The sequence below is a fragment of the Variovorax rhizosphaerae genome, assembly GCF_037889975.1.
GTDB lineage: Bacteria > Pseudomonadota > Gammaproteobacteria > Burkholderiales > Burkholderiaceae_C > Variovorax > Variovorax rhizosphaerae.
In genome coordinates, this window is sequence record NZ_JBBKZT010000021.1 from 1 (window position 1) to 97,523 (window position 97,523).

General features: G+C 65.1%; 93 protein-coding genes and 1 pseudogene. 47 read left to right on the forward strand and 47 right to left on the reverse strand.

Annotated features, from left to right (window positions below):
* Positions 1 to 1,016 precede the first annotated feature (1,016 nt).
* The 5 genes from WKW82_RS31775 (at position 1,017) to WKW82_RS31795 (ending at position 4,269) form a co-directional block, all read left to right on the forward strand.
* Positions 1,017 to 1,463, forward strand: a complete 447-nt coding sequence (locus WKW82_RS31775) for a hypothetical protein (protein ID WP_340346815.1) — start codon at positions 1,017 to 1,019, stop codon at positions 1,461 to 1,463.
* 615 nt (positions 1,464 to 2,078) lie between these two features.
* Positions 2,079 to 2,333, forward strand: coding sequence for a hypothetical protein (locus WKW82_RS31780; protein WP_340346816.1), 255 nt, complete (start codon positions 2,079 to 2,081; stop codon positions 2,331 to 2,333).
* The gene (locus tag WKW82_RS31785) at positions 2,314 to 3,102 is read left to right on the forward strand and encodes a hypothetical protein (protein WP_340346817.1); all 789 of its coding nucleotides are present in this window, start codon (positions 2,314 to 2,316) and stop codon (positions 3,100 to 3,102) included. Before WKW82_RS31780 ends, WKW82_RS31785 begins: the two co-directional genes overlap by 20 nt.
* Positions 3,103 to 3,276: 174 nt before the next feature.
* Positions 3,277 to 3,630: a hypothetical protein gene (locus tag WKW82_RS31790; RefSeq protein ID WP_340346818.1), complete on the forward strand. Its 354-nt coding sequence runs from the start codon at positions 3,277 to 3,279 to the stop codon at positions 3,628 to 3,630.
* A 42-nt stretch (positions 3,631 to 3,672) separates the two neighbouring features.
* A complete protein-coding gene (locus WKW82_RS31795; RefSeq protein ID WP_340346820.1) occupies positions 3,673 to 4,269 on the forward strand; it encodes a GNAT family N-acetyltransferase in 597 nt (198 codons plus the stop codon).
* Between the two features lie 300 nt (positions 4,270 to 4,569).
* Here WKW82_RS31795 and WKW82_RS31800 read toward each other — a convergent pair whose 3' ends face one another.
* Complete coding sequence (locus WKW82_RS31800; RefSeq protein ID WP_340346821.1) at positions 4,570 to 4,992, reverse strand: hypothetical protein; 423 nt, start codon at positions 4,990 to 4,992, stop codon at positions 4,570 to 4,572.
* Between the two features lie 639 nt (positions 4,993 to 5,631).
* Here WKW82_RS31800 and WKW82_RS31805 point away from each other — a divergent pair.
* Positions 5,632 to 6,138: a VOC family protein gene (locus WKW82_RS31805; protein ID WP_340346822.1), complete on the forward strand. Its 507-nt coding sequence runs from the start codon at positions 5,632 to 5,634 to the stop codon at positions 6,136 to 6,138.
* A gap of 271 nt (positions 6,139 to 6,409) precedes the next feature.
* Here the strand turns inward: WKW82_RS31805 and vapC are convergent, their stop codons facing one another.
* Together vapC and WKW82_RS31815 are read right to left on the reverse strand one after the other, a co-directional pair.
* The gene (gene vapC / locus WKW82_RS31810; RefSeq protein WP_340346823.1) at positions 6,410 to 6,811 is read right to left on the reverse strand and encodes a type II toxin-antitoxin system VapC family toxin; all 402 of its coding nucleotides are present in this window, start codon (positions 6,809 to 6,811) and stop codon (positions 6,410 to 6,412) included.
* Positions 6,808 to 7,155 carry a type II toxin-antitoxin system VapB family antitoxin gene (locus WKW82_RS31815; protein ID WP_340346825.1) on the reverse strand — a complete coding sequence of 116 codons (348 nt, stop codon included), beginning with the start codon at positions 7,153 to 7,155 and terminating at the stop codon, positions 6,808 to 6,810. The genes vapC and WKW82_RS31815 overlap by 4 nt, the downstream gene beginning before the upstream one ends.
* On the opposite strand from WKW82_RS31815, the gene yidD reads away from it, so the two are divergent.
* Positions 7,154 to 7,507, forward strand: a complete 354-nt coding sequence (gene yidD, locus WKW82_RS31820; protein WP_340346827.1) for a membrane protein insertion efficiency factor YidD — start codon at positions 7,154 to 7,156, stop codon at positions 7,505 to 7,507. The two genes, WKW82_RS31815 and yidD, sit on opposite strands and share 2 nt — an antisense overlap.
* A 50-nt stretch (positions 7,508 to 7,557) precedes the next feature.
* On the opposite strand, the gene WKW82_RS31825 is transcribed toward yidD, so the two are convergent.
* Together WKW82_RS31825 and WKW82_RS31830 are read right to left on the reverse strand one after the other, a co-directional pair.
* Positions 7,558 to 9,075: a M81 family metallopeptidase gene (locus WKW82_RS31825; RefSeq protein ID WP_340346829.1), complete on the reverse strand. Its 1,518-nt coding sequence runs from the start codon at positions 9,073 to 9,075 to the stop codon at positions 7,558 to 7,560.
* 4 nt (positions 9,076 to 9,079) lie between these two features.
* Positions 9,080 to 10,060, reverse strand: coding sequence for a Bug family tripartite tricarboxylate transporter substrate binding protein (locus tag WKW82_RS31830; protein ID WP_340346830.1), 981 nt, complete (start codon positions 10,058 to 10,060; stop codon positions 9,080 to 9,082).
* A 181-nt stretch (positions 10,061 to 10,241) separates the two neighbouring features.
* Here WKW82_RS31830 and WKW82_RS31835 point away from each other — a divergent pair, with 181 nt between their 5' ends.
* The 4 genes from WKW82_RS31835 to WKW82_RS31850 all read left to right on the forward strand — a co-directional run bounded on the left by WKW82_RS31835 (position 10,242) and on the right by WKW82_RS31850 (position 12,760).
* Complete coding sequence (locus tag WKW82_RS31835) at positions 10,242 to 11,174, forward strand: LysR family transcriptional regulator (protein ID WP_340346831.1); 933 nt, start codon at positions 10,242 to 10,244, stop codon at positions 11,172 to 11,174.
* A gap of 60 nt (positions 11,175 to 11,234) precedes the next feature.
* Complete coding sequence (locus WKW82_RS31840; protein WP_340346832.1) at positions 11,235 to 11,903, forward strand: dihydrofolate reductase family protein; 669 nt, start codon at positions 11,235 to 11,237, stop codon at positions 11,901 to 11,903.
* A gap of 155 nt (positions 11,904 to 12,058) precedes the next feature.
* On the forward strand, positions 12,059 to 12,253 hold the full coding sequence (locus WKW82_RS31845; RefSeq protein WP_479694184.1) for a hypothetical protein: 195 nt from the start codon (positions 12,059 to 12,061) through the stop codon (positions 12,251 to 12,253).
* A gap of 3 nt (positions 12,254 to 12,256) precedes the next feature.
* Positions 12,257 to 12,760 carry a hypothetical protein gene (locus WKW82_RS31850; RefSeq protein WP_340346835.1) on the forward strand — a complete coding sequence of 168 codons (504 nt, stop codon included), beginning with the start codon at positions 12,257 to 12,259 and terminating at the stop codon, positions 12,758 to 12,760.
* Positions 12,761 to 12,919: 159 nt separating this feature from the next.
* On the opposite strand, the gene WKW82_RS31855 is transcribed toward WKW82_RS31850, so the two are convergent.
* On the reverse strand, positions 12,920 to 13,486 hold the full coding sequence (locus WKW82_RS31855) for a 2,4'-dihydroxyacetophenone dioxygenase family protein (protein WP_340346836.1): 567 nt from the start codon (positions 13,484 to 13,486) through the stop codon (positions 12,920 to 12,922).
* A 230-nt stretch (positions 13,487 to 13,716) separates the two neighbouring features.
* Between WKW82_RS31855 and WKW82_RS31860 the strand changes: the two genes are divergently transcribed.
* The 6 genes from WKW82_RS31860 to WKW82_RS31885 all read left to right on the forward strand — a co-directional run bounded on the left by WKW82_RS31860 (position 13,717) and on the right by WKW82_RS31885 (position 17,061).
* Entirely contained in the window at positions 13,717 to 14,196 is a 480-nt protein-coding gene (locus WKW82_RS31860; protein ID WP_340346837.1) for a cupin domain-containing protein, read from the forward strand.
* Positions 14,197 to 14,206: 10 nt separating this feature from the next.
* Positions 14,207 to 14,593 (forward strand): DUF4345 family protein, encoded by a 387-nt coding sequence (locus WKW82_RS31865; protein WP_340346839.1) that lies wholly within the window; start codon positions 14,207 to 14,209, stop codon positions 14,591 to 14,593.
* Positions 14,594 to 14,606: 13 nt separating this feature from the next.
* Positions 14,607 to 15,236, forward strand: coding sequence for a LysE family translocator (locus tag WKW82_RS31870; RefSeq protein WP_340346841.1), 630 nt, complete (start codon positions 14,607 to 14,609; stop codon positions 15,234 to 15,236).
* A gap of 135 nt (positions 15,237 to 15,371) precedes the next feature.
* On the forward strand, positions 15,372 to 15,776 hold the full coding sequence (locus tag WKW82_RS31875) for a hypothetical protein (protein WP_340346843.1): 405 nt from the start codon (positions 15,372 to 15,374) through the stop codon (positions 15,774 to 15,776).
* Positions 15,777 to 16,008: 232 nt separating this feature from the next.
* Positions 16,009 to 16,389 carry a glutaredoxin domain-containing protein gene (locus tag WKW82_RS31880; RefSeq protein ID WP_340346844.1) on the forward strand — a complete coding sequence of 127 codons (381 nt, stop codon included), beginning with the start codon at positions 16,009 to 16,011 and terminating at the stop codon, positions 16,387 to 16,389.
* A 246-nt stretch (positions 16,390 to 16,635) separates the two neighbouring features.
* Positions 16,636 to 17,061 carry a BLUF domain-containing protein gene (locus WKW82_RS31885; RefSeq protein ID WP_340346845.1) on the forward strand — a complete coding sequence of 142 codons (426 nt, stop codon included), beginning with the start codon at positions 16,636 to 16,638 and terminating at the stop codon, positions 17,059 to 17,061.
* Between the two features lie 18 nt (positions 17,062 to 17,079).
* Here WKW82_RS31885 and WKW82_RS31890 read toward each other — a convergent pair whose 3' ends face one another.
* From WKW82_RS31890 to WKW82_RS31910, 5 genes are read right to left on the reverse strand one after another with little or no spacing between them, the layout of a single operon-like run.
* Positions 17,080 to 17,799, reverse strand: coding sequence for an ABC transporter ATP-binding protein (locus WKW82_RS31890; protein ID WP_340346847.1), 720 nt, complete (start codon positions 17,797 to 17,799; stop codon positions 17,080 to 17,082).
* Positions 17,792 to 19,594 carry a branched-chain amino acid ABC transporter ATP-binding protein/permease gene (locus tag WKW82_RS31895; RefSeq protein WP_340346848.1) on the reverse strand — a complete coding sequence of 601 codons (1,803 nt, stop codon included), beginning with the start codon at positions 19,592 to 19,594 and terminating at the stop codon, positions 17,792 to 17,794. The genes WKW82_RS31890 and WKW82_RS31895 overlap by 8 nt, the downstream gene beginning before the upstream one ends.
* The gene (locus tag WKW82_RS31900; protein WP_340346849.1) at positions 19,591 to 20,451 is read right to left on the reverse strand and encodes a branched-chain amino acid ABC transporter permease; all 861 of its coding nucleotides are present in this window, start codon (positions 20,449 to 20,451) and stop codon (positions 19,591 to 19,593) included. The genes WKW82_RS31895 and WKW82_RS31900 overlap by 4 nt, the downstream gene beginning before the upstream one ends.
* The gene (locus WKW82_RS31905) at positions 20,452 to 21,675 is read right to left on the reverse strand and encodes an amino acid ABC transporter substrate-binding protein (RefSeq protein WP_340346850.1); all 1,224 of its coding nucleotides are present in this window, start codon (positions 21,673 to 21,675) and stop codon (positions 20,452 to 20,454) included. It lies immediately after the preceding gene.
* A 52-nt stretch (positions 21,676 to 21,727) separates the two neighbouring features.
* Positions 21,728 to 22,696, reverse strand: coding sequence for a VOC family protein (locus WKW82_RS31910; protein WP_340346851.1), 969 nt, complete (start codon positions 22,694 to 22,696; stop codon positions 21,728 to 21,730).
* A 291-nt stretch (positions 22,697 to 22,987) separates the two neighbouring features.
* On the opposite strand from WKW82_RS31910, the gene WKW82_RS31915 reads away from it, so the two are divergent.
* The 4 genes from WKW82_RS31915 to WKW82_RS31930 all read left to right on the forward strand — a co-directional run bounded on the left by WKW82_RS31915 (position 22,988) and on the right by WKW82_RS31930 (position 25,946).
* Complete coding sequence (locus WKW82_RS31915) at positions 22,988 to 23,551, forward strand: lipid-binding SYLF domain-containing protein (protein ID WP_340346852.1); 564 nt, start codon at positions 22,988 to 22,990, stop codon at positions 23,549 to 23,551.
* A gap of 114 nt (positions 23,552 to 23,665) precedes the next feature.
* Positions 23,666 to 24,703, forward strand: a complete 1,038-nt coding sequence (locus WKW82_RS31920) for an alpha/beta hydrolase (protein WP_340346853.1) — start codon at positions 23,666 to 23,668, stop codon at positions 24,701 to 24,703.
* Positions 24,704 to 24,754: 51 nt separating this feature from the next.
* A complete protein-coding gene (locus WKW82_RS31925) occupies positions 24,755 to 25,177 on the forward strand; it encodes an Lrp/AsnC family transcriptional regulator (protein ID WP_340346945.1) in 423 nt (140 codons plus the stop codon).
* Between the two features lie 82 nt (positions 25,178 to 25,259).
* Complete coding sequence (locus tag WKW82_RS31930; RefSeq protein ID WP_340346855.1) at positions 25,260 to 25,946, forward strand: cysteine hydrolase family protein; 687 nt, start codon at positions 25,260 to 25,262, stop codon at positions 25,944 to 25,946.
* Positions 25,947 to 26,178: 232 nt separating this feature from the next.
* Here the strand turns inward: WKW82_RS31930 and WKW82_RS31935 are convergent, their stop codons facing one another.
* The 7 genes from WKW82_RS31935 to WKW82_RS31965 all read right to left on the reverse strand — a co-directional run bounded on the left by WKW82_RS31935 (position 26,179) and on the right by WKW82_RS31965 (position 34,849).
* On the reverse strand, positions 26,179 to 27,816 hold the full coding sequence (locus WKW82_RS31935; RefSeq protein WP_340346856.1) for an ABC transporter ATP-binding protein: 1,638 nt from the start codon (positions 27,814 to 27,816) through the stop codon (positions 26,179 to 26,181).
* Positions 27,813 to 28,655 (reverse strand): ABC transporter permease, encoded by an 843-nt coding sequence (locus tag WKW82_RS31940; protein WP_340346858.1) that lies wholly within the window; start codon positions 28,653 to 28,655, stop codon positions 27,813 to 27,815. Before WKW82_RS31940 ends, WKW82_RS31935 begins: the two co-directional genes overlap by 4 nt.
* Positions 28,656 to 28,814: 159 nt before the next feature.
* Complete coding sequence (locus tag WKW82_RS31945) at positions 28,815 to 29,786, reverse strand: ABC transporter permease (protein ID WP_340346860.1); 972 nt, start codon at positions 29,784 to 29,786, stop codon at positions 28,815 to 28,817.
* Positions 29,787 to 29,826: 40 nt separating this feature from the next.
* Positions 29,827 to 31,392 carry an ABC transporter substrate-binding protein gene (locus WKW82_RS31950; protein WP_340346861.1) on the reverse strand — a complete coding sequence of 522 codons (1,566 nt, stop codon included), beginning with the start codon at positions 31,390 to 31,392 and terminating at the stop codon, positions 29,827 to 29,829.
* Positions 31,393 to 31,449: 57 nt separating this feature from the next.
* Positions 31,450 to 32,661 (reverse strand): M20 aminoacylase family protein, encoded by a 1,212-nt coding sequence (locus tag WKW82_RS31955; RefSeq protein ID WP_340346863.1) that lies wholly within the window; start codon positions 32,659 to 32,661, stop codon positions 31,450 to 31,452.
* Between the two features lie 34 nt (positions 32,662 to 32,695).
* Positions 32,696 to 33,775, reverse strand: a complete 1,080-nt coding sequence (locus WKW82_RS31960; protein WP_340346864.1) for an ornithine cyclodeaminase — start codon at positions 33,773 to 33,775, stop codon at positions 32,696 to 32,698.
* A 42-nt stretch (positions 33,776 to 33,817) separates the two neighbouring features.
* Positions 33,818 to 34,849 (reverse strand): histone deacetylase family protein, encoded by a 1,032-nt coding sequence (locus WKW82_RS31965; RefSeq protein ID WP_340346866.1) that lies wholly within the window; start codon positions 34,847 to 34,849, stop codon positions 33,818 to 33,820.
* 111 nt (positions 34,850 to 34,960) lie between these two features.
* Between WKW82_RS31965 and WKW82_RS31970 the strand changes: the two genes are divergently transcribed.
* Positions 34,961 to 35,449 carry an Lrp/AsnC family transcriptional regulator gene (locus WKW82_RS31970; RefSeq protein WP_340346867.1) on the forward strand — a complete coding sequence of 163 codons (489 nt, stop codon included), beginning with the start codon at positions 34,961 to 34,963 and terminating at the stop codon, positions 35,447 to 35,449.
* A gap of 127 nt (positions 35,450 to 35,576) precedes the next feature.
* Here the strand turns inward: WKW82_RS31970 and WKW82_RS31975 are convergent, their stop codons facing one another.
* Together WKW82_RS31975 and WKW82_RS31980 are read right to left on the reverse strand one after the other, a co-directional pair.
* A complete protein-coding gene (locus WKW82_RS31975) occupies positions 35,577 to 36,689 on the reverse strand; it encodes a GntR family transcriptional regulator (protein ID WP_340346869.1) in 1,113 nt (370 codons plus the stop codon).
* A 26-nt stretch (positions 36,690 to 36,715) separates the two neighbouring features.
* A complete protein-coding gene (locus WKW82_RS31980) occupies positions 36,716 to 38,068 on the reverse strand; it encodes a class-II fumarase/aspartase family protein (protein WP_340346871.1) in 1,353 nt (450 codons plus the stop codon).
* 267 nt (positions 38,069 to 38,335) lie between these two features.
* Here WKW82_RS31980 and WKW82_RS31985 point away from each other — a divergent pair, with 267 nt between their 5' ends.
* A complete protein-coding gene (locus WKW82_RS31985; protein WP_340346872.1) occupies positions 38,336 to 39,286 on the forward strand; it encodes a Bug family tripartite tricarboxylate transporter substrate binding protein in 951 nt (316 codons plus the stop codon).
* A gap of 133 nt (positions 39,287 to 39,419) precedes the next feature.
* The gene (locus WKW82_RS31990) at positions 39,420 to 40,688 is read left to right on the forward strand and encodes a porin (protein WP_340346873.1); all 1,269 of its coding nucleotides are present in this window, start codon (positions 39,420 to 39,422) and stop codon (positions 40,686 to 40,688) included.
* Positions 40,689 to 40,943: 255 nt separating this feature from the next.
* Here WKW82_RS31990 and ctlX read toward each other — a convergent pair whose 3' ends face one another.
* From ctlX to WKW82_RS32005, 3 genes and pseudogenes are all read right to left on the reverse strand, one after another.
* Entirely contained in the window at positions 40,944 to 41,879 is a 936-nt protein-coding gene (gene ctlX / locus WKW82_RS31995) for a citrulline utilization hydrolase CtlX (RefSeq protein WP_340346875.1), read from the reverse strand.
* Positions 41,880 to 41,939: 60 nt separating this feature from the next.
* A pseudogene (locus WKW82_RS32000) lies at positions 41,940 to 42,161 on the reverse strand (ornithine cyclodeaminase); the annotation flags it as partial.
* A 450-nt stretch (positions 42,162 to 42,611) separates the two neighbouring features.
* Positions 42,612 to 44,966 (reverse strand): YgiQ family radical SAM protein, encoded by a 2,355-nt coding sequence (locus WKW82_RS32005; protein WP_340346876.1) that lies wholly within the window; start codon positions 44,964 to 44,966, stop codon positions 42,612 to 42,614.
* A gap of 153 nt (positions 44,967 to 45,119) precedes the next feature.
* Between WKW82_RS32005 and WKW82_RS32010 the strand changes: the two genes are divergently transcribed.
* Complete coding sequence (locus WKW82_RS32010) at positions 45,120 to 46,073, forward strand: bifunctional helix-turn-helix transcriptional regulator/GNAT family N-acetyltransferase (protein WP_340346877.1); 954 nt, start codon at positions 45,120 to 45,122, stop codon at positions 46,071 to 46,073.
* Between the two features lie 18 nt (positions 46,074 to 46,091).
* Here the strand turns inward: WKW82_RS32010 and WKW82_RS32015 are convergent, their stop codons facing one another.
* The 13 genes from WKW82_RS32015 to nirB form a co-directional block, all read right to left on the reverse strand.
* Entirely contained in the window at positions 46,092 to 46,583 is a 492-nt protein-coding gene (locus WKW82_RS32015; RefSeq protein ID WP_340346878.1) for a cupin domain-containing protein, read from the reverse strand.
* 114 nt (positions 46,584 to 46,697) lie between these two features.
* Entirely contained in the window at positions 46,698 to 47,681 is a 984-nt protein-coding gene (locus WKW82_RS32020) for a Bug family tripartite tricarboxylate transporter substrate binding protein (RefSeq protein WP_340346880.1), read from the reverse strand.
* A 41-nt stretch (positions 47,682 to 47,722) separates the two neighbouring features.
* Entirely contained in the window at positions 47,723 to 48,493 is a 771-nt protein-coding gene (locus WKW82_RS32025; RefSeq protein ID WP_340346947.1) for an ABC transporter substrate-binding protein, read from the reverse strand.
* A 320-nt stretch (positions 48,494 to 48,813) separates the two neighbouring features.
* Positions 48,814 to 49,773, reverse strand: coding sequence for a Bug family tripartite tricarboxylate transporter substrate binding protein (locus tag WKW82_RS32030; RefSeq protein WP_340346882.1), 960 nt, complete (start codon positions 49,771 to 49,773; stop codon positions 48,814 to 48,816).
* 46 nt (positions 49,774 to 49,819) lie between these two features.
* Positions 49,820 to 50,905, reverse strand: a complete 1,086-nt coding sequence (locus WKW82_RS32035; protein ID WP_340346883.1) for a Bug family tripartite tricarboxylate transporter substrate binding protein — start codon at positions 50,903 to 50,905, stop codon at positions 49,820 to 49,822.
* A 92-nt stretch (positions 50,906 to 50,997) separates the two neighbouring features.
* Positions 50,998 to 53,649: an aconitate hydratase AcnA gene (gene acnA / locus WKW82_RS32040; RefSeq protein ID WP_340346885.1), complete on the reverse strand. Its 2,652-nt coding sequence runs from the start codon at positions 53,647 to 53,649 to the stop codon at positions 50,998 to 51,000.
* Between the two features lie 10 nt (positions 53,650 to 53,659).
* Positions 53,660 to 54,973 (reverse strand): MFS transporter, encoded by a 1,314-nt coding sequence (locus tag WKW82_RS32045; protein ID WP_340346886.1) that lies wholly within the window; start codon positions 54,971 to 54,973, stop codon positions 53,660 to 53,662.
* Between the two features lie 93 nt (positions 54,974 to 55,066).
* Positions 55,067 to 56,119: a lactonase family protein gene (locus WKW82_RS32050; RefSeq protein ID WP_340346948.1), complete on the reverse strand. Its 1,053-nt coding sequence runs from the start codon at positions 56,117 to 56,119 to the stop codon at positions 55,067 to 55,069.
* Between the two features lie 318 nt (positions 56,120 to 56,437).
* Positions 56,438 to 57,334, reverse strand: coding sequence for a LysR family transcriptional regulator (locus WKW82_RS32055; protein WP_340346887.1), 897 nt, complete (start codon positions 57,332 to 57,334; stop codon positions 56,438 to 56,440).
* A gap of 142 nt (positions 57,335 to 57,476) precedes the next feature.
* Positions 57,477 to 59,195: a bifunctional protein-serine/threonine kinase/phosphatase gene (locus WKW82_RS32060; RefSeq protein WP_340346888.1), complete on the reverse strand. Its 1,719-nt coding sequence runs from the start codon at positions 59,193 to 59,195 to the stop codon at positions 57,477 to 57,479.
* Positions 59,196 to 59,360: 165 nt separating this feature from the next.
* Positions 59,361 to 60,173 carry a formate/nitrite transporter family protein gene (locus tag WKW82_RS32065; RefSeq protein ID WP_340346889.1) on the reverse strand — a complete coding sequence of 271 codons (813 nt, stop codon included), beginning with the start codon at positions 60,171 to 60,173 and terminating at the stop codon, positions 59,361 to 59,363.
* A 33-nt stretch (positions 60,174 to 60,206) separates the two neighbouring features.
* Positions 60,207 to 60,548 (reverse strand): nitrite reductase small subunit NirD, encoded by a 342-nt coding sequence (gene nirD / locus WKW82_RS32070; RefSeq protein ID WP_340346891.1) that lies wholly within the window; start codon positions 60,546 to 60,548, stop codon positions 60,207 to 60,209.
* A gap of 10 nt (positions 60,549 to 60,558) precedes the next feature.
* The gene (gene nirB / locus WKW82_RS32075; protein WP_340346892.1) at positions 60,559 to 63,090 is read right to left on the reverse strand and encodes a nitrite reductase large subunit NirB; all 2,532 of its coding nucleotides are present in this window, start codon (positions 63,088 to 63,090) and stop codon (positions 60,559 to 60,561) included.
* A gap of 584 nt (positions 63,091 to 63,674) precedes the next feature.
* Between nirB and WKW82_RS32080 the strand changes: the two genes are divergently transcribed.
* On the forward strand, positions 63,675 to 64,574 hold the full coding sequence (locus WKW82_RS32080; RefSeq protein ID WP_340346894.1) for a LysR family transcriptional regulator: 900 nt from the start codon (positions 63,675 to 63,677) through the stop codon (positions 64,572 to 64,574).
* Positions 64,575 to 64,676: 102 nt separating this feature from the next.
* Here WKW82_RS32080 and WKW82_RS32085 read toward each other — a convergent pair whose 3' ends face one another.
* The gene (locus WKW82_RS32085) at positions 64,677 to 65,759 is read right to left on the reverse strand and encodes a toll/interleukin-1 receptor domain-containing protein (RefSeq protein ID WP_340346895.1); all 1,083 of its coding nucleotides are present in this window, start codon (positions 65,757 to 65,759) and stop codon (positions 64,677 to 64,679) included.
* Positions 65,760 to 65,969: 210 nt separating this feature from the next.
* On the opposite strand from WKW82_RS32085, the gene WKW82_RS32090 reads away from it, so the two are divergent.
* From WKW82_RS32090 to WKW82_RS32140, 11 genes are all read left to right on the forward strand, one after another.
* Positions 65,970 to 66,977, forward strand: coding sequence for a Bug family tripartite tricarboxylate transporter substrate binding protein (locus WKW82_RS32090; protein WP_340346896.1), 1,008 nt, complete (start codon positions 65,970 to 65,972; stop codon positions 66,975 to 66,977).
* A 92-nt stretch (positions 66,978 to 67,069) separates the two neighbouring features.
* Complete coding sequence (locus WKW82_RS32095) at positions 67,070 to 67,762, forward strand: RraA family protein (RefSeq protein WP_340346897.1); 693 nt, start codon at positions 67,070 to 67,072, stop codon at positions 67,760 to 67,762.
* Positions 67,759 to 68,688, forward strand: coding sequence for an NAD(P)-dependent oxidoreductase (locus WKW82_RS32100; RefSeq protein ID WP_340346898.1), 930 nt, complete (start codon positions 67,759 to 67,761; stop codon positions 68,686 to 68,688). The genes WKW82_RS32095 and WKW82_RS32100 overlap by 4 nt, the downstream gene beginning before the upstream one ends.
* A 28-nt stretch (positions 68,689 to 68,716) precedes the next feature.
* On the forward strand, positions 68,717 to 69,703 hold the full coding sequence (locus WKW82_RS32105; protein WP_340346900.1) for a Bug family tripartite tricarboxylate transporter substrate binding protein: 987 nt from the start codon (positions 68,717 to 68,719) through the stop codon (positions 69,701 to 69,703).
* Positions 69,704 to 69,753: 50 nt separating this feature from the next.
* On the forward strand, positions 69,754 to 70,710 hold the full coding sequence (locus WKW82_RS32110) for a Bug family tripartite tricarboxylate transporter substrate binding protein (RefSeq protein ID WP_340346901.1): 957 nt from the start codon (positions 69,754 to 69,756) through the stop codon (positions 70,708 to 70,710).
* A gap of 6 nt (positions 70,711 to 70,716) precedes the next feature.
* Positions 70,717 to 71,604 carry an amidohydrolase family protein gene (locus WKW82_RS32115; RefSeq protein WP_340346902.1) on the forward strand — a complete coding sequence of 296 codons (888 nt, stop codon included), beginning with the start codon at positions 70,717 to 70,719 and terminating at the stop codon, positions 71,602 to 71,604.
* A 49-nt stretch (positions 71,605 to 71,653) separates the two neighbouring features.
* On the forward strand, positions 71,654 to 72,580 hold the full coding sequence (locus tag WKW82_RS32120; RefSeq protein WP_340346903.1) for an SMP-30/gluconolactonase/LRE family protein: 927 nt from the start codon (positions 71,654 to 71,656) through the stop codon (positions 72,578 to 72,580).
* A 62-nt stretch (positions 72,581 to 72,642) separates the two neighbouring features.
* Positions 72,643 to 73,548: a crotonase/enoyl-CoA hydratase family protein gene (locus tag WKW82_RS32125; protein ID WP_340346905.1), complete on the forward strand. Its 906-nt coding sequence runs from the start codon at positions 72,643 to 72,645 to the stop codon at positions 73,546 to 73,548.
* A gap of 130 nt (positions 73,549 to 73,678) precedes the next feature.
* Positions 73,679 to 74,320, forward strand: coding sequence for a TetR/AcrR family transcriptional regulator (locus WKW82_RS32130; RefSeq protein ID WP_340346907.1), 642 nt, complete (start codon positions 73,679 to 73,681; stop codon positions 74,318 to 74,320).
* A gap of 164 nt (positions 74,321 to 74,484) precedes the next feature.
* Positions 74,485 to 76,275, forward strand: coding sequence for an acyl-CoA dehydrogenase C-terminal domain-containing protein (locus WKW82_RS32135; RefSeq protein WP_340346909.1), 1,791 nt, complete (start codon positions 74,485 to 74,487; stop codon positions 76,273 to 76,275).
* 125 nt (positions 76,276 to 76,400) lie between these two features.
* The gene (locus WKW82_RS32140) at positions 76,401 to 77,165 is read left to right on the forward strand and encodes an SDR family NAD(P)-dependent oxidoreductase (protein ID WP_340346910.1); all 765 of its coding nucleotides are present in this window, start codon (positions 76,401 to 76,403) and stop codon (positions 77,163 to 77,165) included.
* Between the two features lie 92 nt (positions 77,166 to 77,257).
* On the opposite strand, the gene WKW82_RS32145 is transcribed toward WKW82_RS32140, so the two are convergent.
* The 6 genes from WKW82_RS32145 to WKW82_RS32170 form a co-directional block, all read right to left on the reverse strand.
* Positions 77,258 to 78,754, reverse strand: a complete 1,497-nt coding sequence (locus tag WKW82_RS32145; RefSeq protein WP_340346911.1) for a tripartite tricarboxylate transporter permease — start codon at positions 78,752 to 78,754, stop codon at positions 77,258 to 77,260.
* A gap of 4 nt (positions 78,755 to 78,758) precedes the next feature.
* Positions 78,759 to 79,232, reverse strand: coding sequence for a tripartite tricarboxylate transporter TctB family protein (locus WKW82_RS32150; RefSeq protein ID WP_340346913.1), 474 nt, complete (start codon positions 79,230 to 79,232; stop codon positions 78,759 to 78,761).
* A 7-nt stretch (positions 79,233 to 79,239) separates the two neighbouring features.
* On the reverse strand, positions 79,240 to 80,232 hold the full coding sequence (locus WKW82_RS32155) for a tripartite tricarboxylate transporter substrate binding protein (protein WP_340346915.1): 993 nt from the start codon (positions 80,230 to 80,232) through the stop codon (positions 79,240 to 79,242).
* A 145-nt stretch (positions 80,233 to 80,377) separates the two neighbouring features.
* Complete coding sequence (locus tag WKW82_RS32160; RefSeq protein ID WP_340346917.1) at positions 80,378 to 81,160, reverse strand: 3-hydroxybutyrate dehydrogenase; 783 nt, start codon at positions 81,158 to 81,160, stop codon at positions 80,378 to 80,380.
* Positions 81,161 to 81,262: 102 nt separating this feature from the next.
* On the reverse strand, positions 81,263 to 82,009 hold the full coding sequence (locus WKW82_RS32165) for an acetoacetate decarboxylase (protein WP_340346918.1): 747 nt from the start codon (positions 82,007 to 82,009) through the stop codon (positions 81,263 to 81,265).
* Between the two features lie 203 nt (positions 82,010 to 82,212).
* Positions 82,213 to 83,157: a 3-hydroxyacyl-CoA dehydrogenase gene (locus WKW82_RS32170; RefSeq protein ID WP_340346920.1), complete on the reverse strand. Its 945-nt coding sequence runs from the start codon at positions 83,155 to 83,157 to the stop codon at positions 82,213 to 82,215.
* 314 nt (positions 83,158 to 83,471) lie between these two features.
* On the opposite strand from WKW82_RS32170, the gene WKW82_RS32175 reads away from it, so the two are divergent.
* From WKW82_RS32175 to WKW82_RS32185, 3 genes are all read left to right on the forward strand, one after another.
* Positions 83,472 to 84,404, forward strand: a complete 933-nt coding sequence (locus tag WKW82_RS32175; protein WP_340346921.1) for a 3-hydroxyacyl-CoA dehydrogenase NAD-binding domain-containing protein — start codon at positions 83,472 to 83,474, stop codon at positions 84,402 to 84,404.
* A gap of 116 nt (positions 84,405 to 84,520) precedes the next feature.
* Entirely contained in the window at positions 84,521 to 84,994 is a 474-nt protein-coding gene (locus WKW82_RS32180; RefSeq protein ID WP_340346923.1) for a VOC family protein, read from the forward strand.
* Between the two features lie 70 nt (positions 84,995 to 85,064).
* A complete protein-coding gene (locus tag WKW82_RS32185) occupies positions 85,065 to 85,625 on the forward strand; it encodes a GNAT family N-acetyltransferase (RefSeq protein WP_340346925.1) in 561 nt (186 codons plus the stop codon).
* A gap of 107 nt (positions 85,626 to 85,732) precedes the next feature.
* On the opposite strand, the gene WKW82_RS32190 is transcribed toward WKW82_RS32185, so the two are convergent.
* Positions 85,733 to 86,860 carry a patatin-like phospholipase family protein gene (locus WKW82_RS32190; RefSeq protein ID WP_340346949.1) on the reverse strand — a complete coding sequence of 376 codons (1,128 nt, stop codon included), beginning with the start codon at positions 86,858 to 86,860 and terminating at the stop codon, positions 85,733 to 85,735.
* Positions 86,861 to 87,041: 181 nt separating this feature from the next.
* A complete protein-coding gene (locus tag WKW82_RS32195) occupies positions 87,042 to 87,488 on the reverse strand; it encodes a CHRD domain-containing protein (protein WP_340346927.1) in 447 nt (148 codons plus the stop codon).
* A gap of 124 nt (positions 87,489 to 87,612) precedes the next feature.
* On the opposite strand from WKW82_RS32195, the gene WKW82_RS32200 reads away from it, so the two are divergent.
* The 4 genes from WKW82_RS32200 (at position 87,613) to WKW82_RS32215 (ending at position 90,163) form a co-directional block, all read left to right on the forward strand.
* The gene (locus WKW82_RS32200) at positions 87,613 to 88,203 is read left to right on the forward strand and encodes a chromate transporter (RefSeq protein WP_340346929.1); all 591 of its coding nucleotides are present in this window, start codon (positions 87,613 to 87,615) and stop codon (positions 88,201 to 88,203) included.
* Between the two features lie 82 nt (positions 88,204 to 88,285).
* Positions 88,286 to 88,885 carry a chromate transporter gene (locus tag WKW82_RS32205; RefSeq protein WP_340346931.1) on the forward strand — a complete coding sequence of 200 codons (600 nt, stop codon included), beginning with the start codon at positions 88,286 to 88,288 and terminating at the stop codon, positions 88,883 to 88,885.
* Positions 88,886 to 88,906: 21 nt separating this feature from the next.
* The gene (locus WKW82_RS32210) at positions 88,907 to 89,878 is read left to right on the forward strand and encodes an aldo/keto reductase (protein WP_340346933.1); all 972 of its coding nucleotides are present in this window, start codon (positions 88,907 to 88,909) and stop codon (positions 89,876 to 89,878) included.
* Between the two features lie 114 nt (positions 89,879 to 89,992).
* Positions 89,993 to 90,163 carry a hypothetical protein gene (locus WKW82_RS32215; RefSeq protein WP_340346935.1) on the forward strand — a complete coding sequence of 57 codons (171 nt, stop codon included), beginning with the start codon at positions 89,993 to 89,995 and terminating at the stop codon, positions 90,161 to 90,163.
* Positions 90,164 to 90,218: 55 nt separating this feature from the next.
* Here WKW82_RS32215 and WKW82_RS32220 read toward each other — a convergent pair whose 3' ends face one another.
* Positions 90,219 to 90,992, reverse strand: a complete 774-nt coding sequence (locus WKW82_RS32220; protein WP_340346937.1) for a helix-turn-helix transcriptional regulator — start codon at positions 90,990 to 90,992, stop codon at positions 90,219 to 90,221.
* Positions 90,993 to 91,056: 64 nt separating this feature from the next.
* Between WKW82_RS32220 and WKW82_RS32225 the strand changes: the two genes are divergently transcribed.
* From WKW82_RS32225 to WKW82_RS32235, 3 genes are all read left to right on the forward strand, one after another.
* A complete protein-coding gene (locus tag WKW82_RS32225; RefSeq protein ID WP_340346939.1) occupies positions 91,057 to 91,533 on the forward strand; it encodes a DUF3237 domain-containing protein in 477 nt (158 codons plus the stop codon).
* An 88-nt stretch (positions 91,534 to 91,621) separates the two neighbouring features.
* Positions 91,622 to 92,605 carry a Bug family tripartite tricarboxylate transporter substrate binding protein gene (locus WKW82_RS32230; protein WP_340346941.1) on the forward strand — a complete coding sequence of 328 codons (984 nt, stop codon included), beginning with the start codon at positions 91,622 to 91,624 and terminating at the stop codon, positions 92,603 to 92,605.
* A gap of 2 nt (positions 92,606 to 92,607) precedes the next feature.
* Positions 92,608 to 94,401 (forward strand): tannase/feruloyl esterase family alpha/beta hydrolase, encoded by a 1,794-nt coding sequence (locus tag WKW82_RS32235; protein WP_340346943.1) that lies wholly within the window; start codon positions 92,608 to 92,610, stop codon positions 94,399 to 94,401.
* A gap of 114 nt (positions 94,402 to 94,515) precedes the next feature.
* Here WKW82_RS32235 and WKW82_RS32240 read toward each other — a convergent pair whose 3' ends face one another.
* Positions 94,516 to 97,428: an SdrD B-like domain-containing protein gene (locus WKW82_RS32240; protein WP_340346950.1), complete on the reverse strand. Its 2,913-nt coding sequence runs from the start codon at positions 97,426 to 97,428 to the stop codon at positions 94,516 to 94,518.
* Positions 97,429 to 97,523 lie beyond the last annotated feature (95 nt).

Below are 97,523 nucleotides of genomic sequence, written 5' to 3' on the forward strand. Positions count from 1 at the left end.
CGTGCACCGCCATCCTTGTCCAGTTCCATCGTCAACATCCTCAATGTGAAGACGTCGACCTTCCTTCATCAAGGATCCATTCGCAAGAACGGGGACGCTCGGACATTTACAAATAACCGCACCCGCTGCAACGCGAGTACCGTGTAGCTCATCGGCCTTGGGCCTAACTCAGCGGTCGAGCCGACCGCCTACGGCGTCGTCTCACCTCGTCCGTTAAGCATCTCCAGCCAGGCCATGTCCGCATTCACGCCCTGTCGTTCTGCCTCACTCGCGCCACGTTCGCAGGTCATGCGCGCTTCGCGGTTTGTCGCTCGTCCTGTGCTGCGTGGTTCGCGTCCCTCTTTTCGGCCGGCGAGCAATCGAAACATCGCGCCCGCTGCAACGCGTGTACCGCATAGCTCATCGGCTGTGGGCCTAACTCGGCGCTCAAGCCGACCGCCTACGGCGTCGGCTTATCTTGTCCGTTAAGCATTTCCAGCCAAGCCATGCCCGCACCCACGTCTTGTCGTTCTGCACCACGCGTTCGGCGTGCGCAGGTCACGCGCGCTTCGCGGTTTGTCGCTCGTTTTGTGCCGCGTGGTTCGCATCCCTCTTCGCCGGCGGCGAGCGTCCGAAGCATCGCGCCCGCCGCAACGCGCGTACCGTGCGGTTCATCGGCTGTGGGCCTAACTCGGCGCTCAAGCCGACCGCCTACGGCGTCGGCTTATCTTGTCCGTTAAGCATTTCCAGCCAGGCCATGTCCGCATTCAAACCTTGTCGTTCTGCATCACGCATCCAGCGTGCGCAGGTCGCGCGCGCTTCGCGGTTTGTCGTTCGCGCTGTGCCGCGCGGTTCGTGCCCTTCTTTGCAGTCGGCGCGCTTTCAAAACATCGCGCCCACCGCAACGCGAGTACCGTGTGGCTCATCGGCCTTGGGCCTAACTCAGCGGTCGAGCCGACCGCCTACGGCGTCGTCTCACCTCCACCGTTAAGCAGCAGCCACCTGACCTCAACCGCTAGCTACTACTCCACCCATCCATGGCCGACTGGCTCCCTCGTTTTGCGGACGTGAAGTCCGTTGAAGACCTCAGCAAGCTTCTTGCATATCCGATGGTGATCTCCGCCCACGTACTCCAGACGGGCCTCACCATTTCCCAGCCAGAGCTTTATCTTGATTTCTCAATTCCAAGTGGCGCGACAGGTACGGCACTGCTTCTATGGACACTTTGTATCTTTGTAATCAAAGCGTTCTACGCTTCGTTTTGTGCCATCGCCGCCCACTTTTGCATTGCTGGAATCGAACACTTCATCCGCTTCCCCATGCATAGCTTCGTGGCGGCCCTTCTCATGGCTCTAGCACTTTCAGGAGTCCTCGGGAAAGACAGCAGCGCAGTGTCTGCGCTCGGGCTAGTTCCGGCGTGGTATTACGCGGCTTTTGTGTTTGGGTTTTATCTTCTCGCCTGGCATAAGGAAAATCCTCCGTGAAATGCGCCACTCTGGGCCTAACTCAGCGGTCGAGCCGACCGCCTACGGCGTCGTCTCACCTCGTCCGTTAAGCCCGTGGAATATCTTCTCTCAGCCATCGTCGCCTTCTCCTATTGGCGGATCTGCTTTCGACCGCTGCCGCCATCACTCTCGCATTTGTGTTTGGCCTCATGGTCCCCTCTTTCAAAGGTGAGGTTGGCGTGATCGTGGCAATTGTCGGGTTCGTTTTCGGCGGGTACTGACAAGGGCGCCATGAACTCGGCGCCACGATTACTCAGACATTGCCGGAGCCACAAGTTTCATTGCCAGTGGCACTCTCTGGGTTCATCGTGTTCGGGTTAGTGTGGGGTGCAATGCTCACCGCGCTATTTGACTCCCTCTTGGGCGGAGCCGTTTCGTTGGTTCTGTCGGTCGTGGCAATAGCTTTTTGGTACGCAGTTGTCGTCAAGCGTCCGATCTCAAACAGTCGGCTCATGTTTGCGACCGCATCCATGCTCGCAGGGTTTTGCGGCTTAGTCGTACTCGTCACATCCCATGCCTAGCAATCGCCTAACCAGCCGGTCGAGCCGACCGCCTACGGCGTCGTCTCACCTCGTCCGTTAGGGAGCGAAAGCAATGAACACTTTCACCATCATTTGCATCTTTGCGTTGCTGGCGCTTGTCCTCGTCTTGCTTGTTCCATTGTCGATAAAAAATCGCAAGACGCGCCCGCAAGAATCGCTCGGTCCTTCTGGCATTGATACGACGAGTCCCTTGCTCTTTTCCCAAGGCATGTCCTCGCCTCCGCATGGTCACTGTTCTCACCATGCTGGTAACGGCGTTTCGGGCATAGATTGCGGCAGCGCTGGTAGTGGTGGAGGAAATTTTTAGTGAGCGGTCAGACATCAGCCTCGTGCCTAACTCGGCGCTCAAGCCGACCGCCTACGGCGTCGGCTTATCTTGTCAGTTAAGCATTAGCCAAGCCATGCGCGCGTTCACACCCATTTTTGCGATCTTGCTCTCGATCTGGGTGGTCCCTTGCTTGGCAACCACACCTCTGATGGATTCGGTGGACTATGACGGAGAGACAACCACCGTCATTCCACAAGGGCAGCCTTGGCTTGACATACCGGAAAACGACAGGACACGTGAGATCCGTTTAAAGGAGCGTTGTTCCGCAATTGGCGCGCCAAGAGCTGAATGGCGCATTACTGAACAGCGACTTTGGCTGGTTGGTCTCTTTAAGTGTGGGGGCGCCATAAAACTCGAGAGCGTATATGGTGGAAGTGGAGCGCCCATATTTGCAGACTGGATTACTTCTGACCTAGTTACGCAAAGAGGAAGGCGACTTTGTTCCGGCAACGGCATCACTGTTCGCGAGACCGCAATTGTCTTCCGTGTCGATCGTGGTGTTGTTCTCAGTATCACCAGGATCGACAACAAGAGACATTCCGCGATTCCCACCGTTCAAGATATGCGGAAGATTCTGGAGCCCTATGGAGAACAAAGTAAAGCTGAGGAATTCATTGCGAACTCTGATTGGCCGTGCCTGTCACCTACGACTCAACGCGAACTTCGCGGTGCCCAAGAGCCCATTCCTTCGACCGGCGGAACAGTTGGCCAGTATTTGCGGGACCATGTCGATAAGCTGCTGAAGTGACTCACATTCAACACGCCGCGCCCTCTGCAACGCGAGTACCGTTCGTTTCACAAGTCTGGTCCCTCACCCGGCGGTCGAGCTGACCGCCTACGGCGTCGTCTCACCTCATTCGCTAGGCCTCAAAGTATGAGCATAAAAGGAATACTCTCAGCCCTTATCTTTCTAATTATATTTATGACCGTACCAGTCATACTTAAAGAAAGCCTATCCTTATCCACAGTCGAGATTAAGGCATTACTTTTTCTTGTCTTCTCGGTCATTGGCATCATTTTTTTATTCCGCTTCTTTCGTAATCATGAGCCAAAGCTTGAAGCTCCATCATCTATAAGCGGCGTTGCAAAACCATTTCGCTACACAGGAATTTCTTTAGTCGCGACCGGCTTCATTGTTTTTCTTGGCAGCAAATCTGGCTTTATTCAAATATTCCCATTTGCCGGCCAGATATTTATAGTCATTGGCTTTGGCTTTTATGGCGGGTCACTTGCTGCAAAAATTCGGCCTACCAAGTCATCCCAGCCGCCCCGCTGAAGCGGGCGGCTGAATTCCAACGTTAAGCCTTCAGAACACCTGATGTCGCACATCCACCAAATTGAAACCGAACGGCTGCTTCTGCGTCAATGGCGGCGCTCAGATTTCCCCGTCTTTGCACAAATGAGTGGGGACGACGAGGTTATGCGGTTCTTCCCTGCGAAGTTGAGTGAGGAAGAGAGCAACGCAATGGCACAGCGCTGTAGCGACCTTATCGAGCAGCGCGGCTGGGGCTTCTGGGCGACTCAAGAAAAATCGTCCGGCTCATTCATTGGGTTCATTGGCTTGCACATTCCAATTGCCGAACTACCGTTTTCACCGTGTGTAGAGATTGGCTGGCGGCTTTCTCGGCCTTCTTGGGGTAAAGGGCTTGCAACAGAAGGAGCCGGTGCCGCGCTTGCATTTGCATTCGATAGGCTCTTCTTGGCGGAAGTTGTCTCATTCACTACGCTGAACAATGCGCCTTCGGAACGTGTCATGAAACGACTCGGCATGCAGAGGGATGAACTCACTTTTCAACACCCGTCTCTTCCGAACGGTCATCCGCTGCGGGAGCATTGCTTGTACCGCATATTTTCCGACAGCCTAACCCGGCGGTCGAACCGACCGCCTACGGCATCGTCTCACCTCGTCCGTTAAGCAAATAGCATGCAAGTTCCTTTCCTAGTCTCGTTGCTACTGTTGTGTGTAGTCATCGGCATCGCCTTTTTGGGCGGCCATTTGCTCCGCTGGATGCTCCGCAAGGACCACGCTATGCATACGCACTTCACCAGCGAAGCGAATGCAAACCGGCTGGCGTACGTAGTCAGAAACTGCGACGTCATAGTCGGCATGCTGTTATTGCTGTGCTTTGCAGTAGCCACTGTTCTCTACGCATGAACATTCACGTGCCGCGCCCAACCCGCCGGTCGAGCCGATCGCATACGGCGTCGTCTGACCTCATCCGTTAAGCATTTTTCGTTGCTTTCCGCCGTTTCGTTTTTTAGAGAATTCTGTGGTCACGTCCGCGAGCAATTTTTGTTGCGTCGGCGCGTCAGGCCGCGTCCGAAAGGCCATCACGAAAAAGGCCAAGCCCTTGTAGTCGCAGCGAATCGAGGCAGTGAGGCCTTCCTTCAGCCCAAAGACAGACTTCTCAGTAATATCAACGAAGTACTCCAACTTTGTTAGTGTCTCTTTCGCGCGCTGCAAACATGCGGCTTTACCCAAAGCGTGTGTTGCCCAATATGTGTTTACTCGAACCGTGGAGCGATCGCTGTCGTCGTTTGGCGGGCGGACCGGCTCATTGGCAAATACCGGCAACGTTAGCAGCCCGGATAAGAGGATGAGCAGGGCAATGTACTTTTGCGATCTGCGTGCTGTCATGATGCCACCCCTTCAAAGTGCTTAGGTGAGACACAGTGACACCTTGTGATCACTTTGAAATCATCATTCGGTATGAAAATGCCTAATCTGTCGCTCGATCCGACGGCGCTCGGGCAAGCCTGGGTCCGCGGCTCAGCTTCAAAGTTAAGCATTTCCAGCCAGGCCATGTCCAAGCTCAAGCCTTGCCGTTCTGCCTCACGCGTTCAGCGTGCGCAGGTCACGCGCGCTCCGCGGTCTGTCGCTGGCGTTGTGCTGCGCGTATTGCGTCCCCGTTGCGGTCAGTGAACGTTGGAATGATCGCGCCCGCGGCAACGCGAGTACCGTGTAGTTGATCGGCCTTGGGCCTAACTCGGCGCTCAAGCCGACCGCCTACGGCGTCGTCTCACCTCGTCCGTTAGACCGCAAGCCATTTTTTCGTAGCGTCCTTCCTGATCAAATCGTTCTCGCCCTTGCAGACCCGGGCCTGATCGGGACGAAGACATCAAGCCAGCACCACGGGGCCAGCCATGGATCAACTCAAACAGTGCCTCCTTGCCGAAGTCCGAAAGATCGAAAGATCAGCGGCGTTCAGGACAGGCCAGCGGTCAAGCAGGCCGCCGGCAACATTGGCTCCCCTCCGCACACGCCAAGGAGACCTCAATGACAGTCAAGCGCATGGACAACGTCGGCATCGTGGTGGAAGACATCGATGCGGCCATTGCGTTCTTCGTGGAACTGGGGCTCGAACTCGAGGGGCGCGCACCGGTTGAGGGCGACTGGGCAGATGGCGTCACCGGGTTGCGCGGCATGCGCGTCGAGATTGCCATGATGCGGACGCCGGACGGTCACAATCGGCTCGAGTTGTCCCGCTTCATCGCGCCGCCCGTGGTCGCCGATCACCGCAGCGCCCCGGTGAATGCGCTCGGCTACCTGCGCGTCATGTTCACCGTGGAGGACATCGACGATACGCTCGCCCGGCTCGGCCGTTGCGGCGCGAAGCTCGTGGGCGAAGTGGTCCAGTATCAGGACATGTACCGGCTCTGCTATATCCGGGGGCCGGAAGACATGCTCATCGGGCTCGCCCAACAGCTCGGGCAGCAGACTTCCCGGGAGAATCCGATCGATACCAGTCATGCAGGCAGCGCCAGTCACCCTCGTTCCGGTTGAGACGCCCGCGCCGTTCGGCTCGAAAGCCTTTGTGCGCTTACTGGGGCACATGGCCTGAACCGATCGGTCGGCTTCAAGGAGGTTGACGCGTACGCGGACAACAGCTTGAACGCCTGCCAGGACCCGGAAATGCTCGCCACGTGTCGGGAGCGTGCGGTCTTCTTGGAGCGCTCGCTCGAAGCCCGCCCCCTGACTGATCCATCAAGTCACTTTGGACGTTGTTGCGATCACCAGGCCATCGTCGCGGACGAGGCGTTGCATGTTGGCGGCGTCAGACTGCTTGCACCGCCGTGCGAAGGCCAAGGTGCTTCACAAACGGCTCGAAGTCCCTGTCGCTGTGCAGGAGCATGTATCCGTTTTCGATGGACCGCGTGGCGATGATGGTGTCGATCGTCTTGCGCACCGTGATACCCAGTGCTCGCAGTGCGCGGAAGTTCTTGGCTGCCTTGATCGCAATGTCCCTGCCGCCGAGTTCAACGACTTCGAGCGCATCCATGAATTTCAGTGCTTGCCGGAGGTTCTTATCGGCGGTAAAGCCCTGCAAGACTTCGGCGAGGATCAGGTCGCCAATGAGCAGCGGTTCGCGCCCCAGCAGGCTGTCGAGCTTGTCCGTTTGCACGGTGGCGGATCCCCGGAAGTAGTCGATCCAGACGCTGGAATCGACCAGGATCACTTGTCCGCCCTCATGGCATCCAGGTCGCCTTCCCAGGTCATCTTGCCGCGGAGTTGGCGGATGCGCTCTTGCTGGCGCAGGAGGAGCACGGTGCGCAAGCCAAGTTCCACAGCCTCGCGCTTCGTCTTCAGGCCCGTCGCAAGCAAGGTTTCCTTCATCAGCTTGTCGTCGATTTCGATGTTGGTCCGCATGATGTGTACTATTTTTGATTCTGGTACACATTTTAGCTCTGGCGCGGCGAGCGGCGGCAGAGCGTGCAGAATCGAACCGGTCGTTCCACTGGACGTGCCCCGGCAGGCCTCGTTCTGCCGGTGAACTTCAACGCCACCCTGCAAAAGTGACATGCTCGACGCCTCCGCCTCCGCAATGATCGGCGTTTACCAGCGCTACGTTTCACCCTACAAGGGCTTCTGCTGTGCCTACCGCGTGCACACGAAGCGGCGCTCGTGCTCCGCCTATGCAAAGTCGATCATCGATCGCCTGGGGGCCATGGCGCTGTTCGCTGCAATGCCTCGACAGTTCGCGCGCTGCAAGGCGGCCTGCCTGGCGCTTGTGGCGTCCCGTTCAGCGGCTGAGTTGCCCTCGGAGGAGCAACGAGAGAAGCGGCCTTGGTGGGAGCGTTGCGACTGCAATCCGCTCGATTGCCTGGACCTGAGTCAGCTTTCCTGCGATGTGCCGTGCGACTGCTCGTTCTGAAGAGCTGGCGCTGAAGCCGACGCGCCGCGGCTCATTGCGGCGCGTTCTTTTCAGTCGCGCAGCCCCGAGTACGTTAGGCTGAACGCAGCATCGTCCAGCGGCCACACCGGGCGCCGTACGCGCTGGTAGGGCAGCCGGCGAAGGCGCGGCGAGACGGCGCCACCGGAGTCGACCAGGATGGTGCGGCTCGCGATCGGGTCGAACGCGCCGCGGAAGTGCTGCTGTGACTTGACGACGAGCGCTGCGCATTGCGTCGGGTCGATGCCCTGGCTGAGGAAGGCTTGCCGGTCGGTGGTCTGCATGTTGTTGCTGGTGACGATGACCCACAGGCCTGCAATCTCGATCACGGCTGTCAGGCCGGTCTTGATCGTGATGCCGGCCCACATCGGACCGTCGCAAACGAATTGGGCATCGCCGACCCGCAGCACGGTGCCGGTGACAGCCAGGGGCTCTCCGTACACCGCCGGATTCTGCTTGTTGCCCAGGCGCAAGTGGACCTGCGCGCCCACTCCCGCCGCAGCGCACGCGGCCGCCGATTCGGCGTCGTAGATGCCCGCCAAGGCGACCTTGCGCTGGCCCGCCGCCAGCAGCGCGGCAAGGATGCGTACACCATCGCCCGGCGCACCATGGCCTGGGTTGTCCGTGAAGTCGGAGATCACCATGGGCGCCTTTTCCCCCTCGTCGCGCTTCGCGAGCGCCTGGACCATTTCGTGCAGCGTCAGGAGGCGCACGCTGGTCTCATGACGCGACGACCAAATCGCTTCCGTCAGCGTCGCGCCCACCCGACGCAGGACTGCGGCGCTGGCCGTTCCGGAGACGGTCACGCTGGGGCCGGCCTGCTCGATGTCGGCCCACGGAAAGCCGGCGCAGACCGCCACTTCGGTCACGCCTTCATGGCTGCGCCGCAGGTCGGCCGCCATGCCGAGCAGCGAGGTCATGACGCCGGCCAGATGCGTGCGGCCATGGTCGCAGCCGTCGAGCGAGGGCGCGTGCACGACCACGCAACGCGATTGCAGTCCTTCGTGCATGAGCCGCTGCAGGCAGTCGGCGGCCTCACGCGCCACCGCGTACTGGTCGATGTGCGGATAGGTGCGGTAGGCGTAGATCGCATTGGCGCATTCAGCCATGCGGTCGGTCACGTTGGCATGCAGGTCCAGCGTCACGACGATCGGAACCTTGGGGCCGACGATCTCGCGCACGGCCATCAGCAAGGCGCCTTCCGCATCGTTCTCGCCTTCCGCGGCCATGGCGCCGTGCAGCGCGAGGATGACGCCGTCCAGGTCCGGTGAACAGCCCGACATGACTTGCTGCAACAAATGGCGCCAGGTGTCGCGCGTGGCCCGGCCGGACGGCGTGGCATGGGCCGCCAGCGGCTGCACCAGTTGCCAGCCGTGGTCGCGCGCGGCATCGATGTGCGCGGCCAGTTCGCAGGCGGTGCCGCTCAGGGTCGCGGCGATCTGCGCGTTCTTCAGGAACACGCGCTCGGCGAAGGACTGCAGGGTGGTCGGCGTCTGGCTGAAGGTGTTGGTCTCGTGGCTCAACTGGGCGGAGAGGACCTTCGCGCTCACGGGCTCAGTCAACTTGCGCCCCCGAAACCTTGGCCGCCTCGCCCCAGCGCGTGTGTTCGGATTCCAGGAACTTAGCAAAGGCCGCGCCGCCGAGGGCCGCGGGCTCCGCGCCCAATTGCAGCATCTGGGTGCGCACCTCTTGAGAACGGACGATCTTGTCGATCTCCGTGGCCAGCTTTTGCGTCACTTCCGGCGGCATGCCTGCGGGCCCCATGACGCCATACCAGGCGCGAAGGCCGCTCATCTCGGGGTAGCCGAGTTCCGCGAAGGTCGGGATGTCGGGGGCGAGTTCGGAACGCTTGTCTCCGCTGAGTGCCAGGGCCTTGACCTTGCCGGACTTGATGAAGGGCAAGGCCGCCTGCAGCGTGTCCATCATCATCGGGACCTGGCCGCCGATCACGTCGGTCTGCCCCGGCGCGCTGCCTTTGTATGGCACGTGGGTCACCTCGATCTTGGCCTTCTGCTTGAACATTTCCATGATGAGGTGGGTGCTCGAACCATTGCCGACCGAGGCATACGCGTACTTGCCGGGGTCCTTCTTCGCGAGGGTCACCAGGTCGGCCAAGCCGCCTTGCACCAGGCCGGGATGCGTCACCAGCACCAGCGGCACCTGCGCGAGCAATGCGACCGGCGTGAAGTCCTTCTGCGTGTCGTAGGCCAGGGACTTGTAGACGAAGGGCGCGATCGTGTTGGAGCTGCTGGTCCCGAGCAGCAAGGTGTAGCCGTCCGGCTTGGACTGGGCCACTTGTGCCGTGGCCAGCGTGCCACCGCCGCCGGGCTTGTTCTCGATGACGACGGGCTGGCCCAGGACCGGGCCCAGCCTCGTGGCGATGACGCGCGCCACGCCGTCGGTGGCGCCGCCCGCCGTGTAGCCGACGAGCAGCTTGATCGGCTTGGACGGATAGGCCTGGGACCAGGCGCCGGTGCACAGCAACAGGCCGCCCAGCGCGGCGCCGATTTTCAGGAGGGGGATGGACTGCAGCATTTTTTGTGTCTCCGATGGATGAATTGCCCGATGCGCCTGGCAACCCTCCCTGGGCAACGCAAGCCGCAATTCATTGTGTGGGGCGGCTCATGCATGGGGCAAATGACATTCATGGAAGCGCGCATACCCAACTTGGCATAGGCTCGGCAGCGAGCCCACTCTCTCTCCCCCTGCTTCGCGAATGAACAGCCAGCGCATCGACCTGAACCTGCTGCGCACCTTCGACGTGCTGATGAGGACGCAAAGCGCGACCCTGACCGCGCGGATGCTGCACAAGACGCAGCCCGGCGTCAGCCGCGACCTGGCGAAGTTGCGGCACCTGCTGGCCGATCCGTTGCTCATCATCGTGCGCGGCCGGCTGGAACCCACGCCGCGCGCGCTCGACCTGCACCCGGCGATCCAGGAGTCGCTGCAGCGCTTCGATGCCTGCATCCGCTCCTCCCTGCCCTTCGATCCGGCCAGCGCCCTGCAGACGCTCAACATCGCTGCCTATGGCTACCTGGAACTGCAGCTCACGCCGCACCTGCAATCCATCGTCCTCGAGCAGGCGCCGGGCATGGTCGTGTGCTGGCATGCGGCGCAGGGCGAACTGGTGCCGGATGACCTCGATGCCGGGCGCGTCGACCTTCAGCTCGGCGTGTATCCGGAGTGCCCGCAGCGCTTCGACATGGAGCGCCTGACGACCGACCGACGCGTGCTGGTGGTGCGCGGGGAGCATCCCGTGGTGCGCGACACCGTCGACCTGCCGACCTTCCTGTCGCTGGACTTCCTCACCTACAGCAAGCTCCTGCGCAAGGAGACCGAACTGGACCACGCACTGGCCCAGCTCGGTCATCGGCGCCGCTTCTCGTTGCTGCTTTCCGGCTTTGCCAATGCGCCCTTCGTGCTGGCCGGGACGGACTATGCAACGACGATGCCCTTGGGCGCGGCCCGCATGTTTGCGAAGAACTTTCCGCTGCGCATCGTCGAACTGCCGATCACGTTGCCCGGGATGACCTTCTCGATGCTCTGGCACCGTCGCCATCAGACTGCACCGGCGCACATGTGGTTGCGCGAGCAGGTGCGCAGGGCCATGCGGCGCAGTTCGGGCGAAGTGTCCGGCGGGGCTGGTTGATCCATCGGGGAAGAACATGAAGCCGCCGGATTGAAGCCGGCCCTGGACAGGAGTGAACTCATGAGAAGACTCATCGCATCCACTTTCACATCGCTCGACGGAATCATGCAGGCACCCGGCGGGCCGGAAGAAGATCCCACGGGCGGCTTTGCCTTTGGCGGCTGGATGTTCCCCTACGCGGACGACAGCATGGACCTCTCCGCGGCAGGCTTCGACGGCAAGGATCGCGAACTGCTGCTCGGGCGCAGGACCTATCAGATCTTCGAAGCGTACTGGCCGTACCAGCCGCATGACGACCCGATCGCGAAGACGCTCAATGCCGCGAAGAAGCATGTGGCGTCCCGCACGCTGACGACGCTGCACTGGAACAACGCGACCCTTCTCCACGGCGACGTCGTGTCGGCCGTCATCGCACTCAAGGCCATGCCAGGCCCGGACCTGCAGATGATCGGCAGCGGCGACCTGATCCAGACGCTCCAGGCCGCGGCGTTGATCGACGAGTACAACGTCTGGACTTTTCCGGTGGTGCTGGGGCGGGGCAAGCGCCTCTTCGGCGACAGGATCAAGCCATCGGCGCTTCGGCTTGTCCGCTCCCAGGTTTCGACCAGCGGCGCCGTGATGAGCACCTATGTGCCCCATGGAGACATCCAGCCCGGATCCTTCGCGACGCTTGCGCCGAGCGAGAGGGAACGGACCCGACGCAAGACCATGGCGGATGGGATGTGGTGATGACGACGGCGCGTCGTGGCGCGGCTTAAGGCTGGCCTCAGGCCCACGGCATTGCCCGAAACAGAATCGCATCACAACGACTTCGTGCGAGGGAAATCATGCCGTTCGCAGGCCTTGGACTCCACTTTCTCCTGGCGCTCTTCTGCGCTTTTCACGTGGTCCGGACGCGCCGGCAGCTCTACTGGTTGTTCATCCTTTTCGCGTTTCCGCTCTTGGGGAGCCTGGTCTACTTCTTCATGGTCTACCTGCCGAACTCGAGGCTCGAGCGCGGCGCCATGAAGGCAGTCGCCGCAACGGCAAGGACGATCGACCCGATGAAGGAAGTGCGCCGCGCCAGGACGGACTTTTAGCAGATGCCGACTGCACAGAACCAGATGCGCCTCGCCTCCGCGCTGCTGGAGGCCGGGAACGCGGCGGAGGCAGCAACGCTCTATGCAGGTGCGTTGCAAGGACCATTCACCTGCGACCCGGATCTCCGCTTCGGCGCCGCCAGGGCATTCACCGAAAGCCACGCTTGCGCTGAAGCGCTGATTCATCTGGAACAGTTACGCGCCAGACGACCGGAATACCGCCCCGACGCTGTTTCGTTGCTGCTGGCCAGGTGCTACGCGGGAACATCGCGTTTAGCGGATGCAAGGCAGGAATTCGAGCACGCCATCGCACGCTTCGGTACTTTTGAAGCGCATGCGGAATATTCGATCTGGGCCGTGCAGACCGGCGATGCGGCGACCGCCGCGCACCTTCAATCGGAAATCGACAAGATCACAAGCCGATGGAACGCAATGGCCCGCAAGCTCAACGACCCGGTCATACAGCGGCTCCAAACCGCCTTGTCGAGTTCATTGCGGGTTCATTGAAACGGCACTGACCCGATTCAATTGAAACGCTGCGACCGAGAATTGGCGTGGCTCCTCGAACAGCGGCACCTCTTGCCGCATGTTCGATCGGAACTTCAAATTCTTGTGCCTGTCACCTTGCCGCCGCAATGGACTCAGGCGGCAAGGTCCACGTCACGATCAGTGGTCGCCGCCCTTGATCGAATGCACCGCGCCACCACCCGCGATGAACGGGATCGGGCCGAGGCCCTGTGCCACCGACAGCGTATCGGTCAGATGGCGGATCAAGGACGCGTCGAGCATCGAGTGGTAGGTACCGTCGTCGTTGAAGTTGACGTTGGAGCCCTTGACGATGAACAGCACGACCGTGTCTTCGGTATTTTCCTTGGGGACCTTCAGGGTGTGCACGGAGGCGCCGGGCTCGTACAGGTAGCAACCCGCGGTCTGCGGTTGATCCGCGTACTCAGCGTAGTGCCAGCAGCCCGAAAGCGTGTACGCATCGACCGAACCGGTGTGGTAGTGCAAAGGAATGAAGGCACCCGGACTGAAGGTTGCGAGGAGCACCCAGATGCCCAGTTCCATGTCCAGGCGTAGCGGCTGGAAATGCACGCCCGGGCCGAGTGCGTCCTTGATCACCGGAATTTCATTGGCATTGACCGTCAACAAGTGGCTCTGCGCCAAAGCGACAAACGGCAGCGCGGCACCGGTCGAAGTGAAAGCGGGCGTGGGGACAAGTTTCATTGACATAGCGAGATATCTCCTCAGTTGTTGTCCCTGAATCATTGCCGCCTTTGGCGTTCTTGACTACCGGTATTTCGGCGTACTTTCGTCTTCTCGTTGCACAACATCAACAGCACCAGTGGACAGTCACGCCAGTCGATCCAACGCAGGCTCGAATTGCAGACCCCTATTGCGTGCGGCGGGAATAAACGCATACTTTTCAGGCTAATTTCATCAATCACAAGAGGATGTTCAACATGCGCCTCAACCGTATGAGTCTTGGCCTTTTCATTGCCGTTGCATTCGTGGCCGGCATCATCGTGTCGCCCAGGGTGCACCACTTGATTGGCGAGGCGCATGCGCAGGCGCCAGCGGCGGCGACGTTGCAGCCGATGATGATCGACCTGGTGGCTCTCAAGCATGGCGACCTGCCCGGCACGCCCAATCCCGAGATGAATTCCAAGGGCCTGGTGACCAGCGACAACGCCACGATCGCGATCCAGTCCGGCAACGTGGCCAAGCACAACCATCCGAAGACGGACGAGATCCAGTACATCATCGAGGGCACTGGCGCGATGTGGCTCGGCAACGAACGCAAGGAGTTCAAGCCCGGCACGCTGATCATCATTCCCAAGGGCACGGCCCATGGCGGATCGATCGTGACGAGCGGGCCGGTCAAGGCGATTGCGATCAAGATTCCGCCGCAGCCCGCGGGTGACACCGTCTTCATGAACTGAGGCCCTCGACATGACCGACAGCGATCCGCTGCTCGCCAGCCAATGGGTGGTGCGCATCTGCCTGTTCCTGGTGGCGGCGATCGCCATGGCAGGTGGCACCTTGCAGATGGTCCTGGGCCAGCCGCAGACCGAACCCCGGCTGGACAACGTGCACCGCTTCATGGCGGGGGTGTACTTCTCGACGGGCCTCATCAATCTCTGGGCTGCGATCACCATCCGCCAACAAGGGACCTTGATCTACCTGCTGGCGCTGGGTGTGCTGCTGGCTGGCTGCGGGCGGCTGCTGTCGATCAGCAAGGTCGGGTTGCCCAAGCCGGCCGCGGTATGGTTGGGCTATCTCGTTCCTGAGCTGGTGCTGCCGTTCGTCATGGCCGGCGCGCACTACGCCAGTCACTGACAAAGGCTCCGCCATGTTCCCCGCCGAAGTCCTCGCCGCCTACCTCGTCGCCGTGCTGCTGGTCGTCATTGCGCCAGGGCCGGACAACATCCTCGCGATCAGCCGCGGGCTCAGCCAGGGACGGGCTGCGGCGGTGCTGTCGTCGATCGGCGCGGGGCTGGGGATCATGGTCCACACCACAGCGGCGGCACTGGGGCTGACGCTGGTGATCCAGGCCTCGCCGGCGGCGTTCTGGGCGGTGAAGCTGATCGGCGCGGCCTACCTGCTGTGGCTGGGCTTCAAGGCGCTGGCCTCGCGCAACCTGATCTCCTTCACGCCGGCGGCGCGACAGGGCCTTCCGCGCGTGTTCGCGACGGGGCTGCTGTCGAATGTGCTCAACCCGAAGCCGGGGCTGTTCGTACTGGCCTTCATTCCGCAGTTCGTCAGCGCGTCGCGCGGTTCGGTGACAGTGCAGATGCTGGTCTATGGCGCGATCTTCGCGGTGCTGACGGCCATCATCTTCTCGGTGCTGGGTTGCTATGCGGCCAGGCTTTCCGGATGGCTGGAGCGCCGGCCGAAGGCGACGAGCTGGCTCAACTTCGGCGCGGGGGCGACGTTCATTGCCTCGGGGGTTTCGATCCTGGTGCTGGGGAACCGTCGCTGAGGCTTGTTCGCCGTCCCGGGATGTGAACCAGTTCACATCGGCGCTGTGCGCTTCGCACTCGGATAAATCGTCGACGACGCCTAAATTCCTGCCCACGGAAAGCGTCTCGCGATCCGCTCTACCCGGAGCACCGCCATGAACATCTCTTCACGCACCCTGTACTGGATGACGAGTGTCCTGTCGCTGGTCGCGGCGGTGGGCGCGATGATGCATCCGATCCCCGCTGTCGCGGAGGAACGTGCCTTCCTGAGCAAGCCGGAGATCCAGGAACGACTGGTCGGCAAGGCCATCCAGTCGAAGAACCTGCAGAGCGGCGCGGTGTCGCATTGGGCCTATCACGCGGACGGCACCGTCGATGCATCGCGCACCGGCCTGGGCAAGGCCACCGGCACCTGGGCCATCCGCGAGGACGGGCAGATGTGCGTGACGATGGTCAAGCGGACGGGCTGCCGCTACTGGTTCCGCAAGGGCGAGATACTGGCCAACGCGGACACCAATTCGCCTGAGGCGCCGGTCGTGGCGGAAGTGCTCTTCGAGTAGGCCGCGTTCATGCACCGGCCTTGCGCCGGCTGGCAAGAGCCTCCCGAGCTGTGACTGGGTAGTTTTTTCATGGGCAGTGACAGTGCGGCAGCGGTGCCAGCGCAGGCTTGGCCGCGGTCTGCGCGATGCGTCCGCAGTCGCGTGGCCACCGAGGCGACAATGCCCTCCTGCCGCTTGCACCCAGGCTCTCGCGCCTGCGCCTGGCACAGTCACTCAACCCTGAAAGTCCCGCATGCCCCGTCCCGTCCTCGACGAAGCCCACATCCATCCCGCGATCCGCGAGAAGCTGGCCGGCAGTCGCCAGACGTTCGTGCGCGAGGTCATGGCCGCCATCGCTGTCAACGACGTGGTCGTGGTCGGCATGGCGATGAACCCACATCCCAAGAGGGCACGGAAGGCGCTCGACCAGGCCGGCGTGGCCTACAAGTACCTGGAGTACGGCAGCTACCTGGGCCAGTGGCGCAACCGCAATGCGCTGAAGATGTGGACCGGCTGGCCGACCTTTCCGATGGTGTTCGTCAAGGGCGTGCTGGTGGGCGGCGCCACCGAAGTACAGAAGCTGATTGATAGCGGAGAACTGAAGCCCATGCTGCAGCGCGGCGCGGCTGCCTGAGCGCCAACGCGGGGCTGCGACCGGCGCGCCCCGCGGGGGATCAAGTCAAGATGGCAAAGCCACATTGACTCAAGGGCCCCCAAGGCCGGGCTGCGCCCAGCCCGCCCCCCGCGGGGGATTGAGTCGAGATGGCAAAGCCACATCGACTCAAGAACTGAGCAGCCTCTGCACCACCGGGCACTTGTCGCCGGGTTGGCTGCCGTGCAGACTGCCGCATGTCCGAACTGATCCGATGAAGGAGCGCCATTGCAGGCATTGCGCGCGATCGTCTACGTCAGCACCGCCACGCAAGCGATGCGCTTGCCGCAACTGGAGGCGCTTCTGGTCGAGGCGCGCCGGCTGAATCTGCAAAACGACGTGACGGGCATGCTGCTCTACAGCGACGGCTGCTTCATGCAGTGCTTCGAGGGCCTGGAGGATGCTGTTCACGACACCTACGCACGCATTCGCGCCAGCCGGCAGCACACCCGCATCGTGGAGTTGCTGAACGAGCAGGTGGATGCGCGCAGCTTTGCCGATTGGCAGATGGGTTTTGCGCAGCCTGAGCCGGCAGACTGGATGACGCTGTCGCACGCACGCTGGCGCAGCATGGCGAGCGAGGCGCTTTGCTCGGTCGCCAATTCGCCGGGACTGGACCTGTTGCGCGGCGTGGCCGCGCGTTCGGGGCGGTAAGACGTATCGCTGCTTCGATCAGGTGCCCGCAGCCTCCAGACCCAGATAGGCCCGCCGCAACTCCGGCCGCGCCATCAATTCGTCGGGCCGGCCGAGCGCCACGATGCGCCCCTCTTCCAGCACGGCGGCGCGCTGCGCAATCCGCAACGCCATGCTGACGTTCTGCTCCACCAGCAGGACGGAGATGCCGTCCTCGTGGATGCGACGTATCGCCTCGAACATGTCGAGCACGATGCTCGGCGCCAAGCCGAGCGAGGGTTCGTCGAGCAGCAGCAAGCGCGGCTGCGCCATCAGCGCGCGGCCAATGGCGACCATCTGCTGCTGGCCACCGGACAAGGCGCCTGCCGGTTGGGACAGTTTCTCGTTCAGCACAGGGAACAACTCGCACACGCGCGCCAGCGAGCGTGCGCGGTCGCGCCGCGCTGCCGGCAGGTAGCTGCCGATCTCCAGGTTCTCGCGCACCGTCATTTCGGTGAACAGCCGACGCCCTTCCGGCACCAGCGCAATGCCCCGCGCGCAGAAGCGATGCGGCGCCAGCCGCGAGATGTCCTGGCCCTCGAACATCATTCGACCCGCGCCGATGCGATGCAGCCCGGCGATGGCGTGGATCAGCGTGCTCTTGCCGGCGCTGTTGGGACCAACCACGCAGAGCAACTCGCCGTCACCGATGCGCAACGACACATCCCATAGCGCGACGGCCTGCCCGTAGGCGATGCGGATCGATTGCAGTTCAAGCATGGGCCGGCTCCGGATCGAGGCCTGCGACGTTCGATGACGCGCCCGCTTCCATTGCCTGGCCAAGGTAGGCCGCGACCACGGCGGGCTGTTGCATCACATCGTGCGGCGGCCCCTCGGCCAGCACCTCGCCGCGATCGAAGATCACGACGCGGTCGCACAAGGCCATCACCGCCCGCATCACATGTTCGACGAAGACGATGGTCGCGCCCTGGTCGCGGATGCGACGGATCAGCGCGACGGCCTCGTCGATCTCCGACGGCGTGAGGCCCGAGAGCACCTCGTCCAGCATCAGGATGCGGGGCCGCGCCGCCAATGCGCGTGCGAACTCGAGGAACTTGCGCTGATGCAGGTTGAGTTCAGCCGGCAGCGCATGCGCTCGCGCGCCGAGGCCGGTGAACGCGAGCCATTCCCAGGCTTCTTCTTCGGCCGCGCGGCGGTCGAGCGATGCCGCGCCGAACATCGCCGGCAGCGCCACGTTCTGCAGCACCGTGAGGTGCGCGAAGGGCCGCGGGATCTGGTAGGTGCGGGCCATGCCGCCATGCGCGATGCGGTGCGCCGGGACGCCCGAGATGCGCCGCCCCGCGAACTCGATGACGCCCGCGGTCACCGCATAGTGCCCGCTGGCGACATTGATGAAAGTCGACTTGCCCGAACCGTTGGGCCCGAGCAGGCCGAGGATCTCGCCCTGCCGCACTTCCAGGTCCACGCCACGCAGCGCCTGCACGCCCTTGAAGGACTTGTGCACGCCCTGCGCGCGCAGCAGGATCTCGCCGGAGCGGGGCGCAGGCGATGCGGCGGGTGGCGCGGCATCGGCCACCGACTTCGCAGGGACCTCGCGAACCACCGCCGAAGCCCCCCGCCGCGCGCCCCACCACTTCAACGCCTGCCCCAGCAAGCCCTCCGGCATGAACAGGATCACGACGATCAACACCAGCCCCGTCAGCCCCTTGCCGATGATCGCGCTCTCGCTGCCGGTGAAGGCATAGAGCAGCAGCGTGATCGCGGTGGCGCCGACGATCGGCCCGGCCCAGTGCCGCGTGCCGCCCAGCACCGCCATGAGGATGACGGTGAGCGGCAGCGCGATCGTGAAGACATCGCCGGTCGTCACATACGAGATGAACAGCGCATGCACGCCGCCCACCAGCCCGGCCAGCGCGCAGGAGAGCGCGAACGCGCCCAGCTTGTAGCGGAAGGTCGGCACGCCCATCACCTCGGCCACGTTTTCGTCGTCGTGGATGGCGAACAAGCCGGTGCCGAAGCGCGAGCCATGCACGAGCAGTGCAGCGACCACCGCAAGCAGCGCGACTGCCAGCGAGAGCAGGTAGAAAGTCCCCGATGCAGTCGGCGCTATCGCCGGCACCAGGACGCCGGCCATCGACACGCCCGGGCCGCCATCGATCGGCGTGTTGAGGATGATCGTCGCCACCACGAAAGTCGCGGCCAGCGTCAGCAGGGAGAACAACTCCGCACGGACCGCCTGCACCCGGAAAGCGACCACGCCAAGCAGCGTGCCGAACAGCGCCGCGACCAAGGCCGCCGCCGGCAAGGTCCAAAGGAAGGGCACATCGAAACGCGTCGCCAGCGTGGCCGTGGTGTACATGCCGATGCCGAAGAAGGCGCCATGCCCGAAGGAGAAGTACCCCGAGTAACCCGATAGCAGGTTCCACGAGGTCGCCAGCGCGATCCAATGCAGCACCAGGTACAGGATCGATTCGTAGAAGGCCGGCAGGCGCAGCCACGGCACCACCGCAAGCACAGCGCCGGCCGTCAGCAGCAACACCAGCGCACGCTTCAAGCCATCCTCCCCGGCCGCACCAGCAGCACCGCCATGAGCAGCGAGAAGGACACCAGCGGCGCCCACGAAGGCGCCGTGACCGCCATGGTGACCGCCTCCGTCACCCCGATGATGCAACCTGCGATGAGCGGCCCGAGCGGCCTGCCCAGCCCACCGAGCATCACCGCGGCGAACACCACGCCGATCCACGCATAGATCTGCGAAGGCGACATCGTGTAGGCCAGCGCGATGCACACGCCCGCCACCCCGGCCAGGGCGGCGTTCAGGCCTGAGAGCATCAGCGCCAGCGCGTTCTGGTTCACACCAAAGGCCGCTGCGATCGGTGCATCCTGCGCCGCGGCGCGCATCGCCTTGCCGAGGTCGGTCCGGCTCAGCACCAGCCACACCGCGAACGAGATGCCCACACCCAGTCCCACCGTGATCAGTTCCGGCACCGGCAGGAACAGCGGGCCGAGCCGCACTTTGTGCTCCGCATAGCTCGATTCGAGCTTGCGAAAGTCGGCTGTCCACACCCACTGGATCAGCGCCTCGATGATCACCGTGACGCCGAAGGTCACGAGCAGCGAGTTGAACGGGCTCACGCGAAAGCGCGTCAGCAGCGCATGCAAGCCCACGCCCAGCACGAAGAACAGCGGCACGATGATCGCGAGCGTCAGCAACGGGTCCATGCCGAAGCGGCTCGACAGTTCATAGGTCAGGTAGGCACCCAGGAATGCCAGCGCGAAATGCGCCAGGTTGATCTGCCGCAGCAAGCCCCAGGACAGGCTCAGGCCCAGCCCGAGCAAGCCGTAGAGCGCGCCAGTAAACAGGCCTGCAAGGATCGACTGGGCCAGCAGCGTGGCGCTGGGAATGTTCATTCAGGCGGCGCGCGTCACCAGCTTTGCCCCGGGCGCGGCCCATTCCGGCGGCCACACCGTCACCCACTTGCCGTTCTGCACCTGCTTCACCTTGCTCAGGTCGGCGCCGAAGTTGCCGCGCTCGTTGAAGCGCAGCTTGCCCTGGATGGTGTCGACCTGGTTCGCCTTGAGCCAGGCTGCCATGGCCTTGTCGTCGATGCCCTTGGTCGCGACCACCGCCGCCTCGATCAGTTGCCATGCGGTGAAAGAGGCCGCGGCCTGCGTCTCGACGGTGGTGTCGGGCATGTTGGCCTGCGTGGCGCGCTCGCGGTAGACCTTCACGAACTCGGCGGCGGCGGCGTTGTTGGTGAAGGGCGCATGGTCCTCGAAGATCGTCATCGACAGCGCGCCGTTGGCTTCCGGCGCCTTCAGCATCGGCGCGGGCGATGGGAAGTGATAGAAGTGCAGGCGCGGCGCATAGTCGATCTTCTTCATCGCATCGAGCAGTTGCGTGCCCTCCAGGCCGATCGCGCCGGTCCAGATGAAATCCGGGTTCGCTTCCTTGATGCGCCCGGCGATCGGGCCGTAGTCGCGGTTGCCGAAGTCCCATTCGAGGAACAGCACCTCGTTGAGGCCGCGCTGCTTCGCCACCTCACGCGCGCCGAGCGCGACGAAGTGCACCGAAGGGAACTTGCTCGTCACCACCGCGATGGTCTTGGGCGGCTGTGCCGTCTTGTTGAGCGCGTCCAGCACCAGCGCCGGCAAGGTCTTTTCCGGGTCCGGGCCGATCGACCAGGCAGGAAACTGTTGCTCGTACTTCGCGAGGTTCGGGATGCCGAAGGTATGGTGCACCAGCGTCTTGTTGTAGCGCTGCGCCACGCCCATGGCCGCCAGGATGTTGCCCGTTGCATAGGGGCCGATCAGCAGGTCGACCTTGTCGGAGGTGACGAGTTGCTCGTAGAGCGTGCGAGCCAGGTCGGTCTTCGACTGGTCGTCCTTGAGCACCCATTCCACGGGGCGGCCCAGCAGGCCGCCGCGCTTGTTGAGCCCGTCGACGTAGATCTCGCCGGTGAGCTTGTGCACCAGGCCGGTCGCCGACAGCGGCCCGGTGAGCGCGAGCGTGCCGCCGATGCGGATGGGCGCACCCGCGGGCTGTGCTGCAGCGTTGCCGCCGAGCAGCGAACTCGCGCCGAGCACGCCGATCGAGCCGGCAGCGGCTACGAATGAACGACGGTCCATGGTCATGCTTGTCTCCTTGGTTGTGAGGGGGCACGGCTGCGTCGCCGCGCGGGCATCGTCAGCCCGGGACTTCGTGATTGGTGACGAACTCTTCCGGCACCTTCGGACCCCACGCGTAGAACGAGTCTTCCGGCGGATGGTCCGCCGAGGTCCAGTCGAAGTCGCCGGGCACGTAGTCGATGTCGAAGGAGTACTCCGCGTAGCTGCCCCACGGGTCGCGCACGTAGTAGAAATAGTTGGAACCCAGCACGTGCCGGCCCACGCCCCAGCCCTGGGTATGGCCGGCCGTGAGCATCTGCTCCATGCCGCGCCCCACGTCGTCGATGCTGCCGACATCCCAGCTCGAGTGATGCAGGCCGGGGCCGTTCGACTTGGCCATCGCGATCAGGTGATGGTCGCTGCCGTGCACGCCATGCAGGAACACGATGATGTCCGCGGAGCTGTCCGAGACGCGCAGTCCCAGCGCTTTCTCATAGAAGTCGGCCGCCGCCTTGACGTCGGGCGAGAACAGCAACACGTGCGAAAGGCGCCGCGGATGCACCTTCGGAATGCGCGAGCGTGCGAGCGATGCACCCGTGCCCACCGGCACCGGTTCCGGCACGATGGGTGTGCTGCGCACGTCCGCCATGCTCTTCGGCCCCACCACGACCTGCACCGGAAAACCATCCGGATGCATGAGCCAGAGGCCTTCGTCATTGCCCAGCGGATGCGGCGCGCAGCGCGGGATCTTCAGTTCGTCGACGCGCGCGGCGATGGCGTCGAAGTCCTCGGCAAAACAGGCAAAGCGCAGGTACTGCAACTTCTTCGGACCCGGCGCCTGGAAGATCGATCCCCAGGTGTGCGGATGGCCGCAGGTGCGCAGGTCCAGCTGGCCGTTGGTGCGCCGCAGCTGAAGGCCGAAGGCATCGTAGAAGCGCACCGCGACATCGAGGTCCGGCACGGTGAAAACGAAGCAGTCCAGCGAATGAACGCCATGAACGTTTGCGCGCCCTGCGTCCTTGCGGGTGCGTAGCTGAAGTCCTGTCATTGGCCTCTTCCCGGTGGCTTGGCGCGCACCATGAACGAAAACAATTTGGTTACCGATTCAAACTATATCGACGGGACGTTTTTTGACGAATAGGGTTAACAATTAGCAACAGTCATGTTGGCGCAGGCAGCGCAAGCGTGCTGGCATTTCGCAGGCGTCGGGCGCCCTATCCTTGTCGTCCACTGACACAATGCGCTCACTGTCACATGCAAGGAGCTATAGAAGATGAAACTGAAACGCCTCGCCTCTCTCGGACTTGTCCTTCCCCTGCTGTTGGGAGCATGCAGTTCCATGACGGGCCCCAGCGGCTCGACGAACAACGGCACCAACGCCTCGTCCTCGCTCACGCCAGCGCAGGTCGCCGAGAAGCGCGCCACCATCCTCGCCATGCGCGACAAGACGCTGGAGCAACTCTTCGCACACAAGCCCGAAGCCCGCGACGAACTGGAGAAGGCCGTCGGCTACGCGGTGTTCGACTCCTCGCAAATGAACATCGTGATGCTGGTCACTGCCAAGGGCACCGGCGTGATGGTCGACAACGCGACGAAGAAGGCCACCTACATGCTCGCCGGACGTGCCGGCACGGGCCCGGGCCTCGGCTACAAGGACTTCCGGCAAGTCCTGATCTTCAAGAACCGGGAAGTGTTCGACCAGTTCCTGAAGGTCGGCGCCGACGTCACCGCATCGGCCGACGCAACGGTGAAGCTCAAGCCCGGCGGCACTTCCGTCGGCATGGCCGAATCGTTCAACCCCTTCATCGCGACCTACAGCTTCACCGATTCGGGCCTGCTGCTGCAGGCCAACTGGGGTGGTGGGGGCTACCTGCCGGATTCGCAGTTGAACCAGCAGCCGTAGTGCGCGGCCTCGCCGAGGTCCGGTGATCTCCTTTGGGCTGCGCCGACCATGGCGCGCTCGGGCGCATCCAATTTCATTTTCCGGGATGATGTGCGCTCTTGAATCGGAGACACCATGAAGAAAAGAGCCCTCCGCGGCACCGCGGCTTGCTTGGCTTTGGCAGCATTGTTCGGTTGCGCCTCGCCCGCATTGCAGGTCACCGAGGTCGGCAGTTTCCATGTGGGCGGCCGGGCCGTGACGCTCTCGGGCCTGCCGGAAAAGGAACTGACCTTCACGCCGGGTGCGCCGCCGCTCAAGCTCAATCCGAATGGCGACTTCGAGGTCGAGTCGCTTTACGCGCGCTACACGCGACTGGCCAATCCCAAGGCGAAGTACCCCCTGCTGCTGTGGCACGGCGGCGGCCTGGCCGGCACCACCTTCGAGACCAAGCCCGACGGCAAGCCCGGCTGGGAGAGCTACTTCCTGCACGCCGGCTACGACGTCTATGTGAGCGACGCGGTCGAGCGCGGTCGCGCCTCATGGGCGCGCTACCCCGAGATCTTCAAGAGCGAGCCCTTCTTCCGCCCGAAGAAGGAAGCCTGGGAGCTGTTCCGCATCGGCGACACCGATTCGTACAACACCGATCCCACGCAGCGCACGGCCTTGCCGGGCACACAGTTCCCGATCGCCGCCTTCGACCAGTTCACCAAGCAGTCGATCCCGCGCTGGGGCACCAACGATGCGGCGACGCAGGCGGCCTACGACGCGTACGTCGACAAGGTCTGTCCTTGCGTGATCGTGGTGCACAGCCAGGGCGGCAACTTCGCGTTCAACTCTGCCCTCCGGTACCCCGACAAGGTGAAGGCGCTGGTCGCTGTGGAGACGTCGGGCTCTCCGAATCCGGACACCTTCGACTTCGCGCGCGTCAAGGGCGTGCCGATGCTCTGGGTGTGGGGCGACAACCTCGGCAAGTTCCCGTTTTGGGGCCGCATCTCGGCGGCACAGGACAAGTTCCGCGGCAACCTGATCGCGGCGGGTGGCATCGGCGACCGCATCGTGCTGCCCGATCTCGGCATCAAGGGCAACACGCACATGCTGATGATGGATCGCAACTCCGACCAGGTCGCCGGGTTGATCGACCAATGGCTGGTCAAGCAGGGCATCAAGCAGTAGGCGCAACGCCACGGCCTGCAGGAATCCCGGGACATGAGCACCCCAGCGCAGATGGATGACACAGATCGACAACTCCTCGCGCTGCTGCGCGACGACGCACGCATGTCCACGGTTGCGCTCGCGAAGAAGCTGCGTGTTGCCCGCGCAACCGTGCAGAACCGGATCGCCAAGCTGGAAGCGGGCGGGATCATTGTTGGCTACACGGTTCGATTGCGCCCTGAAGCGCAGCCCCACCGCATTCGCGCCATCATGGGCATCGCGATCGAGGGAAATTGCGGCGAGGAAGTCAGCCGCGCCTTGCGTGGCAATCCCAATGTGACAACCCTGCATACCACCAACGGTCGGTGGGATTTGATGGCAGAGATCGCGGCGGACACCCTGGAAGCGTTCGAGCGCGTGCTGGTTTCGATCCGCGCCATGGACGGGATTTCGATGACGGAGACGAGCATCCTGCTCGCCACTCGCAAGCTCTAATTCCACCCTTGGTCCCGGTCCTGGCAGATTGCCATCCCGGGCAATCTTTCTGAATCAAACGGGGCTGCGTCCTGACAGATTGATGGGTTCAATCTGGCGGGCACGAGCGGGATACTTTTCCCTCCTCAATCACGCTACAGCTTTCTCGATGATCAACCGTTTCAGTCCCGACACCGCCCTCTTGCTGATCGACGTGCAAAAGGGCGTCAACGACCTTACCCATTGGGGTGGCCCCACCGGCCGGCGCAACAACCCGCAGGCCGAGCAGCGCATCAAGGAACTGCTCGAAGCGTGGCGTTCAGCCGGCCTTCCCGTGATCTATACGCAGCATGACTCCCGGCAAGCGGTGTCGCCGTTGAAACTGGATCAACCTGGCGGGGCCTTCATCGATGAACTGATTCCGCGCGCCGACGAACTGGTCGTGTGGAAGGACGTCAACAGCGCTTTCGTCGGAACTCGCCTCGAGCTTGAACTTCACCGGCGGGCCATCCGGCGCCTGGTGGTCGTGGGCTTCTTCACCAATTTTTGCGTCGAGACCAGCGTGCGCATGGCGGGGAACATGGGCTTCGACACCTATCTGGTCCCGGACGCGTGTTCCACCACGAACCGCGTCGGCTTCGACGGAGTGGATCGCGACCCGGAAACGCTGCATGCAGCGTCGGTCACCAGCCTCCATGGCGAGTTCTGCACGGCGCTTGCGCCGCACGACGCCTTGAGCCTGGTGGCAGGCGACCGGCCTGAGCTTCGCCGCAGTCAAGGCAACGAATAGGCGCAGCGGGTGCAGCGGGGCGCGCCGGGTGCAGCGGGCGCACCGGGTGCAGCGGGCGCACCGGAAAGCATCGGGAAGCACCGGAAAGCATCGGGAAGTACGGGAAGTAATGCGAGCGCCGCAAGGCGCCCAGCGGCGTCCCCTCCCGGCTTCACTCTGGCATCCCGCTGCAGGCGAACGGGCGTGCTGCAGTTGCCTGCAGCACGCCCGGTTGATCAAGCAATCGCCACGCTCAAGCCGTCACAGCAGACGCCAGCTTCGGCACCGCCTCGATCAGCTTCTGCGTGTAGGCGTTCTGCGGATCGCCCAGCACGCGGTGCGTCTCGCCATACTCCACCACTGCACCGCGCTGCATCACCGCGATGTGGTCGCACATCTGGCCGGCCACGCGCAGGTCGTGCGTGATGAACACCATCGCGAGCTTGAACTGATCGCGCACCTGGGCGAACAGTTCCAGCACCTGCGCCTGCACCGACACGTCCAGCGCGGACACCGGCTCGTCGGCCACCAGCAGTTCGGGCCGCATCGCCAACGCACGGGCGATGCCGATGCGCTGTCGCTGGCCGCCGGAGAACTCGTGCGGGTAGCGCTCCGCGGCGTCCGCGCCGAGGCCGACGAGCTTCAGCAACGCCGCGGTGCGCTCCATCGCTTCGGACTTGCTCACGCCCTGCGCGATCGGTCCACCCGCGATGGCCGCGCCGACGCGGTGCCGCGGATTGAGCGATGCATACGGGTCCTGGAACACCATCTGGATCTTGCCGCCCGCCTGGCGCCGGAACTCCGAGCCCTTCGACAGGCTGCGTCCGTTGAACAGGATCTGCCCGGTGTCGAAAGGCGCCAGCCCGACCAGGCAACGGCCGACGCTGGATTTGCCCGAGCCGGATTCACCGACGATGCCCAGCGTCTCGCCACGCCGCAGGTTGAAGTTGATGTTGCGGGCCGCCTGCACCGAGCGCCCCTTCTTGAAGAGCCCGTTGCCCGTCTTGTAGGTCTTGCACAGATCCACCACCTTCAGCACCTCGGCCACCTCGCCGCCAGGCGTGACGCGTTCGGCAATGCCCGTGGGAATGGCCGCGATCAGCTTGCGCGTGTAGGGATGCTTCGGTGAATCCAGCACCTCGCGCGCAGGGCCGGACTCGACCATCGTGCCCATCTGCATGACGACCACATGGTCCGCGATCTCGGACACCACGCCGAAGTCATGCGTGATGAACAGCACCGCCGTGCCGCGCCGCTCCTGCAGCTCGCGCATCAGCTTCAGGATCTGCGCCTGCGTGGTCACGTCCAGCGCGGTGGTCGGCTCGTCGCAGATCAGCAGCACCGGTTCCAGCACCAGTGCGCAGGCGATCATCACGCGCTGGCGCTGGCCGCCGGAGAGGCGGAACGGGTAGCTGTCGATCAGCAGCTCCGGGTCCGGCAAGCCCACATCGGCCAGCGCCGCGAGGATGCGGCGCCGCTTCTCCGCCGCGGGCACGTTGCCGTGCGCGTCGAACACCTCGCCGATCTGGTCGCCGATGCGCATCACCGGGTTCAGCGCCGTCATCGGCTCCTGGAACACCATGCCGATACGACGCCCGCGCAGCTCGCGCATCTGGTCCTCGGTCAGCTTCAGCAGGTCGACGCCGTCGAACAGGATCTGTCCCGCCACGGGCTGCACATCCGGCTTGGGCAGCAGGCCCATCACCGAATTGGCGATCATCGATTTGCCGGAACCGGACTCGCCGACCACGCACAGCGTCTGGCCCGGCATCACCGACAGGCTCGCCTCGGTCACGGCCAGCGCGCGGTCGGCACCCTTGGGCAGCGAGATGCTGAGCCCGATCACGTCGAGCACGGGTTGCAGGCCCGGCATGCTTGGTTTGCCGCTCATTTGCTCCTCCCGTCGAGCCGCGAGTTGAGCCCGTCGTTGAGCCCCTCGCCCACCAGGTTGAGGGCCAGCACCGTCAGCACGATCGCCACGCCCGGAAACACCGCCATCCACCAGGCCTGGCGCAACACCGTGCGCGCCGCGCCGACCATGTAGCCCCAGCTCATCTGGTTGGGATCGCCCAGCCCGAGGAAGCTCAGGCTCGACTCCAGCAGGATGGCCGTCGCGACCATCAGCGAGGCCATCACGATGATGGGCGACATGGCGTTGGGCAGGATCTGCGTCAGCATGATGCGCGGCGTCGATTCCCCGGCCAGCAAGGCGGCCTGCACGAAGTCGCGCTGCCGAAGCGTCAGGAACTCGCCGCGCACCAGCCGCGCCACCGGCGGCCAGGAAACGATCGCGATCGCCGAGACGATCGAGTAGATCGAAGGCTGGAAGATCGCGACCAGCACGATGGCCAAGGCAAAGCTCGGCACCGACTGGAACAGTTCGGTGAAGCGCATCAGCCCCGCATCGACCCAACCGCCGAAGTAGCCGGCCAACGCACCCACCGTCACGCCGATGAGCAGCGCCACGACAGTGGACACCAGTCCGACCAGCAGGGAGATGCGCGCCCCGTAGAGCACGCCCGACAGGATGTCGCGACCCAGCGCATCGGTGCCCAGCGCGAAGCCAGGCTCGGTCCACGGGTGCAGGAACGGTTGCTGCACCATGGCCCACGGATCGTTCTCGGTGAACGCCGGTCCGATACCCGCGACCACTGCCACCAGCAGCAGCACGGCCAGCCCGATCACTGCGCCCTTGTTGCGGCGGAAGCGCCGCCAGAATGCACTTTGCATTTCAGTTCTCCATGACGCAGATGCGATTTCCGTGACACACGAACAAGGGGTGAACAGGGCGGCCTGTTCGGGAGCAACCGCGGAACCGGCTCTGCCGGGCCGCTGGTTGCGCCCCCTTGAGGGGGAGGCGCCGCAGGCGCTTCGGGGGTGGTCTCATTTCTAGATCTCGATACGTGGATCGACCAGCGTGTACACGAGGTCGGTGATGAGGTTGAACAGCACGGCCATCGCGGCCGTCACAAGGAACACGCCCAGCAGCAGGCTGTAGTCGCGCTGCAGCAGCGCATCGAACATCAGGCGGCCGATGCCGGGCCAGGCGAACACCGTCTCCGCCAGCACCGCCCCGCCAATCAGGCCGCCGGCCTGGATGCCCGCCAGCGTGACCACCGGCAGCAAGGCGTTGCGCAGCACGTGCGCACGCAGGATGCGATTGGGCCGCACGCCCTTGGCGCGCGCGGTCTTCACGAAGTCCATCTGCGCCACTTCCAGCATCGAGGCCCGTGTCATCCGCGCATACACCGCCATGTAGAACAAGGCCAGTGTGAGCGAAGGCAGCACCAGGTGCTTCGCGATGTCCAGCGGCAGCGCGAAGCCAGTCAAGCCCGAGCCCACAGTGCTGAAGCCGAAGCCCGGCAGCCAGCCGAACTGCACGCTGAACACCAGCACCGCCATCAACGCCAGCCAATAAGGTGGCATCGCGTAGAAGACCAGCGCCACCACGGTGATGGCACTGTCCACCCACGTACCGACCTTCCGCGCGGACAGCGCCCCGAGCGTCACCCCGAACAGCAGCGACAGCACGAAGGCGCTGCCCGTCAGCATCAAGGTGGCGGGCAAGCGGTCCAGGATGAGGTCAAGCACCGGTTGCTGCTGCCGGTAGGAGAAGCCCAGGTCCAGGTGCAGCACCTTGCCGACATAGGTGGCCAGTTGCGTGGTCATCGGCTGGTCGAGCCCGAACTGCTCGCGCAGTTGTGCGATGAACTGCGGGTCGGAAGCGCCGGCCTCGCCCGCCAGCACCGAGGCCGGGTCGCCCGGCGCGGCGCGCACCAGCATGAAGTTGACGATGGCGATCAGCAACAGTGCCATCATCCCCTGCAGAACGCGCGTAAGCAGGAATTGCACGCGCTTCATTTCCGGCCTCCATCAGGCCGTGGGTGTGACCACCGTGCCATCACGAAACGGACGCGCCGCCCAGGCTGTCGTTGAGGCCCACACCCGAGCTGATGAAGTTCTTGACCTTGGTGCGGTAGAGCGTCGGGAAGTTGATCTCGTAGAGCCACGCCACCGGCACCTCTTCCACCAGCAGCTTCTGCAATTCCAGGTAGATGGCCTTGCGCTTCTCGGTATCGATTTCCTTGGCGCCACTGTCCCACAGCGCGTCGGCCTTCGGGTTGCTGTAGCCCCCGACGTTGTTGAAGGGCGAGCCCTTGGCAATGTTGCTGGAGGTGAAGTTGCGCGCCACGCCGATCGCCGGATCTCCGTACTGGTAGCCGAAGGTGAAGGCCAGGTCGAAGTCCCAGTCGCCGAGCTTCTGGTTCCAGCCGGCCACGTCGGTGGCTGCCGTCTCGATCTTGATGCCGGCCTGGGTCAGGTGCTGCCGCACCATCTCGGCCGTGCGGCTCCAGGTCTCGCCATAGGGAAGGGGCAGCAGGCGGATCGTCTCGCCCTTGTAGCCGGCCTCGGCCAGCAGCTTCTTGGCGGTGTCGAGGTTGCGCGGGTACTTCGCAACGTCGGCGCTGTTGGCGAACTTGATGTTGCTGTTGAACGGACCGGTCGCGGGCTTGGCGAATCCCTGCCATGCCACCTTGCACAGCGCGTCGCGGTCGATCGCGTGCATCAGTGCCTGGCGGAACTTGATGCTGTTCATTGGCGCCTTGCGGTTGTTGACCCACAACCACGATTGCGGCGCGAAGAACTCCCAGCCCTTGAGGGTCACGGCGCAGCCCGGCAGCTTGGCCAGCCGCTGCACGTCGAAGTATTCGACCGCGCCGCCCGGCACCAGGTCGATCTTGCCGGACTCGAAGGCCGCGGCACGCGCGCCCGCATCCGGGATGATGTGGAAGTAGACGCTGTCGACCAGCGGCTGGTCCTTCACGTGGTACTTGTCGTTGGCCACCAGGTGGATGAACGAGCCCTTGACCCATTCCTTGAACTTGAAGGGACCGGTGCCGATCGGCGTGGCGTTCGCGGGGTTGGTGGCGAACTCCGTGCCTTCGTAGATGTGCTTGGGCACCATCGGCATGGCGGCCGCATCGAAGATGTAGATGAAGGGCGCGAAGGCGTACTTGAGCTTGAACTCCACCGTGAGCGGATCGATCGCCTTGATGCTTTCCACGGCTGCCAGGTTGTTGCGCAGGCGCGCATGGGTCTTGCGCAGGAACACGTCGGCGGAGAACACCACGTCCGCCGAGGTGAAGGGCTTGCCGTCATGCCAGGTGACGCCGGGCTTGAGCTTGAAGGTGTAGACCGTGCCTTCCTTGTTCGAAGCCCACGACGCGGCCAGTGCCGGCATCGGGTTGACCTTCTCGTCGTAGCGCAGCAGGCCTTCGTAGATGTTGCTGGCGACCAGCGCGGCAGGTCCGTTCTGGTGGATGCCGAGCATGAGGCCGGGCGGCTCGGGTTGCACCACCGCATTGATCACGCCGGACCTGCCGGCTGCAAGCAGGTGCAGCGGAACGCCAGCGAGCGTGATGCCGGCCGTGGCGGCACCGAGTTTGATGAGATTGCGTCGTTGCATGGGAAAGTCCTCCTTGGGGCTCGTTGTGGTTTGTCTCTGATTCTGAAGTGAAAGCATCTATGCGCCTCTGTGGTTTCTTGCTCGCTCGCCGAATGACCGGGCAAGCCGTACGAAATAGCGAACGCCAACCGGGATGAGTTCGTCATTGAACTCATAGCTGGCGTTGTGAAGTTCGCAGGGGCCTGGCGCCCTGCCGTCGATGACCTGGTCGGCTGCGCCATTGCCGATGAAGGCATAGCAACCCGCCTTGGCCTGCAGCATGAAAGAGAAGTCCTCCGAAGCCATCGTCGGCTCGCAAGGGAAGATGACGTTCTGGGCGCCGACGACCTGCGTGGCGACCTGGGCGGCATAGTCCGCTTCGAAGGCGTCATTGACGGTCGGCGGGTAGCTCCGGAAGAAGCTGCTTTCTGCAGTGCAGCCGAAGGAGGCCGCTGCCGCGCGTGCGACCTCGTCGATGCGCTTCTCGATCGCGTCCGTGACAGCGCCGTCGAAGGTGCGCACCGCGCCGCTGAGCCATGCCGCGCCGGGCACGATGCCATCGGAATTGCCCGAATGGATCTGCGTCACCGACACCACCGCGCTGTCGATCGGCCGCAAGCGCCGCGAGACGATGGTCTGCAGCGATAGCGCGATCTGCGACGCGGCCAGCAGGGCATCGGCTCCGTTGTGCGGCATGGCCGCGTGGCACGCGGTCCCTTGCACCTGCACCTTGAAGAGGTTGCTCGACGCCATCAACCCACCGGGGCGCAACGCGATGCTGCCCTGCGGCAGGCCCGGCCAGTTGTGTACGCCGAAGACCGCGTCCACCGGGAAGCGCTCGAACAACCCGTTTTCGATCATGGCCCGGGCGCCAGCACCGCCCTCTTCCGCCGGCTGGAAGATGAAGTGCACGGTGCCGCTGAATTCGTCGCGATGCGCGGCCAGGTAGCGCGCGGCGCCGAGCAGCATCGCCATGTGGCCGTCATGTCCGCACGCATGCATGACGCCGTCGTTGTGCGAGCGGTGCGCGAAGGTGTTGGCCTCTTGGATCGGCAATGCGTCCATATCGGCGCGCAGGCCGATGGACGTGGTGCCGGGACGGCCGGTGAGCGTGCCGACGAGGCCGGTCCTGCCGATGCCGCGCGTGACTTCGACACCCCAGGATTCGAGCGCTTCGCTGACGACTTGTGCGGTCTCATGAACCTCATAGCCGAGCTCGGCGCAGGCATGAAGGCGGCGGCGCAGTTCGCGCACCGGCCCTTCATCGATGACTTCGTGGACATGGCTCATGGGGGGCAGGCTTTCCTTCGAAGTGCTGGAGGGATCAGGCCAATGCCGCCTGGGCGGAGACCTTGGCTTTCACCTCCGTCGCCCCGGCTTCCGACGGGGCCTGCCGCACCAGCGAATAAAGGTTCTTGGGGTCGGCGAGCGTAGGAACCAGGTTTAACTCATGTCCCACGCCATGCCGCTGGCCCAGGTCGCGCAGATAGCGCAACGCGGAGAAGTCTTCCAGCGCAAAGCCCACCGAATCGAACACCGTGACCTCCTGCTCGCTGGTCCGGCCCGGCTGCGCACCGGAAACGATCTGGTGGAACTCGGTCACCGGGAAGTTCGCCGGCATCTGCTGGATGTCGCCCTCGATCCGCGTCTGCGGTTCGTACTCGACGACGACGCGTGCGAGGCGCAGGACGTCGGGATGCAGTTCGGTCTTGCCGGGGCAGTCGCCGCCGACCGCGTTGATGTGCATGCCCGGCTCCACCATTTCAGGGCGCAGGATGGTGGCGTTGGTCTTGTCCGCGGTGACGGTCGTAACGATGTCGGCGCCCAGCACGGCCTGCTCGGCGGTCCTGGCAATCGTGACTTCGAGGTCCGGGAAAGCAGCGAGATTGCGCTTGAGCTTTTCCGAGGCCTCGAGGTCGGTGTCGTACAGGCGGAGCTCACGAATGCCGAGCATCGAATGGAACGCGATCGCCTGGAACTCGCTCTGCGAGCCGTTGCCGATCATGGCCATGGTGCGCGAGGACTTGCGCGCCAGGCGGCTGGCAGCCAGTGCGGACATGGCGGCGGTGCGGATCGCGGTCAGCAGCGTCATCTCGCTGAGCAGCAAGGGAAAGCCGGTTCCGACATCGGCGAGCACGCCGAAAGCCATCACCGTGGGCAGCGCGTTGAATGTGTTCTGCGGATGTCCGTTGACGTACTTGAAGGCATAGAGCGCCTCGTTGGCCGTCGGCATGAGTTCGATGACGCCCACGGTCGAATGGCTTGCCACGCGCGCGGACTTGTCGAAGTTCTCCCAGTCGCGGTAGTCGGATTCGATGTAGCCGGCCATGGCGCCGATCATCTGGGGAAGACCTTCGCGCCTGACGATTTCCGCGACATCCTGAACGTCGATGTATTGAGTCATATCTGATGGGTAGTGGGTTGGGGTTCGGAGGGTTGGAGCCGCTCAGCCGCGCGCTTCAAAGCCCTGCAAGACGTTGACGGCGTTGATGCCGATTTCATCCACCATGTAGCCCCCTTCCATCGCGAAGAGCGTGGGGACTTGAATGGCGGCGATCTGCTCGCCGAGCCTGAAGAAGTCATCGGACTTCAACAGGAAATGGCTGATGGGATCGTTCTCGAAGGTGTCGACGCCCAGCGAGACGACCAGCAGATCCGGGGCGTGTGCAGCGACCGCCTGGCACGCGGCCTTCAATGCCTCGGTGTACGCGGCCCAATCGGTGCCTCGGGCGAGCGGAAGGTTGACGTTGAAGCCCGTGCCGCCGTTGCAACCGCGCTCGTCGGCATTGCCGCTGAAGTACGGATACGACACCGACGGGTCGCCGTGAAGGGAGACGGTGAGCACATCCGAGCGCTCATAGAAGATGTCCTGCGTGCCGTTGCCATGGTGGAAATCGACATCGAGGACGGCGACGCGCCTGGCGCCCTTGGCCAAGGCATGGGATGCCGCGATGGCCGCGTTGTTCAGGTAGCAATAGCCGCCCATGTACTCGCGGCCTGCATGGTGTCCCGGCGGCCGGCAAAGCGCGAATGCACTGCGTGCACCTTCGAGCACGACTTCGGCCCCGGTCAGCGCGAGGTTGGCGCTTTCCGCGACCGCGTTCCAGGTGTGGGCCGTGATCGGCGCGCCGGCGTCCATGGAGAAGTAGCCCAGCTTGCCTTCGATGACCGAAGGCTCGATGTCGTCGCGCATGTTGCGCACGGGCCAGACCAGCGGCAGCGCGTCGGAGGTGCGCCCGCCCGCGCTCCAGTGTTGCCAGGCGGTCGACAGGAACTGCACATAGCGTTCGCTGTGCGCGCCGATGTATTTCTCGGCGCCGAACGACCGGCACCCGATGACATCGCCCAGGCCGACCGCGCGCACGCGGCGAAGGATGGTGTCCGCCCGACCCGGTTCTTCAAAGGAAGGCGTCAGCGCGCCATCCTTGAGTTCCTTGCCGTGGTGCAAATGGTGTGAAGAACTGAAAACGGTAAGCATCGTTGCCCTCTGTTGAGAGACAAAATCTTATCGCTTCATACTTGCAAAAACATTGCTATTTCGACGAGATTGCCTATGATTTTTGGACGTTTCAACCACATAAGAATCCGTATGAAGAAAAATCGCCCTTTGCCACCTTTGGATGACATTGACCTTGCAATGCTCGATCTGTTGCAGGCCGATGGCGCCATCTCGAACGCGGCCCTTGGAGAGAAGCTGTCGCTGAGCGTCACGCCCTGCTGGCGTCGGCGCAAGCGCCTGCAGGACGAGGGCGTGATCAAGGACTACCAGGCGAATCTCGACCGGCGCATGCTGGGGCTCGATGTGCTGGCCTTCGTGCAGATCCAGTTCGGCATGCATGCGGACGATGCGCCGGACAAGTTCGAGAAGGCCATGATGTTGCTGCCCGAGGTGCTCTCATGCCACAAGATCACGGGCGATGCGGACTACCTTCTGCAGATCCTCGCGACCGACCTCGATGCGTACAGCGAGTTCGTGGAGCAGGTGTTTCGCAAGCAGCGGGGGGTGACCTCGATCAAGTCGAGCTTGTCGCTGCGGGAGGTGAAGGCTTCGGCGCGCATTCCCGTACCCAAGCCCTGAGGCGCCAAGCGACGCCATCGGTGGACGCCGTCCAGTGACCAGGCGCTTCAGGGAAGCTTGACTTTCAGCCGCCGCATATGAACGGCGAGGGGTCCGATGCGGTTCAGCACCGCCGGCAAGCGAGCCATCACGTGGCGCCAGCGACAGCGATCGAGCGGTCCTGGGGCTTGGCCACGGAGCTCCCCACGCGATGCATCAGGGGCAGCAGTTCCAGCAGGTAGGGCCGCGTTGGCCGCTCCCACCTGCGATGGATCGCCTGGTACAACAAATCGACCTGATCGGCGACGCTGCAGCCGAAGGTCTCGAAGAAGCCGGCGTGTTCGTTGATGAGGTCGGTACGTCCCAGCAACACAACGCTCAAGTCCGTCGGAATCTCGATGCCCCGCCCGGACAACAAGTCCCGGAACCTGTTGCCGTCCTCGATGCCCCAGCACACCAGTGCGCTGAAGGGAAGCTGCCCCGCCGCATCCTGCCTGGTCTTGATGAGGTCGACGAGGGCGGCTTCGTAGTCCTCGTAGGACAGCTTGGGCACAGCCAGCGTCTGCAAATCCAGCTGGGGTTGGGCATTGCGCAGTTGAGCCCAGCGCTTGAGCCCCAACTGGTTGGCGAGGAAAGGGTGTGCCGTGGTGGCATAGGCGATGCGCTGGTGCCCGCGCCTCTGCAAGAGATCCGTGGCCGCGGCCAGGGGCTCGCCCCATTCGATGCCCACGGCGTCCACATCGAGCCCCGCGAGCACGGCTCCATCCACTGCCAGCACGGAAGCCTTGTCTCGCAAGGTCGCCAGCATGCGGATCGTGATGGTCTCAAACATCGACTGGATCAGGCACGCGTCGAAGGAAGGCAGCCCGCGCAGCACCTCGTGTGCATGCTCGGAGTCGGTGTAGGACACCTCCAGCACCCGATGCCCCGCATCCGTGAAGCGGCGCTGCAGACCCTGGATGAGGGCTCGACTGCGCTGGAGGCTGACCGTGCGATGCAACAGCAGGACGGACCGGTTGGCAGGCAATGCGACGGCTTGTCGCTCGACGCGGGCTTCGCTGGCCTGGAAAAAAGTACCGCGCCCGACTTCCGATGAGATCGCCCCTCGTTCGCGAAGCGCATCGAAAGCACGCGTCACGATCGCCTGGGACACGCCGAAGCGCCGCATGAGGTCACGAATGCTCGGCAACCGATCCCCGGTCTCGGCATCTCGCGCCAGTTCGTCGAGATATCGGTGAAGCGCTGAAGGTGTATCTGCCATCAATACATTACACCATACGGTGCTTTCTAACGTTGACGGCCAGCCCGTTCGATGGCGTCGTCGACCAGCTCTGCGCAGGCGCCCACATAGTTCTGAGGCGTCAGGGCCTCCGCCCAGTTCTCCGGCAATTGGTGCGCGGCCAGCAGCGGATGCTGCTCGATGGCGGCGATGTACGGAATGCGTTCCGTTTGCGCGCGCTGCGCGGCGTCGTACAAGAGCTGGTGCGCCTCGTGGCGGCCCATCGTTTGGGCCAATCGCATCATCAGGGCCTCGGAGGCGATGAGTCCGTTCGACACGTCCAGGTTTCGCAGCATCGCGTCCGGGTTCACCACCAGGCCCCGGCTCAATCCGGCCAGCGTCTCGGCAACCGACACGCCGATGATCGCGATCTCCGGCAGCAACGCCTCGCAAAGATTGGTGGCCGAGGAATCGCCCTCGTCCAGGCGCACCATGGACGCCAGCATGGCCGGGATGCGGGCGCGCAGCAGGCGGGTCAGGCTGGTGAGCAAGAGTGCCGTGGCCGGGTTGCGCTTCTGCGCCATCGTGGAACTGCCCACTTTGCCCAGGTGAAAGGCCTCGCTGACTTCGCCGATTTCCGTGCGCTGCATGAAGACCACGTCCTGCGCGATCTTCTCGACGGTGCCCATGAGCAGGCCCAGGGCTGAAACATAGTCATTGACCCGGTCATAGGACGATCGCATCGCCATGCCGGCGGGCTGCAGGCCCAGGCGCGCGGCCATGCCGGCCTCGACCGCCCGACCCAGGGGGCCGCAGGCAGCGTAGGTGCCGATGGCGCCGCCCATCGAAGCGACGAAAGAATCCTTGCAGCGCTCGGCCAGGCGACGCCGGTCACGGTCGAGTTCGTCGACCCATGCGGCGACCTTGAACCCGAAGGTCATCGGCAGTGCGTGCTGGCCGTGCGTGCGGCCCGCCTGGGCCGTGTGCTTGTGCCGGGCCGCCAGCGCGCACAGTGCTTCGATGGCGGCATCCAGGTGCCCTGTCAAAAGCGTGTGCGTCTTCATCATCTGCAGTGACGAAGCCGTGTCGAAGATGTTCTGCGTGGTCGCGCCCCAGTGGATGAAGCCGGCCGCGGGTTCGCCGCACAGGGCCTCGAACTGATGCAGCACCGGCACGAACGGGTGCTGGGCAAAGGCGATGTCGCTTGACAGCCGTTCGAGGTCGAACAGGCCGGCATCCGCCTTGGCTTCGATGCGCCGGGCGGCTTCCAGCGGGACCAGCCCCACCTCGGCCTGCGCATTTGCCAGCGCGACTTCCACGTCGAGCCAGGCCTGCAACGTGGCGACGTCGCTCCAGGCTTCCTTGGCTTCGCTGTTGAACCAATGTCGTGTGACGAAGGACTCGAACATTCCGATGTGCATGCTGTCTCCGATGCTTGCTTTGCTGGTGGGGGCCCACGCATGGCGCCTGTGGATGAGGTCCGCGAGCGGGGTCGGTTGGTAAATCTTAACATATTGCATTGCTACAATGCATATTGTTCGAATACACTTCGCTCACCCGACCACGATTCGAGCCCTGAACCCCTCAAGGAGACAAAGACAATGCGTTCCAGCCCCGAGATCCAACCGCAACAGCTTTTCCCACGGTCTTCAGCACCTTCCTGCGCGCCAGTTCGGTCAGTGCGCTCCATGTTCCTGTTGCTGGTGGCCGCGGCATGCGCGATGGGCACGGCGCAAGCGCAGACGGAGAAGCCGATCACCATGATCGTGGGCTACTCCGCCGGCGGCAGTTCCGACAGCGTGGCCCGCGTGACGGCGACGGCGCTGTCCACGGCGCTCAAGCGCCAGGTGATCGTCGAGAACCTGCCCGGGGCCAGTGGCATCCTCGCCGCGAACAAGGCCGCCAACGGCCCTGCCGACGGCAGCATCATCTATCTGGGCGGCAGCGACACGATCCTGACGCCCATGGTCAACCCGCATGCCAAGCTGGACTGGGAGAAGGCGTTGATTCCCGTGGGACGGATCGCCACCAGTCCGCTGATCTTCGCGGTGCACAAGAAGTCGCCCTACAACACCCTGCCGGACTTGATTGAAGGCCTGCGAAAGAAAGACAAGACGGCGTTCAACTATGCGGTGCCGGGCATCGGCACTTCGCAACACATCTATGGCTCGATCATCAGCCTTCGCTACAAGGTCTCGATGACGCCCATCCCCTATCGCGGTGGCGCCCAGATCGTGACCGACCTCGCGGGGGAGCAAGTCGACGGTGCGGTGCTGGCGCTTTCCACGGCCCTGCCCTTCCTCAAGGACGGCACCATCAAGGCGCTGTCCGTTTCCGATGCGCCGCGGCCTCCACAGCTTCCGCAGGTCAAGTCCATCAGTGAGGAAAAGGATTTCAGCGATGTCTCGCTGCCGATCTGGCAAGGGCTGTTCCTGAAGGCTGGTACACCGCCGGCCACTGTTGCCGCCTACGAGCAGGCCCTGGCGCAGGCACTGGAAAGCCCGGACTTGCGCAAGAAGCTCTCCGATGCGGGCTTTGCCGTTGCATCCCTCGATGGCGCGGGGCTGCGCACATTCATGAAGTCACAAGCGGCGCTTTATCGCGACGTCGTCAAGACGCTGAAGATCACCACCGAATGATGAGTCGGCGGCCGGCCGCAAGACTCGAGACCGCAACGCGCGGATCACCACTTGAACAAATGCCGCGCGCGCCTTCGCGCTTGCCGCTGCGACCTTTCCCACCGGGTCATTTTCACAACCAGGGAGACTTGAAATGAAAGCAACTTTGGCCGCGCTGGCCACGCTGGCGGTCGCAGGTACGGCTTCGGCGCAATCGAGCCTGACGCTGTTCGGCGTGATGGATGCGGGCATCAGCTACTACGAAACGAAGAGCAATCGCTACACGAACAATCCGCTCATGGCGGCGCCTCTGTTCGCTCCTGACAACGTGACACGAAGCAAGTGGGCGATGTCGACGGGCGGCAACTCCGGCAGTCGCCTGGGATTCCGGGGCACGGAGGATCTGGGCGGCGGGCTCGCTGCCAGTTTCTGGCTGGAAGCCGCGCTGGCCAACGACACCGGACTGGGCACCGCCCCCGGTGGCATCATCGGCTTCAATCGCCGCTCGACCTTGAGCCTGTCGGGCGGCTTCGGCGAGATCCGCCTGGGCCGTGACTTCACGCCGATCTACACCAACGATCTCATCGCCGATCCATGGGTCAACAGCGGGGTGGGTGCGACCTTGTTCGGCTCCCTCGGCGCCAATCTCGCAACCCTGCGCGGCCCCGGCTCCCCCGTCGCCGCAAGTGACCACTACACCCGCGCCAGCAACAGCATCGGCTACTTCCTGCCGCCAGGCCTTGGCGGCTTCTATGGGCAGCTGATGTACGGGCTGCCTGAGACCGTCAAGCTCAGCAATGCGCCGCAAGCACCATCATCGACCGGCCGCTATTTCGGTGGTCGCTTCGGCTACGCCCGCGGCCCGGTGGATGTGGCGATCGCCTATGGGTCCAGCCAGGCTGCGGACGGGCTTGTCGCCGCGGCCCTGGTCAACAACAAGATCGACATCGCCAGCGTCATTGCCACCTATGACTTCGGCCCGCTCAAGTTGTACGGCGAACTGATGCAGACGCAGGACAAGCGCGAATCGACCAGCATCAGCGCCATCACGCGGATCAAGGACAAGTACAAGGGCGGCCTGATCGGCGTGACCGTACCCGTCGGCCCGGGACAGTTTCGTGCGACGTATGCGAAGGTCAAGTTCGACACCGGCGCCGAAGTCGCCCCGCTGTCGGTCGGTTCCACCGACATGGATGCGTCGTCCCAGAAACTGGCGCTCGGCTATGTGTACAACCTGTCGAAGAGGACCGCGTTCTACGCCACCGTTGCCAAGGTACAGATCAAGGACGGCCAGAACAATCCGGTCGTCATGGGCAGCACCACGGGCGGCGGCCTGACCTACCTGTCGACCGGGGCCGGCGTGCAGGGCTATGCGCCGCGCTCGTCGATGGGCTATGACTTCGGGTTCCGGCACGCGTTCTGATACAGGGCGTCCGGAATCTTCCGGATGAACGCATCGCGCGTGGCCATCTCCGGGATCGCAACTGGGCGCCTGCTGAATCACCTCGGCCACGGCCTGCGGTTCCGGTGCGGCAGGCCGCTGTGATGGCGCAAGCGCGGCGCCTGGTCCGGTCCTGCGTGAAGCTCGCGCTTGCAGCAAACAAAGCGCTCGCGCACGGCGGCTGAACGGGACTTGTCCCCGGCAATTTCCGTCCGCTCCTTGCGGTTTGGACCCCGGTCAGTGCCGAGGCGAAAGGTGAATGCCGGCCATCATGCAGCGCACAGATCCACCGGCCATTTCGATCGTCGGCACCGCCAACGGGACCAAATGCGCAGTGCGCGCGATGCGGGCTTTCTGATCGGTCGTCAGGCTGTCACAGGCACGTCGGGACAACGCGAGGATGCGCCCGTCCCGACCCGAGAGTTCGATCGCGTTGCCGGCGAACTCCGCGATCTGTGCATGGCTCAACGCGATGATCTCTCGGCCAGACTGCTCCAGACGAGACCGCACTTCACTCGCACGGCGCGGGTCGCTGATCGTGTCCATGCCGATCAAGGCGAACTCCGTGGCAACGCACATCAACACGTTGGTGTGGTAGATCGGCTGGCCGGCGGCGTCTGCCGTGTCGAACCACATCGGCTCGTAGTTGAAGTGCGTGCTGAAGCGCTCCAATAGCACCGGGTCGGCGCGCTTGGACCGCGCCGTATACGCGACACGCTCGAGGTGATCGAACACCATGGCGCCGATGCCTTCAAGGAACAGCTCGTCCTGCTCCAGGCCGGAATAGTCGATCACGTCCTGCACGCGGTACTCCGCCTTGAGCATCTCGATCACATCGCTGCGCCGCTCGCGGCGGCGGTTGGGCGAGAACATCGAGTAGATCGCGACATGCCCGCCCGGATGCGTGGAGAACCAGTTGTTCGGGAACACCGAATCGGGCGTTTCGCGTTCGCCCAGGTCATCGAACAGGTGCACACGCACGCCCTCGGCCCGAAGCCGCTCGGCGGCGGCGGTGACCTCGCGACAGGCGGACTCGGCAACAGCCCGGGCCTGGTCGCGCGCGGCGACTTTCTGGAAAGCGTTATCGGCAGCGGTTTCCGCGTTGGGCGTGAACTTGTGCGGCCGCACCATCACGACGGCACGCGGTGCCTGGACAGAGCAGATGGAGGGCATTGCAGCGGGCCTTTCCGGGGAATCTCGATGGAACAACGCCGCTCACGCCACGCGGCGCATATGTCCATTGACGTACTTGAACGCGTAGCGCTTGGCATTCGAAACCGGCATCAGCTCAATGACACCGATCTCCGAATGATTGGCCACCCGTGCGGACTTCTCGAAATCCGGCCAACGGATGAAGTCCTCCTGAATGGAGTCGGCAAGGTCACCTATGAACTGTGTGACACCGATCTCCTGCACCAGGCGGGACATCGTCGGGACGTCTACGAAGCGGGTCATGATTTCTCCTTGTCAGGGTTCGCTTGCAAGCTGCGACAGGAGAGATTGTTCCGACGTGCGGCGCCACTTTGAACCGTTCAACTTGTCATCTTTTTGCTTGGTACTTGCACTTTGCTCATTGCAAATTGCATTACGCCAGATGGACCATACCGGTCGTGGGCTGCGCAAGGCACGCTGACTGACAAGAAGCGCACGCGGGTAAAACCCGGCACGAGCCAGCGCCGCTTTGGATGCAGTCGCCGCGCCCGCATCCAGCGCGGGCTACCGGTCCCACGGCGCATCAAGACTCACGGGTTGCGCTCGCGGTTCAAGCGCAACGGGTTGAAGCGGGACCTGATCAAGGGCGACGCGAGCGCTTCATTTCGGATCTTGCGGTCGAATAAGCCGTGTCATGGATGAGCCAGCCCTGCAGGGCCGGGGCGTCGGGCCGTGTGGCGACGCCGGGCTGCCTCAGACGCCGCGGCTCTTCCGCATGGGTTTGGGTGCAGCTACGGACTTCTTGCCAGCCACAGGCCGACCCGAGCCGTTGTCCCGCGGCGGCAAGCCGGTGTGCTGCGTGAGCAGGCGGCCCTTGGTGACCGGCGACGACTTCACCTTCTCGGCCGACGCGCTGGAGTTGCTGCGCCGCGCGCTCGTGTAGCTGCCATCGGTCAGCGGCTGCCAGGTCGGGATCAGGTGGTGCTTGCCGTTGCCGATCAGATCGGAACGGCCCATGGCCTTCAGCGCGTCGCGCAGCAGCGGCCAGTTGTTGGCATCGTGGTAGCGCAGGAAGGCCTTGTGCAGGCGGCGGCGCTTGTCGCCGCGCACGATGTCCACCGTCTCGCTGTCGCGCGTGATCTTGCGCAGCGGGTTCTTGTTGGAGTGGTACATCGCCGTGGCCGTGGCCATCGGGCTCGGGTAGAAGGTCTGCACCTGGTCGGCACGGAAGCCGTTCTTCTTGAGCCAGACCGCGAGGTTCATCATGTCCTCGTCGCTGGTGCCCGGATGCGCGGCGATGAAGTACGGGATCAGGTACTGCTTCTTGCCGGCCTCGGCGCTGAACTTCTCGAACAGCTGCTTGAACTTGTCGTAGCTGCCGATGCCCGGCTTCATCATCTTGGTGAGCGGGCCCTGCTCGGTGTGCTCGGGCGCGATCTTGAGGTAACCGCCGACGTGGTGCTGCACCAGCTCTTTCACGTACTCGGGGCTCTGGACCGCGAGGTCGTAGCGCAGGCCGGAGCCGATCAGGATTTTCTTGATGCCCTTGAGCGCACGCGCACGGCGGTAGATCTTGATGAGCGGATCGTGGTTCGTGCCGAGGTTCTGGCAGATGCCCGGATAGACGCAGCTGGGCTTGCGGCAGGCGGCCTCGATCTCGGGCGACTTGCAGCCGAGGCGGTACATGTTGGCGGTCGGCCCGCCCAGGTCGGAGATGGTGCCGGTGAAGCCCTTGACCGAATCACGGATGGCCTCGACCTCCTTGATGATCGATTCTTCCGAGCGGCTCTGGATGATGCGGCCTTCGTGCTCGGTGATGGAGCAGAAGGTGCAGCCGCCGAAGCAGCCGCGCATGATGTTCACGCTGAAGCGGATCATTTCCCACGCGGGGATCTTGGTCGCGCCGTCGTGGCTGCCCTGCTCGTCGGCGTAGCGCGGGTGCGGGCTGCGGGCGTAGGGCAGGTCGAACACGTAGTCCATCTCGGCCGTGGTCAGCGGGATGGGCGGCGGGTTGATCCAGACGTCTCGCGCGGTCGTGCCTTCGCCGTGGGCTTGTACCAAGGCGCGGGCGTTACCGGGGTTGGTCTCCAGGTGCAGCACGCGGTTGGCGTGGGCGTAGAGGACCGGGTCGGAACGCACCTGTTCATAGGAAGGCAGGCGGATGACCGAGTGGTCGCGCGGCGGCACCTTGAGCCGGACGCGCGGATTCGGCACGAAATTGATCGGCTTGATCGCGGGGTTGGCCTGGTTGGCCACGTCGGCGACGGCTTGCGCCTCGTCTTCGCGCGCACAGGTCGCGCCGTTGGCCTTGGCCTGCTCCGACACCATGAGGTACGGGTTCACATGCGCCTCGACGCGCCCCGGCTCGTCCACGCTGGTCGAATCAATCTCGAACCAGCCTTCCGGCGTATCGCGCCGCACGAAGGCCGTGCCGCGCACATCGGTGATCTGCTGGATCGGCTCCTTGGCGGCCAGGCGATGCGCCACCTCGACAATCGCGCGCTCGGCATTGCCGTACAGCAGCAGGTCGCACTTGCTGTCCACCACGATCGAGCGGCGCACCTTGTCCGACCAGTAGTCGTAGTGCGCGATGCGGCGGAGCGACCCTTCGATGCCGCCGAGCACGATCGGCACGTCGTTCCAGGCTTCCTTGCAGCGCTGCGAATAGACGATGGCCGCGCGGTCAGGCCGCTTGCCGCCGACGTCGCCGGGCGTGTAGGCATCGTCGCTGCGGATCTTCCGGTCCGCCGTGTAGCGGTTGATCATCGAATCCATGTTGCCCGACGTCACGCCGAAGAACAGGTTCGGCTTGCCCAGCGCCTTGAAGGGCTCGGCGCTCTGCCAGTCGGGCTGCGCAATGATGCCGACGCGGAAGCCCTGCCCTTCCAGCATGCGGCCGATCACGGACATGCCGAAGCTCGGATGGTCGACGTAGGCGTCGCCGGTGACCACGATGATGTCGCAGCTGTCCCAGCCCAGCGCCTCCATCTCCTTGCGCGAGGTTGGCAGGAACTTGGCCGTGCCGAAGCGGGCCGCCCAGTACTTGCGGTAGCTGGTCAGCGGCTTGGCAGCACGATGGAAGAAGGAGACGTCGACAGGAGCGTTCATTGAAATGCGGGTTGGCGCATGCAACGCCATGTGGGCCCGGAGCGGGCAACCCGCCATTTTAGGGTTTCACCGTAGGTTTGTCGCCCTAAAGGCCATCCGGAACGTGCATCCGCCCTGTCATTTGATTGCTTTAGTCAATCAATTCATATGACAATGGCAATCATGAGCCTTTCCCAGACCCCGCCGGAAGCCGCCGCCGTGAAGGCTGTGCGGCAGTTCAATCGCTTCTACACCGCCCGCATCGGCGCCCTCGATCCCTACTTGGGCAGCGATATGTCGCTCACCGATGTGCGCGTGCTGTACGAGTTGGCGCACCGTGAAAAGCCCGTCGCCAGCGAGATCGGAAAGGCCCTGGGCCTGGACGCCGGCTACCTGAGCCGCATCCTGCGTCGCTTCGATTCGGCCGGCTGGCTGGCGCGCGCGCCGCACCCGGGCGACGCACGGCAGAGCCTGCTGGCGTTGACCGAGGCCGGACACGCAGTGTTCGCGCCGCTGCAGCAGAAGTCGCGCGACGAGGCCGCGCACCTGCTGGCGCCGCTGGCCGCCCCCGACCGGCAGAAGGTGGTCGACGCGATGAACACCGTCCAGGCCCTGCTCGACCCGGCCCGCGTGAGCGCGGTGAGGCCGGCGACCGCGGTCCTGCGAGATCCGGCGCCCGGCGACATCGGCTGGGTGGTGCAGCAGCACGGCGAGACCTACGCCCGCGAATACGGCTGGAACAGCGAATTCGAGGCACTCGTCGCCGAAATCGCCGCCGAGTACCTGCGCAAGTTCCAGCCCGAATGGGAGCGCTGCTGGATCGCGGACCTGAATGGCGAGCGCGTCGGCGCGGTCTTCGTGGTGCGCAAGTCGCCGACCACGGCGCAATTGCGAATGCTGATCCTCACGCCCCAGGCACGCGGCCTGGGCTTGGGGGCGAAACTCACCGACGAATGCATCGCCTTCGCGCGGCGCAAGGGCTACAGGAAGATGGTGCTGTGGACCAACAGTTGCCTGTCAGCGGCGCGTGGCATCTATGCGGCGCGCGGGTTCAAGCTGACGAAGTCGGAGCCGTACGAAGGCTTCGGGCAGCAGCTTGTCGGGGAGACGTGGGAGTTGAAGCTGTAGTGATGGCGACGGCCGGCGCTACGGCAAGGTGACCCCGACCGCTGCCGCCGCGGCACGGACCTGTGTCGGCCAGTTGATGTTGCCCGGGTCCTTGCCGCTGGCCATGCCCATCAAGTACGCAGGCTCCGACGCGATGTTGCGGAAGCCGCGCGAAACACCCGGCGGAATCGTCACCGTGTCCCAGGCTTCGAGCACGACGCTGCGCTCGCCGGTCGGGCCCCAGAAGATCTCCCACCGCCCCGACAGCGCGACGAACACTTCCTGCGTCAGGTGGTTGTGCAGCGGCGCCGACTTGCCGGGTTCACAGCAGACGATGTTGAGGTGAAAGCCTTCGGCCGCGAGGGGCGCCGCGGGCTGCGTGCCGAGCACCCGGTAAGTCGTCCGCTCGCAACCCGGGATGGACGCATCGACGTAGTCCGTCGTGGGCTGTAGCGAATGGAATCGCGCGACGCGGGCCTGCATCTCTTCGACGGTGGGGTTGGCGTCAGTGATCGGGGCAGTGGGCGGCATGGGCGGCTCCGCGGTCGTGGGTCACGCAGTCTTCCATTCTTCCCCCTCGAAATCCAGCGACCCCGTCACCCCGCGCCCGTCCGCTTCAGGCGTGCACGCAGGACGCGGCCCCGCTCATTCGATCTTGATGCCGCGCTCCTTCACCAGCTTCGACCACTTCGCGCTTTCGCTGTCGATGAATGCCGCGAACTCGGCCGCGGTGCCGCCGCCGACTTCGTTGCTCTGCGACAGGATGCGCTCCTTGACCTCCGCATGGTCGATCGCCTTGACGAACGCAGCCTGGAGCTTGGCGACGATGGTGGGCGGCGTGCCCTTCGGTGCGATGTAGCCCATCCAGTTGGAGACCAGCACCTGCGGATAGCCGGCTTCCGCGAAGGTGGGTACGTCGGGCATGGTGGAGAGGCGCTTGGCCGAGGTCACGGCGATCGGGCGGATCTTGCCGGCCTGGATCGCCGGGATCGCCGCGCCGGTCTGTTCGAACATCAGGTCGACCTGGCCGGCCAGCAGCGCGGTCGAAGCGGGGCCGCCGCCCTTGAAAGGCACGCCGACCATGTCGATGCCCGCCGCGCTTTCGAACAGCTCCGCGGACAGGTGGTGTGCGCCACCAGGGCCGGCGTTCGCGATGTTGAGCGCGCCGGGCTTGGCCCTGGCGGCGGTGACCACATCCTTGACGGTCTTGTAGGGCTTGTCGGTCGGCGTGGTGAGCACCAGCGGGCTCTTCTCCAGCAGCACGATGGGCACGAAGCTCTTCGGGTCGAAATTGACCTTCGGATAGATCGAGGGGTTGACGGCCAGCGGGCCAAAGCTGCCCATGCCAATCGTGTAGCCATCCGGCGCGGCGCGGCCGAGCATCTCGATGCCGATGTTGCCGCTGGCGCCGGGGCGGTTGTCGATGATCACGGGCTTGCCGAGGATGGAGGCGAGTTGCAGGGCCACCAGGCGTGTCTTGACGTCCGTGTTTCCGCCGGCGGCGAAGGGGACGATGATGGTGATGGCCTTGTTGGGGTAGTCCTGCTGGGCCAGCGCGGGTGCGGCGCAGAGGCCGGTGGCTGCGACCAAAAGGGCGAGCAGTGCGTTGCGTCGAATGATTTGCGTCATGGTTTGTCTCCTGGATTGCGTTGAGTGAAAGAGGGGGTGGTTCAGATGGCGCGGGCCGCCGGGTCGATGGCCGCGCGGTCGACGGGGGGCGCCACGGATGCGCCCTCGATCCCATGGCGAGCCAATGCCGCGGCAACGAAGCCGCTGGCCTTCATCTCCTCGACGTAGGCGCTGAGGAACGCGGCGGCCTCGTCGCCACGGCTGCGCGGCGTGCCCATGGCCTGCTGGATGACCATGAAGCGACCGTCGAGCAGGCGGAGTCCGCCCAGTCGCGCCGCGTCCGCCTCGAGTTGCTGCCTCACGCCGGCCGCCACGTCCGCCCGTTGCACGACAAAGGTGTCGACCACCGTCGGCGAGGTTTGCGAGCGGACTATGTGCGCATGCCGCAGTTCGCGCGAGAGGAACAGGTCGTAGGCGCTGCCCTTGCCGACCACGACGAGCCGGCCTTCGCGGTCCACCTCGTCGTTGCTGCGGATCGGCGAATCCTCGCGCACGAGGTAGCTGCCTTCGATCAGCACATAGGCGGCTGTAAAGGCGATGTGCACGCCGCGCTGCAGGTCGATGGCGAAGAAGCCGATGTCGGCGCGCTCGTCGGCGACCGCCTCGACCGACTTGCCTGCCGCATCGAAGACGACGAGTTCAAGTTCGACGCCGAGCCGGGCCGCGAAGCCACGGGCCAGGTCGACGGAGACACCGCGTGGAAGTCCGGTCGCGGGGTCCTTGTTGGCCAGGATCGGATTGCCGAGGTTGATGGACGCACGCAGCCGGCCGGTGGGTGCGAATGCGGAGACGAGGTGGGGATCGATGGTCATGGGATTCGGAATGGGTGGGTCAAGCACGGGCAGTCGCGGCATGCGCCCCGTCTGTTCCGCAATGGTCTTTTTCAGGATGGAAGGGATCACGCCGCCGTCGCGCAGCAGCCTGGCTTCCAGTTGCGTTTCGATGGCAGCGATGGCGCGCAGCGGCTCGACCTGGTCAACGTTGGATGTGTGGGACGCAGGCGCGGGGGAAATGCCACTGATGCAGGCGTTTGATGGGCTCGTTGTGCGCGTGGGCATCACGAACATGCCATTGGCGCTTCGCAACGTTGCCTTCCGGACCTGCGATCGGTGGACCTCGGAAGCCCTGCGCTTCAGATCATTCCAGCTTTGGCCATGGTCGCACGCAGGCTCGCAAATTCGTCTTCGACAAACTTTCCGAACTCGTCCCCGGTCAGCAAGGCCGGTGTCCAGCCGTTCTGCTCCACGGCCTGCTGCCAAGCGCGCGTCTTGGTCGCCTTCACGATGCCGTCTATCAGTGCCTTGCGCTGGTCTGGGGTGATGTCGGGAGCGCCGTGTACGCCGCGCCAGTTCCCGATCACGACGTTCAGGCCTTGCTCCTTCAGCGTCGGCGCGTCGATGCCCTTGAGGCGAGTATCGGAAGTCACCGCGATGGCCCTCATCTTGCCGGCCTTGATGTACTCGCCGAATTCGGTGTAGCCGCTGCCGCCCACCGTGACGTTGCCACCGAGGATCGAGGACACTGCTTCGCCGCCGCCGCGGAAGGCCACGTAGTTGACCTTGGTGGGATCGACTCCAGCCTCCCGCGCAATCATCACCGCAGCGATGTGCTCGGTCGTACCGCGCGAGCCGCCGCCCCACTTCACGCTGCCGGGGTCCTTCTTCATCTGCTCGACCACGTCCTTCATCGTCTTGAACGGTGAGGAGGTTGGCAGCACGAACACCTGGTACTCGCTCATGAGCCGGACCAGCGGCGTGGCAGCCTGCAACTGGGACGCCTGCTTGCTGGCAATGATGCCACCCACCATCGTCGCGCCCGTCATGATGATCGCGTTCGGATCGCGCTTGCTGCTGTTGACGAACTGCGCCAGACCGATGGTGCCGGAAGCCCCACCCTTGTTGTCGTAGCTCACCGACGAGGCGACCCCTGCCTCCTGCAGTGCCTTGCCAAGTGCGCGACCGGTGGCGTCCCAACCACCTCCGGGGTTGGCAGGGATCATCGTCTTGATGTCGGCGGCTGCCCAGGCTGAAAAAGGGAGCGCGCCGGTGGCCGATAGCGCTGCGAGGGTTCTCAGGAATGTGCTGCGACGCATGGTGGTTCCTTGGGTTGATGGGTGAAAGAGAGCGCTGGTCGGCTTCTCAGTTTTCGGGGGTGATCTTTGCGGCTTCCACGATGCGCCCGTACTGCACCGACTCGGCCTTGATGAAGGCGCGGAACTGGTCGATGGTCATTGGCGCCGGCTCGCCGCCCTGGTCGTTCAACTTCTTTGCCAGGGCGGGGTCGCGGAGTGCCTGCGTCACGGCGGCGTTGAGCTTCTGTTGCACGTCGGCTGGCGTCTTGGCGGGCGCGAACAAGCCGAACCAGTTGTCCAGGTTGTAAGCGGCCATCGGCTTGTATTCGGCGATGGTCGGTATGTCGGGCGCAAAGCTGGCGCGCTTTGCCGACGTGACGGCGAGTGCCTTCAGGCGACCGCCCTTGATGAAAGGCGTGGCGCCGGCCATGCTGACGAAGCTCAGATCGACATTGCCGCCGGCCACGTCCACCAACTGGCCGGCCGAGCCCTTGTACGGAATGTGATTCATCTGGATGCCCGCCAGCGAAGCGAACAACTCGCCATTCAGGTGCTGCGGGTTGCCCACCCCGCTCGTCGCATACGACAGCTTGCCCGGGTTCTTCTTCGCGTAGGCAATGAGCTCTTCGACGTTCTTGACGGGCAACGACGGGTTGGCAACCAGGACGTTCGGCACACGCGTGACCAGCGTGATCGGCGCCAGGTCCTTCTCGGGCGCGTACTGCATGCGTCCCTTGTAGACAAATGGGTTGATCGCCGTCTCACCGGCCGACCCGAGCAGAAGCGTGTAGCCATCGGGTGCGGCCTTGACCACTGCCTGCGCTCCGAGCATGCCGCTGGCGCCGGGCTTGTTGTCGATCACGATCGTCTGCTTGAGCGTGGTGCGCAACTGTTCGGCCAGCAGGCGCGCGATGTTGTCCACGCCGCCGCCGGCAGAGAACGGGACCACGATCGTGATCGTCTTGGCGGGGTAGTCTTGCGCGGCAGCGATGCCGCCCGTCAGCAAACCTGCACCCGCAATCAGCGCAGACAGGATCACGCGGCTTCGGCGATGCGGCAGGGGGTTGGAGCGGGATACGGCCGTCTGAACAAGACCATGTCCGGCTGTTGCCGGGGCCGGAACGAGCAATGCATTGTGTCGATTCGTATTCATGTGAGTCTCCGGAAAGTTGTGGTTCAAAGAGGGATACAGGGCGCGATGTCGATGACGGCCATGGCCATGGGTAAAGTTGGTTTCCGAGACCGTCAAGCAACCGTGGGCGCTTGGGGCGTGCTGCCCGTCTGTTCCGCAATGGTCTTTTTCAGGATGGAAGGGATGACGCCGCCGTCGCGCAGCAATGCGGCTTCCAGTTGCGTTTCGATGGCGGCAATGGCGCGCAGCGGCTCGACCCGGCCATCGGCCCGGATGACGCGCACGCTGATCTCGCAGCGCGGTGCGATACGCGCGGCATTCGCGTCGATCTCGATGCGGTCGCCCGGCTTCAAGGCCAGCGTTTGCGGCGTGACGCATTCGGGCAGGCGCAGCGGAAGAATGCCCATGCCGATGAGGTTGGAGCGGTGGATGCGCTCGAAGCTGACCGCCAGCACCGCGCGGATGCCCAGCAGCCGCTGCCCCTTGGCGGCCCAGTCGCGCGACGAGCCCGTGCCATAGCGCTCACCGGCGACGAGCACCACCGGATCGCCTGCGTCGCGATAGCGCTGCGCCACATCCCAGATCGGTTGCACGTCACCACTGGGCACATGCAGTGTGTGGGCCACGGGCATGCCGGGTCTCAGCAGGTTGACCAGCGACTTGCTGTGGAAGGCGGCACGCATCATCACCTCCCAGTTGCCGCGCCGGGAGGCGAAGACGTTGAGGTCGTGGCGGTCGTCGCCGCGGGCCACGAGGAAGTCCGCGACCAGGCTGTCGGGCGGGATGGCGCTGGCCGGCGAGATGTGGTCGGTCGTGATGTCGTCACCGACCACCAGCAGCGGATACGCGCTGTAGCGGCCCAACTGGCTGCCCTCGGTGGTCGACGCAAAAGGCGGACGACGCAGCGCGGTCGACTTGGGGTCCCAGGGGAACAGTGGGGTGTCCGGCGCGGGCAGCGCATGCCATGCGGGGTTGCGGGTGGCGATACGGAAGGCGCGGCCGAAGTCCGCCGGGTCCGCGCCCAACGCGAGATGCGCAGCGACCTCTTCGCGCGTCGGCCACAGGTCCTTGAGGAAGATCGCCTTGCCTTCGTGCGTGGTCTGCACCGGCTCGCGGCTCAGGTCGCGCTCGGCATCGCCAGCGAGTGCAAAGGCGATCACCAGCGGCGGCGACATCAGGAAGCCCAGGTCCAGGTCGGGATGCACGCGGCCCGGGAAGTTGCGATTGCCGGACAGCGCGGCCACGGGGTGGATGCTGGCGGCCGCCATCGCATTGCGAATGACCTCCGGAAGCTGGCCGGAGTTGCCGATGCAGGTGGTGCAGCCGAAGCCCACGATGTCGAAGCCGACCGCCGACAAATCATCCGTCAGGCCAGCGCGCGCCAGATAGTCCGCAGCGGCCGGCGAACCCGGGCCGAGCGACGTCTTGACCCAGTGCGGCACCTTCAGCCCGAGCCGTCGCGCCTTGCGTGCGACCAGTCCGGCGGCGATCAGCAATGCGGGGTCGGAGGTGTTGGTGCAACTCGTGATTGCGGCGATGGCCACCGGGAAGCGGGGCATGTCCTTGTCCGCAGCTTTCGGCGTGAAGTTCAAGGCCGCGAGAGTCTCGCGAGCGTGCGAATAGTCCAGCAGATCCTGCGGCCGCCGGGGCCCGGCAATGTGCATGCCCACCGCAGACAGGTCCACGTCGATCGTGCGCGAATAGCGCGGCTCCGCGCCAGGCTCGAACCAGATGCCGACACGCCGTGCATAGGCTTCCACCCGTGCGATGGCCTTGGCGCTGCGCCCCGTCGACTTCAGGTAGTCCAGCGTCTGCTCGTCGATGGGGAAGTAGCCCGTGGTCGCCCCGTACTCCGGCGCCATGTTCGCGACCACCGATCGCTCGCCCGCGCTCAACGTCGACACGCCCGGCCCGAAGAACTCGACGAACTCGCCGGAGACGCCGATATCCCGCAGCCGCTGCGTCACCGTCAATGCCAGGTCGGTGGCCAGCGCACCGGGCTTCAATGCGCCGGTGAGTCGCACGCCAACGACTTCAGGGATGCGCAGCATGGTCGGCATGCCGAACATCACCGTCTGCGCCTCCAGCCCGCCCACGCCCCAGCCCAGCACGCCGATGCCATTGACCATCGGCGTGTGGCTGTCGGTGCCGATCATCATGTCGGGCACGACCCACAGCACCCCGTCGCGCTCCTGCGTGGTGACGACGGTCGCCAGCTGCTCCAGGTTGATGGTGTGCATGATCCCGGTGCCGGGCGGGTTGACGTTGACGCCGCGCAGGGACTTCGACGCCCACTTCAAGAACCGATAGCGCTCCTCGTTGCGGCGAATCTCGTGGCTCAGGTTCAGCTCCGGCGCATCCGGTCGCGCGTAGGCCTCGACGGCGAGCGAGTGGTCTACCGACACCTCGACCGGCAGCCCGGGGTTCAGCACCGATGGATCGACGCCGGCCTCTTCCAGCGCATTGCGCATCGCGGCAATGTCCACCAGTGCCGGCGTGCTGGTCGTGTCGTGCATCAGCACACGGCCGGGCTGGAAGGCGATTTCTGCATCGCTGGTGCCGCGTTCGAGCCAACCGAAGAGGGCCGCGACGGCGGCTGTCCGCTCGGCGCCGCCCGTGTTGCGGATCACGTTCTCGAGCAACAGGCGCAGCACGACCGGAAGGCGATGGAGTTCGTCGCCGAAGAGCGCTGGCATGTCGACCAGCGCGGCGCTGGTGCCATCGATGTCAAGGTGACCGACGGGGAAGTCTTGTGTGCGGTTCATGGCTGCCACCTCAAGCCGGCACGGCCTTGGCGACCTCGGGCTGGTCGTACTGCACCCGCATGAAGAGCGTCATGAGGAAGGCGATCACCAGCAACGCGCTGAGGAAGGCCAGCGCACCGGTGGCACTGCTCGACGTGCCCTTGACCACACCAATCATGTAGGGCCCCGCGAAGCCGCCCAGGTTGCCGATCGAATTGATCACCGCGATGGACACCGCGGCCGTCGAACGCGAAAGGAACAGCGTCGGCAAGGCCCAGAACGGCGACTTGAAGGCATAGAGCCCCGACAACGCAACACTGATCAAGCCCACCGCGAGCACCATGTTCTGCGTGTAGCCGGCCGCCATCAGCGCTGCCGCGGCAACGCCCAGCGGAATGGCCGAATGCAGCTTGCGCTCGTTGAGGCGATCCGAGCGGCGCGACCACACCACCATCGCCGCGGTGGCAAGGATGTAGGGCAGCATCGCGATCAGACCGATCTGCGTGTGCGTCAGCGAGCCCGACAAGCCCTTGATGATCTGCGGCATCCAGTAGCCCACGCCGAGGCTGCCGCACTGGTACACGAAGTAGATGAACGAGAGGTAGAGCACCTTGCGGTTCTTCATCGCCTCGAACACGCCCAGGTGCTTGACGTTCTTGCGCGACTTGCGGTCACGCTCCAGTTCGGCCAGCAGCCAGTCCTTTTCTTCCTGCGTGAGGAAGCGCGCGTCCTGCGGCTTGTCGGTGAGGCGGAAGAAGCAGACCACGCCGAAGATCACCGCCGGCAGCCCTTCCAGGAACAGCATCCAGCGCCAGCCGCTCCAGTCGAGCCAGTGGATGTTGTCCATGATCCAGGTGCTCATCGGCGCGCCGATGATGTACGACACCGGAATGGCCGCGGTGAACAGCGCTACCGTCGTGGCCAGCTCCTTCGAGCGGAACCAGTAGGTGAGGTAGACGATGATGCCCGGGAAGAAGCCCGCCTCCGCCACGCCGAGCAAGAAGCGCAGGATGTAGAGCTGCGTCGCGTTCTGCACGAAGGCCGACAGGGTCGCCAGCACGCCCCATGAGACCAGGATGCGCGCAATCCAGACCCGTGCGCCGTACTTGTTGAGCATCACGTTGCTCGGCACTTCGAACAGGAAGTAGCCGATGAAGAAGATGCCGGAGATGAAGCCGAAGGCCTCGCTGGTCAGCGCGAGTTCGGCATTCATCTGCAGGGCCGCGTAGCCGATGTTGGCCCGGTCCAGGTACGAGATGATGTAGAGCAGGAAAACGAAAGGAATGATCCGCCAGGTGATCTTGCGGACGATGGCTTTCTCGCGGACTTCGTCGATGGCTTGCATGCGTGTCTCCGTCACCGGTCAACGCCGGCAATCTGTGAATCGGGAATGTGTTCCTGCTGCGCTGGTTGTCTGGGCGCAGCAAGCAGGAATGAGTCAGCTTGAAAAGACCATGCAGACCGGGCTGCCGCACTTCACCGATTGGCCGGTGGGCGCGAGTCGGCCGGTGGAGCCGTCGACGGCAAGGCTGACGATGGTGTCGCTGTCCTCGTTCAGCGCGTAGACGAGGCGCCCGTCGGGTGCGAGCGTGAAGAAGCGCGGCGTGTGGCCACCGGTCTTGTCCGCGCCTTCGAACGCGAGCATGCCGCTGGCGGGGTCGATGCGGAACACGGCGATGCTGTCGTGGCCGCGGTTCGATGCGTAGACCGTGCGACCGCTCGGGTCGACGGCGATGCCCGCGGCGCGGCTGTTGCCGGTGAAGGTGGCGGGCAAGGACGACAGGATCTGCAGGGCTTCCAGTTGACCGGTGTCGGCGCTGAAACGATAGGTCGTGACGGTCGAGTCGAGCTCGTTGACGACGTACGCGAAAGGCTTGCTCGGGTGGAAAGCGAGATGGCGCGGGCCGGCGCCTTCACGCGCGACCACGTCGGGCTTCGATGCCGGCGACAGCACGCCACCCTCGAAGCGGAAGCTGAAGACCCGGTCCAGGCCCTTGTCCGGTACCACGACGAAGCGGCCCGATGGGTCGAAGGGGTTGAAGTGCGGCTTCGCCTGCTTCTGCTCGACACGGTGCGGTCCGATGGCGCCGGTCAGCGGCACGAGCTGCGTCAGCGCGCCCAGCGAACCATCGGCCGCCACCGGCAGTACGGCGAGGCTGGAGCCGATATGGTTGGTCACGACCAGGAAGCGACCGGTCGGGTCCAGCGCCAGGTGCACGGGGTTCTTGCCTTGCGTGCCCTGCCGGTTGATGAAGCGCAGTTGCCCGCTGGCCTTGTCGACCTTGAAGGCGCTGACCTCGGTTTCGTCGCCGTGCACCGTGTAGAGGAATTCGCCGTCGCGGCTCAGCACGAGGTAGGACGGGTTGACCAGGTCCTTCACGAGCTGGACGAGCTGCAAGGAGCCGTCGCGTGGATCGACCTGGAAGACACTGATGCCGTCGCCACGCGCATTGCGTTCGCGCGTGGTGCGGCTTCCGACGTAGGCGTACATGGCTTGACCTCTGGCTGATGGGGAAGATGGGGATGCGGGTGACGGGGTGGCGGCATGCGATGCGCTGCGCACGCCAAGCCACCCGAGAAGAGCCACGCCGCCCAATGCGGCCGTGCCCTTCAGAATGTTGCGCCGGTCGGTGCCGGCTTCCTTCGTTGTGGAAGGTTTCACTGCTTGTCTCCTGGTTCATCGCGTCGAGTTTTCAGACGCTGCGAGGACTGATCCAGTCCATGGAACCAATGCTAGGGAGGCAGTGCTTTCTTGAAAATTGAATGATTGCCAAGCGAGCGTTCGTCAAACGAGAACGCTCGCGGGAGGTCAGCCCGGTGTGGCAGGCGCGCGCAGGTGATCGATCAAGGCGCGTGTGGTGAAGGGCATGCTGTCGAGATCCCGCACCGCCATGACGATCTGCCGCTCCGCCCACGCATCCTTCAACTTGACCACCTGCAGGCGACCGAGCGTCTGGTGCGCCTCCAGCACCGGCTCCGGCAGCAACGCGATGCCCAGCCCGGCCTGGACCAGCATGCCCATGCATTCGAAGCTGCTGACCTGGATGCGCGGCTCGATCGTCTTGCCCGCCGCCTGCGCGGCCTGGGTCATCAGCGCCCACAGCGAGCTTTCCGCATGCGGCGCGACGAAATCGCAGCCCAGCGCGTCCGCGAAATGCATCGACTTGCGCCGCGCCAGGGCATGCGTGCGCGGCACGCCCAGCGCCAGGCGATCGCTGTGGTACGGGAGCGATGCCAGCCCGCGCAAGGGCGTGTGATCGCCCAGGATGCCGATGTCGGCCGAGCCATCCGCCACCGCACGCACGATCGCCGCGCCGGTGCGTTCCTCGATCTGCAGGCGGATCATCGGGTAGCGCTCCAGGAAGCCCTGCAGTTCGGGCGGCAGGAATTCGACCAGCGCCGAGGTGCTGGCATGCAGCCGGACCACGCCCTTGAGCCCACCCGCGTACTCGCTCAATTCGCCACGCATGCGGTGCATCAACTGGAACACCTGCCGCGCGTAGTGCAGCATCGATTGCCCGGCCGGCGTGAGGCTCACGCCGCGCGCATGGCGCTGCAGCAGCGGCGCACCGGCCAATCCTTCCAGCTCGGTGATGCGCTTGCTGATCGCCGACACCGCCAGGTGCTGCTGCTCGGCGGCACGCGTCAGGTTCGCCGTCTCCGCGACGGCGACAAAGATCTCGAGGCTGGTGAGGTCGTAGCGCATGATGGTTCGGTCCGGGTCGGGCTTGCGGATCGACAGTGTGCGGCTTTTGCGAGCATTGGCACGCGACATCGCTGAATGAAGGCGCGCCCAGTCTGCGTCGTTGTGCTGCGCGAGTTGCGCCACCCCCGGTCCCCGCGGGGCATCAACCTCCGACGACGCGCATCCCGAACAGGACGATCACGGCCACGGCCAGCACCACTGTCGTCGCCTGCCAGAAGCGCACCGGGTTCCGCTCGATCAGCGGCATCGGCCTGGCGCGCATGAACTCCGGCCCCGGCGCGCGCAGGTCATGCGCCAGTTCGCTCACCGCCTGCTGCCGCTTCACTGGATCCGGATGCAGCGCCTTCTGCAGCACCGCATCGAGCCAAGCCGGCAACTCGGGCCGGAAGTGGCGCACCGGCACATAGCGCAGCCTGTTCACGTCCGCTGGCGACCGGATGCGCGCGGCGTCCAGGCCGTAGGGCAGTTGGCCGGTCAACATGCGATACGCGATGACGGCAAGCGAGAACAGCTCGGAACGCACGGTGCCGCCCCGCCCGATGAAGTACTCCGGCGCCGTGTATTGCAAGGTGCCGGCGATGGCGAGTGCCCGCCGCTCGCCTGTGCCCTCGGCGAGGCCCGCGACATGCGTGGACGCCAGGTCGATGATCTTGACGGTGCCGGCGCGGTCGATCATCACGTTCTCCGGCCGGATGTCCTGGTGCAGCATCTCGCGGCGATGCAAGGCCTGCAGTCCCATGGCCAGCTGCTCGACGATGCCGCGCACGCTGTCCAGGCTGGGACGTGGATGGTCGACCATCCATTGCGCCAGCGTCTGGCCGTCGACATATTCCATCGCGACATACAGATGGCTGCGCGGCCGGTCGACGGGGCTCGCCTTGAGCACATGCGGGCTGTCGACGCGGCGCGCCACCCATTCTTCGAGCATGAAGCGGTCGAGGTAGTCGGCGTCATCGCGCAGGTCGACGGAAGGCAGCTTCAGCACGACCTGCTGGCCGGTGGCGTCGTCCACGGCGAGGTGCACGTGGCTGCGCGCACTCACCTGCAGTTCGCGCACGAGCGTGAAGCCTTCGAAGCTGGCACGCGGTGCGAGCGGGGGCGAAATGGCGAGCTTGTCGCGTTGCATCGGCAACGGCGGTGCATGGACCGCTGGCAGTTCATCGATGCGAAGCAGCTGCACGGTCGCATCGTCTTGCGAACCGCGGGCCTTGGCACCGGTCGCGAGCAGCCGTGCCGCTTCCTCGAAGTCACCGCTGGCCTGCGCCACTGCGGCATGCACTGCCTCCGCATCGAGGTGCGTGTACGCGCCATCGGTGGCCAGCAGGTAGACCTCGCCGGCTTCGGCTTCCCAATGGTCGTAGTCGATCTCGACGCGCGAGTCCGCGCCCAATGCGCGACCAAGGTACGACTCCGCCGAAGACAGATGGACTCGGTGGTCTTCCGTGAGCTGTTCGAGCGCATGCGCATGCACCCGGTAGATGCGCGAGTCGCCGACGTGCAGCATGTGCACGTCGCGACCCTTGAGGACCAGCGCGCTGAAGGTGCAGACGTAGCCGCTGTCCTTGTCGAAGCGCGCGTCGCTGCGCATCGTCTGCGCATGCAGCCAGGAGTTGGTCGCGCCCAGCACGCGCTGCGCCGCGCGCCGCACCGACCACGCCTCCGACGTGGCGTAGTAATCGTCCAGAAAGCCGCGCACCGCGGCAGCACTCGCTACCTGGCTGACGCGGCTGGAACCGATGCCATCGGCAATCGCCACCGCGATGCCCTTGGAAATGCGTGCCAGCCCTTGCGGCAGCATCGCGCCATGGAAGTCCTGGTTGATCCCCTCGGCACCGGGCAGCGAGTGCTGGCCCAACGTCACGCGAAGCGCTTTGCGCGAGCCGCTTCCAGATGGCTCATGGCGCAAAAGGCGTGAAGATTTCGTAGCGAGGGCGCCGAGGTCGGGTTGAGGAGCGGAACCGCACTCCCGTGCGGTGAGCACCACAGACCCGAGATCGGTGGCCGCAGTAGAAAGCTTCACGCCTTTTCAGGTGAGGGCGCGCTTCGGGGCCGTCTTGTAGTGCGTCGCGTACAGCGTGAGGCCCACGAAGCTCAGCCCACCAACCAGGTTGCCCAGCACCGTCGGGATCTCGTTCCAGATCAGGTAGTCCATCAGTGTGAAGTTGCCGCCGAGCATCAGGCCGGTGGGGAACAGGAACATGTTGACGATCGAGTGTTCGAAGCCCATGTAGAAGAAGATCATCACGGGCATCCACATGCCGATGGCCTTGCCCGACACGCTGGTCGACATCAGTGCGGCGACCACGCCCGTCGACACCATCCAGTTGCACATCACGCCGCGGATGAACAGCGTCAGCATGCCGGCCGCGCCGTGCGACGAATAGCCCACGGTGCGGCCTTCGCCGATGTGGCCCAGCTTCTGGCCGATGGCGTTGGGCGCCTCGCTGAAGCCGAAGGTGAAGATGATGGCCATGAACACGGCCACCGTCAGCGCGCCGGCGAAGTTGCCGCAGAACACCAGGCTCCAGTTGCGCATCACACCCTTCCAGGTGGCGCCGGGGCGCTTGTCGAGCACGGCCAAAGGGGCCAGCGTGAACACGCCCGTCAGCAGATCGAAGCCCATCAGGTACAGCATGATGAAACCGACCGGGAAGAGCATCGCGCCGACCAGCGCGTTGCCGGTGTTGACGGTGATGGTCACGGCGAAGGCAGCCGCCAGCGCAAGGATGGCGCCGGCCATGTAAGAGCGGATGAGCGTGTCGCGCGTGGACATCAGGAGCTTGGATTCGCCGGCGTCGACCATCTTGGTGACGAATTCGGCAGGTGCGAGGTAGGCCATGGGGTTCCTTGGGGATCTGAAATTAAAAAGGATTCAGGACAGCGCGACGTGCACGCGGCCTTCGTGAACGCGCACCGCATGCGCGCGCACCGAGTGCTCAGGCGCTTCGAGGCATTCGCCGCTGCGCAGGTCGAAGTGGTTCTTGTACAGCGGCGAGGCGACGACGATGCGCTCGCCCAGGCTGCCGACCAGGCCGCGCGACAGCACGCTGGCCTTGGACTTCGGATCGACGTTGTCGATGGCGAAGAACTGCTGCGCGCCGGCCACGTTGAAGATCGCGACATGCACGCCGTCGACGAGCGCGCAGACGCCGGTGTCGGGCAGGATGTCGGTGGCTGCGCACACAGCCGTCCAATGAAGGGTTTCGGTGGTCATGGGGCTGTCCTCAGGCGGTTTCGAGATCGTTGGCGGTTTGGTCGCGCTGCGCACCGCGCGCCGGCCGGATCTGGCCGCGCTCTTCGACGAACACGATGTGCTCGTCCGGCTTCTCGCTGTTGACGAAGGAGCGGAAGCGCTGGCGCGTGGCCGGATCGTTCACCGCGGTCTTCCACTCGCATTGGTAGGTGCTTACGACGTGCTGCATCTGCGCTTCGAGTTCGGCGCCGAGGCCCAGCGTGTCGTTGATCAGCACGCCCTTGAGGTAGTCGAGCCCACCCTCCAGGCTTTCGCGCCAGGTGCTGGTGCGCTGCAGGCGATCGGCCGTGCGCACATAGAACATCAGGAAGCGATCGACCAGCTTGATGAGTTCTTGCTTCGACAGGTCGGAAGCGATGAGCTCGGCATGGCGCGGCTTCATGCCCCCGTTGCCGCACACATAGAGATTCCAGCCCTTCTCGGTGGCGATCACGCCCACGTCCTTGCTCTGCGCCTCGGCACACTCACGCGTGCAGCCCGAGACACCGAACTTGATCTTGTGCGGCGTGCGCAGGCCCTTGTAGCGGTTCTCCAGTTCGATCGCCATGCCCATGCTGTCGTCGACGCCATAGCGGCACCAGGTCGAGCCGACGCAACTCTTGACCGTGCGCAGCGACTTGCCATACGCATGCCCCGACTCGAAGCCTGCGGCAATCAGCTCTTCCCAGATCGCAGGCAGTTGCTCGACGCGCGCACCGAACAGGTCCACGCGCTGCCCGCCGGTGATCTTGGTGTACAGCCCGTACTTCTTCGCGACCTGCCCCACCGCGATCAGGCCATCGGCCGAGACCTCGCCGCCCGGCATGCGCGGCACCACCGAGTACGAGCCGTCCTTCTGGATGTTGCCCAGGAAGTAGTCGTTGCTGTCCTGCAGGCTGGCCAGGTCCTTCTTGAGCACGAAGTCGTTCCAGCACGAGGCGAAGATGCTGGCGGCAGTCGGCTTGCAGATGTCGCAGCCAAGGCCCTTGCCGTGCCTGGCGAGCAGGTCGCCGAAGGTTTTGATCTCGCCCACGCGGACCAGGTGGAACAACTCCTGGCGCGAATAGGGGAAGTGCTCGCACAAATGGTTGTTGACCGCCATTCCGCGCTTGCTCATCTCCATCTTCATGACCTGCGTGACCAGCGGCACGCAGCCGCCGCACGATGCGCCGGCCTTGGTGCAAGCCTTGAGGTCGGCCACGGTGCAGGCGCCCTCGCCGACCGCTGCGCAAAGCTGCCCCTTGCTCACGTTGTTGCAAGAGCAGATCTGCGCCGTGTCGGGCAGCGCTTCCACGCCTATGCCGGGCCGCGCCTTGCCGTCGCTCGAAGGCAGGATCAGGAACTCCGGGTCTTCCGGCAAGGCGATGCCGTTGAGCGCCAGTTGCAACAGGTTGCCGTATTCGCTGGCATCTCCAACCAGCACGGCACCCAACAGTTGCTTGCCATCTTCGCTGACGACGATCTTCTTGTAGATCTGCTTGTGCTCATTGACGTACTGGTAAGCGCGCGACTTGGGCGTCTTGCCGTGCGCGTCGCCGATGCTGGCCACGTCGACGCCCATCAGCTTGAGCTTGGTGCTCATGTCGGCGCCTGTGAATGCCGCATCGTCCTGCCCGGCGATGTGCTTTGCGGCCACGCGGGCCATGTCGTAGCCCGGTGCGACAAGCCCGAAGGTCTGGTCGTTCCACGCCGCGCATTCGCCGATCGCGTAGACGTTGCGGTCGCTGGTGCGGCAATGCGAATCCACCGCGATGCCGCCGCGCGCGCCCACAGCCAGCAGGCTCTGGCGCGCCAGCTCGTCGCGCGGGCGGATGCCGGCGGAGAACACGATCATGTCGGTCTCCAGGTGCGTGCCATCGGCGAACACCATGCGGTGCCGAGCGGTCGCACCGTCGACGATCTCCACCGTGTTGCGGCCGGTGTGAACATGCAGGCCCAGCGCCTCGATGCTGTTGCGCAGTGCGCGCCCGCCACCTTCATCGACCTGCACGGCCATCAGGCGCGGCGCGAACTCGACCACGTGCGTCTCCAGGCCCATGTCGCGCAAGGCCTTGGCGCATTCCAGGCCCAGCAGACCGCCGCCCACGACCACGCCGGTCTTGGAGCGCGCGCCGCAGGCCTTCATGGCCTCCAGGTCCTCGATGGTGCGATAGACGAAGCAGTTGGCCCTGTCGCGCCCCGGCACCGGCGGCACGAAGGGCGAGGAGCCCGTGGCCAGCACCAGCTTGTCGTAGTGCACCACTTCGCCGTCGGCGGTGGTGATGGTGTTGTTGCGGCGCTCGATGGCCACGGCCTTGGCAGCCAGGCGCAGCGTGAAGCCGCTGCGCTCGAAGAAGCCGGGCTCGACCAGCGAGAGGTCTTCCGCCGTCTTGCCCGAGAAGAACTCGGAGAGGTGCACCCGGTCATAGGCCGGGCGCGGCTCTTCACAGAGCACCGTGACCTCGGCCTGCGCGACGTCGAGCTCGTGGAGTTGCTCGAGGAACTTGTGGCCCACCATGCCGTGGCCAATCACTGCGATTTTCATTTCGGATCCTGCACACGCAGCCGATGCCGTGCGGGTGCAGACCACTGGCTGCTGCTGTCTGGGACGACAGCTGCCGTGGGCCCCCGCGTGGAACGGACGCGAATCGGGTTGGAACAGACGGACTGCCAGCGTCATTGCTGTCAGTCCGCTCGGATCCCGCCGTCATTAGCGGAGGCACTGGAACCCTGCGGCAACGGTGCCGGCAGGTCAGTACAGGGGAGTGAGCAACATCCGTGCCGGCTCTGGATGCCTGAAATGACCGCCCACTGCCACTTGAATCGGCCTGCGTGCGCGCATCTGGTGCGATCAGGCATGGCAGGCGCACCGAAGTGGGACCGCCGCCGCTGAAGCTCCCGGCGTGCAACGGATGGTAGGGGCGCCGCCGCGTCGTTGTTGATCGCATGGCTGGTCGGCAATTCGAGCACCGACAAATTCAGTGGGGCCGTCTTTTCACGTCAAAGGGCGGCGCCTCACATGTCGATCGCCTCGATGCCGTTCCTGCGCAACGCGTCGTCCGGCCCTTGCGCGCATTGCCTTAAAGTGAAGTCCCCCATCACCGCATGCCAAAACCTGGAGCAGCATTCTTGGACCTCCGCGACCTCCAGTACTTCGAAGTCATCGCCGAGCTTGAGCACATGGGGCGCGCAGCGGAGCGCCTTCATCGCACGCAACCCGCCTTGACGAGCTGCGTGCGCAGGCTGGAGGAAGCCTGCGGCGCCGCGCTGTTCGAGAAGACCGGCCGCGGCATCCGGCTCACCGCCGCCGGCAAGGCGCTGCTCAAGTGGGCGCAGCGCACGCGCTTCGACGTGGAGAGCGCGCGGCGCGAGATCGGCGACATCGGCCGCGGGCTCACCGGCAACATCAAGGTCGGCATCGTGCCGACCGCCGCACAATTCCTGCTGCCACCCGCCGCGCGCGACCTGATGCGCGAGGCGCCCGGCGTCACCCTGCGCACCACCGTCGCGCTGGTCGACGTGCTGAAGCCGCTGCTGCGCGCGGGCGACATCGACCTGATGGTCGGCACCGAGGGCGCGACCGAATCGGGCTTTGCCTCGCAGTACCTGGCCGAGGACGTGATCGTGGTCGCCGCGAACGACAAGCATCCCATCTTCGACAAGCCCAAGCCTGGACTGAAGGACCTCGCTGCCTATCGATGGGTGCTGCAGCCGCCCGGTGCGCCGACCCGCGACTGGCTCGACCAGACCTTCGACCGCAACCGCATCGCACGTCCCGTGGTGCAGGTGGAAAGCACCATGCTGCTGATGCTGCCCTCCTTGATCGGCGAGACCGGCCTCCTGAGCTTCATCTCGCGGCTGCACCTGCAAGCTGGACAATCCGGCGCCGCGCTGCGCGAAGTGAAGCTGCCCGCCACGACGATGCGCCGCCGCATGGTCGTGACCTATCGCGACAGCGGCTACATCTCGCCGGCCGCGCAAAGGCTGATCGATCTGCTGGCGAAGTACGCCGACGGAGCGCCGGGATAGCCACAGATCACGCCCGCACCCAGCAAGACGCAGCATCCACATCCTTGCCGGGATCCGCGGCCTTGAACCCGCTCGGATAGCACTCACGCCGCAGACGAAGTACTAAGCATCGCCGCGAACCTTGAGCGCAAGTTCAACCGCGGAATCGATGGCGGCGGCAGCGGGCCGTCCAAGGCGCTGGAATTCTTTCTCGGCGAGACCCATCCAGTGCAACGCTGGCCAGTTCTTGAGCATCTCCAGATAGAGCGCCTTCGCGTCGCCGCCCGTGTCTGCAATGGGAAGGACCGGCTTTTTCATCATCAGGGCCCTCTTGCCGATCTCCTTGGTTCCGCCGAGGCCCCCAAGCAGGATCACCACGCTGGCACGTCGGACCGGCTCGTCATATTCGTCGCGCCCCTTCTTCACGAAGACAAGTTGACCGGCCGGAAACGCAGGTTCATCCGTCTCCAACACCACCTGGACGAGGGCATCCTCCAGCGGCGCGTCCAACGCTTGCAAGGCTTGCGCGAAGCTGCGAGCGACCCACGCATCGACCCCCGGCCAACCACCGGTCACGATGCCGCACCGTGCCGGCGCCAGCTTGGCGCCCAATGCCCCGGACAGGTCCTCGAGTTCCTTCGAGAAGCCTCTGGAGGCCCCCGTGCCCGCGACGAGCACCCACTGCTCGGGCGTGCCATAGGCTGTCGAGGGCGCAGGCTGCCCGGATTCCAGGTTCTTGACGGCCACCGTGGTCGCGATCGACGGCTGCGCTCGCTTCAGTAGGTGCTTGGTGATCTGTTCGAGCGCGCCCTGGTAAGCACCGTCATCGCGACAATCCACCCACAAGCGAGCCTGCATGTAGGGCGGCAAGGCCACCGATGGAATGCCCTGGCGCACCACGCAGAAGAAGCGCCCCCGCGCTGGCGTCGAGTTGAGAATCTCGGCCGTCACGATCGACTGCTCATAGCCGACGCCGCCAAGTCGCTCATTGGTCTTTCGCGCAAACTCTTCGGTGCAGACGAGCATGACGAAGTCTGCCTCCTTGATGCCCCGGTCCATGAAGTGAGTGACGTCGTCGCCGAGGTCCAGTACGAATTGATCCAGCCAGACAGTCACGCCGCTGCGCCGCAGATCCTCCCCCAGTCGGCGTACCCAGGACCGGTGCTCGGGACTGCCCCAGGAGTAGCTGATGAATAGCGTCGGCATGGCAAGGATCCTTCCGTGTGGAACCAAGAGATCGGCGGGATGCATTGTTCCGCGTGTCTGCTGGCGATACCAGCCACCTGATACCCCAAGCGCAATCTATCGATCTTCAAAAACTATCGATTGGACTGAATAGGCCGTCCGTCGAATACTTGGCTCCATCGAACGCACCGCCAGCAATCACGCAGGACGGGCAAAACAGGAGACAAGTTCATGCAACACCGCGCCTTCACGGCTTCGCGCCGCACCCTCGGCATCGCCGCCCTCTCGCTCGTCGCCAGCGCCACGCTCCTGGCACACGCCCCGGCATCGGCCCAGGCGGCATGGCCGTCGCGGCCGATCAAGCTGATCGTCCCCTTCCCCGCCGGCGGCGGCACCGACCTGATCGCACGTGAAGTCGCGAACAAGGTCGCCACCAGCAACGGCTGGTCGATCATCATCGACAACAAGCCGGGCTCCGGCGGCAACCTCGGCGTCGACGCCGCGGCCAAGGCGCCCGCCGACGGGTACACGCTGGTACTGGGCCAGACCAGCAACCTGGCGATCAACCCCACGCTCTACCCCAAGCTGCCCTACAACCCCGAGAAGGACCTGACCCCGGTCGTGCCCGTCGCCAGCGCACCGCTGCTGCTCGTGGTCGCCGCCGACTCGCCCTACAAGACGCTCGCCGACGTGGTGGCTGCCGCCAAGGCCAAGCCGGAGTCGCTGAACTACGCCAGCTCCGGCAGCGGCACGGTGGCGCATCTCGCGACCGAGTTGTTTCAGAAGACCGCCGGCGTCAAGTTCACCCACGTTCCGTACAAGGGCGCGGCGCAAGGCTCGACCGACCTGATCGGCGGGCAACTGCAGATGTACATGTCTTCCGTTCCGACGCTGATCGGCTACGTCAAGAACGGGAAGATGCGCGCCATCGCCGTGACCTCGTCGAAGCGCACGGCCGACCTGCCGGCGGTGCCGACGATTGCCGAGTCTGGCTACAAGGGCTTCGAGGCGGTGACCTGGTTCGGCGTCGCTGGGCCTGCGGGCTTGCCGAAGGACATCGTTGCCAAGCTCAACGGCGCGTTCAACAAGGCACTGCAAGACCCCGAGGTCAAGAAGAAGCTGGCAAGCCAGGGCACCGATGCGCTGGGCGGCACGCCAGAGCAGTTCTCCAAGCTGGTCCATGACGACATCGGGCGCTGGGGCGCGATCGTCAAGGAGTCGGGCGCCAAGGTCGACTGAAGCACACCCCCCAATCGCCGCTGCCTCTCATCCCGGCCCTCTTCCCGATTGGAAGAGGGAAGGACAAACACATCCCTCACCGAAAGAAAATCATGACGACAAACACCCTTCCCGACATCATTCGCGACTTCGAACGCGTCCCCGCTCACATCGTGGCGCAAGCCGCCGAGCTGCAGCCCGCCATCCTGGCCGACGTGGCCGGCCGCCGCGGCGCGGTGGATGGCCGCATCAAGGCGCTGCGCCCCCGCATGAAGCTGGCCGGCACGGCTTTCACGGTCGAAGTGCGCCCCGGCGACAACCTCATGATCCACGCGGCCATCGCGATGGCCAAGCCCGGCGACGTGCTCGTCATCGACGGCAAGGGCGACCAGACCTCGGCGCTCATGGGCACGATCATGATGACGGCCTGCCAGAAGCTCGGCATCGCCGGCGTGGTGATGGACGGCGCCTGCCGCGACAGCCTGGAGATCGACGAGATGGACTACCCGGTGTTCTCGGTCGGCACCAACCCCAACGGCCCGACCAAGAACATCGGCGGGCGCATCGGGCATCCGGTGTCGATCGGCGGCGTCACGGTGCATCCGGGTGACTTCGTGATCGGCGATGGCGATGGCGTCGTCGTCGTGGAGCGCGAGAAGATCGAGGGGCTGCTGCCGCTGGCCGCGAAGAAGGTCAAGGACGAAGCCGCCCGCATCGCGGCCATCAAGGGTGGTGAGACAGCAGCCAAGTGGCTGGACGCCGCACTCCGCGCGGCTGGCGTCCTGAAGGAAGGGGAAACGCTGTGAGCACAGTCCTCGTCACCGGCGCCGACCTCGCGCCCCAGGCACTCGCCCTGCTCGAAGGCCATGAAGTCATCTACGCGGGCAAGACGCCGACCGAAAGCGACCTGGTCGCACTGTGCGGCGCGCATGACCCGGTCGCCATCATCGTGCGCTACGGCAAGGTCGGCGCCACGGTGATGGACGCAGCACCATCGCTGCGCGTCATCTCCAAGCACGGCAGCGGCACCGACACCATCGACAAGGTGGCGGCACAGGCGCGCGGTATCGAGGTGGTCGCCGCTGCTGGCGCCAACGCCGCCGCGGTGGCCGAGCAGGCACTGGCCCTGCTGCTGGCCTGCGCCAAGTCGGTGGTCGCGCTGGACGCCCGCATGCATGCGGGCCACTGGGACAAGGCGACGCACAAGAGCCTCGAACTGGGCGGGCGCACGATCGGGCTGGTCGGCCTGGGCGCGATCGGATTGCGCTTCGCACGCATGGCCGATGCGCTCGGCATGCGGGTCATCGGCTTCGATCCGTTCGCACGCAACGTGCCGGCGTACGTCGAATGCGTGGACCTGCCGACGCTCTGGCGCGAGTCCGATGCGATCTCGCTGCACTGCCCGCTGACCGATGGCAACCGCGGCCTGCTCGACGCGGACACGCTCGCGCAGTGCAAGCGCGGCGTGATCGTGGTCAACACGGCGCGCGGCGGGCTGATCGACGAAGCCGCGCTGCTGGAGGCAGTGCGTTCGGGCCAGGTGGCCATGGCCGGGCTCGACAGCTTCGCGGTGGAACCGATGACCGCCGGCCACCCGTTCCAGGGCAACAAGAACTTCGTGCTGAGCCCGCACATCGGCGGCGTGACCAGCGATGCCTACGTGAACATGGGCGTCGCCGCGGCCACCAACCTGCTTCAAGTGCTGGCTCGCCAGCCTGCGGTGGCCGGTTGAGCGTCAGCAAAACAAGAAGGAGACATCCATGAAGCGTTCCCTCATTGCCGCATCGTTGGCAGGTGCGCTCGGCCTCGGGGGCGCGCTGCTTGCGCTTCCCACGCAGGCGCAACCGGCCTGGCCGGCCAAGCCGGTGCGCATCCTCGTCGGCTTCTCCGCCGGCGGCCCGACCGACGTCGTCGCGCGTGCCTTCGCCGAGCATGCGTCGCGCGCGCTGGGCCAGCCTTTCGTGGTGGACAACAAGCCCGGCGCCAACACCATCCTCGCGGCCGAGGCAGTCGCATCGGCGCCCGCAGACGGGTACACGCTGCTGCTGGGCGCCACCAACCACACGATGATCCCCGCGCTCTACAGCCAGCGCGTCAAGTTCGATGCGGTGCGCTCCTTCGCGCCGGTGTGCTCGGTGGCCGTCAGCCCGACGGTGCTGGTCGTCGGGCCGTCCATGCGGGTCAAGTCGCTTGGGGACTTCCTGAAGGAGGTCAAGGCCGCGCCGGGCCAGCGCACCTACGGCACGCCGGGCAGCGGCAGTTCCGGCCACTTCGCCTCCGCGCAGTTCACGCGACTGACCGGGACCTCGATGAACCACATTCCGTACAAGGGGGCTGCGCAGGCCACGAGCGACATGATGGGCGGGCAGGTCGACAGTTCCTTCGCGACGCTGGGCTCGGTGCTGCCGCAGGTGCAGGCCGGCAGGCTGACCGCGCTGGCCGTCGCTGCGCCGAAGCGCTCGGCCTTGCTTCCGGATGTGCCGACCTTCGAGGAGGCCGGCGTGAAGGGCTACTCCGCCGATGCCTGGTACGGCGTGCTCGCACCGGCGAACACACCCGCGCCGATCCTGGCCGTGCTGCGCCGCGTGGCCACCGAGTTCGCGCAGGCACCGGCCACGGCCGAGAAGCTGCGGCTGCTGGGCATGGAGCCTCGCAACGTCTGCGGCGACGCCTTCGGCGCGCAACTGGCGCGCGAGGTGAAGACCTACGGCGAACTCGCCCGCACGCTCGATCTCAAGCCGGAATGAGCGCCCGGCGCTCAGCAGACATCCCATCCATCCTTTCGGGAATTGATTTCATGAAGAACTTCCTCCGCGGCGTGCTCGCCGCATCTCTCCTGGCAGCCGCCTCCGTCCACGCCGCGTTCCCGGACCGGCCGATCACGCTGGTCGTGCCCTACGCCCCGGGCGGATCGGCCGACGCCCTGGCACGCGTGCTCGCGGTGCGCATGGGCGTGAAGCTCGGCACCAGCGTGATCGTCGACAACCGTCCCGGCGCGAGCGGCAACATCGGTGCGACCTATGCCGCCAAGGCCGCCGCCGACGGCTACACCGTGCTCTACGACGCCACGCCCTATTCCATCAACCCGCACCTGTTCCCGCGCATGCCCTTTGCGAGCAACGCGCTGCAGCCGCTGTCGCTGGTGTCGTTGGCGCCGAACATCATCATCGTCAAGGCCGATTCGCCGATCAAGGATGCCAAGGACCTGGTCGCGCGCGCCAAGGCCGCGCCCGGCAAGATGAACTACGCCTCCGGCGGCAGCGGCACGGTGCAGCGGCTGGCAGCGGAACTGATGCGCCAGAAGCTGGACCTCGACATGGTGCACGTGGGCTACAAGAGCGGCGGTCCGGCCATCGTCGACGTGACGGGCGGCCAGGTCGACTTCATGTTCAGCACCATCGCCGCGTCGTATCCGCTCGTGTCCTCCGGCAAGCTGCGCGCCTTGGCGGTGTCGTCGCCGGAGCGCTCCAAGCGCCTGCCGCAGGTGCCGACGCTGGCCGAGTCCATCGTGCCGGGCTACGAGGCCTTCGAATGGAACGGCATGATGCTGCCCGCCGGCACGCCCGAGCCGGTCGCCGCAAAGCTGCACAAGGCGCTGACCGACGTCCTGCAGGAAGACGAAGTGAAGCAGCGCTTCGCCGACGTGGGCGTGCAGCCGGTCGGATCCTCGCCCGCCGAGTTCGCGGCCTTCCTCAAGAAGGAAGACGCCAAGTGGGCGGAAGTGATTCGCAAGGGCAACATCAAGCTCGATTGACCACCGATGACCCCGACCCCGCTCACACAGCCCGTGCCCCATTCCGCGGGTGTCGGACGGTCGTCCCGCGTGCTGCCTGCCGGCGCGTGCGACAGCCACATGCACATCTTCGATCCCCGCTTCGCGCCGTCACCGCACTGGAAGCGCCAGCCGCCGCATGCCGGTGTCGATGCCTATCGTGCGCTGCAGCAGCGGATCGGCACGTCGCGCACGGTGGTGGTGAACCCGTCGACCTATGGCACGGACAACGCCTGCCTGCTTGATGCGCTGGCACAGCTCGGCGACGACGCCCGCGGCATTGCGGTGGTGGCAGCCGACGTCGAGGATGCCGAACTCGACCGCCTCGATGCGCAGCGCGTCCGGGGACTGCGCGTGAACTTCGTGACGCCGCAATCGTGGGGCGTCACCACGGCGGAGATGCTGACCACGCTGGCGCGCAAGGCCGATCGCCTGGGCTGGCACATCCAGGTCTTCATGCACCCTGAACAGCTGGTCGAACTGGCGCCCGTGCTCGAGGCGCTGCCAACGCCACTGGTCATCGACCACCTGGCCCGCATCGATCCTGCAGAGGGCCCGGCCAGTCCCGCCTTTGACACGCTGCGCAGGTTGATCGACCGCGGCCGCACCTGGGTCAAGCTGTCAGGCGTCTACATGCGCTCGCGCGAGGGCGCACCGGGCTACGGCGACGCCATTGCGTTGGGCCGCGCGCTGGTGCAGGCCGCGCCGGAGCGCATGGTGTGGGGCAGCGACTGGCCGCACACCACCGAGACACCGGGCTCGGTGGACGACACCGACCTTGTCGAAGTGCTGCGCGCATGGTGCGGGGACGACGCGGTGATGGACCGTATCCTCGTGGACAACCCGCAACGGCTATACGGCTTCGGCAACGCCTGATCTCAACTTCACCCCACACTGCGGCATCGATGCCGCGACGGAGATTCCCGTGTTCCTTCTGCAAGCGCCCCAGGTCCTGGAGCTCGAAGTCTTCACCCGCATGCCGGAGGCCTTGCGTCGGCGCGAGCCCTCGGTCTGGGCCGACGCAAACCGTGGCGGGCAGGTCACCGACTCCTTCCTCGAAGGCCCGGTGTTCGACGAGGCTGGCAACCTGTACGTGGCGGACATCCCGTTCGGCCGCATCTTCCGGATCGATGCGGCGGGCCAGTGGTCGCAAGTCGCCGAGTACGACGGCGAACCCAACGGCATGAAGTTCCTCGACGCGAACACGCTGCTGGTCACCGACTACAAGAACGGGCTGATGCGCATCGACGTGGCAACAGGCGTCGTCACGCCACACCTCCAGCGCCGCAACACCGAGCGCTTCAAGGGCGTCAACGACCTGGTCATCGATGGCAAGGGCAACATCTACTTCACCGACCAGGGGCAGACCGGTCTGCATGACCCCACGGGCCGCCTGTACCGCCTGCGCCCCGACGGACAACTGGACCTGCTGCTGGCCAACGTGCCCAGCCCCAACGGTGTCGCGTTGTCGCCCGATGGCAAGGTGCTGTACCTGGCCGTGACGCGCAGCAACTGCGTCTGGCGCGTGCCCTTGCTCGCGGATGGCAGCGTGGCCAAGGTCAGCCAGTTCTTTACCTCCCATGGCCCGAGCGGACCGGACGGCCTCGCCGTCGACACGCAAGGCCGCGTGATCGTGGCCAACCCCGGCCTGGGCTATGTGTGGGTGCTGAACCCGCGGGCCGAACCGGTGATCGTGTTGCGTGGTCCGGCCGGTGCCTCGACCACCAACATCGCCTTCGGCGGCGCGGACCGGTCCACCTTGTTCGTGACCGACTCGACGCACGGGAACATCCTCAGTGCGCGGCTGGATGCGCCGGGCGTGCAGTTGCACCGTGGCGTATCTCCGGGGTAGCTCACCTGCTCGCACCGTGAGGGCACGCCTATGATCGTTTCCAGAACAATCCCGGAGACCTCATGCCCGCCTTCACCACCCTGCGCATCGACAAGGACGCAGCCGAGCCCCGCATCGCCCGCCTGCTGCTGAACCGCCCCGAGCGCCTCAACGCGATCAACGAGCAAACACCGCGCGAGATCCGCGCCGCCGTCGAATGGGCCAACGATGACGACGAGGTGCACGTCATCGTCATCGAGGGCGCCGGCAAGGGCTTCTGCGGCGGCTACGACCTCTCGCAGTTCGGCGAGGGCGAGATCGACCACCCGTGCCAGCAGGAGCGCTTCCCCTGGGACCCGATGGACGACTACGCCTACATGAAGCGCAACACCGAGGACTTCATGACGCTGTGGAAGAGCACCAAGCCGACCATCGCCAAGGTGCATGGCTTTGCGGCTGCAGGCGGCAGCGACATCGCGCTGTGCTGCGACCTGCTGGTGATGGCCGAGGACGCGCGCATCGGCTACATGCCCACGCGCGTCTGGGGCTGCCCCACCACCGCGATGTGGACCTACCGCCTCGGCCCCACGCGCGCCAAGCAACTCATGTTCACCGGCGACACCATCGATGGCCGCAAGGCCGCCGACTGGGGCCTGGCCAACGAGGTCGTGCCCATCGACCAACTGGAAGACGCGACGATGAAGCTGGCCAGGCGCATCGCCGGCGTGCCGCGCAGCCACCTCGCGATGCACAAGATGGTCGTCAACCAGGTGATGCTGACGATGGGCCTGGAGCAGAGCCAGCAGATGGCCACCGTCTTCGACGGCATCACGCGCCACAACCCCGAGGGCATGTGGTTCCGTCGCCATGCGCAGGCCGAGGGTTTCAAGTCGGCGGTGCAATGGCGCGACAGCGGCCGGCCGATCCCGGAAGGCGACGAGGCGCGTGCGCTGGTGCGCGAGTACGACGCGAAGCGCAAGGCCGTCTGAGGCCGTGGCGGGCCGCACGCAAGCCGGCGGGCCTGGGAAGGGATCGATGCCCCAATCGATGAAACCTCGCCGCAGGCCTTCACAATCGCGCGCCTGGATGACATCGGAGGCGATCCAGGACGCGTTCGTGATGCTCCTGCTCGAAAAGCGCTACGAGGCAGTGTCGATGCGCGACATCGCAGGCGTTGCGGGGGTCGCGCCTGGCACGCTGTACCTCTATTTCCCGAACAAGGATTCGATGGCCGCGGTGACGGTGCGGCGGTGCGCCCGCCGCGTCGGGGAGGCCCTGGCACAAGCCAACCCAGGGCAGGACCCCTGCACGATGCGGCAGGCCACCGATGCCATCGCCACGGCCTATGCACACTGTTTCCTCGACCAGCCGCAGCACTGGAAGGCGCTGATCTCGCTGGAGCGGCGCATCTCCTCCGCGGAAAGCTACCAGCAGCTGTACCGGCAGCATGTGGAGATCGTGCGCGACGCACTCGTCGCGGCCTCCGACTGGCCGGCATCCGCCGATGCGGACACGGTCGCCTTCACCGTCTTCACGATCGTGGATGGCATGGTGCGGCATGCCCTGCTGATCCAGCCACAAGTGCCGGAGGAGCCATCGCTGGTGCGCGAGATCCGGCGTGCAGTGGACGGCTACCTCCAGCAGGCATTGGCGCCTGCCGAGCCGCCGCCCGAGGGCCGTCGGCAAAAACTGAACACCCCGCAGCATCGGCCTGCGTTCCGCGCGCTTTCCGCAAGAGAAGACGCACAGCCGCAAAGCTGAACAGCCCGAGTCCCCTCGGCGCATAGAGTTGTCTTGCACACGCCGGGCTACCTGGCGCGCATCGACGCTGACTCATTTCAAGGGAGACATTTCATGAAGTCGAAACCGCCCATCACCTGCGCCGTGAAGCTGCGCTGAGCACGGCCTCGCCGCCGACCCGACCCATGCCGCACCCACAGACCTATGTCGCGCCCACGCGCGAACTTCAATTCATCCTGCACGAGTGGCTCGACGCGGCCACCCAGTTGCAGGCGCATTCCAGTCACACCGGCATCCAGCGCACCGACATCGACACGTTGATCGCCGAGCTGGGCCGTTTCGCCGAGAACGAAGTCGGCCCGCTCAACGCCATCGGCGACAGCGACGGCTGCAGCTTCCACGACGGCAAGGTCACGACGCCGGCAGGCTTCCGCGAGGCCTACGCCTCCTGGTGCACGCAAGGCTTTCCGGGCCTGACCGCGGCGAAGGAAGACGGCGGACGCGCCTTGCCGAACGTCATGACCAACCTGGTGATCGAACTCGTCGGCTCGGCCAATCATTCCTGGCTGATGTACGCCAGCATTTCGCGCGGCGCCTATGAATGCATCCGCGCCAACGGCAGCCCGCAGCAACGCGCGCTCTACCTGCCCAAGCTGGCCAGCGGAGAGTGGACCGGCAGCATGTGCATGTCGGAAACGCAGGCTGGCACCGATGTGGGCCTGCTGCAGACCAGCGCTTCGCCGCAAGCCGATGGCAGCTACCGGCTCACCGGCCTGAAGCGCATGGCGACCGTCTCCGAGCATGACTTCGGCGAGAACATCGTCCACCTGGTGCTTGCGCGCATCGAGGGCGCGCCGCCGGGCTCGCGCGGCATCTCGCTCTTCATCGTGCCCAAGTTCCTGCCCGACGCGGAACATCGCCCCGGCGCGCGCAACGCCGCCTGGTGCGAAGGGCTGGAAGACAAGATGGGCATCCGCGGCACGCCGACCTGCTGGCTGCGCTTCGACGGCGCCACGGGCTTCCTGTTGGGCGAGGCGAACAAGGGCTTGCAGGCCATGTTCGTGATGATGAACATCGCGCGCCTGGCCACCGGCATGCAGGGCGTGAACCAGTCGGAGCGCGGCTATCAGGTCGCGGTCGACCATGCGCGGCATCGCCTGCAAGGGCGCAGCGCCAGCGGCAACACGGTACCGGGCCGCGAGGCCGACCCGCTGATCGCACATGCCGACGTGCGCCGCATGCTGTTCACGCAGAAGGCCTGGCTGGAAGCCGGCCGGGCCTTCGGCTACTGGCTGGCGCTGCAGGTGGACCGCGCCCAGGCGCACCCCGACGCCGCGGCCCGCCACGATGCCGATGAACTGGTAGCCCTGCTCACGCCGGTGTTCAAGGCCTTCTCCAGCGACAACGGCTACGCCTGCACCACGCTCGCGCAGCAGATCATGGGCGGCGCGGGCTACCTCGGTGAGCGCGGCGTCGACCAGTTCATCCGCGACGCGCGCGTCGCGCAGATCTACGAGGGCGCGAACGGCATCCAGGGCCAGGACCTGCTGGGCCGCAAGGTGCTCGCCGACGGGGGGAATCGCCTCGCCCGGTTCCAGCAGCGCGTGGCCGCCTCGCTGGCCCGCATCGAGCCCGGCTCGAGCCTGCGGCCCTTCGCAGACAGCGTGCTGGAACTGGGTGAGCGCATTGGCGCCCTGGTGCCGCGCATCGCACGGCGCGCGGCCGCGAACCCGGACCAGATCGGTGCCAGCGGCCAGAGCTTCCTGCGCGTGCTCGGCCTGCAGGTCTATGGCTGGCTGTGGACCGAGATGGCGCTCGTGGCCCTGCCGCATGCGGCTGACTCCCCCTTCCACGCCGCCAAGCTGGCGACCGCACGCTTCTACTTCGCCTACCTCTTCCCCGAGGCCGAGCACCACCTGCGCGTGGCCGACATCGAGGCCGACGTGGTCATGACCGCTGACGAATCCCTCTTCTGACACGACCTCGCAATCAACCGCAAAACTGCGTTGGATCGCCTTGCCGCGCTACAGCACTGTCTGCGGCGCTCCGCCTTGTTCTGGGCTTGATTGCGTATGACCCCATCCGAAACGAAGCAAACACAATGAACGATCTCTTCAGCCTGCGCGGCAAGGTGGCCGTGGTGACCGGCGCCAGCCGCGGCATCGGACGCGCCACTGCCGAGCAACTCGCGGCGCACGGCGCCAAGGTATGCGTCTCCAGCCGACGCCTGGACGCCTGCGAGGCCGTCGCCGCCGACATCCGCGCCAGGGGCGGCGAGGCCATGGCCTGCGAGGCCAGCATCTCGCGCAAGGACCAGTTGACCCGCATGGTCGAGCAGGTGCGCGCCCGCTATGGCGCTATCGACATCCTTGTCTGCAATGCCGCCACCAATCCGCACTGGGGCGCATTGCACGACATCGAGGACGACATGTTCCTCAAGATCGTGCGCAACAACGTGCTCAGCAACCTCTGGCTGGTCAAGCTGGTAAGCCCGGACATGAAGGCCAGGCGCGACGGCGCCATCGTCGTGATCTCATCGATCGCCGGGCTCAAGGGCTCTTCCACCATCGGCGCCTACGGGCTGTCGAAGGCCGCCGACATGCAACTGGCGCGCGACCTGGCGGTGGAACTCGGCCCGCACAACATCCGCATCAACTGCATCGCGCCCGGCCTGGTCGAGACCAAGCTGGCCCAGGCGCTGCTCGACGATCCGGAGATGCAGGCGTTCACGAGGGACAAGCTGCCCCTGCGCCGCCTCGGCCAACCGCAGGACATCGCCGGCATCGTCACCATGCTGGCGTCGCCGGCGGGTGCGTTCATCACGGGGCAGACGCTGGTGGCGGATGGCGGAGCGGTGATCGTCTGAGGCGCATTGCTTCGCAAGCCGAGGGGGCCTTCGCGATTTCTGCTTGATCTGCACAGGGCAGTCCCTCCGACCTGGCGCGTGGCAGCAGGGAACTACAAAGCCGGCTGCGGTGTACGTCGCAACATGCGCCGTATCAGCGGCACAGTCCACACCAGCACCGACACCACCGCCAGCGTCGCCGCGATCGGCCGAGACACAAAGCCCATCAGGTTCCCGTCCGACTTGATCATCGAGGTGATGAAGTTCTCCTCCAGCATCCCGCCCAGCACCACGCCAAGAATCGCCGGCGCGATCGGAAACTTGTTCTCCTCCAGCACATAGGCGATCACGCCAGCCACCAGCATCACGCCGATGTCGAACAACGAGTTGTTGATGGCAAACGCCCCGACGATGCAGAACATCAGGATCAGCGGCATCAGCACGTTGCGCGGTACCAGCAGGATGCGCTTGGACGCCTTGATGCACAGGATGCCCAGCGGGATCATGATGATGTTCGCGATGATGAACAGCATGAACACCGCGTAGATGTTCTGCGGGTCGGTGGTGAACAGCGTCGGCCCCGGGTTGAGGTTCTTCATGTAGAGCACGCCGATCACGATGGCCGTGATCGAGTCGCCCGGGATGCCGAACACCAGCGCCGGAATCCACGCTCCCGCCAGCGCGCTGTTGTTGGCCGAGCCCGATTCGACGATGCCCTCCACATGGCCGGTGCCGAACTTCTCCGGCTCCTTCGAGAACTTCTTGCTCATCGCATACGACATCCATGCCGCGATGTCCGCGCCCGCACCGGGCAGTGCGCCGACCGCCGTGCCGAGCACGCTGCCGCGCAGGATCTGCACCGGGTACTTCTTCGCCAGGGCCCACTGACCGGCGAGCACGCTGCCCACGTTCGACACCACCAGTTCCGGCGGCGGCAGCGTGTCGACGGCATAGCGGATCACTTCCGAGATCGCGAACATGCCGATCATCATCGGGATCATGCCGATGCCGCCCGTCATGTCGGCATTGCCGAAGGTGAAGCGCGGAAAGCCCGCCGGATTGCCCAGCCCCACGCAGGCCACGAGCAGCCCCAGCAGCAGCGTGACCAGCCCCTTCAACGGCCGGTCCGAGGTGATGAACACCGCGCAGGTCAGCCCCAGCAGCACCAGCCAGAAATACTCGAAGGAACTGAAGTTGAGCGCGAAGTCCGCCAGCGCCGGCGCAGCGACGATCAACACCGCCGTGCCGAACAAGCCGCCGATGGCCGAGAACACCAGCCCCGCGCCCAGCGCCTGCTCCGCCATGCCCTTGCGCGTCATCGCAAAGGCCTCGTCGGTGTACGCGGCCGATGCCGGCGTGCCAGGGATGCGCAGCAGGCAACCCGGAATGTCGCCCGAGAAGATCGCCATCGCGGTCGACGTGACCATCGCCGCGATCGCCGGGATCGGCGGCATGAAGAAGGTGATGGGCACCAGCAGTGCCACCGCCATCGTGGCCGAGAGCCCCGGCACCGCGCCCACGAACAGGCCATAGAGCGAAGCCACGACCATCACCGCGATGGTGTACGGGTCCAGCACCATCGACAGGGCTTGCACCAATGCAGAGGACATGGCGCTACCAGGCGTAGGGAGTGAACACGCCCCAAGGCAGCGGCACGCGCAGCAGCTTGTAGAACGCGAAATGGATGACGAAGGTCGCAACCACCGCGATGAAGAGCGAGCGCAACGGCGGCACCGCCAGCGCCCACATCAGTGCGGCCAGCACCAGCGTGGATGTGATGAAGAAGCCGAGCTTCTCGGCTGCGAGGATGTAGAACGCAACCCCGACGACGACGACCACGACGGCAGCGACGTGGCGCGGCGAGCGCACCCACGCGTCGAAATGCAGCCACGGCATCGCCGCGCGGTCGCGCCAGCCCCGGACCATCAACAGCAGGCCGCACACGCACAGGCCGAAGGCGATCAGCCCCGGAAAGATCGCCGGCCCCACCTGCTGGCCGGGAATCTTCGGATAGCCCTGCACCACCCACAGCACGGCGCCGCCGAGCAGCAGCAACAGCAGCCCGAAGACTGCGTCGTTGATCTTCATCGCCCGCCTACTTGGCGATGCCGACGGCCTTCATCGTGGCGCCGAGCTCGGCGTCCGACTTGGCCATGAACTTGCCGAAGTCCTCCGGTCCCGCATAGACCACCCCGAAGCCGCGCGAGGCCATGAAGTCGGTGTAGTCCTTGCTGCCCGCGACCTTCTGGATGGTCGCGCTCAGCTTGTCGCGCACGTCGTTCGGAATGCCCTTGGGCGCGACGATGCCGCGCCAGGCGGCCATGGTCCAGTCGCTGCCGGTGGCGGACTTGAGCGTCGGCACGTTCGGGTACAGCGCGGAGGGCTTGTCGTTCATGATCGCCAGGCTCTTGACCTTGCCGGCATCGATGAGCGAGCGTGCCTCGGGCAGCGACACCGGCGCGATCTCGATGCCGCCGGCCACCATGTCCTGCAGGCCCGGCGCGGCGCCGTTGCTGGGCACCCAGGGCACGGATGCCGGGTCGATCTTCTGGTCGCGCAGCAGGCCGGCGATGGCCAGGTGCCAGATGCCGCCCTGCCCCGTGCCCGAGGCCTTGAGCTTGCCGGGATTGGCCTTGATGGCGGCGAGCAGGTCGTTCACCGTCTTGTAGGGTGCATCGGCGCGCACCTGCACGCCCGCAGGGTCGGCGTTGACGAGGCCGATGGGCGTGTACGACGCGCCCGTCAATTCGGTGAGGCCTTGCCAATGCATCATGCCGATCTCGACCGTGGCCAGTCCGATGGTGTAGCCATCGGGCGCTGCCGAGGCGATGGCCGCATGCCCCACCACGCCGCTGCCGCCCGTGCGGTTCACCACCGTCACCGGCTGGCCGACTTCCTTCTCCAGCAGGCTGGCGATGATGCGCGCCGTCGCGTCGGTGCCGCCACCTGCGCCCCACGGAACGATCAGCGTGATCGGCCGGGTCGGGTAGCCCTGCGCCGCGGCAGGGACGGCAAAGGCCAGCATCGCCAGGCCGGCGAGCGCACCGGAAATGCCTGACACGAAAGAACGACGTGAGCGAACGCGCATGTGTTTTGTCTCCTGGCGATGGTCATTGGTATGACGAAAGGATCGGCGACGTACGTTTTCGCACGTTCACCATGCCAGGGCATCAGGCGAAGCACCGCTTGCCGCGATGGTCAGGTTGTGATCAGGTTTGTTAAAAACTATTGCGCTACTGCATGAACCACCCGTGGCTCACCACCAACGACTGCCCGGTGAGCGCGTTGGTCGGGAAGCCGGCGAACATCAGCGCGACCTGTGCCACGTCGTCGGTGGTGGTGAACTCGCCATCCACGGTTTCCTTGAGCATCACGTCCTTGATGACTTGCTGCTCGGTGATGCCCAGCGTCTTCGCCTGCTCCGGGATCTGCTTCTCCACCAGCGGCGTGCGCACGAAGCCGGGGCAGATCACGTTGGCGCGCACGCCGTGCTTGGCGCCCTCCTTGGCCACCGTCTTGCACAGCCCGATGAGACCGTGCTTGGCGGTGACGTAGGGCGCCTTCAGCAGCGACGCTTCCTTCGAATGCACCGAGCCCATGTAGATCACGCTGCCGCCGCGACCCTGCGCGTACATGTGCTTGAGGCAGGCCTTCGTCGTGAGGAACGCGCCATCGAGATGGATCGCGAGCATCTTCTTCCAGTCCGCGAAAGTGAATTCCTCGACCGGATTCACGATCTGGATGCCGGCATTGCTGATGAGGATGTCGATGCCGCCGAAGGCCGCCGCGCCCTCCTCCACCGAGGCATTGACCTGGTCCTCGTTGGTCACATCCACGCCCACGCCGATCGCCTGCGCGCCGGTGGCCTTGAGTTCTTCTGCGGTCGCGACCGCGGCGTCCTTGTTGAGGTCGGCAATGATGATCTTCGCTCCCTCCTTCGCGAAGACGATGGCGATCTCCTTGCCGATGCCGCTGGCCGAGCCGGTGATGTAGGCGACCTTGTCCTTGAGTTGCATGGTGAGTCCTTTGGAGTGGTTGTCAGATGTGCTTGTCGAACGGAGGAATGACTTCCTTCTGCATTCGGTTGCCCGGATTCAGGGCTGTGATCGAGAGCGAGCCTATTTCAGGTAGTCGAGTTCAACAGTGCCGAGTTGCAGCGTCATGTCGGCGATGTAGTGCAGCGCCGAGACCACCTCCAGCACCGGCAGCGCGGCCACGGGCGCGAGCGCATGCGGATGCAGTTCGAGCGCGGCCGGGCCGGTCCAGGCGCCCTTGAGGTCGATGTCGACCATGTGATAGCGCACCAGTTCGCAGATGCGCGGCGTGCCGTCCACATGCGGAATGACCTTGAGCAGGAAGTTGGGTTGCGCCAGCGCCGCAAGAAGCGGACCGGGCTCCACCGCGCGGTGCTTGAAGCCCATCGTCGCCGAGGCCACGCGCACCTTGCCGTAGTCGAGCGTGCCGACGATGGTGTCGGTCTCGTAGTCGAGCGTCGGGTTGGCCAGCTTCTTCGGGAAGCCCCACAACTCGCGGCCGCCTGCGATCGGCGGATGGTCGTTGAGGTACATCGCGTGGGTGTAGTTGCCCTGCTCCAGCCCCTTCGCGGTGCGCAGTTGCACTGGAATGACCTGCCCCGATTCGCTGTAGTCGCCGAAGCCGGTGGAGTCGGGCATGCGGATGAACTCGTACTTCACCAGCGGCTCGGTCACCTCCAGCGGTTCGGGCACCACGGCGCGCAGCGCGGCCATGTCGGTGCGGTAGGTGATGACCACGAACTCGCGTTGCATGAAACGATAGGGCCCGGGTGGAAACGCCGGGCTGGTGGCCGGCATGGCAAAGGCCTTGCGCACGTCGTCGATCTTCATGGGTCGGTCTTTCGTCGAGGAGAGGTCCACTCTCGTCGCTCTTGCTTAGGCCAACCTGATCCCGGATCTCCGATCCACGTGACACGGACGCCATCGAACGAACGCCTGACGCCCAGACTATCCCTGTCCCGGACGAGTCGCGACGAGCCGAGGCTCATCGCCTCCCGCGCTGTCGTCGCGAAACCAACGCCTGCACCTCAGTCCTATCCGGCAGGCAGCTCGGCGTACGCGACGCCGGTCAGGTTGCCCAGCGCGAATTGCAGTGTCTTGCGGTTCGTCCCGTCGAGATTGGCGCTGTACAGCGAGCCTCCGAGATCGGTGATGAACATCCGGCCACCCTTGTGATCCAGCGCCAGGCCGATGGCTTCCATCAAGTGATCGAACACGATTTCAGGTGCGGGCCGCTTGCCGGGCAGTGAATCGAGCGGCGCACGGTTGACCGTGTTGCCGGCAGGCGGATCGCCACGGTCGGTCCAGTACAGGATGCGCGTGTCCGGGTCGATGTCCAGATCGATCGGCTCGGGCAAGGCCTCGTACAGCACTTCGATGTCCTGGCGGTTCGCCGCCGTTTGCCCGTGCGGCATGTCGACATTGGCACGCAGGATGCGCCCCTGGCCCGCGTTGTCATCGCCCTTCTCCGTCCAGTAGAACTGGCCCCGCGCTGCGTCGATGGCCATGCCCACGCACCACCTCGTCGCATCGGAGCCCGGCCGCGGATCGCCTCCGCTCGTGTCGACGAGTGTCTCGATGCTGGAGCCGTCGAAGTTTGCCCGCATCACGCACATGCCCTCTCGGTCCGACCAATAGAGCTTTCCGGACTTCTTGTCGATCTGGATCTGCTTTGGCGTGAATGTGCCACCCGGTGGAACGATGGTGGCCAGGTTCCCGCCGTCGAGGTCGGAACGCTGAATCGAGCCGTCGTTCTCCTTGGGATTCCCCATGTTGGTCCAGTAGAGATGGCCCGCCTCGACGTCGACGGCCAGGCCGTCGGGCAGCTTCCTGCCCTCCTCGACGATCGTCCTGAGATTGGAGCCATCGGCATTCGCAGTGAGTACCCTTCCTCCGGCAAGGTCCAGCAGAAAGAGCCGACCCGTGGCGCCGTCTGTCATGCGAGGCGTCGAGGTCGAAGTGATGGGTACCCTGCTCATGCGTCGTTCTCCCTGTTGGCGAGTCCATCGATAGCAATGCGACGGGGTTCGGTCAATGACCATGTTTGCTGACGGACCTGCGATCTTCCAATCCCCCGCGCAGGTCACTGTAGGTGATCCGCACCAGCGACATTGATAGGAATAGCGCAGACGGATGAATTTACCGACCGCATCGGGCCGACGATGCGGAACCGACGTCCAAAAGCCGGCGAACACGAGTCGGTCCCTGCCATTTCATCGCGTTGATTGTCGGAAAGACGATCCATTCGCCTGAGCGCGCTCCTATGATTCATCTTTACCCAGGGAGTAACGCAATGATGATGTCGATTCAACGTGTCGCCGTGATCGGAACGGGCGCCATAGGCGCCAGCTGGACGGCGCTGTTCCTGGCGCACGGTCTGGAGGTGACTGCCACCGACGTGGCTCCCGGCGCGGAAGAGCGGCTTCGCGAATACGTGCACAACGCAGCGCCAGCGCTGCAACGCTTGGGTATGCAGTCGCCGATGTCTGCGGATCGACTGTCCTTCACTGCCGACCTGGCAAAGGCGGTCGATGGTGCGCAGCTGGTCCAGGAGAACGGACCCGAGCGCCTTAATTTCAAGCGCTCGCTCTACGCAACGCTCGACGCGCTGCTGTCGCCCGAGGCCATCATCGCCTCGAGTTCCTCGGGCCTCACGATGAGCGAGATCCAGGCGGCCTGTCCTGCGCATCCCGAGCGCTGCGTCATCGGCCACCCGTTCAATCCGCCGCACCTGATTCCATTGGTGGAGATCGTGGGGGGTACCAGCACGTCGGAGGACACCATCCGCCGCGTGACCGAGTTCTACACCGCGCTCGGCAAGCGCACGATCCGGCTGCACAAGGAAGTGCCCGGACACGTGGCCAACCGACTGCAGGCCGCACTTTGGCGCGAGGTGGTTCACCTGGTCGAAAGCGGTGTCGTGAGCGTGAGCGACGCCGATGCGGCGGTGTGCTGGGGCCCGGGCCTGCGCTGGGGTGTGATGGGTCCTGCCCTGCTTTACCACCTGGGTGGGGGCGCGGGTGGCATCGAGCACTTCTTCGACCAGTTCACCGGGCCGATGACTGCCTGGTGGAAGGTGCTGGGGTCGCCCGAGATCACGCCGGCGCTGCGCGAAAAGATCGTGGCCGGCGTGCTGGAGGAAGCCGGCACGAGATCGCTGGAAGAACTTGCCGTGCAACGCGACGAGGACCTGCTCGGACTGCTGGCGGTCCGCGCCCGCGCGTGAGGCGATTCAAGCACCTGTGACCGTTCCACGCGCCGTCATGCAGTTCGAGCAGGACTGGCCTGCCAATCAACCCAGGCAAGCCAACTCATGCGTTGGACCCCAAGCAAAGGCAGTACATGTCCATCGATCCACGACCAGCAATTCATCGTTTCGCCACGCCGTATGCCATCGTTGGCGATGCGAACCAGGCCATCGATTTCTACAAGCTCGCATTCGGCGCGACTGAGTTTGTTCGCCTTGCAGATGCAAGCGGAAAAGTCATGCACGCGGAACTTCGGATTGGGGGTGCACCGTTCATGCTTGCCGACGAGTTTCCTGAGATGGGCTACCGAAGCCCGGAAACGCTTGGTGGCTCATCGGTTTCAATGTTGTTGTACGTAGACGATGTTGATTCGCTCTTTGCAAAGGCAGTGACCGCTGGTGCAAAGGCAACGATGCCTCCCGCTGATCAGTTCGACGGATACCGCCGGGGAACAATGACGGATCCGTTTGGCCATGTCTGGCTTCTTGCCAGTCGGAAGGAAGAAGTGTCGCCGGAGGAAATGGTCAGGCGGTTCGAGAAAATGATGGGCGGTGGCGGTGGGGTCTAGCCGGTCGCTCGGGCCGACGTCCCTTGGCAAGCCCCACGGCTCAGCTTCAACGGTAGACCGCAGGTAGCCCATGGTCGATTTTCCAGCGCTGGAGACATCCCGACTCACGCTGCGTGAGATTGTGGAATTGGATGCGGAGAATATTTTTCGAATTCATGGCGACGCCGAGTACATGAGATGGTTCGGATCGGACCCGATTCCCGATCTTGACGGCGCCGCGAAGTTGGTCGCTACGTTTGCCAGTTGGCGGAAAGGGCCGGTTTCCGGTGCACGCTGGGCTGTGGAGTTGAGAGACCAGCCAGGACTGATTGGTACATGCGGCTTGTTTCGCTGGAATCGAAACTGGAGATCCTGCGTCGTCGGTTACGAAATCGCTCCAGCGCATCAGGGCCGCGGATACGTGAAAGAAGCTCTTAAAGCAATCATCACCTGGGGTTTCCGAGAGATGCAGTTGAATCGAATCGAGGCGCAGGTACACCCTGACAACACGGCATCTCTGGCCTTACTCGAGGCGCTCGGCTTTCTGCAAGAGGGGCGGCAGCGGGAAGCTGGGTACTGGGCGGGCCGGCACCACGACCTCCTGCAGTACGCTTTGCTCAAGGCGCAGTGGAGTACAGCGAATGCGGTCTAACCTTTTGCTGCAGCGGATGGCTTCGCCCACCGCTGAGCGTGAACGATCGGCGACGGGATCAGGCCAACCTGCTCTGCGCTACTTTCGCGGTCTTCGCCTGCAACGCCCTACATCGGCCGCTTGACGCGAACCTGGCCCGGCTCGCCGAGGTCGAAGGTGGTCACGCCACTGGTCTGCACGTCACTGCGCAGCGCCTCGGGATGCCGCAAGGTGCAGAGCATGTCGCGCACACCGGCCTTCCAGTGCTCCTCCACCGTGATGCGCGAGAACTCGTAGTCCTTCGAATCCCGCTCGTAGGGCTTGTCGCGGTAGATCAGGTGGAAGATGTCGATCGGCTGATGCGAGAGTTGTGCCTGCACCGCCTGCACGCTGGCGTCGTTGCGCAGCGCGGGCGGCAGCTTGCCGATCAGGTCGGCAATGGCCTGCTGCAGGTTGACGTTGGCGGCCAGGGCGTCGGTGTTCATGCGGGTTCGGCTCGAGTAAGTGATGTCCTTCTGCCGCTCCAGCACCTCGGAGATGTTCGTTGGCATCGGCCCCCTGGCATTGAACAGGTCGACCTGCAAGACCACCAACGGCTCGCTGCTCGGTTGGTTGTCGAGCACGTATTGCAGCGGCGTGTTGGAGACGATGCCGCCGTCCCAGTAGGGCTCGCCATCGACCTGCACCGGCGCGAAGCCGGGCGGCAACGCGCCGCTGGCCATGATGTGCTCGGGCCCGATCTTCTGTTTCGTGTTGTCGAAGTAGACCGAGTTGCCGCTCAGCACATGGACCGCGCCGACGCTCAGCCGCATCTCCCTGGCCTTGTCGTTGATGCGGTCGAAGTCGACCAGGCGCTCCAGCGTTTCCTTCAGCGGCGAGGTGTCGTAGTAGCTCAGGAGCGGCGCCGCGCCGCCCATCAAGAGCGCGGGCGTGACGCGCGGGCGGAAGAAGCCGGGGATGCCGAAGATCGATGCGGCATTCGCGCTCCACTGATTCAGCAAGGCACGGTCACCGGCCCAGCCGGGCAGGCGCTGCGATGCACCGGATGACACCAGCGCCCAGAACTCGCGAAGGCGTTCGGACCGTTTCTCGGGCGCGTTGCCAGCGATCAATGCGGCGTTGATCGCGCCGATGGACACGCCGGCAATCCATTGCGGCTCATGGCCATGCCGGCTCAGCGCCTCGTACACGCCGGCCTGGTAGGAGCCCAATGCGCCGCCGCCCTGCAACACCATCACCTTGCGGGCGATGGACATGTCGGGGAGCTTGAACGCGGGGGCTGGGGCGGCGGCCTGGATGGCCTTGACGGCCTTGGCGGTTTTCGTGCTCGGGGTGGATCGGGGCTTGCGTGTTCCAGGCTTCCTGGCTGCGGGTGTGCTCATGCCGCCATTGGACACCCGCAGCGCTTAGGCGAGCCTGACACGGCTCGCATGGCCGCTATTTCGGCAGCATCTGGCCGCGGATCTCCCCGCCCGGATTGGCGGCGGTGTGGATGTTGGCGTACCACCGGCCGGCCATGAGGTCGGCCGCCTGGCTCGTCGTGAGCGTGGCCTGGCCCTCGATGGGGCTGGCCGCATTGGCGAAGGGCAGCACCACGCCGGCATTGACGCCGGCCGTGGCGGGGCCATGGAAGTGCGCAGCGGTCGCCGGACCGCTCAGGCCTTCGTAGGTGATCTTGTACTTGAGCACGTTGGTGTCCTTGTTGAGCCACGCCTGGGCCATGCCGCTGCCGCGCGTCATGTTGGGCGGAACCTCGCTCGCCGCATTCATCGCGCCGCTGAAGCTGGCCGTATTCGACGAGCCCATCATTCCGCAGCCCGCCAATGCCACGGTGGTCACGCCAGCCAGCAGGGAAGCGCGCAGAAAAGTTCCGTATCGGTTCATGGTGTCGACTCCTTCAAAGTAGAAGCGACCCAGAATAGTCCGGTACCGCAGAGACCCCATGTCGGCCACTGCCGCGACTTCCCTGCCCGCACGCGCCGCGAATGTCCGAACCATAATCCAGCGCATGCTTTCAGCCCCTGCCGGCACGGCCCCCGCAGCCGAACTCGCCCGACCCGAATCCCCGCGCGACCTGTTCGTTTCATTCACCTGGCTGGCGCTGCAAGGCTTCGGCGGCGTGCTGGCCGTGGTGCAGCGCGAGATGGTCGAGAAGAAGCGCTGGATCAGCGCCGACCAGTTCCTGGAAGACTGGGCCGTGGCGCAGGTGCTGCCCGGCCCCAACGTGATCAACCTGGCCTTGATGATCGGTGATCGGTACTTCGGGCTGCGCGGCGCCATCGCGGCGGTGGCCGGCATGCTGACGGTGCCGCTCGTCGTGATCCTGGCCCTGGCCCTGCTCTATGCGCAGTACGCGGGGCATCCGCAAGTGGCCGGCGCGCTGCGCGGCATGGGTGCGGTGTCGGGCGGATTGATCGCGGCCACTGGCATCAAGCTGGTGCCGCAACTGCGGCGCAATCCGATGGGCTTCGCCGTATGCCTGGGCTTCGTCGCGGTGGTCATGATCGCGGTCGCAGCCCTGCGCTGGCCGCTGCTGTGGGTGCTGGCCGGCTTCGGCGGGCTGGCTTGCATGTGGACGTGGCGGAAGTTGCCAGCATGAGCGCAGCGCCGAGCCGTCCCAAGCAAGCCCGCGCCCCCTCGAGGGGCAGCAAGGAGACGCCAGTGCCGAGCGTGGGGGACACATGACCATCACCCTGCAATGGACCGACTGGCTCGGCCTCTTCGCCCAATACGCACTGCTGTCGCTGCTCTCCATCAGCGGCGCGATCACCACGGTGCCCGACATGCACCGCTACCTCGTCAGCGAACACGGCTGGCTCAGCGATGCGCAATTCACCTCCTCGGTTGCCATCGCGCAGGCCGCGCCGGGGCCGAACGTGCTGTTCGTCGCCCTGATGGGCTGGAACGTCGGCATCAACGCGGGCGGCGGCCTGGCGGCGGGTTGGCATGCCTGGCCGCTGGGGCTGTTCGGCCTGATGGTGACGATGCTCGGCATCATGCTGCCCAGCACCACCCTCACCTACCTGGCCACGCGCTGGGGCCACCGCAACCGCGACAAGCGCGGCGTGCGCGCCTTCAAGCAGGGCATGGCGCCGATCGTCATCGGCCTGCTCATCGCCACCGGCTGGGTGCTGGTCAACGGCAACCATTCCGCGGACACGCCGACATGGCATGTGTGGCTGGTCGGCGGCATCGCCACGCTGATCGTCTGGCGCACCCGCATCCACCTGCTCTGGCTGCTCGGCGCGGGCGCGCTGCTGGGCGCCCTCGGCTTCGTCTGAACAACACAAAGGACCCTCGACATGCAACTGCGATCCCTCGGCCGCTCCGACCTCAAGGTCTCCCCGCTAGCCTTCGGCGGCAACGTGTTCGGCTGGACCATCGACGAGGCGCTCTCGTTCCGCCTGCTCGATGCCTGGCTGGATGCCGGCTTCAACTTCATCGACACGGCCGACATGTACTCGACCTGGGTGCCAGGCCACACCGGCGGCGAGTCCGAGACCATCATCGGCAAGTGGCTCAAGCAGACCGGCAAGCGCAACCGCGTGGTGCTGGCCACCAAGGTCGGGAAGCCGATGGGCGAAGGCAAGGTCGGCCTCGCGCCCGCCTACATCCGCGAGGCGGTCGATGCCTCATTGCGCCGGTTGCAGACGGACCACATCGACCTCTACCAGTCGCACGACGACGATGCCAACACGCCCATCGCCGATTCGCTCGGCGCGTTCGGCGAACTCATCAAGGCCGGCAAGGTGCGCGTGATCGGCGCGTCCAACTACACCGCGCCGCGCCTGGAAGAGGCGCTCGACATCGCCGAGCGTAACGGCCTACCGCGCTACGAAAGCCTGCAGCCGCTCTACAACCTCTATGACCGGGCCGTGTTCGAGGATGCGCTGGAGCCGCTGTGCCTGGCGCGTGGCGTCGGCGTCATCAACTTCTATGCGCTGGCGGCCGGCTTCCTCACGGGCAAGTACCGCAGCGAGGCCGATGCGAGCAAGAGCCAGCGCGGCGGCAGCACGGTGAAGAAGTACCTCAACGCGCGCGGCCTGCGCATCCTCGATGGGCTCGACGAAGTGGCGGCATCCGTCGGGGCGACGCCGGGCCAGGTCGCCATCGCGTGGCAGATCGCGCGACCGGCCATCACCGCGCCGATCGCCAGCGCCACGTCGCTGAAGCAACTGGACGACCTGGTGAAGGCCGCGCACCTAACGCTGCCGCCCGAGGCCATCGCGAAGCTCGACGCGGCCAGCGCCGAGACCGCCACCGCCGCCGGGTAGAGGCCGCGTACGCGCCGGGTAGGCTCGCTCCCACAGCGACTGACGGCGCACGCCGGGTCCGAGCGGGCCCCCTCTGCGCGAATCTCCGTGTCATCACAGTTACGGAGAAGAAGCATGTCTTTCGCGCTTTACATGATCGGTTTTCTGATCTTCCTGGGAGGCATCATCTGGGGCGCCTCGGTCGCGGGCGTGCCGACGCTCTACATCGGCATCGGCGCGCTGATCGTGCTGGGCATCGGCATCTTCAGTGCCGTGGGCCGCACGCGCAGCAAGGACCCGTCCTAGTCGATGCCACGGCAACTCGTTTGACGCGAGTCCGCCGTGCAGCATCGAAGCGGACTCAGGCCGGCTTGGCGTCCAGCATCAACGCAAACAACTCATTGCGAAAGTGGATACCAAGCCGCGCAAAGGCGCGGTTCCGGTAGGTCTTGACCGTTGGCACACTGAGACCGAGGTCGACCGCGATGCCCTCCTGCGTCATCCCTTGCAGGAGGCGCACGCAGACATCGATCTCGCGCGCCGTCAAATCCGGTTGATGCAGGCGCAGTCGCTCGGCCATCTGCACGAGCGGCTCCGGCTGCACCAGCGCAATGTGCTTGCGCGCCAATGCCAGCAGCAAGCCGCCGACCCGGCCGAACTCTGCGATCTGCCTATCGCTCAGCGGCCGCTGGTGCTGGTGCCTGTAGAAGTTGAGGGCGAACAAGGAGCGGTCCGCGTCCTCCTCCACGACGGACACACGCTCGGCCATGCCATGCGCCTCGTACACCTTTGCGCGATGTTCCGCAGGCACCTCTTTCGCGGTGATATGGCACAGCCGCAAGCCGGCGTCGGGCAGCGGCATGACGTAGTTCGACCGCAAGGTGCGGTCGCCCGCAATGGGCCCGGACAGGTAGGCGCGCCAGCAATCGCGCGTGGTGTCCGGCACGCCCAGGCTGGCGCTGAAGTAGATCACCGGCCGCGCGCCCGTGCGGTAGACCGACACCGAATTCACCGGCAAGGTCTCCCGCAGATTGCCCAGCAGCGTCGCACCGAAGCGGCCTTCGCCGAGCGCCAGCACCGAGTCCGCCAGCGCATTGCCGGCGGTGGTGGCGGGGTCGGGCTTCCAGGTGCGCATGAGGGTTGTCCCGTCGTCTTCGCGGATGACAGGCGAGCATTGTGACGCGGCTTACGCTCGCCGCATGCCCATTGACCCACTCGCCCCGCCCACGCTCGACCCCTTTGCCGACCTGCATGTCGATGTCGGCACGCCGCAGGTGCTCGGCCAGGGGCCCGGCGGATTGCGCCGCGTCGTACCCATCCTCGGCGGCAGCGCCATCGGCGCAGCAGGCTGGCGCGCGCGCGTGCTGCCGGGCGGCAGCGATTTCCAGCTGATCGTCAGCGACACGCTGTCGATCCTCGACGCGCGCTACGGCCTCGAGACCGAGGCCGGCGAACGGATCTACGTGCAGAACCATGCCGTGCGCGCCGCGCCCGCCGAGGTGATGGCCGCCCTGCTGCGCGGCGAGGCGGTGGACCCGGCGCAAATCTACTTCCGCTGCAGCCCGAGCTTCGAGACCGACGCGCCCTCGCTGCGCTGGATCAACGAGCGCCTGTTCGTCGGTGTCGGTGTGCGGCACCCGGCGCAGGTCGTCATGCGCTTCTTTGCCTTGAATTGAGATTCTTCCTTTGCGGACGCCAATTTCTCGCCACGACATCTCCGCACCTTCCGACCTGATCCCGACACTCTCCGGAGACAAAAAAACCATGCCCCGCTTCACCCGCCGCAGCCTTGCAATCGCCTTCGCCGCCATCGCGCTGGCACCGCATGCCTTCGCACAAGCGCCCGCCTATCCCAACCGCCCGGTCCGCATCATCGTCGGCTTCCCCGCCGGCACCGGCCCTGACATCGTGGCCCGCCTGCTGGCGCAGAAGCTCTCCGAAGCCTGGGGCAACCAGGGCGTGATCGTCGACAACAAGCCCGGTGCGGGCGGGCTCATCGCAGCCAGCGAAGCCGCACGCGCACAACCCGACGGCTACACCCTGATGCTCGGCGAAACCGGCCAACTCGCCATCGCGCCCAGCAGCTACAACAAGCTCCCCTACGACCCGCAGAAAGACTTCATCCCGGTGAGCCAAGTCGTGACCTCGGACTTCGTGCTGCTGGTCAATCCGCAGAAGGTGCCGGCGAAGAACGTCAAGGAGTTCGCGGCCTGGACGCAGCAGCAGAAGGGCCTGTTCCTGGCCACTTTCGGCGCGGGCACGCCGGGCCACTTCGGCGCCTACATGTTCGGCGAGGCGGTCAAGCAGAAGCCCGAACCGGTGCACTACAAGACCACCGCCGATGCACTGGGCGGCCTGTTCAGCGGCGACGTGCAGGCCGTCTTCGCCAGCGTCGCGCTCGCCACGCCCAACGTGAAGTCCGGCAAGCTCGCCGCGCTGGGCAGCACCGGCGCTACGCGCAGCCCGTCCCTCCCCGACGTGCCGACCATCAAGGAACAGGGCTACCCGACGCTCGAGTTCAACTCGTGGTTCGGCATCGTCGCGCCGGCCAAGACGCCGCCGGAGATCGTCGCCAAGCTCAGCGCCGACATCCAGAAGGCGGTCAATACACCGGAGGGCAAGCAGAAGATCGAAGACGCGGGCTTTCGGGTGACTGGCACCACAGGCCCCGAATTCGCTCGCATCATCGCGGCCGACACGGTCACCTGGGGCAAGGCCGTCGCGGCCACCGGATTCAAGGCGGACTGAGCATGCCGACACCACGCTTCACGCCCATCCCCATGCGCACGGCGGCGCCCGAGTCGGCAGCCGCGTCCACGGCCTCCCGCGCGCCGGGCGCCTTTGCGCCGTTGGCACTCGCAGCGTCGATGGTGCTGTTCACGGGCTGCACCAGCCCTGGCGATCCGAAAGCATCCGCAGCGATGGCGCCCACGGCCTGCGCCCAACTCGCCGGCACGACCATCCCCGGCACCCGCATCACACTCACCGAATCCGTCGCCGCCGGCACCATCCAGCTCACCGGCGTGCAGCCCGGCGCGCCCGGCTCGCAGGCCCCGGTGCCAGCCCATTGCCACGTGCAAGGCAACATCAACGAACGCACCGGCATCGACGGCAAGCGCTATGCCATCGGCTTCGACCTGCGCATGCCCGCACAGTGGAACGGCCGCTTCTTCTTCCAGGGCGGCGGCGGCACCGACGGCACGCTGCGCGACGCGGTCGGCGTGCTCACCGGCGGCGGCAACACCACCAATGCGCTGTCGCAAGGCTATGCCGTGGTCTTCACCGACACCGGCCACCGCGACGAGCCCGGCCCCAACGGCCCTTACCAGTTCGGCCTCGACCCCCAGGCACGCATCGACAACGGCTACAACTCGATGGCCGAGACCGGCCGCGTGGCCAAGCTGCTGATCGGCACGCACTACGGCCGCGCGCCGCAGCGCTCCTACTTCGTCGGCTGCTCCAACGGCGGCCGGCAGGCGATGATGATGACGCAGCGCTATCCCGACATGTTCGATGGCGTCATCGCCTCCGCGCCGGCCTACCGCGTGCCGCTGGCCTCGGTGCAGGCGGTGTACGACACGCAGCTCTTCGCCAAGGCCGCTGCCGAGAACGCACCGCTCGTCGATGGCCGCCCCGTGTTGTCGAAGGCCTTCTCGCCCGCCGACATGAAACTGCTGACGAACGAAGTGCTCAACCAGTGCGACGTGCTCGATGGCCTGAAGGACGGCATCGTCGCCAACTGGCCCGCCTGCAAGTTCAAGCCCGAGGCCCTCAAATGCACCGGCGCCAAGACCGACCAGTGCCTGACGGGCACGCAGGCCGATGCACTCACCAAGTCCTTCGCGGGCGTGAAGGACTCGAGCGGCAAACAGCTGTACTCCGACTGGACTTTCGACGCGGGCCTGCACTCCACCGAGTGGACACGCTGGCGGCTGGGCGACTCCGCCACCGCGACATCGAACGCCCGCAACATCATCCTGATGACCGGTGGCCTGGCGATGTTCTTCACCACGCCACCCACCGTGACCAACGACTTCTGGTCCTACGCCATGGGCTTCGACTTCGACCGCGACGCGCCCAAGGTCTACGCCACCAACGCCACCTTCCGCGAATCGTCGATGCGCTCGGTGGCCGCGGATTCCACCGATGTCGATGCCTACGTGAATCACGGCGGCAAGCTCCTGTTCTTCCACGGCCAGAGCGACCCGGTGTTCTCGGTCAAGGACACCGTTCGCTACGTCGACGGCCTGCGCCAGCGCTACGGCACGCGCACCGACGACATCGCGCGCTTCTTCTCCGTGCCGAACATGGCGCACTGCTCGGGCGGCCCGGCGACTGATCAGTACGACGGTCTCAGCGCGCTGGTGAACTGGGTGGAAAAAGGCGAGGCGCCGAGCCGCATCGTGGCCCGCGCCCGACCCGAGAACCGCGACGTGACCACGCCCGGCCGCACCCGACCGCTGTGCGCCTGGCCGCTGCAGCCGCGCTACAACGGCAGCGGCAGCATCGAGGACGCGGCCAACTTCAGTTGCCGCATGCCGTAGCACGCAAGCGGCGCGCCAGAAATGAAAAAGCCGCGCAGCTTCTGGCTGCGCGGCTTTTGCTTTGGTGACGGGCCAGGCTCGTGGCCCTGCCCCTTCATCCGCTCATCGATTCACTCAAGCCGAATGCACATCCGAACCCTGCTGCACGGCCGCCACCAGCTTGCGCAGCAGCTCGGCCGCATCGCTGACATCCGCTTCCGGCGCCACATCGTTGGCCGAGCCGGTGCGAGTCGAGCCCACCGTGCCCAGCACACCGTCCAGCGATCTGTCGCCCAGCAGGTCGGCCATGCTCAGGCCCGACACACCCGCAGCCTTGGCGTCATCCGCCGACACGGCGAAGTACACGTCCGTCATGTCGACCTGTTGGCCGCCCGCCAGCGTGGCGCTGCTGCGTTCCAGGTGCAGGTTGCCCTGCGCATCGATCTCCGGCACGTCGGTGTGCGCGACCTTGAGGCTTTCGACACCGGCTTGCGCCAAGGTCATCAGTTCACCCGCATCGGTCACGTGGTCGCCGTTGGTGTCGCGCCAGACCGTCAGGTCGTTGAAGTGCGCGTCCTTCGCGTCCACCACGCCGTCGCCGTTGCTGTCGTAGCTGGCCAGCTTGGCAAAGCCATCGCCCTTGGCCGTGCCGCCGAACATCTCCGACACGCTGTCGATCTTGCCGTTGTGGTTGGTGTCCACCGTCAGGAACGCATCGCCCGCCGAGATCCAGCCAGACTTCACAGCCGTGCCATTGCCGAACAGATCGAAGGTCGCGTTGGAGTCGAAGCGGCTGATGGTCTGGATGCCATTGCCGTCCAGGTCCAGCACGATCGGCGTGGTGCCCATGTCCCAGGTCAGGTCGCATTGGCCAGCGGCCAACTGGAAGAACGCCGTGTAGGCCACGTTGGCATTGCTCGCGCTCTGGACGCCATCGGAGTCGACGGCGTCATTGGTGCCCACGTTCGACTTTGCCCACAGGGCGTCATCCGGCGTATCGGCCGCCCCCTTGGTGAACATCACGCGATAGGTGCCGGCGTCCAGGTTGGTGAAACGGTACAGGCCTGTGTTGTCGGTGATCATGGAGGCGATGTCCTTGCCGTTCGCATCCTGCAGCGTCACAAAAATCCCGCCACGTCCGGGGTTCAGGTACTCCTGCAGGCCGTCGTGGTCGTAGTCGCCGAACACCTTGTCACCGACACAGCCCTTCAGCGCGGTCTGGAGGCCCGCGTCGATGGTCATGTTCTTCTCGCCGGCGGCCAGGGTGATGACGTCGGTGACACCGGTGTTGACGTTCACATCAGAGTCCGCGGCGTCATTGGCGCCCTGGTCGCGTGCCGACCATTCGAAGCCGTCCGTCGGCAGGAAGCGCACCTTGTACTGGCCTGCGTCGAGGTTGGCGAACTGGTAGTTGCCGTTGGCGTCCGTAGTGGTGGTCCACAGCGTCAACCCGTTCGAATTCAGCAGGTTGACCTTGACACCGGCGATGCCGTTTTCCCCAGCATCCTGGATGCCGTTGCGGTTGGTGTCGTTCCAGACGCGGTCTCCCAGCGCCGCCGTGCCATGGCCAGGATAGGCCTTGATGCGCAGGCCGGCATCGATGTCGGTGCGGTTCTCGCCGGCCAGCAGCCTGGTGGCCGCGATGGTACGGCCCGTCGCATCGACATCGCTGTCGAGCGTGTCGTTGCCGCCCTGGTCGGCGGTGGTCCACTCGTAGTTGCCGCCCGGATTGCGGAACAGGACGCGATAGGTGGCCGCTTCCAGCCCGGTGAAAAGGTAGTTGCCATTGGCGTCGGTGATCTGGTGCAGTTCCCACTCGTCGCCGGTGCCGAACACGCTGTCGGGGCCCGGCGTGCGCAGGATCACGGTGACGCCGGCAACGCCAGCCTCGCCTGCATCCTGGATGCCGTTGCCGTTGGCATCGAGCCAGACCCGGTCGCCGATGCTGCCCTGGCGCGCGATGACGCCGATGTCCACCGTCGTGTTGTCCTCGCCCGTTGCCAGCGTCACCGCATTCGTGAAGCCGGTGTTGCGCAAGGTCGTGTTGCGGATCAGGTCGGAGTCGATCGTGTCGTTGCTGTTGACCGGCACGCCTGCGTCGGGACGCGAGAAGTCCTCGGTCGCTGCGTTGATGCCTTGGCCCGTGACCATGACCGTGTAGGTTGCCGCTTCGAGGCCGGTGAACTTGTAGTAGCCGTTGGCATCGGTGACGGTGGACTTGCCGGTGTAGACGTCGTCGGGCGTGCCCGCGAAGCCGTCGGCGCCAACCGTGTAGAGCTTCAGGCCCACGCCGGCCTTGCCGGTTTCACCGGCGTCCTGCAGGCCGTTGCGGTTGGTGTCGTTCCAGACGCGGTCGCCCAGGCTGGCGGTGGCCAATGGCTTGAACCCCGCATCCACCGTGGTGTTCACTTCGCCGGAGGTGAGCTTGTAGACACCCGTCAGGCCATTCGCGCCTGCGTCGGAATCCACGCCGTCATTGCCACCCACGTTGGCCGTGGTCAGCGTCGAACCATCCGGACTCGTGAACTTGACGATGTAGTCGCCCGGCTTCAAGCCGGTGAAGTTGTAGCCCCCGTTGGCATCGGTCGTTTGCGTACCGACCAGTGTGCCCGGTGCGCCATTGACCGACGTATAGACCTGCACGGTCACACCCGCCTTGCCCGCTTCGCCAGCGTCCTGCACGCCATTGCCATTGGTGTCGGTCCAGACCCGGTCGCCGATGCTGGCGGTCTTGTACACGCCCGCATCCACCGTCAGGTTCTGCTGGCCCACACCCAGCGTGTAGACGCCAGTCTTGCCGCTCGCGTCTGCATCGCTGTCGGTGGCGTCCGCACCCAGGTCCTTGCCGGTGAAGACGTAGCCGTTGGCTCCAACGACCTGCACCGAGTAGCTGCCCGCCACCAAGCTCGTGAACAGGTAGTTGCCGTTGGCATTGGTGGTTTGCGTGGCCACCACTGCACCCGTGCTGTCGAGCAAGCGCACCGAAACACCGGCCAATCCTGCTTCGCCCGCATCCTGGATGCCATTGGCATGTATCTGTCCGAGCAGCCCCGTTGCTCAGATGTCCATCACGTGACGCAGCATGTGGAACGGCACTCGCCATGAGGAGGCGTCCTCGCATTCGACACTTGCGGTTCGCTGGT

Coding starts and splice junctions, on each gene's coding strand:
- WKW82_RS31875 (WP_340346843.1), top strand. CDS start 15,372: ATGAACATCTCTTCACGCACCCTGTACTGGATGACGAGTGTCCTGTCG.
- WKW82_RS31985 (WP_340346872.1), top strand. CDS start 38,336: ATGTTCCTGTTGCTGGTGGCCGCGGCATGCGCGATGGGCACGGCGCAA.
- WKW82_RS31965 (WP_340346866.1), bottom strand. CDS start 34,849: ATGCTTACCGTTTTCAGTTCTTCACACCATTTGCACCACGGCAAGGAA.
- WKW82_RS32135 (WP_340346909.1), top strand. CDS start 74,485: ATGCCGCACCCACAGACCTATGTCGCGCCCACGCGCGAACTTCAATTC.
- WKW82_RS31950 (WP_340346861.1), bottom strand. CDS start 31,392: ATGCAACGACGCAATCTCATCAAACTCGGTGCCGCCACGGCCGGCATC.
- nirB (WP_340346892.1), bottom strand. CDS start 63,090: ATGAAAATCGCAGTGATTGGCCACGGCATGGTGGGCCACAAGTTCCTC.
- WKW82_RS31780 (WP_340346816.1), top strand. CDS start 2,079: ATGAACACTTTCACCATCATTTGCATCTTTGCGTTGCTGGCGCTTGTC.
- WKW82_RS32215 (WP_340346935.1), top strand. CDS start 89,993: ATGTCTTTCGCGCTTTACATGATCGGTTTTCTGATCTTCCTGGGAGGC.
- WKW82_RS31955 (WP_340346863.1), bottom strand. CDS start 32,661: ATGAGCCATGTCCACGAAGTCATCGATGAAGGGCCGGTGCGCGAACTG.
- WKW82_RS32115 (WP_340346902.1), top strand. CDS start 70,717: ATGACCCCGACCCCGCTCACACAGCCCGTGCCCCATTCCGCGGGTGTC.
- acnA (WP_340346885.1), bottom strand. CDS start 53,649: ATGAACCGCACACAAGACTTCCCCGTCGGTCACCTTGACATCGATGGC.
- WKW82_RS32010 (WP_340346877.1), top strand. CDS start 45,120: ATGGCAATCATGAGCCTTTCCCAGACCCCGCCGGAAGCCGCCGCCGTG.
- WKW82_RS32155 (WP_340346915.1), bottom strand. CDS start 80,232: ATGCGCGTTCGCTCACGTCGTTCTTTCGTGTCAGGCATTTCCGGTGCG.
- WKW82_RS31975 (WP_340346869.1), bottom strand. CDS start 36,689: ATGGCAGATACACCTTCAGCGCTTCACCGATATCTCGACGAACTGGCG.
- WKW82_RS31790 (WP_340346818.1), top strand. CDS start 3,277: ATGACCGTACCAGTCATACTTAAAGAAAGCCTATCCTTATCCACAGTC.
- WKW82_RS32130 (WP_340346907.1), top strand. CDS start 73,679: ATGCTCCTGCTCGAAAAGCGCTACGAGGCAGTGTCGATGCGCGACATC.
- WKW82_RS31865 (WP_340346839.1), top strand. CDS start 14,207: ATGACCGACAGCGATCCGCTGCTCGCCAGCCAATGGGTGGTGCGCATC.
- WKW82_RS31855 (WP_340346836.1), bottom strand. CDS start 13,486: ATGTCAATGAAACTTGTCCCCACGCCCGCTTTCACTTCGACCGGTGCC.
- WKW82_RS31940 (WP_340346858.1), bottom strand. CDS start 28,655: ATGCAAAGTGCATTCTGGCGGCGCTTCCGCCGCAACAAGGGCGCAGTG.
- WKW82_RS32055 (WP_340346887.1), bottom strand. CDS start 57,334: ATGCGCTACGACCTCACCAGCCTCGAGATCTTTGTCGCCGTCGCGGAG.
- WKW82_RS31870 (WP_340346841.1), top strand. CDS start 14,607: ATGTTCCCCGCCGAAGTCCTCGCCGCCTACCTCGTCGCCGTGCTGCTG.
- WKW82_RS32125 (WP_340346905.1), top strand. CDS start 72,643: ATGCCCGCCTTCACCACCCTGCGCATCGACAAGGACGCAGCCGAGCCC.
- WKW82_RS31880 (WP_340346844.1), top strand. CDS start 16,009: ATGCCCCGTCCCGTCCTCGACGAAGCCCACATCCATCCCGCGATCCGC.
- WKW82_RS32225 (WP_340346939.1), top strand. CDS start 91,057: ATGCCCATTGACCCACTCGCCCCGCCCACGCTCGACCCCTTTGCCGAC.
- WKW82_RS31815 (WP_340346825.1), bottom strand. CDS start 7,155: ATGTCACTTTTGCAGGGTGGCGTTGAAGTTCACCGGCAGAACGAGGCC.
- WKW82_RS32185 (WP_340346925.1), top strand. CDS start 85,065: ATGGTCGATTTTCCAGCGCTGGAGACATCCCGACTCACGCTGCGTGAG.
- WKW82_RS31890 (WP_340346847.1), bottom strand. CDS start 17,799: ATGCTTGAACTGCAATCGATCCGCATCGCCTACGGGCAGGCCGTCGCG.
- WKW82_RS32230 (WP_340346941.1), top strand. CDS start 91,622: ATGCCCCGCTTCACCCGCCGCAGCCTTGCAATCGCCTTCGCCGCCATC.
- WKW82_RS32145 (WP_340346911.1), bottom strand. CDS start 78,754: ATGTCCTCTGCATTGGTGCAAGCCCTGTCGATGGTGCTGGACCCGTAC.
- WKW82_RS31800 (WP_340346821.1), bottom strand. CDS start 4,992: ATGACAGCACGCAGATCGCAAAAGTACATTGCCCTGCTCATCCTCTTA.
- WKW82_RS32190 (WP_340346949.1), bottom strand. CDS start 86,860: ATGTCCATCGCCCGCAAGGTGATGGTGTTGCAGGGCGGCGGCGCATTG.
- WKW82_RS32025 (WP_340346947.1), bottom strand. CDS start 48,493: ATGACCATCGATCCCCACCTCGTCTCCGCATTCGCACCCACCGGCCGG.
- WKW82_RS32030 (WP_340346882.1), bottom strand. CDS start 49,773: ATGCGTCGCAGCACATTCCTGAGAACCCTCGCAGCGCTATCGGCCACC.
- WKW82_RS31990 (WP_340346873.1), top strand. CDS start 39,420: ATGAAAGCAACTTTGGCCGCGCTGGCCACGCTGGCGGTCGCAGGTACG.
- WKW82_RS32210 (WP_340346933.1), top strand. CDS start 88,907: ATGCAACTGCGATCCCTCGGCCGCTCCGACCTCAAGGTCTCCCCGCTA.
- WKW82_RS32170 (WP_340346920.1), bottom strand. CDS start 83,157: ATGAGCAGGGTACCCATCACTTCGACCTCGACGCCTCGCATGACAGAC.
- WKW82_RS31905 (WP_340346850.1), bottom strand. CDS start 21,675: ATGACCATGGACCGTCGTTCATTCGTAGCCGCTGCCGGCTCGATCGGC.
- WKW82_RS32160 (WP_340346917.1), bottom strand. CDS start 81,160: ATGCAACTCAAGGACAAGGTCGCCTACATCACCGGCTCGGCCAGCGGC.
- WKW82_RS31835 (WP_340346831.1), top strand. CDS start 10,242: ATGAACAGCCAGCGCATCGACCTGAACCTGCTGCGCACCTTCGACGTG.
- WKW82_RS31935 (WP_340346856.1), bottom strand. CDS start 27,816: ATGAGCGGCAAACCAAGCATGCCGGGCCTGCAACCCGTGCTCGACGTG.
- WKW82_RS32065 (WP_340346889.1), bottom strand. CDS start 60,173: ATGGCCTACCTCGCACCTGCCGAATTCGTCACCAAGATGGTCGACGCC.
- WKW82_RS32110 (WP_340346901.1), top strand. CDS start 69,754: ATGAAGAACTTCCTCCGCGGCGTGCTCGCCGCATCTCTCCTGGCAGCC.
- WKW82_RS32205 (WP_340346931.1), top strand. CDS start 88,286: ATGACCATCACCCTGCAATGGACCGACTGGCTCGGCCTCTTCGCCCAA.
- WKW82_RS31805 (WP_340346822.1), top strand. CDS start 5,632: ATGACAGTCAAGCGCATGGACAACGTCGGCATCGTGGTGGAAGACATC.
- WKW82_RS32020 (WP_340346880.1), bottom strand. CDS start 47,681: ATGACGCAAATCATTCGACGCAACGCACTGCTCGCCCTTTTGGTCGCA.
- WKW82_RS32165 (WP_340346918.1), bottom strand. CDS start 82,009: ATGAAGATCGACGACGTGCGCAAGGCCTTTGCCATGCCGGCCACCAGC.
- WKW82_RS31960 (WP_340346864.1), bottom strand. CDS start 33,775: ATGACTCAATACATCGACGTTCAGGATGTCGCGGAAATCGTCAGGCGC.
- WKW82_RS31775 (WP_340346815.1), top strand. CDS start 1,017: ATGGCCGACTGGCTCCCTCGTTTTGCGGACGTGAAGTCCGTTGAAGAC.
- WKW82_RS32005 (WP_340346876.1), bottom strand. CDS start 44,966: ATGAACGCTCCTGTCGACGTCTCCTTCTTCCATCGTGCTGCCAAGCCG.
- WKW82_RS31980 (WP_340346871.1), bottom strand. CDS start 38,068: ATGCACATCGGAATGTTCGAGTCCTTCGTCACACGACATTGGTTCAAC.
- WKW82_RS32180 (WP_340346923.1), top strand. CDS start 84,521: ATGTCCATCGATCCACGACCAGCAATTCATCGTTTCGCCACGCCGTAT.
- WKW82_RS31850 (WP_340346835.1), top strand. CDS start 12,257: ATGCCGACTGCACAGAACCAGATGCGCCTCGCCTCCGCGCTGCTGGAG.
- WKW82_RS31945 (WP_340346860.1), bottom strand. CDS start 29,786: ATGAAGCGCGTGCAATTCCTGCTTACGCGCGTTCTGCAGGGGATGATG.
- WKW82_RS32035 (WP_340346883.1), bottom strand. CDS start 50,905: ATGAATACGAATCGACACAATGCATTGCTCGTTCCGGCCCCGGCAACA.
- yidD (WP_340346827.1), top strand. CDS start 7,154: ATGCTCGACGCCTCCGCCTCCGCAATGATCGGCGTTTACCAGCGCTAC.
- WKW82_RS31915 (WP_340346852.1), top strand. CDS start 22,988: ATGACGGGCCCCAGCGGCTCGACGAACAACGGCACCAACGCCTCGTCC.
- WKW82_RS32045 (WP_340346886.1), bottom strand. CDS start 54,973: ATGCAAGCCATCGACGAAGTCCGCGAGAAAGCCATCGTCCGCAAGATC.
- WKW82_RS32090 (WP_340346896.1), top strand. CDS start 65,970: ATGCAACACCGCGCCTTCACGGCTTCGCGCCGCACCCTCGGCATCGCC.
- WKW82_RS31900 (WP_340346849.1), bottom strand. CDS start 20,451: ATGAACATTCCCAGCGCCACGCTGCTGGCCCAGTCGATCCTTGCAGGC.
- WKW82_RS32015 (WP_340346878.1), bottom strand. CDS start 46,583: ATGCCGCCCACTGCCCCGATCACTGACGCCAACCCCACCGTCGAAGAG.
- ctlX (WP_340346875.1), bottom strand. CDS start 41,879: ATGCCCTCCATCTGCTCTGTCCAGGCACCGCGTGCCGTCGTGATGGTG.
- WKW82_RS32105 (WP_340346900.1), top strand. CDS start 68,717: ATGAAGCGTTCCCTCATTGCCGCATCGTTGGCAGGTGCGCTCGGCCTC.
- WKW82_RS31930 (WP_340346855.1), top strand. CDS start 25,260: ATGGGTTCAATCTGGCGGGCACGAGCGGGATACTTTTCCCTCCTCAAT.
- nirD (WP_340346891.1), bottom strand. CDS start 60,548: ATGACCACCGAAACCCTTCATTGGACGGCTGTGTGCGCAGCCACCGAC.
- WKW82_RS31830 (WP_340346830.1), bottom strand. CDS start 10,060: ATGCTGCAGTCCATCCCCCTCCTGAAAATCGGCGCCGCGCTGGGCGGC.
- WKW82_RS32140 (WP_340346910.1), top strand. CDS start 76,401: ATGAACGATCTCTTCAGCCTGCGCGGCAAGGTGGCCGTGGTGACCGGC.
- WKW82_RS32095 (WP_340346897.1), top strand. CDS start 67,070: ATGACGACAAACACCCTTCCCGACATCATTCGCGACTTCGAACGCGTC.
- WKW82_RS31795 (WP_340346820.1), top strand. CDS start 3,673: ATGTCGCACATCCACCAAATTGAAACCGAACGGCTGCTTCTGCGTCAA.
- WKW82_RS31910 (WP_340346851.1), bottom strand. CDS start 22,696: ATGACAGGACTTCAGCTACGCACCCGCAAGGACGCAGGGCGCGCAAAC.
- WKW82_RS31840 (WP_340346832.1), top strand. CDS start 11,235: ATGAGAAGACTCATCGCATCCACTTTCACATCGCTCGACGGAATCATG.
- WKW82_RS32220 (WP_340346937.1), bottom strand. CDS start 90,992: ATGCGCACCTGGAAGCCCGACCCCGCCACCACCGCCGGCAATGCGCTG.
- WKW82_RS32085 (WP_340346895.1), bottom strand. CDS start 65,759: ATGCCGACGCTATTCATCAGCTACTCCTGGGGCAGTCCCGAGCACCGG.
- WKW82_RS32195 (WP_340346927.1), bottom strand. CDS start 87,488: ATGAACCGATACGGAACTTTTCTGCGCGCTTCCCTGCTGGCTGGCGTG.
- WKW82_RS31925 (WP_340346945.1), top strand. CDS start 24,755: ATGGATGACACAGATCGACAACTCCTCGCGCTGCTGCGCGACGACGCA.
- WKW82_RS32175 (WP_340346921.1), top strand. CDS start 83,472: ATGATGATGTCGATTCAACGTGTCGCCGTGATCGGAACGGGCGCCATA.
- WKW82_RS32050 (WP_340346948.1), bottom strand. CDS start 56,119: ATGTACGCCTACGTCGGAAGCCGCACCACGCGCGAACGCAATGCGCGT.
- WKW82_RS31970 (WP_340346867.1), top strand. CDS start 34,961: ATGAAGAAAAATCGCCCTTTGCCACCTTTGGATGACATTGACCTTGCA.
- WKW82_RS31860 (WP_340346837.1), top strand. CDS start 13,717: ATGCGCCTCAACCGTATGAGTCTTGGCCTTTTCATTGCCGTTGCATTC.
- WKW82_RS32150 (WP_340346913.1), bottom strand. CDS start 79,232: ATGAAGATCAACGACGCAGTCTTCGGGCTGCTGTTGCTGCTGCTCGGC.
- WKW82_RS32200 (WP_340346929.1), top strand. CDS start 87,613: ATGCTTTCAGCCCCTGCCGGCACGGCCCCCGCAGCCGAACTCGCCCGA.
- WKW82_RS32235 (WP_340346943.1), top strand. CDS start 92,608: ATGCCGACACCACGCTTCACGCCCATCCCCATGCGCACGGCGGCGCCC.
- WKW82_RS31920 (WP_340346853.1), top strand. CDS start 23,666: ATGAAGAAAAGAGCCCTCCGCGGCACCGCGGCTTGCTTGGCTTTGGCA.